This window comes from Ruegeria sp. YTSC199 (assembly GCF_059609725.1).
On record NZ_JBXWMF010000006.1, the window covers coordinates 113,874 to 224,731 of the forward strand.

115 protein-coding genes (1 of these 115 only partly in view) are annotated in these 110,858 nt (G+C 58.7%); 63 read left to right on the plus strand and 52 right to left on the minus strand.

Translation table 11 applies throughout. The features are described from left to right. Positions 1 to 45: 45 nt before the first annotated feature. The 3 genes from AC2FEE_RS07645 to purB form a co-directional block, all read right to left on the minus strand. Entirely contained in the window at positions 46 to 591 is a 546-nt protein-coding gene (locus AC2FEE_RS07645; RefSeq protein ID WP_496864169.1) for a tetratricopeptide repeat protein, read from the minus strand. A 103-nt stretch (positions 592 to 694) separates the two neighbouring features. Further along, positions 695 to 847, minus strand: coding sequence for a chitin-binding domain-containing protein (locus AC2FEE_RS07650; protein ID WP_496864170.1), 153 nt, complete (start codon positions 845 to 847; stop codon positions 695 to 697). Positions 848 to 970: 123 nt separating this feature from the next. Next, a complete protein-coding gene (purB, locus tag AC2FEE_RS07655) occupies positions 971 to 2,275 on the minus strand; it encodes an adenylosuccinate lyase (RefSeq protein ID WP_496864172.1) in 1,305 nt (434 codons plus the stop codon). A 351-nt stretch (positions 2,276 to 2,626) separates the two neighbouring features. On the opposite strand from purB, the gene AC2FEE_RS07660 reads away from it, so the two are divergent. Continuing rightward, the gene (locus AC2FEE_RS07660; RefSeq protein WP_496864173.1) at positions 2,627 to 3,187 is read left to right on the plus strand and encodes a hypothetical protein; all 561 of its coding nucleotides are present in this window, start codon (positions 2,627 to 2,629) and stop codon (positions 3,185 to 3,187) included. Between the two features lie 12 nt (positions 3,188 to 3,199). Then, positions 3,200 to 3,538, plus strand: a complete 339-nt coding sequence (locus tag AC2FEE_RS07665) for a hypothetical protein (protein ID WP_496864175.1) — start codon at positions 3,200 to 3,202, stop codon at positions 3,536 to 3,538. Between the two features lie 10 nt (positions 3,539 to 3,548). On the opposite strand, the gene AC2FEE_RS07670 is transcribed toward AC2FEE_RS07665, so the two are convergent. Beyond that, positions 3,549 to 4,763, minus strand: a complete 1,215-nt coding sequence (locus tag AC2FEE_RS07670) for a bifunctional alpha/beta hydrolase/OsmC family protein (protein WP_496864176.1) — start codon at positions 4,761 to 4,763, stop codon at positions 3,549 to 3,551. 236 nt (positions 4,764 to 4,999) lie between these two features. On the opposite strand from AC2FEE_RS07670, the gene AC2FEE_RS07675 reads away from it, so the two are divergent. Then, positions 5,000 to 5,188 (plus strand): hypothetical protein, encoded by a 189-nt coding sequence (locus tag AC2FEE_RS07675; RefSeq protein WP_496864178.1) that lies wholly within the window; start codon positions 5,000 to 5,002, stop codon positions 5,186 to 5,188. Positions 5,189 to 5,192: 4 nt separating this feature from the next. On the opposite strand, the gene dddP is transcribed toward AC2FEE_RS07675, so the two are convergent. Further along, positions 5,193 to 6,536, minus strand: a complete 1,344-nt coding sequence (gene dddP, locus AC2FEE_RS07680; RefSeq protein ID WP_496864180.1) for a dimethylsulfonioproprionate lyase DddP — start codon at positions 6,534 to 6,536, stop codon at positions 5,193 to 5,195. Between the two features lie 122 nt (positions 6,537 to 6,658). Between dddP and AC2FEE_RS07685 the strand changes: the two genes are divergently transcribed. Then, positions 6,659 to 7,399: a heme-dependent oxidative N-demethylase family protein gene (locus tag AC2FEE_RS07685; RefSeq protein WP_496864182.1), complete on the plus strand. Its 741-nt coding sequence runs from the start codon at positions 6,659 to 6,661 to the stop codon at positions 7,397 to 7,399. 36 nt (positions 7,400 to 7,435) lie between these two features. On the opposite strand, the gene AC2FEE_RS07690 is transcribed toward AC2FEE_RS07685, so the two are convergent. The 5 genes from AC2FEE_RS07690 to AC2FEE_RS07710 all read right to left on the minus strand — a co-directional run bounded on the left by AC2FEE_RS07690 (position 7,436) and on the right by AC2FEE_RS07710 (position 11,929). Next, entirely contained in the window at positions 7,436 to 8,350 is a 915-nt protein-coding gene (locus AC2FEE_RS07690; protein ID WP_496864183.1) for a hypothetical protein, read from the minus strand. Between the two features lie 199 nt (positions 8,351 to 8,549). Next, positions 8,550 to 9,338: a lytic murein transglycosylase gene (locus AC2FEE_RS07695; RefSeq protein WP_496864184.1), complete on the minus strand. Its 789-nt coding sequence runs from the start codon at positions 9,336 to 9,338 to the stop codon at positions 8,550 to 8,552. Positions 9,339 to 9,404: 66 nt separating this feature from the next. Continuing rightward, positions 9,405 to 10,049: an MSMEG_1061 family FMN-dependent PPOX-type flavoprotein gene (locus tag AC2FEE_RS07700; protein WP_496864185.1), complete on the minus strand. Its 645-nt coding sequence runs from the start codon at positions 10,047 to 10,049 to the stop codon at positions 9,405 to 9,407. Between the two features lie 102 nt (positions 10,050 to 10,151). Further along, entirely contained in the window at positions 10,152 to 11,558 is a 1,407-nt protein-coding gene (glnA, locus tag AC2FEE_RS07705; protein WP_170325302.1) for a type I glutamate--ammonia ligase, read from the minus strand. A gap of 32 nt (positions 11,559 to 11,590) precedes the next feature. Next, entirely contained in the window at positions 11,591 to 11,929 is a 339-nt protein-coding gene (locus AC2FEE_RS07710; protein WP_170354532.1) for a P-II family nitrogen regulator, read from the minus strand. 169 nt (positions 11,930 to 12,098) lie between these two features. Here AC2FEE_RS07710 and AC2FEE_RS07715 point away from each other — a divergent pair, with 169 nt between their 5' ends. From AC2FEE_RS07715 to tig, 3 genes are all read left to right on the plus strand, one after another. Further along, a complete protein-coding gene (locus AC2FEE_RS07715; protein ID WP_496864186.1) occupies positions 12,099 to 13,643 on the plus strand; it encodes an NAD(P)H-hydrate dehydratase in 1,545 nt (514 codons plus the stop codon). Between the two features lie 304 nt (positions 13,644 to 13,947). Continuing rightward, a complete protein-coding gene (locus AC2FEE_RS07720; protein WP_496864187.1) occupies positions 13,948 to 15,072 on the plus strand; it encodes a porin in 1,125 nt (374 codons plus the stop codon). A 182-nt stretch (positions 15,073 to 15,254) separates the two neighbouring features. Continuing rightward, positions 15,255 to 16,586, plus strand: coding sequence for a trigger factor (gene tig / locus AC2FEE_RS07725; protein ID WP_496864395.1), 1,332 nt, complete (start codon positions 15,255 to 15,257; stop codon positions 16,584 to 16,586). Positions 16,587 to 16,686: 100 nt separating this feature from the next. Here tig and AC2FEE_RS07730 read toward each other — a convergent pair whose 3' ends face one another. The 6 genes from AC2FEE_RS07730 to rpsF form a co-directional block, all read right to left on the minus strand. Continuing rightward, entirely contained in the window at positions 16,687 to 17,535 is an 849-nt protein-coding gene (locus tag AC2FEE_RS07730) for an acyl-homoserine-lactone synthase (RefSeq protein ID WP_496864189.1), read from the minus strand. Between the two features lie 97 nt (positions 17,536 to 17,632). Next, positions 17,633 to 18,334 (minus strand): helix-turn-helix transcriptional regulator, encoded by a 702-nt coding sequence (locus tag AC2FEE_RS07735; RefSeq protein WP_496864396.1) that lies wholly within the window; start codon positions 18,332 to 18,334, stop codon positions 17,633 to 17,635. A 237-nt stretch (positions 18,335 to 18,571) separates the two neighbouring features. Beyond that, the gene (locus AC2FEE_RS07740; RefSeq protein WP_496864190.1) at positions 18,572 to 19,048 is read right to left on the minus strand and encodes a transglycosylase SLT domain-containing protein; all 477 of its coding nucleotides are present in this window, start codon (positions 19,046 to 19,048) and stop codon (positions 18,572 to 18,574) included. A 153-nt stretch (positions 19,049 to 19,201) separates the two neighbouring features. After that, positions 19,202 to 19,822: a 50S ribosomal protein L9 gene (gene rplI / locus AC2FEE_RS07745; protein ID WP_496864191.1), complete on the minus strand. Its 621-nt coding sequence runs from the start codon at positions 19,820 to 19,822 to the stop codon at positions 19,202 to 19,204. Positions 19,823 to 19,834: 12 nt separating this feature from the next. Next, complete coding sequence (gene rpsR, locus AC2FEE_RS07750; protein ID WP_005982441.1) at positions 19,835 to 20,062, minus strand: 30S ribosomal protein S18; 228 nt, start codon at positions 20,060 to 20,062, stop codon at positions 19,835 to 19,837. A 27-nt stretch (positions 20,063 to 20,089) separates the two neighbouring features. Continuing rightward, on the minus strand, positions 20,090 to 20,443 hold the full coding sequence (gene rpsF / locus AC2FEE_RS07755) for a 30S ribosomal protein S6 (RefSeq protein WP_496864192.1): 354 nt from the start codon (positions 20,441 to 20,443) through the stop codon (positions 20,090 to 20,092). A 282-nt stretch (positions 20,444 to 20,725) separates the two neighbouring features. Between rpsF and AC2FEE_RS07760 the strand changes: the two genes are divergently transcribed. Together AC2FEE_RS07760 and AC2FEE_RS07765 are read left to right on the plus strand one after the other, a co-directional pair. Then, positions 20,726 to 21,244, plus strand: a complete 519-nt coding sequence (locus AC2FEE_RS07760; protein ID WP_496864194.1) for a hypothetical protein — start codon at positions 20,726 to 20,728, stop codon at positions 21,242 to 21,244. A 126-nt stretch (positions 21,245 to 21,370) separates the two neighbouring features. Continuing rightward, on the plus strand, positions 21,371 to 21,943 hold the full coding sequence (locus AC2FEE_RS07765) for a YceI family protein (protein WP_496864196.1): 573 nt from the start codon (positions 21,371 to 21,373) through the stop codon (positions 21,941 to 21,943). Between the two features lie 57 nt (positions 21,944 to 22,000). Here AC2FEE_RS07765 and AC2FEE_RS07770 read toward each other — a convergent pair whose 3' ends face one another. After that, positions 22,001 to 23,227, minus strand: a complete 1,227-nt coding sequence (locus AC2FEE_RS07770) for a cytochrome b/b6 domain-containing protein (protein WP_496864198.1) — start codon at positions 23,225 to 23,227, stop codon at positions 22,001 to 22,003. Between the two features lie 170 nt (positions 23,228 to 23,397). Here AC2FEE_RS07770 and fabD point away from each other — a divergent pair, with 170 nt between their 5' ends. The 7 genes from fabD (at position 23,398) to mltG (ending at position 29,734) form a co-directional block, all read left to right on the plus strand. Then, positions 23,398 to 24,336, plus strand: a complete 939-nt coding sequence (gene fabD / locus AC2FEE_RS07775; protein ID WP_496864199.1) for an ACP S-malonyltransferase — start codon at positions 23,398 to 23,400, stop codon at positions 24,334 to 24,336. Between the two features lie 41 nt (positions 24,337 to 24,377). Beyond that, on the plus strand, positions 24,378 to 25,115 hold the full coding sequence (fabG, locus tag AC2FEE_RS07780; protein ID WP_496864200.1) for a 3-oxoacyl-[acyl-carrier-protein] reductase: 738 nt from the start codon (positions 24,378 to 24,380) through the stop codon (positions 25,113 to 25,115). 210 nt (positions 25,116 to 25,325) lie between these two features. Further along, entirely contained in the window at positions 25,326 to 25,559 is a 234-nt protein-coding gene (locus tag AC2FEE_RS07785) for an acyl carrier protein (RefSeq protein WP_008756330.1), read from the plus strand. Positions 25,560 to 25,700: 141 nt separating this feature from the next. Continuing rightward, entirely contained in the window at positions 25,701 to 26,240 is a 540-nt protein-coding gene (locus tag AC2FEE_RS07790; RefSeq protein ID WP_496864202.1) for a GNAT family N-acetyltransferase, read from the plus strand. A gap of 120 nt (positions 26,241 to 26,360) precedes the next feature. Next, the gene (locus AC2FEE_RS07795; RefSeq protein ID WP_496864204.1) at positions 26,361 to 27,104 is read left to right on the plus strand and encodes a 1-(5-phosphoribosyl)-5-[(5-phosphoribosylamino)methylideneamino]imidazole-4-carboxamide isomerase; all 744 of its coding nucleotides are present in this window, start codon (positions 26,361 to 26,363) and stop codon (positions 27,102 to 27,104) included. A gap of 203 nt (positions 27,105 to 27,307) precedes the next feature. Next, entirely contained in the window at positions 27,308 to 28,573 is a 1,266-nt protein-coding gene (fabF, locus tag AC2FEE_RS07800; protein WP_496864206.1) for a beta-ketoacyl-ACP synthase II, read from the plus strand. Beyond that, a complete protein-coding gene (mltG, locus tag AC2FEE_RS07805; protein ID WP_496864208.1) occupies positions 28,574 to 29,734 on the plus strand; it encodes an endolytic transglycosylase MltG in 1,161 nt (386 codons plus the stop codon). Positions 29,735 to 29,771: 37 nt separating this feature from the next. Here the strand turns inward: mltG and AC2FEE_RS07810 are convergent, their stop codons facing one another. From AC2FEE_RS07810 to AC2FEE_RS07825, 4 genes are all read right to left on the minus strand, one after another. Next, positions 29,772 to 31,028 carry a DEAD/DEAH box helicase gene (locus AC2FEE_RS07810; protein ID WP_496864209.1) on the minus strand — a complete coding sequence of 419 codons (1,257 nt, stop codon included), beginning with the start codon at positions 31,026 to 31,028 and terminating at the stop codon, positions 29,772 to 29,774. A gap of 271 nt (positions 31,029 to 31,299) precedes the next feature. Continuing rightward, positions 31,300 to 31,542 (minus strand): hypothetical protein, encoded by a 243-nt coding sequence (locus tag AC2FEE_RS07815; protein WP_496864211.1) that lies wholly within the window; start codon positions 31,540 to 31,542, stop codon positions 31,300 to 31,302. 120 nt (positions 31,543 to 31,662) lie between these two features. Continuing rightward, on the minus strand, positions 31,663 to 31,815 hold the full coding sequence (locus AC2FEE_RS07820; RefSeq protein WP_496864213.1) for a hypothetical protein: 153 nt from the start codon (positions 31,813 to 31,815) through the stop codon (positions 31,663 to 31,665). A 54-nt stretch (positions 31,816 to 31,869) separates the two neighbouring features. Further along, entirely contained in the window at positions 31,870 to 32,064 is a 195-nt protein-coding gene (locus AC2FEE_RS07825; RefSeq protein ID WP_496864215.1) for a hypothetical protein, read from the minus strand. 523 nt (positions 32,065 to 32,587) lie between these two features. On the opposite strand from AC2FEE_RS07825, the gene AC2FEE_RS07830 reads away from it, so the two are divergent. Continuing rightward, positions 32,588 to 33,958, plus strand: coding sequence for a DNA-packaging protein (locus AC2FEE_RS07830; RefSeq protein WP_496864397.1), 1,371 nt, complete (start codon positions 32,588 to 32,590; stop codon positions 33,956 to 33,958). On the opposite strand, the gene AC2FEE_RS07835 is transcribed toward AC2FEE_RS07830, so the two are convergent. Beyond that, entirely contained in the window at positions 33,959 to 34,807 is an 849-nt protein-coding gene (locus AC2FEE_RS07835; protein WP_496864217.1) for an SDR family NAD(P)-dependent oxidoreductase, read from the minus strand. A 239-nt stretch (positions 34,808 to 35,046) separates the two neighbouring features. Here AC2FEE_RS07835 and AC2FEE_RS07840 point away from each other — a divergent pair, with 239 nt between their 5' ends. The 16 genes from AC2FEE_RS07840 (at position 35,047) to AC2FEE_RS07915 (ending at position 47,598) form a co-directional block, all read left to right on the plus strand. After that, positions 35,047 to 36,219: a phage portal protein gene (locus AC2FEE_RS07840; protein ID WP_496864219.1), complete on the plus strand. Its 1,173-nt coding sequence runs from the start codon at positions 35,047 to 35,049 to the stop codon at positions 36,217 to 36,219. Beyond that, positions 36,212 to 36,430, plus strand: a complete 219-nt coding sequence (locus tag AC2FEE_RS07845) for a GTA head formation protein, RCAP_rcc01685 family (protein WP_170724431.1) — start codon at positions 36,212 to 36,214, stop codon at positions 36,428 to 36,430. The genes AC2FEE_RS07840 and AC2FEE_RS07845 overlap by 8 nt, the downstream gene beginning before the upstream one ends. 26 nt (positions 36,431 to 36,456) lie before the next feature. Then, positions 36,457 to 37,002 (plus strand): HK97 family phage prohead protease, encoded by a 546-nt coding sequence (locus tag AC2FEE_RS07850; protein ID WP_496864221.1) that lies wholly within the window; start codon positions 36,457 to 36,459, stop codon positions 37,000 to 37,002. A 36-nt stretch (positions 37,003 to 37,038) separates the two neighbouring features. Next, the gene (locus AC2FEE_RS07855) at positions 37,039 to 38,217 is read left to right on the plus strand and encodes a phage major capsid protein (protein WP_496864223.1); all 1,179 of its coding nucleotides are present in this window, start codon (positions 37,039 to 37,041) and stop codon (positions 38,215 to 38,217) included. A gap of 172 nt (positions 38,218 to 38,389) precedes the next feature. After that, positions 38,390 to 38,989, plus strand: coding sequence for a head-tail connector protein (locus AC2FEE_RS07860; protein ID WP_496864225.1), 600 nt, complete (start codon positions 38,390 to 38,392; stop codon positions 38,987 to 38,989). Further along, positions 38,986 to 39,324 (plus strand): phage head closure protein, encoded by a 339-nt coding sequence (locus tag AC2FEE_RS07865; protein ID WP_496864227.1) that lies wholly within the window; start codon positions 38,986 to 38,988, stop codon positions 39,322 to 39,324. Before AC2FEE_RS07860 ends, AC2FEE_RS07865 begins: the two co-directional genes overlap by 4 nt. Beyond that, on the plus strand, positions 39,321 to 39,734 hold the full coding sequence (locus AC2FEE_RS07870) for a DUF3168 domain-containing protein (RefSeq protein ID WP_496864229.1): 414 nt from the start codon (positions 39,321 to 39,323) through the stop codon (positions 39,732 to 39,734). Before AC2FEE_RS07865 ends, AC2FEE_RS07870 begins: the two co-directional genes overlap by 4 nt. Before the next feature lie 20 nt (positions 39,735 to 39,754). Then, positions 39,755 to 40,168 carry a phage major tail protein, TP901-1 family gene (locus AC2FEE_RS07875; protein ID WP_224889277.1) on the plus strand — a complete coding sequence of 138 codons (414 nt, stop codon included), beginning with the start codon at positions 39,755 to 39,757 and terminating at the stop codon, positions 40,166 to 40,168. 4 nt (positions 40,169 to 40,172) lie between these two features. Further along, positions 40,173 to 40,493, plus strand: coding sequence for a gene transfer agent family protein (locus AC2FEE_RS07880; protein WP_496864231.1), 321 nt, complete (start codon positions 40,173 to 40,175; stop codon positions 40,491 to 40,493). After that, the gene (locus AC2FEE_RS07885) at positions 40,490 to 40,699 is read left to right on the plus strand and encodes a rcc01693 family protein (RefSeq protein ID WP_496864233.1); all 210 of its coding nucleotides are present in this window, start codon (positions 40,490 to 40,492) and stop codon (positions 40,697 to 40,699) included. The genes AC2FEE_RS07880 and AC2FEE_RS07885 overlap by 4 nt, the downstream gene beginning before the upstream one ends. Next, positions 40,686 to 41,348 carry an RcGTA-type gene transfer agent tail tape measure protein gene (locus AC2FEE_RS07890; protein ID WP_496864235.1) on the plus strand — a complete coding sequence of 221 codons (663 nt, stop codon included), beginning with the start codon at positions 40,686 to 40,688 and terminating at the stop codon, positions 41,346 to 41,348. The genes AC2FEE_RS07885 and AC2FEE_RS07890 overlap by 14 nt, the downstream gene beginning before the upstream one ends. 16 nt (positions 41,349 to 41,364) lie before the next feature. After that, positions 41,365 to 41,997 (plus strand): phage distal tail protein, Rcc01695 family, encoded by a 633-nt coding sequence (locus AC2FEE_RS07895; RefSeq protein ID WP_496864237.1) that lies wholly within the window; start codon positions 41,365 to 41,367, stop codon positions 41,995 to 41,997. Next, a complete protein-coding gene (locus AC2FEE_RS07900) occupies positions 41,997 to 42,884 on the plus strand; it encodes a phage/gene transfer agent baseplate hub protein (protein WP_496864239.1) in 888 nt (295 codons plus the stop codon). Before AC2FEE_RS07895 ends, AC2FEE_RS07900 begins: the two co-directional genes overlap by 1 nt. Further along, entirely contained in the window at positions 42,881 to 43,327 is a 447-nt protein-coding gene (locus tag AC2FEE_RS07905) for a C40 family peptidase (protein WP_496864241.1), read from the plus strand. The genes AC2FEE_RS07900 and AC2FEE_RS07905 overlap by 4 nt, the downstream gene beginning before the upstream one ends. Next, the gene (locus AC2FEE_RS07910; RefSeq protein WP_496864243.1) at positions 43,328 to 47,293 is read left to right on the plus strand and encodes a baseplate multidomain protein megatron; all 3,966 of its coding nucleotides are present in this window, start codon (positions 43,328 to 43,330) and stop codon (positions 47,291 to 47,293) included. 8 nt (positions 47,294 to 47,301) lie between these two features. Further along, on the plus strand, positions 47,302 to 47,598 hold the full coding sequence (locus AC2FEE_RS07915; protein ID WP_496864245.1) for a DUF7742 family protein: 297 nt from the start codon (positions 47,302 to 47,304) through the stop codon (positions 47,596 to 47,598). Here AC2FEE_RS07915 and AC2FEE_RS07920 read toward each other — a convergent pair. Further along, the gene (locus AC2FEE_RS07920) at positions 47,579 to 47,917 is read right to left on the minus strand and encodes a TraR/DksA family transcriptional regulator (protein ID WP_496864247.1); all 339 of its coding nucleotides are present in this window, start codon (positions 47,915 to 47,917) and stop codon (positions 47,579 to 47,581) included. The two genes, AC2FEE_RS07915 and AC2FEE_RS07920, sit on opposite strands and share 20 nt — an antisense overlap. 84 nt (positions 47,918 to 48,001) lie before the next feature. Here AC2FEE_RS07920 and cysE point away from each other — a divergent pair, with 84 nt between their 5' ends. Continuing rightward, positions 48,002 to 48,811 (plus strand): serine O-acetyltransferase, encoded by an 810-nt coding sequence (gene cysE, locus AC2FEE_RS07925; RefSeq protein ID WP_496864249.1) that lies wholly within the window; start codon positions 48,002 to 48,004, stop codon positions 48,809 to 48,811. Between the two features lie 68 nt (positions 48,812 to 48,879). On the opposite strand, the gene AC2FEE_RS07930 is transcribed toward cysE, so the two are convergent. The 3 genes from AC2FEE_RS07930 to pdhA are packed head-to-tail and all read right to left on the minus strand — an operon-like array spanning position 48,880 to position 52,568. Beyond that, positions 48,880 to 50,178: a pyruvate dehydrogenase complex dihydrolipoamide acetyltransferase gene (locus tag AC2FEE_RS07930; protein WP_496864251.1), complete on the minus strand. Its 1,299-nt coding sequence runs from the start codon at positions 50,176 to 50,178 to the stop codon at positions 48,880 to 48,882. Between the two features lie 14 nt (positions 50,179 to 50,192). Continuing rightward, positions 50,193 to 51,563 (minus strand): pyruvate dehydrogenase complex E1 component subunit beta, encoded by a 1,371-nt coding sequence (locus AC2FEE_RS07935; RefSeq protein WP_496864253.1) that lies wholly within the window; start codon positions 51,561 to 51,563, stop codon positions 50,193 to 50,195. A 15-nt stretch (positions 51,564 to 51,578) separates the two neighbouring features. Then, complete coding sequence (gene pdhA, locus AC2FEE_RS07940; protein WP_496864255.1) at positions 51,579 to 52,568, minus strand: pyruvate dehydrogenase (acetyl-transferring) E1 component subunit alpha; 990 nt, start codon at positions 52,566 to 52,568, stop codon at positions 51,579 to 51,581. A 168-nt stretch (positions 52,569 to 52,736) separates the two neighbouring features. Between pdhA and AC2FEE_RS07945 the strand changes: the two genes are divergently transcribed. Further along, complete coding sequence (locus AC2FEE_RS07945) at positions 52,737 to 53,453, plus strand: hypothetical protein (protein ID WP_496864257.1); 717 nt, start codon at positions 52,737 to 52,739, stop codon at positions 53,451 to 53,453. A gap of 5 nt (positions 53,454 to 53,458) precedes the next feature. On the opposite strand, the gene AC2FEE_RS07950 is transcribed toward AC2FEE_RS07945, so the two are convergent. The 3 genes from AC2FEE_RS07950 to AC2FEE_RS07960 all read right to left on the minus strand — a co-directional run bounded on the left by AC2FEE_RS07950 (position 53,459) and on the right by AC2FEE_RS07960 (position 55,492). After that, a complete protein-coding gene (locus AC2FEE_RS07950; protein ID WP_496864259.1) occupies positions 53,459 to 53,758 on the minus strand; it encodes an FtsB family cell division protein in 300 nt (99 codons plus the stop codon). Positions 53,759 to 53,887: 129 nt separating this feature from the next. Continuing rightward, complete coding sequence (locus AC2FEE_RS07955) at positions 53,888 to 54,232, minus strand: lysozyme inhibitor LprI family protein (RefSeq protein WP_496864261.1); 345 nt, start codon at positions 54,230 to 54,232, stop codon at positions 53,888 to 53,890. Positions 54,233 to 54,301: 69 nt separating this feature from the next. Continuing rightward, the gene (locus tag AC2FEE_RS07960) at positions 54,302 to 55,492 is read right to left on the minus strand and encodes a phosphoglycerate kinase (RefSeq protein ID WP_496864398.1); all 1,191 of its coding nucleotides are present in this window, start codon (positions 55,490 to 55,492) and stop codon (positions 54,302 to 54,304) included. A 135-nt stretch (positions 55,493 to 55,627) separates the two neighbouring features. On the opposite strand from AC2FEE_RS07960, the gene AC2FEE_RS07965 reads away from it, so the two are divergent. After that, positions 55,628 to 56,134 (plus strand): peptidylprolyl isomerase, encoded by a 507-nt coding sequence (locus AC2FEE_RS07965; protein WP_496864263.1) that lies wholly within the window; start codon positions 55,628 to 55,630, stop codon positions 56,132 to 56,134. Next, complete coding sequence (locus AC2FEE_RS07970) at positions 56,127 to 56,675, plus strand: peptidylprolyl isomerase (protein WP_496864265.1); 549 nt, start codon at positions 56,127 to 56,129, stop codon at positions 56,673 to 56,675. The genes AC2FEE_RS07965 and AC2FEE_RS07970 overlap by 8 nt, the downstream gene beginning before the upstream one ends. A gap of 41 nt (positions 56,676 to 56,716) precedes the next feature. Here AC2FEE_RS07970 and aqpZ read toward each other — a convergent pair whose 3' ends face one another. The 6 genes from aqpZ to AC2FEE_RS08000 form a co-directional block, all read right to left on the minus strand. Then, positions 56,717 to 57,403, minus strand: coding sequence for an aquaporin Z (aqpZ, locus tag AC2FEE_RS07975; protein WP_496864267.1), 687 nt, complete (start codon positions 57,401 to 57,403; stop codon positions 56,717 to 56,719). Between the two features lie 123 nt (positions 57,404 to 57,526). Further along, positions 57,527 to 58,336 (minus strand): M90 family metallopeptidase, encoded by an 810-nt coding sequence (locus AC2FEE_RS07980; RefSeq protein ID WP_496864269.1) that lies wholly within the window; start codon positions 58,334 to 58,336, stop codon positions 57,527 to 57,529. 96 nt (positions 58,337 to 58,432) lie between these two features. Continuing rightward, the gene (locus AC2FEE_RS07985) at positions 58,433 to 58,933 is read right to left on the minus strand and encodes a bactofilin family protein (RefSeq protein ID WP_496864271.1); all 501 of its coding nucleotides are present in this window, start codon (positions 58,931 to 58,933) and stop codon (positions 58,433 to 58,435) included. After that, positions 58,923 to 60,248 carry a DUF5930 domain-containing protein gene (locus AC2FEE_RS07990; RefSeq protein WP_496864273.1) on the minus strand — a complete coding sequence of 442 codons (1,326 nt, stop codon included), beginning with the start codon at positions 60,246 to 60,248 and terminating at the stop codon, positions 58,923 to 58,925. Before AC2FEE_RS07990 ends, AC2FEE_RS07985 begins: the two co-directional genes overlap by 11 nt. A 179-nt stretch (positions 60,249 to 60,427) precedes the next feature. After that, on the minus strand, positions 60,428 to 61,264 hold the full coding sequence (locus AC2FEE_RS07995; RefSeq protein WP_496864275.1) for a ferritin-like domain-containing protein: 837 nt from the start codon (positions 61,262 to 61,264) through the stop codon (positions 60,428 to 60,430). Between the two features lie 64 nt (positions 61,265 to 61,328). After that, positions 61,329 to 61,790, minus strand: a complete 462-nt coding sequence (locus tag AC2FEE_RS08000) for a peroxiredoxin (protein WP_496864277.1) — start codon at positions 61,788 to 61,790, stop codon at positions 61,329 to 61,331. Positions 61,791 to 61,858: 68 nt separating this feature from the next. Here AC2FEE_RS08000 and AC2FEE_RS08005 point away from each other — a divergent pair, with 68 nt between their 5' ends. From AC2FEE_RS08005 to AC2FEE_RS08020, 4 genes are all read left to right on the plus strand, one after another. Next, entirely contained in the window at positions 61,859 to 65,239 is a 3,381-nt protein-coding gene (locus tag AC2FEE_RS08005; RefSeq protein WP_496864279.1) for a YhdP family protein, read from the plus strand. A 31-nt stretch (positions 65,240 to 65,270) separates the two neighbouring features. Beyond that, on the plus strand, positions 65,271 to 66,317 hold the full coding sequence (queA, locus tag AC2FEE_RS08010) for a tRNA preQ1(34) S-adenosylmethionine ribosyltransferase-isomerase QueA (protein WP_496864399.1): 1,047 nt from the start codon (positions 65,271 to 65,273) through the stop codon (positions 66,315 to 66,317). A gap of 114 nt (positions 66,318 to 66,431) precedes the next feature. After that, positions 66,432 to 67,703, plus strand: a complete 1,272-nt coding sequence (locus AC2FEE_RS08015; protein ID WP_496864281.1) for an MFS transporter — start codon at positions 66,432 to 66,434, stop codon at positions 67,701 to 67,703. A 109-nt stretch (positions 67,704 to 67,812) separates the two neighbouring features. Next, positions 67,813 to 68,391: a DUF924 family protein gene (locus tag AC2FEE_RS08020; protein ID WP_496864283.1), complete on the plus strand. Its 579-nt coding sequence runs from the start codon at positions 67,813 to 67,815 to the stop codon at positions 68,389 to 68,391. On the opposite strand, the gene AC2FEE_RS08025 is transcribed toward AC2FEE_RS08020, so the two are convergent. Beyond that, a complete protein-coding gene (locus tag AC2FEE_RS08025; protein WP_496864285.1) occupies positions 68,388 to 68,822 on the minus strand; it encodes a hypothetical protein in 435 nt (144 codons plus the stop codon). The genes AC2FEE_RS08020 and AC2FEE_RS08025 overlap by 4 nt on opposite strands. Before the next feature lie 215 nt (positions 68,823 to 69,037). On the opposite strand from AC2FEE_RS08025, the gene lpdA reads away from it, so the two are divergent. Beyond that, positions 69,038 to 70,432: a dihydrolipoyl dehydrogenase gene (lpdA, locus tag AC2FEE_RS08030; RefSeq protein ID WP_496864287.1), complete on the plus strand. Its 1,395-nt coding sequence runs from the start codon at positions 69,038 to 69,040 to the stop codon at positions 70,430 to 70,432. A 55-nt stretch (positions 70,433 to 70,487) separates the two neighbouring features. Here lpdA and AC2FEE_RS08035 read toward each other — a convergent pair whose 3' ends face one another. Further along, positions 70,488 to 71,873: a M20/M25/M40 family metallo-hydrolase gene (locus AC2FEE_RS08035; protein ID WP_496864289.1), complete on the minus strand. Its 1,386-nt coding sequence runs from the start codon at positions 71,871 to 71,873 to the stop codon at positions 70,488 to 70,490. A 321-nt stretch (positions 71,874 to 72,194) separates the two neighbouring features. Between AC2FEE_RS08035 and hemA the strand changes: the two genes are divergently transcribed. The 3 genes from hemA (at position 72,195) to ispG (ending at position 75,947) form a co-directional block, all read left to right on the plus strand. Continuing rightward, positions 72,195 to 73,418 carry a 5-aminolevulinate synthase gene (gene hemA / locus AC2FEE_RS08040; protein ID WP_496864291.1) on the plus strand — a complete coding sequence of 408 codons (1,224 nt, stop codon included), beginning with the start codon at positions 72,195 to 72,197 and terminating at the stop codon, positions 73,416 to 73,418. 128 nt (positions 73,419 to 73,546) lie between these two features. After that, complete coding sequence (locus AC2FEE_RS08045) at positions 73,547 to 74,755, plus strand: helix-turn-helix domain-containing protein (RefSeq protein ID WP_496864293.1); 1,209 nt, start codon at positions 73,547 to 73,549, stop codon at positions 74,753 to 74,755. Positions 74,756 to 74,825: 70 nt separating this feature from the next. Beyond that, positions 74,826 to 75,947, plus strand: coding sequence for a flavodoxin-dependent (E)-4-hydroxy-3-methylbut-2-enyl-diphosphate synthase (gene ispG / locus AC2FEE_RS08050; protein ID WP_496864295.1), 1,122 nt, complete (start codon positions 74,826 to 74,828; stop codon positions 75,945 to 75,947). Positions 75,948 to 76,104: 157 nt separating this feature from the next. Here ispG and AC2FEE_RS08055 read toward each other — a convergent pair whose 3' ends face one another. Further along, entirely contained in the window at positions 76,105 to 77,004 is a 900-nt protein-coding gene (locus AC2FEE_RS08055) for an FkbM family methyltransferase (RefSeq protein WP_496864297.1), read from the minus strand. A 300-nt stretch (positions 77,005 to 77,304) separates the two neighbouring features. On the opposite strand from AC2FEE_RS08055, the gene AC2FEE_RS08060 reads away from it, so the two are divergent. After that, positions 77,305 to 78,075 carry a hypothetical protein gene (locus AC2FEE_RS08060; RefSeq protein WP_496864299.1) on the plus strand — a complete coding sequence of 257 codons (771 nt, stop codon included), beginning with the start codon at positions 77,305 to 77,307 and terminating at the stop codon, positions 78,073 to 78,075. Between the two features lie 35 nt (positions 78,076 to 78,110). On the opposite strand, the gene AC2FEE_RS08065 is transcribed toward AC2FEE_RS08060, so the two are convergent. Then, positions 78,111 to 78,869, minus strand: a complete 759-nt coding sequence (locus AC2FEE_RS08065; RefSeq protein ID WP_496864301.1) for a DsbA family protein — start codon at positions 78,867 to 78,869, stop codon at positions 78,111 to 78,113. Beyond that, on the minus strand, positions 78,866 to 80,248 hold the full coding sequence (locus tag AC2FEE_RS08070; RefSeq protein ID WP_496864303.1) for a M48 family metalloprotease: 1,383 nt from the start codon (positions 80,246 to 80,248) through the stop codon (positions 78,866 to 78,868). Before AC2FEE_RS08070 ends, AC2FEE_RS08065 begins: the two co-directional genes overlap by 4 nt. On the opposite strand from AC2FEE_RS08070, the gene AC2FEE_RS08075 reads away from it, so the two are divergent. The 7 genes from AC2FEE_RS08075 (at position 80,247) to AC2FEE_RS08105 (ending at position 89,509) form a co-directional block, all read left to right on the plus strand. Continuing rightward, positions 80,247 to 81,410, plus strand: coding sequence for a pyridoxal phosphate-dependent aminotransferase (locus tag AC2FEE_RS08075; RefSeq protein WP_496864305.1), 1,164 nt, complete (start codon positions 80,247 to 80,249; stop codon positions 81,408 to 81,410). The two genes, AC2FEE_RS08070 and AC2FEE_RS08075, sit on opposite strands and share 2 nt — an antisense overlap. Positions 81,411 to 81,476: 66 nt before the next feature. Next, positions 81,477 to 82,697 carry an N-acetylmuramoyl-L-alanine amidase gene (locus AC2FEE_RS08080; protein WP_496864307.1) on the plus strand — a complete coding sequence of 407 codons (1,221 nt, stop codon included), beginning with the start codon at positions 81,477 to 81,479 and terminating at the stop codon, positions 82,695 to 82,697. Between the two features lie 95 nt (positions 82,698 to 82,792). Continuing rightward, positions 82,793 to 85,279 carry a penicillin-binding protein 1A gene (locus AC2FEE_RS08085; protein WP_496864309.1) on the plus strand — a complete coding sequence of 829 codons (2,487 nt, stop codon included), beginning with the start codon at positions 82,793 to 82,795 and terminating at the stop codon, positions 85,277 to 85,279. Between the two features lie 90 nt (positions 85,280 to 85,369). Continuing rightward, entirely contained in the window at positions 85,370 to 86,497 is a 1,128-nt protein-coding gene (gene prfB / locus AC2FEE_RS08090; protein ID WP_496864311.1) for a peptide chain release factor 2, read from the plus strand. Positions 86,498 to 86,521: 24 nt separating this feature from the next. Beyond that, positions 86,522 to 87,205 carry a M50 family metallopeptidase gene (locus tag AC2FEE_RS08095; RefSeq protein ID WP_496864313.1) on the plus strand — a complete coding sequence of 228 codons (684 nt, stop codon included), beginning with the start codon at positions 86,522 to 86,524 and terminating at the stop codon, positions 87,203 to 87,205. Positions 87,206 to 87,301: 96 nt separating this feature from the next. Beyond that, positions 87,302 to 88,696, plus strand: coding sequence for an amidase (locus AC2FEE_RS08100; protein WP_496864315.1), 1,395 nt, complete (start codon positions 87,302 to 87,304; stop codon positions 88,694 to 88,696). 30 nt (positions 88,697 to 88,726) lie between these two features. Beyond that, positions 88,727 to 89,509: a DUF2189 domain-containing protein gene (locus tag AC2FEE_RS08105; RefSeq protein ID WP_496864317.1), complete on the plus strand. Its 783-nt coding sequence runs from the start codon at positions 88,727 to 88,729 to the stop codon at positions 89,507 to 89,509. A 1-nt stretch (position 89,510) separates the two neighbouring features. Here AC2FEE_RS08105 and AC2FEE_RS08110 read toward each other — a convergent pair whose 3' ends face one another. The 3 genes from AC2FEE_RS08110 to AC2FEE_RS08120 all read right to left on the minus strand — a co-directional run bounded on the left by AC2FEE_RS08110 (position 89,511) and on the right by AC2FEE_RS08120 (position 92,919). Further along, positions 89,511 to 90,263, minus strand: a complete 753-nt coding sequence (locus AC2FEE_RS08110; RefSeq protein ID WP_496864319.1) for a helix-turn-helix domain-containing protein — start codon at positions 90,261 to 90,263, stop codon at positions 89,511 to 89,513. 279 nt (positions 90,264 to 90,542) lie between these two features. Then, positions 90,543 to 91,103: an acetolactate synthase small subunit gene (gene ilvN / locus AC2FEE_RS08115; protein WP_170349013.1), complete on the minus strand. Its 561-nt coding sequence runs from the start codon at positions 91,101 to 91,103 to the stop codon at positions 90,543 to 90,545. A 64-nt stretch (positions 91,104 to 91,167) separates the two neighbouring features. Continuing rightward, complete coding sequence (locus tag AC2FEE_RS08120) at positions 91,168 to 92,919, minus strand: acetolactate synthase 3 large subunit (protein WP_496864321.1); 1,752 nt, start codon at positions 92,917 to 92,919, stop codon at positions 91,168 to 91,170. A gap of 423 nt (positions 92,920 to 93,342) precedes the next feature. On the opposite strand from AC2FEE_RS08120, the gene AC2FEE_RS08125 reads away from it, so the two are divergent. Together AC2FEE_RS08125 and AC2FEE_RS08130 are read left to right on the plus strand one after the other, a co-directional pair. Beyond that, entirely contained in the window at positions 93,343 to 94,188 is an 846-nt protein-coding gene (locus AC2FEE_RS08125; protein ID WP_496864323.1) for a HalD/BesD family halogenase, read from the plus strand. Positions 94,189 to 94,233: 45 nt separating this feature from the next. Further along, complete coding sequence (locus AC2FEE_RS08130) at positions 94,234 to 94,617, plus strand: bleomycin resistance protein (RefSeq protein WP_496864325.1); 384 nt, start codon at positions 94,234 to 94,236, stop codon at positions 94,615 to 94,617. A gap of 81 nt (positions 94,618 to 94,698) precedes the next feature. Here the strand turns inward: AC2FEE_RS08130 and AC2FEE_RS08135 are convergent, their stop codons facing one another. Further along, on the minus strand, positions 94,699 to 95,337 hold the full coding sequence (locus AC2FEE_RS08135; protein ID WP_496864327.1) for a response regulator transcription factor: 639 nt from the start codon (positions 95,335 to 95,337) through the stop codon (positions 94,699 to 94,701). Beyond that, positions 95,334 to 96,767, minus strand: coding sequence for a cache domain-containing protein (locus AC2FEE_RS08140; protein ID WP_496864329.1), 1,434 nt, complete (start codon positions 96,765 to 96,767; stop codon positions 95,334 to 95,336). The genes AC2FEE_RS08135 and AC2FEE_RS08140 overlap by 4 nt, the downstream gene beginning before the upstream one ends. A gap of 247 nt (positions 96,768 to 97,014) precedes the next feature. Here AC2FEE_RS08140 and AC2FEE_RS08145 point away from each other — a divergent pair, with 247 nt between their 5' ends. The 3 genes from AC2FEE_RS08145 to AC2FEE_RS08155 all read left to right on the plus strand — a co-directional run bounded on the left by AC2FEE_RS08145 (position 97,015) and on the right by AC2FEE_RS08155 (position 101,517). Further along, entirely contained in the window at positions 97,015 to 98,097 is a 1,083-nt protein-coding gene (locus tag AC2FEE_RS08145) for a TRAP transporter substrate-binding protein (protein WP_496864331.1), read from the plus strand. 121 nt (positions 98,098 to 98,218) lie between these two features. Further along, positions 98,219 to 99,145, plus strand: a complete 927-nt coding sequence (locus AC2FEE_RS08150; RefSeq protein ID WP_496864333.1) for a TRAP transporter small permease subunit — start codon at positions 98,219 to 98,221, stop codon at positions 99,143 to 99,145. A 17-nt stretch (positions 99,146 to 99,162) separates the two neighbouring features. After that, entirely contained in the window at positions 99,163 to 101,517 is a 2,355-nt protein-coding gene (locus AC2FEE_RS08155; RefSeq protein ID WP_496864335.1) for a TRAP transporter large permease subunit, read from the plus strand. A gap of 133 nt (positions 101,518 to 101,650) precedes the next feature. Here the strand turns inward: AC2FEE_RS08155 and AC2FEE_RS08160 are convergent, their stop codons facing one another. The 4 genes from AC2FEE_RS08160 to AC2FEE_RS08175 form a co-directional block, all read right to left on the minus strand. After that, the gene (locus AC2FEE_RS08160) at positions 101,651 to 102,040 is read right to left on the minus strand and encodes a VOC family protein (protein WP_496864337.1); all 390 of its coding nucleotides are present in this window, start codon (positions 102,038 to 102,040) and stop codon (positions 101,651 to 101,653) included. 6 nt (positions 102,041 to 102,046) lie between these two features. Beyond that, positions 102,047 to 102,871 (minus strand): arginyltransferase, encoded by an 825-nt coding sequence (locus AC2FEE_RS08165; protein WP_480593561.1) that lies wholly within the window; start codon positions 102,869 to 102,871, stop codon positions 102,047 to 102,049. A 75-nt stretch (positions 102,872 to 102,946) separates the two neighbouring features. Further along, positions 102,947 to 103,378 (minus strand): RDD family protein, encoded by a 432-nt coding sequence (locus AC2FEE_RS08170; protein ID WP_496864339.1) that lies wholly within the window; start codon positions 103,376 to 103,378, stop codon positions 102,947 to 102,949. A 66-nt stretch (positions 103,379 to 103,444) separates the two neighbouring features. Beyond that, the gene (locus AC2FEE_RS08175) at positions 103,445 to 103,867 is read right to left on the minus strand and encodes a DUF2852 domain-containing protein (protein WP_496864341.1); all 423 of its coding nucleotides are present in this window, start codon (positions 103,865 to 103,867) and stop codon (positions 103,445 to 103,447) included. A 154-nt stretch (positions 103,868 to 104,021) separates the two neighbouring features. Between AC2FEE_RS08175 and AC2FEE_RS08180 the strand changes: the two genes are divergently transcribed. The 5 genes from AC2FEE_RS08180 to AC2FEE_RS08200 are packed head-to-tail and all read left to right on the plus strand — an operon-like array spanning position 104,022 to position 109,236. Next, positions 104,022 to 104,411 carry a DUF4440 domain-containing protein gene (locus tag AC2FEE_RS08180; RefSeq protein WP_496864343.1) on the plus strand — a complete coding sequence of 130 codons (390 nt, stop codon included), beginning with the start codon at positions 104,022 to 104,024 and terminating at the stop codon, positions 104,409 to 104,411. Further along, on the plus strand, positions 104,408 to 107,197 hold the full coding sequence (locus AC2FEE_RS08185) for a [protein-PII] uridylyltransferase family protein (RefSeq protein WP_496864346.1): 2,790 nt from the start codon (positions 104,408 to 104,410) through the stop codon (positions 107,195 to 107,197). Before AC2FEE_RS08180 ends, AC2FEE_RS08185 begins: the two co-directional genes overlap by 4 nt. After that, the gene (locus AC2FEE_RS08190; RefSeq protein WP_496864348.1) at positions 107,184 to 107,456 is read left to right on the plus strand and encodes a hypothetical protein; all 273 of its coding nucleotides are present in this window, start codon (positions 107,184 to 107,186) and stop codon (positions 107,454 to 107,456) included. The genes AC2FEE_RS08185 and AC2FEE_RS08190 overlap by 14 nt, the downstream gene beginning before the upstream one ends. A 38-nt stretch (positions 107,457 to 107,494) precedes the next feature. Further along, positions 107,495 to 108,697: an RSP_2647 family RNA methyltransferase gene (locus AC2FEE_RS08195; protein ID WP_496864350.1), complete on the plus strand. Its 1,203-nt coding sequence runs from the start codon at positions 107,495 to 107,497 to the stop codon at positions 108,695 to 108,697. Further along, positions 108,694 to 109,236 carry an RSP_2648 family PIN domain-containing protein gene (locus AC2FEE_RS08200; RefSeq protein WP_496864352.1) on the plus strand — a complete coding sequence of 181 codons (543 nt, stop codon included), beginning with the start codon at positions 108,694 to 108,696 and terminating at the stop codon, positions 109,234 to 109,236. Before AC2FEE_RS08195 ends, AC2FEE_RS08200 begins: the two co-directional genes overlap by 4 nt. Before the next feature lie 90 nt (positions 109,237 to 109,326). Here the strand turns inward: AC2FEE_RS08200 and AC2FEE_RS08205 are convergent, their stop codons facing one another. The 3 genes from AC2FEE_RS08205 to AC2FEE_RS08215 all read right to left on the minus strand — a co-directional run. Continuing rightward, the gene (locus AC2FEE_RS08205; RefSeq protein ID WP_496864354.1) at positions 109,327 to 110,016 is read right to left on the minus strand and encodes a M48 family metallopeptidase; all 690 of its coding nucleotides are present in this window, start codon (positions 110,014 to 110,016) and stop codon (positions 109,327 to 109,329) included. Positions 110,017 to 110,103: 87 nt separating this feature from the next. Next, complete coding sequence (locus AC2FEE_RS08210; RefSeq protein ID WP_496864356.1) at positions 110,104 to 110,697, minus strand: GNAT family N-acetyltransferase; 594 nt, start codon at positions 110,695 to 110,697, stop codon at positions 110,104 to 110,106. A gap of 115 nt (positions 110,698 to 110,812) precedes the next feature. Beyond that, a protein-coding gene (locus AC2FEE_RS08215) for a vWA domain-containing protein (protein WP_496864358.1) crosses the window boundary here: on the minus strand, positions 110,813 to 110,858 show its 3' end. Its footprint extends 1,139 nt past the window's final position; only the last 46 of its 1,185 coding nucleotides appear in the window; its start codon lies off the right edge, out of view; it ends in the stop codon at positions 110,813 to 110,815.

Genomic DNA, 110,858 nt, shown 5'->3' on the forward strand with positions numbered 1-110,858 from the left:
TTCCACAGGCAGAGTACGGAGAGTCGGGTAAAGAAAGGCTGAAGCTTAGTAGTTGTAAGTCAGCCCGGTGCGGATTGCCTCGCGCAGGGATGCCTCGGCCCAGGTGCCTTCACCGCCACGTGCCTTGATCTCACGCCACTGCTCGATGGCCAGATCTGTCTTCCCTTCGGTCACAAATCCCTGACCCATATAGCTGCGGGCAAGGATGTTGTCGGGGTTAGCCTCGATAGCGTTGGTGTAGAAGACATTGGCCAGCTCAAGCTCGCCCATCTTGCGGTAGGTGAAACCCCAATAGGTCAGTACACGATCGTCGTCCTGATCCATGATACGCAGAATGTCCTGCGCATTCTCGAACTGTCCATCATAGGCCAGTTCGCGTACCGCGTCGTACAGCTCATCCTGGCTGAAGTTGGTCTTGTTCGGTTTGACGCAGCGCCCGGCATCTTTGTCATAGACGCGGCCGAACAGGCATTTCTTTGTCGTGTTGGTCGGTTTTGGCGGGGTTGTGGCACCGCCACCACCGGCCGCATACAGGGCCGGTGCGAAGGCAAAGGTCTGAAGGGCAATAGCTGAAACTAATACGAGGCGCATTTTCCTACTCCGTTCTTAAAGCTGCTCTGATCAAGCATAGCGCGATCTGATAAAAAGCTAACAATCGGCTGCTCGCTTTTATTCACAGGTAGGAAAGAATTTCTCAGCTGTTGACGATTTCTTTGCAGTTCTGAGAGTCTGCGTCCCAATAGGTGCCCGGTGCGCAGGATTGAGTTTGTTTGGAATGGCCACTGCAGGCCAGAGCGACGGATGCGGAACATCCAAGGGCCAAAGCGCAGATAAGCGTACGGATCATGTTGTTTCTCCTGTTCGGAAATACCCTCGCACCGTAGCCGATTTTGTCCGTTTTGGCAAAAGACAAAGGCCCGGATCGCATCGTGCAACCCGGGCCCTTTTGAACCGCTTGATCGGTCAGGAATTATTCACCGAAGACGCGGGCGAAGATCGTGTCGACGTGCTTGGTGTGATAGCCGAGGTCGAATTTCTCTTCGATCTCTTCCGGGCTCAGCGCAGCGGTGACGTCGGTGTCCGCCAGCAGTTCCTCTTTGAAGTCGGTGCGGTGTTCCCAAACCTTCAACGCGTTGCGCTGAACCATGGCATAGGCGTCTTCACGGCTGACCCCTGCCTGTGTCAGCGCCAGAAGAACCCGCTGGCTCATCACCAGACCGGGGAACTTGTTCATGTTCTCGATCATATTCTCAGGGAAGATCAGCATCTTGTCGACCACGCCTGTCAGTCGGGCCAGTGCAAAGTCCAGCGTGATCGTGGCGTCCGGACCAATCATGCGTTCGACCGAGGAGTGCGAGATATCGCGCTCGTGCCAAAGCGCTACATTCTCCATCGCCGGGATTACAGCCGCGCGCACCATACGCGCCAGCCCGGTCAGGTTCTCGGTCAGGACCGGGTTTTTCTTGTGCGGCATGGCTGAGGAGCCTTTCTGGCCCATCGAGAAGAATTCGGCCCCCTCCAGCACCTCGGTCCGCTGCATGTGGCGGATTTCGATAGCGATGTTCTCGATGCTGCTGGCGATCACGCCCAAGGTCGCAAAGAATGCCGCGTGACGGTCGCGTGGGATGACCTGTGTGCTGATCGGTTCGGGCACCAGACCCAGTTGATCGCAGACATGTTCCTCGACGCGTGGGTCGATATTGGCGAAGGTGCCGACCGCGCCACTGATCGCGCCTGTTGCTATTTCAGCACGGGCATCGCGCATACGGGAAAGGTTGCGGTCCATCTCGGCGTAGAACCGGGCGAAGGTCAGGCCCATGGTGGTCGGCTCGGCGTGGATACCGTGGCTGCGACCGATGCGGACGGTGTCCTTGTGTTCAATCGCGCGGCGTTTCAGAGCGGCCAGCAGACCTTCGAGATCAGCGATCAGCAGGTCGGCGGCACGGGTGAGTTGCACGTTGAAGCAGGTGTCCAATACGTCCGAGCTAGTCATGCCCTGGTGGACAAAACGGGCCTCTTCACTGCCGACATGTTCAGCCAAATGGGTCAGGAAGGCGATGACGTCGTGTTTGGTCACGGCCTCGATCTCATCGATGCGGGCCACGTCGAATTCCACGTCCTTGGCTTTCCACACGGCCTCGGCATTTTCACGCGGGATCACGCCCATATCGGCCATGGCGTCACAGGCGTGGGCCTCGATCTCGTACCAGATGCGGAATTTGGATTCGGGCGACCAGATGGCGACCATATCAGGGCGGGAATAACGTGGGATCATTGGCGGCTGCACCTTATCGTAATTTGGCAGGAGGCGATGTCGCGGGGTTTAAACGCACCCGCACAAGGGAACAAGACACGAGTGCGCAGATGAGACGGTTTGCCCTGATTTTGGCTCCTTCAACCGAGCTTTTGGCGGTCGAGGTGAACGTCAACTGACCAAAGTTTGAATTCCAGAGGGCGGATGGAAAAAATGTACCAAGGCAGGGCGTTTTGCGCGGCTGCGTGTGGCAGGTGATTTTCTGCCCTCTGTCCGAGACACCGAGGGATTCATATCCGCGTATGAGAGGCTGGACAAGCCCGGCCATAAGCGGGCAATCTGACGCCAAAGAAATCATCAGGTTATTGAGATATGCGTATTTTTTCTGGCTCTTCCCTGGCTGCATGCGCCGCCCTTTGGCTTGGGGTTACAGTACCGGCCGCGGCGGACACCCCGATCACCTATACCGATGCAGGGCGCGCACTGTTCAGTTTTGCAGTGCCCGACTTCTGGGCCGTGCGCACTGGCGGTCCGCGCGAAATTGAGGACACCGAACTGGGCGACCCGCGTGCCGTTGCGCGCGTTATGGGTTTGCGACCGATGACCGATGACAATGTCTGGATGGGGTTCGTCTCTCCGGTGGGGGTCGCTTCGATTGACGGCGGTTTGCGGTATCTGGAGGATATCGACAAGTTTCTGGTCAAGGAGCCGACTGTCTCAAGCACCACCGACACCCGGATCGGCGGGTTGCCTGCGCGTGTAATCCGCGGCACCGGCACCCGGGACGGGCGCGGCATCAACTTCACGGCCACTGTGATCGACCTGCCAAAGGGGCGCATAGCCGTTGTCGTGGCGATCCTGCGCGACGGTGCTGATCCAGCCTATGTCGAAGTTCTGAACGATGTTTTCGCGTCGTTCCGTGCACTGCAGTAAGGAGAGGCGCTGATGACCACCAAACCGATCAAACGTCTGTTTCTTGCGCTGGGCCTTGGAGTCGCGAGTTTTTCCCTGTCGGCCTGTGATGGTGTCACGGTTGGGGTCGGGTATGGCTATGACCCGTTCTATGACTCGATGCTGTGGAACGATTATTACCACGATGTCGATGTGGACGTTGGTATTGACAGACCGGTACGACCGAACCCGCCAGCGAGTAAGCCACCGGTGCGGCCTACACCGCCGGTTGCCAAACCTCCGGCCCGTCCGCGCCCCCCTGTGGCGCGTCCACCGGTTGCGCGCCCGCCCGTGGCCCGGCCGCCCATTCATCGCCCGTCGCCGCGTCGATAGCGTGTTCGGGTCAGGCCAGCAATTCCGTCGTGATGTGGGCTGACCCTTCCAGCGTTCTGTGAACAGGGCATTTGTCCGCGATTTCCAGCAGCCTCGCGCGCTGTTCCTGATCCAGTGGGCCTTCAAGCCGGATCTTGCGGCGAAACTGGTCGATCTTTCCGTCTCCGGCCAATCCGGCATCTTGCCCGTGCACCTTGTTGTGGCAGACATCGACGGTGATGCCGGTCAGCGGCCACCGCTTGCGCCGTGCATACATGCGGATCGTCATCGACGTACAAGCCCCCAATCCCGAAGATACGAACCCGTAAGGCGACATTCCTTTGTCGGTGCCGCCATACGAGGCAGGCTCATCCGCAACCGAGTGATGTCGGGGACCGGACTGGATGTCCTGCAGGAACCCCGAAGGATCAACCTCGGTCACGCGCACCACGCCCTCGGGCGCGCCGGGGGGCGGCGCGGGCGGGCTGAGGGGAATATACCGTGTCACCCATGCTGCAATCACGTCGGCCGCGTATTCAGCGTCCGAGGTGCGGGTGATCAGGTGATCGGCATCGTCCAGGGTGACAAAGCTCTTGGGGTGTTTGGCGGCCAGAAAGATGGTGCTGGCATTTTCGATGCTGACGGTTTCGTCACGCGGTGCATGCAGGATCAGCAGCGCCGCTTTCAGATTGGCAATCGCGTGGGTCAGAGCGGATTCTGAAATGTCGTCGACAAAGGCCTTGCCGATGCGGAAGGGGCGGCCCCCCAGCATGACCTCGGCCGATCCATCCTGTTCGATCTGTGGCAGGGCACCCTCGAAATGATGGGCGACATGGCCGGGATCGGCAGGCGCGCCGAGTGTGACCACCGCCTTGACGCTGGGGATACCGGCCCGCGCGCGCAGAACCGCAGCGCCACCCAGAGAATGGCCGATCAGCAGAGCCGGGGCCATGTCGCGCCCGGCCAAGTAATGCGCGGCGGAAATCAGGTCTTCGACATTCGAGGTAAAGGTCGTGTTGGCGAATTCTCCGCCCGAATGGCCCAGCCCGGTGAAATCAAAGCGTAAAACGGCAATACCCATCGCGGCCAGCCGGGCGGCGATGCGACGAGCGGCCGGGATGTCCTTGGAACAGGTAAAGCAATGCGCAAACAACGCGGTTGCCAGCACCGGCCCATCGGGCAGATCAAGGCGAGCAGCCAACTGGTTGCCGTCGTGACCGGCAAAGGTAATGCGTTCGGTGGGCATGGTAATTCCTTACGTGTCGGGATGAACCCAATACTGTGTACTTCGATCTGGCGGCTCAACCCCAATGTAAGACGCGTCACGGGAAGGTGAGTGAGGAGTATATGAATTAGTGGATTTGACACTTCGCCAAGACAGTTCAATATTTGTGATTAAAGATCTGTCAAATATTCGTTTTAACTATTCTTCATGAACCCGCATGTATTAGCCATCGCAAGTTTTCAGCCAAGGAGGCTAACATGGCACATACCGCATCCGCCCCGCGTGGCGTAGTTTTTCGCCCCGACATTTTGATCGTTATCGCCCTGACCGGAGTTTTGGGCTTCACGCTGGGTCAGACCTGGCCGACGGCATCGACCACAGCCGAAGCCACCATCCCGTCCGAGGACTGGCACGGAAACGTTCGCCGCTCAACCTGGCCGGATTGAACCGTTACGCCTGGTCCATCAACTGCGGATCGAACGGATAGGTCGAAAGGTTTTCGAACCCGTCCTCGGTGATCAGAACCTGATCCTCGAGCTTGATCGAGAAGTCGCCGCCAACCTCTCCGACGGCGGCTTCGACACACAGAACCATGCCGGGCTCGAGCGGATAGTCGTAAGAGCCCGCCACTGCCTTGTCCGGATATGCAACCAGCGGCCATTCATCACACAGGCCGACCCCGTGCATCAGGCAGCCATATTTCTGGGCCTGAAACTTGTCGTCCAGTTTATGCGCGTTGGCGGTCAGTTCGGGGATCATCACGCCGGGTTTCAGCATTTCCATGTTGGTCATGATGTGTTCATGGGCGTGCTGCATGGCATAGATCATGTCGGGGCGGGGTTTCTGATCCCCGATCCACCATGTGCGTGAGATGTCGATGCAGATGCCATACGAACCAATCAGATCGGTGTCGAAGGCAATGATCTCATTCTGTTGCGTGATCCGCGGACCGCATTCCTGAAACCACGGATTGGTGCGCTGCCCCGAGGCCAGCAACCGGGTTTCGATCCATTCTCCGCCACGGCGGATGTTCTCGGCATGCAGAACTGCCCAAATATCATCTTCCGAGGTCTTGCCGTCGCCCACTTTGGCGCGGGCAAACTTCTCCATCTCGGCCACGGCGGTTTCGCAGGCGTGATTGGCGCAGCGCATCGCCAGAATCTCATCCGGGCCTTTGATGGCGCGGGTCTTTTCGGTGACCTCTTCGCCCTCCATGATCTCGAATCCCTGCGCCTCCAATGCGCGCAAGCCGTGTAGCATGATCTTGTCGACGGCCAGACGTTTGTTGTCGCCGCCATGTTCCTCGATCAGCAGCCGCACTTCGTTCGAGAACACATCGGCCGCCACATCCACCTTGTCGCCCCTGTCGAAGTAAAACAGATCCGCGCCCGAGCGCTGTTCACGCACCAGCGGGTTGAATTTCGACAGGAAGGGCGAGTTCTTATAGTCCCAGATGACCATGTAGCCATCAGCACACAGCAGAACAGCGCGGAAGGGGTTATGGGTGTTCCACAGCTGCATGTTTGTGCTGTCGGTGGCGTAACGGATGTTGAGCGGGTCAAACATCAACAACCCGCCATACCCCCGGTTAACGATGGCCTTGGTCAGGCGCTTCCACCGGTATTCCCGCATCCGGGTCAGGTCGGGCAGAGCCAGCCCGGCGGCCTCCCATTCCGCAAAGGCCAACTGTGTCGGACCGATCTCGATCCGGTCATTGTCGTTTGGGGTCCCATCGCCCAGTGTTGTGCCCTTGGTCGGGTCGATTTTGCGGTTGTCGCGGTAATGCCGGTTCATGGTGGGTCTCCCTGCCTGAGTTTTAGCGTGAAGAATCATTTTCCAAGCGTCTTGAAGGTTTGCGACGGCGCACCCGTCGCTTTTGGGCCGACAACCAGGTGAACAGGTGTTAGGTCGATGTCATGACGATCCTACAGACCTCAATCCCTTATGACCCGTTGACGCCGCGCCCGTTGCCGGGAATCCAACCGGCAAGCATGGATGACTGGCTGCATTGCGATGATGCGTTTGCCGGGCAGATGCAGCGGCGCGAGGCGCTTTTGAAGAAGCGGCGACCGGATGTTCTTGCGCTGGACCCCGGAGCTGAACCTGCGGCGCGAGAACTATTGGACCTGGTTCTGGAGCACGCCTATCCTGGCAGTACAGATCAGGTTATCCGTCCGGACGGGCAGGTCGTCGAAATCGACCACACACGCCCGCTGGATACGCTTTGTTGCTTGGTGCAGGAGGATTTCTGCATCCTGCAAAAGCACGGCGATGAACACGTCCTGACCGGTGCCATCATGTGTTTTCCCGCCAGTTGGTGCTTGTCGGAAAAGTTCATGCGACCATTGATCGACATTCACATCCCGGTGTCCACCTACGACACCGGTATCGCGCGGCGGGTGCAGCGCCTGTTTGACGGGATACAGCCGGGGCGGCCGCTCTGGCGGTTCAATGCTTTGTGGTATGATGATGCCGAATTGCACCAACCCCGCAGTGCCAATGACCGGCGCGAGGTTGGCGATCCGGGGGTTGCTCGGTTCCTGCGCAGCGAACGTCAGACATTATTGCGCCTACCGGAAACGCGGGCGGTGGTCTTTGCGATCCATACCTACGTGTTGGAGACGCAACGCCTGCACAAAATGGAAAACCCCGCCTGATGGCGGGGCCTCCTTGGAGGGTAATGAAGTTTAGTGCTACATGCCCAACGCGTTGGCGACACCGGCGAATGCACCGCTTGTGCTGAGAGCGGAGATTGCGACGGTGTAGGCAAGAACCTGAGTGTTCAGGCGAAAATCTTCGCCCCTGATCAGGTTCACCGCGGCCACAGAGACCGCAATGGGTACTGACACGCTGGCCACGGCCCCGGTCAATCCCCAACTGGACAGTCGAAGGATATCACTGGGTTTTTCGTGGTCGAGGGGTCGCGTGTCTTTGTCCCCATCATTAGGCTGCTCGTTAGTATCTGTCCGAAAAGCGATGCTGAGCAACTGCTCATCAGACAGCTGGATCGGCCGGGCTGCTGGTGTCAGCGCCTTTTTTTGTGACTCGTCCAGGTCTTCTTCGTCAGGAATGTTCAGCCCCGCGAACGGGCCTGTCACTGCCTCGAAAATCTGTTTTCTGTTTCGTTTTTTTGAAGGCGCCAAAGTGTCGAACGCGCTCATGAATTGTTCAACGGTCAGAATGGTGTTGGGCGAGAGCCACTCGACACGCTGCGTCGCGCAGATATCAACCATCCGATACAGGACGACTACCAGCATAAGCTCGGAGATTTCGCTGTCATCCAATAACGGAGACACAGGCGAAAGCGTGATCGTCAGCCGGTTTTTCGGCAACGTCACGACTGGCCTGTTTATTGTCTTCAGCCCCGCAGCGCGGTCCAGGCGCCCGAACCGGTCTTCCGCGCCGACCACCTGAGAGTCCAACGTCAGGCGAACCAGATATTGGCTGGATACGATGCTGGCCTCGGTTTCACTCAGCATGTTTTTGCGTTCGACCAGGTGGCCATAGTCTCCCAAAGTCGTTGCAACGATGGCTCCGAAACGCTCAATCGCGCCTTCGGTTTCCCCGTTGAACTGAAGACCGCCGTGATAGCTGTGCTTGGAAGTCACCACGCATTCCTTTGTCGTACCTTGTCCTGAGAAACAGGTTAACAACGGATATGGGGCAGATTTTGGCAAAAATGGAAAAAAATGAAAAATCAGAAGGATTGATTACTCTTTGGAAACCTAGACATTTTAGGGGCCATTTAACGTCTGTGGCAATAATGTGGCCGGATTGCGGTGGCTTGGCGTTGGAAAATGGTGCGTCTCACCCGTCGATTCGGGCAGCCATGATTGCGATGGATTGCTGATAGACCGAGGCCGCGTTCCATTCCTGAATCACCTTGAAATTGGGTTGCCCCAGTTGATAGCCGCGCCCCGGTTTCCACCCTTTTTGACGAAGAAAATTCGCGGTTGAGGCTAGTGCATCGGTCATATTGTAGAAATCCACACGGCCGTCGCCGGTGGCATCGACCCCATAGACCAGTGCATTGCCCGGCAAGAATTGAGTGTGCCCCAATTCGCCGTGTTTCGCCCCTTTGGTGGCGGTCGTAATGCTGCCTTGATCGACCAACTTCAGTGCCCCGATAGCATGGGGGATAAAGAACTCGGATCGGCGACAATCATAGGCCAATGTCGTGATTGCGGAAACAACCTGACTGTCGCCCATAAAATTCCCGAACCCGGTTTCCATTCCGTGAATGGCAATCAGCACGCCGCTGGGGACACCGTATTGCCGTTCCAGAGCGGCGTAGAATTGCGGGTTGCGTGCCTTACGCTTGCGCCCCTGTGCCACGATAGTATCGGCACCGCGCACACGCATGAATTTGTCCAGGGAGTATTTGAAGCTTTTTTGATTGCGGTCCGCCGCGATAGTGCGCGTGGCATATTGGGTTTGCGCCAGGGCTTGCAGCCCTTTCTTTTTCACACCAGCCCGCTTTGCCTGCCTCGCGAAATCCTGCTTCCAGGCCTCGAAGCCGCTGCTGGTGTTGCCACAGGGGGCAGCTGTAGCAAGCGTTGGCAGAGACAGGGCGAATATCAAGGCAAATCGAAACATCAGCGAAATCCAGTCAAATAATGGCTGCGATCAAGGGTAAGCTGCATCTTGCGATCCGCAAAGAAGTTAATAAAGGTCCAGCTCTCCGGTATCTTTCAGAGATTCGAACCACTCCTCGGGCGTTTTGTCGATTTTGGCGTGTTTGACCATCATCGCGTTCATATTCGGCAGGTTCGACGAATCCGGCCATTTTTCGGGCTGCCACAGATTCGAACGGACGACGCATTTGGGGCAATGGGCGAACACTGTTTCGACATAGATCAGCAGGGCCAGCTTGGGCGCATGATCGTTCACCGCCATTCCGTTCAACAACTCAGGGTCGGCGCAGATCCGGGCGGTGCCGCGAATGCGCAGTGTTTCCATCTTGCCGGGGACAAAGAAAATCAGGCTGACGCGCGGGTCCAGCAGGACGTTGTGAAAGGTGTCCACGCGCTTGTTGCCTGGCCGGTCCGGGATGGCGATCAGCGTGTCCGAAATGACCTGAACGAAACCTGCCGGGTCTCCGCGCGGCGAAACATCCAGATGACCGCCCGGATTGGCCGAAGCGATCAGGCAAAATGGTGAGGCCGCGATAAAGTCGCGGCACATCTGGTCCAGCGCCGATATTTCCTTGGCGACGATCTGGGGCAGAGGGGCACCGGTTATACGCTCGAGTTCTTCTTCCGAGGTCACGAAGTTCGAGTATTGCGAGAAGGGGTCGTCAGTTGGCATTGAGTCTCTCCTGACCGGAACGGTCACAAGTGTGAAAGATCGCGCCAAACGAAACAAGGGCGCCCGATTGGACGCCCTTGAAGATGTGAACCCAGAACCGGATTAGCAGCTGTAGTACATGCCGTATTCAACCGGGTGCGGGGTGTGCTCGTAGGTTTCGACCTCTTCCATCTTCAGTGCGATGTAGCCGTCGATCTGGTCTTTGGTGAACACGTCGCCCTGCAGCAGGAAGTCGTGATCGGATGCCAGGGCTTCCAGTGCCTCACGCAGCGAGCCGCAGACGGTCGGGATGTCGGCCAGTTCTTCGGCAGGCAGATCGTACAGGTTCTTGTCCATGGCTTCGCCCGGATCGATCTTGTTCTTGATGCCGTCCAGACCGGCCATCAGCAAAGCGGCAAAGGCCAGGTAGGGGTTTGCGGCCGGATCGGGGAAGCGAGCCTCGACGCGCTTGGCTTTCGGGCTTTCGGTCCACGGAATACGGACACAACCCGAACGGTTGCGGGCCGAGTAGGCGCGCAGAACGGGGGCCTCAAAACCGGGGATCAGACGCTTGTAGCTGTTGGTCGCCGGGTTGGTGAAGGCGTTCAGGGTTTTGGCGTGCTTCAGGATGCCGCCGATGAAGTACAGCGCTTCGTCCGACAGGTCAGCATACTTGTCGCCGGCAAACAGAGGCTTGCCGTCTTTCCAGATCGACATGTTGACGTGCATGCCGGTGCCGTTGTCACCAGCGATCGGCTTCGGCATGAAAGTGGCCGATTTGCCGTAGGCGTGCGCAACGTTGTGGATAACGTACTTGTATTTCTGCAACTCATCGGCCTGTTTGGTCAGGCTGTCAAAGATCAGACCCAGCTCGTGCTGACACGAGGCAACCTCATGGTGGTGCTTGTCGACCTTCATGCCCAGACGCTTCATGGTCGACAGCATTTCCGAACGCAGGTCCTGTGCTTCGTCGATGGGGTTGACCGGGAAGTAGCCGCCCTTGACGCCCGGACGGTGGCCCATGTTGCCCATCTCGTACTCGGTGTCGGTGTTCCACGACGCATCGGTTGCATCAACTTCGTAGGATACCTTGTTGATGCTGTTAGAAAAACGTACGTCGTCGAACAGGAAGAACTCAGCTTCGGGGCCCATATAGGCAACGTCGCCGATACCCGATGCTTTCAGATAAGCCTCGGCTTTCTGGGCGGTACCACGCGGGTCACGCTCATAGGCTTCGCCGGTGTCCGGCTCGACAACCGAGCAGTGGACGCAGATGGTTTTCTCGGCGTAGAACGGATCGACATAGGCACTGTCGGTATCGACCATCAGTTTCATGTCCGATGCTTCGATCGACTTCCAGCCCGCGATGGACGAACCATCGAACATGAAGCCTTCTTCCAGAAAATCCTCGTCAACCTGATCTGCCATCAGGGTCACGTGCTGCAGCTTGCCGCGCGGGTCGGTAAAGCGAACATCGACGTATTCGGCGCCTTCGTCTTTGATCAGCTGAAGAACTGCGTCCTTGCTCATACTCTCTATTCCTCTGATTTGAGTGCGTTCGATTACAGGGCTTCCGAACCGGTCTCACCGGTACGGATGCGAATGGCTTGTTCAACGGGCGAAACAAAGATCTTGCCATCGCCGATTTTGTCCGTCTTAGCCGCAGAGACGATGGCGTCGATGGCGGCATCGACCTGATCGTCATCCAAAACGACCTCGACTTTCACCTTGGGCAGAAAGTCCACGACGTATTCCGCGCCACGATAGAGTTCGGTGTGGCCTTTCTGACGGCCAAAACCTTTGACTTCGATCACGCTGAGGCCCTGGACACCCACGTCCTGCAGCGCCTCTTTCACTTCGTCCAGTTTGAACGGCTTGATGATCGCTTCGATCTTCTTCATCCCGGGCTCCCTATAACTCTTGTCAGGATGGCACTGATCACGTCTAAGATCGGTCGGCAATCTGATTGCGAAAATGGCGGCGCGCGCGTGCCGAGAAAACAGGCGGCAGGTGAAATTTTGATCGACTTGCACAAAAAGTAATCAAAATTGAATCGCTGGGGGATTTGAGATGACGGAATTGCTGACTGCTGCGCAAATGCGAGCGATTGAACAAGCCGCAATTGAGTCCGGCAAGGTGACTGGGCTGGAGCTGATGGAGCGGGCCGGGCAGGGCGTTGTCGAGGCTATTTATGAAGAGTGGCCTAAACTGGCGAAATCAGCTGGCCGGGCGGTGGTTTTGTGCGGGCCGGGGAACAATGGCGGCGACGGTTTTGTTGTAGCTCGCCTACTGAACGAACAGGGGTGGAAGGTCTCGGTTTTTCTGTACGGCGACCCCGAGAAATTGCCGCCCGATGCACGTACGAACTATGAACGCTGGCGCGAGTTGGGTGCTGTTGACGATCTTCGAAGCAAGGGTTCACTTTCAAGAAATGAAGAACCGGATCTCATCATTGACGCTGTTTTTGGAACCGGGCTGGTTCGCCGTATTGAAGGAGAGCTTGCGCAAGTTTTGCAGTCATTTGATGCCTTGATCGAAACAAGGGGTATCAAAGTTGTCGCCATCGATGCTCCGTCGGGGCTTTGTTCAGATAGTGGCAAGTCGCTTGGTGTGTTCGCAGTCGCTGATCTGACGGTCGCATTTCACCGAGCTAAGCGGGGTCATTACCTTGACCGCGGACCAACTCAATCGGGTCGGCTATTCGTAAAATCTATTGGATTAAGTGAAGTCTGGAATGAGCAGGCAGACGGGGCGATCTTAGATTTGACTGAGGGCGCAACGAAACGTTTGAGAAAATTACCTCAGACGCACAAGTATTCAAACGGCCACGCCCTTATCCTCTCCGGTGGCGCGGGCAAAACCGGCGCGGCGCGTTTGGCTGCGCGCGGGGCACTGCGGATTGGCGCCGGGTTGGTGACGTTGGGGGTGCCTCCAGCCGCGCAGATGGAGGTCGCGGCGCACGTGACCGCGATCATGTTGCAGCGGGTTGAGGGCGCGGATGGCCTGACAGGCGTGCTGAAGGACGAACGGCTGAATGCTCTGTGTCTCGGTCCGGGATTGGGCATAGAGCGTGCGCGGGAATTGGTGCCAGCTGCCCTAAAGGCTGAACGTGCAACGGTTCTGGATGCCGACGCGCTGACTGCGTTTGCGGATGATCCGGCGGTGCTGTTCTCACAACTGCATGAACACTGTGTACTGACGCCGCATGGGGGAGAATTCTCGCGGCTGTTCCCGGATATTGCTGAGAAGTTGGCGGTAACACCCACCACAGGCCCGGCGTATTCCAAGGTGGATGCCACCCGTGAGGCGGCGAAACGGGTAGGGTGTGTGGTGCTGTTCAAAGGGCCGGACACGGTGATCGCCGCGCCGAACGGTCAATGTTCGATCAATGCGGCTTTCTACGAACGCGCCGCTCCGTGGTTGGCAACCGCAGGATCGGGCGATGTGCTGGCCGGGTTCATTGCGGGATTGCTGGCCCGTGGTTTCAACCCGATGCAGGCGGCGGAAACGGCAGCTTGGCTGCATGTGGAGTGCGCGCGTGCATTTGGCCCGGGTTTGATTGCTGAAGACTTGCCCGAACAACTGCCTAAGATATTTAAAGAACTGAATGCTTGATTGTTTGAGCGGTAATTGGCCGATCTGCCCGGCGATCGGCGGCAACTGGCCGATGGGTTTGTGTTGCGATCAAAGCGAGTGTTTGCCAGTCGCATGGCTGGGCGTCAGAATTCCTTAGGAGTGGATCTCTGGCTGCGGTGTTGTCGCAGATAAATTGTTGATTAAAATAGAAATTACGTCCAGCTTTCGCGATCTGAGTGGCAGGTTTGCAATACTTCGAAAGTATCGGTTTCGACTGCTGGAACGTCAGCGATAACTACGCGATTCAGGGGCAACGGAAGCCGGAATTTTGAAGGTGAATGAAATGACGCAGAAACTAAAACTGTCCTCAATGGCGGCTGTGCTGGCCGCGACAACGGCAATTCCTGCCGCAGCCGAGTTGAAATACGAAAATAACAGCGGCGGCTATGTGCTGTTGTACGGTCAACTCGATCCGGCCATCGTGTCTGTCGATGACGGCGAAGAAACAGAGACTCGTTTGCTGGACAACGACCTTTCCAACAGCCGCGTTGGCCTGCGGCTGATGCAGCCCTACGGAAGCAACGAGTTCATGTTCCGCTTTGAAACTGGGCTGGGTCTTCCAAGCACCGGAACGGCCAACCAGGATGGTACCAATACCAACGGTTGGACCCGTGAAGACATCCGCCACGTCGATTTCTCGTTGAAGGGTGGTTACGGCAAGTTCTCGGCCGGTCAAGGAAGCATGGCCTCGGACGGGGCCGCCGAGGTTGACCTGTCCTATGTCGGAACGGCTTTGTATTCGTTCACTAACGATGAAAACGGTGCCTTCTTCTATCGCGGGACAGACGGTATCCTGAGCGATATCACCGTGGGTGACTCGTCCAGCAACTTTGATGGCGCGCGTCGCGGGCGTATTCGCTATGACACGCCCGATTTCAACGGGTTCTCGGCCGCGATTGCCTATGGTCAGAATATCCTGTCCAGCAGCGATGATGACGACTATTACGATATCGCGATTTCTTATGGCAACACATTCGCCAACGGCGTCGAGTTTGCAGCCAGTGTGGCATATGCGGTCCGCGACTTCGACGATAGTTCGGGTGAGCGGAAGGATACAATCGGGTCCGCTTCGGTTCTGTTGCCCAGCGGGTTCAGCTTTACGGCCGCATTGGGTACGCGTGACGACACGGCGACAGGGGCCAGCGATCCTGACTATTGGTACACCAAGCTGGCCTATGAAGGAGACTGGGTGTCCTGGGGCAAAACCGGTGTCGGTATCGACTATTTCGATGGATCGGACTTCGAAAACTCCGGATCCAGCACCAAATCCTGGGGCATCGCTGTAGTGCAGCGCATCGACAGCATCAATACCGATGCGTACCTGAAATATCGTAATCATGACTTCGACGACACGGTCAACTTTGACAACAACGAAGCATGGGTTTTGGGCGCGCTCTGGAAGTTCTGATCCAGCCCAAATGACAAACAAGCGCCCCGGTTCTGTCCGGGGCGTTTTTTTGTTCAAATCGGCGGTAAAACAAGACCGATTGGGCATTGCCCCCTTGCACGTGGGCGGCTGGGCAAATAGAAGGCGTCAAATTTGCCCGGCGCGCCGTTTTGCGCGCCCCGAATCCTATGGGGACTACCATAATGCAGGTTACCGAGACGCTGAACGAAGGTCTGAAACGCGGTTACAACATCGTCGTATCCGCGGCTGAGCTGGACGACAAAGTGAATGAAAAGCTGGTCGAGGCGCAGCCTGAAGTCGAGATGAAGGGTTTCCGCAAAGGCAAGGTGCCGATGGCACTGCTGAAAAAGCAGTTTGGTCAGCGCCTGCTGGGTGAAGCGATGCAGGAAAGCATCGACGGTGCCATGAACCAGCACTTTGAAGACAGTGGCGAGCGTCCGGCGCTGCAGCCCGAAGTCAAAATGACAAACGAAGATTGGAAAGAAGGCGACGACGTTCACGTCGAAATGTCCTATGAGGCACTGCCCGAGATTCCGGAAGTTGACCTGAAGTCGGTCGAGCTGGAAAAACTGGTCGTCAAAGCCGACGAAGCTGCCATCGAAGAAGCGCTGGGCAGCCTGGCCGAAACCGCTCAGGACTTCAAAGCGCGCCGCAAGGGCTCCAAAGCCAAGGACGGTGATCAGGTCGTGATCGACTTTGTTGGCAAAGTGGACGGCGAAGAGTTCGAAGGTGGTTCGGCTGAAGACTATCCGCTGGTTCTGGGTTCCAACAGCTTCATCCCCGGCTTCGAAGAGCAACTGGTTGGCGTGAAGGCCGAGGAAGAAAAAGACGTCAACGTCAATTTCCCTGAAGAATATGGTGCCGAGCATCTGGCCGGTAAAGACGCTGTCTTCACCTGCACCGTGAAAGAGGTGAAAGAGCCCGTCGCGGCCGAGATCAATGACGAGTTGGCCACCAAGTTTGGCGCCGAGGATCTGGAAGCGCTGAAAGGCCAAATCGCCGAGCGTCTGGAAGCTGAATACGCTGGTGCATCGCGCGCGGTTATGAAGCGCGCGCTGCTGGATATTCTGGACGAGAAGGTTTCTTTCGACTTGCCGCCGTCGCTGGTTGAAGCAGAAGCCAAGCAGATTGCGCATCAGTTGTTCCACGAGGAAAACCCGGACGTGGAAGGCCACGACCACGGTGAGATCGAGCCCACCGACGAACATAACAAGCTGGCTGAGCGCCGCGTGCGTCTGGGCCTGCTGCTGGCCGAACTGGGTCAGAAGGCCGAGGTCGAGGTTACTGATGCTGAAATGACCCAGGCGATCATGAACCAGGCGCGTCAGTACCCTGGCCAGGAACGTCAGTTCTTTGAGTTCGTGCAGCAGAACGCTCAGATGCAGCAGCAACTGCGCGCGCCGATCTTTGAAGACAAGGTTATCGACTACATCGTCGAGCTGGCTCAGGTCGCGGACAAGGAAATCAGCAAAGACGACCTGCAAAAAGCCGTTGAGGCACTGGAAGAGGAGTAATCCTCTTCCGCCCATCTACAACATGGGCACCAATAAAAGCGGAGCCGCCTGACAATCAGACGGCTCCGGTGGATGGCTTTTGTACTATGAGGTGAGGGGGTCAGGCCTCATGAGCAAAAGCACGGGGGGTACTTAGCAGAGCGATTTTCTGCTCTGGCGTGAAACGGTCCGAAAGAGCCTCGATCAATTTCAGCACATCGTTGACCTCTTCTTTCGTCCTTGCCGAATGCATCTGTTCGACAAAGTACTTTTCAAGCTCGGTCAGTGGCTGATGATCTACATTGGCTGGAGATTCGGTCTGGCTGCGGGCGAAAAGTGCAAGGGCCTGTTCCTCTGTCAGAAAGACATCATGTTCGATCCCCGCATAATCGCGAATACCCGTGATGCGCTCGTCCGAACAATCCATCATCGCAGCCATTGCAACCACCTTGCCCATCGGTTTGGCGGTGCCGAGGTAGTCATAGGGTGCGTTGCCCGATCGCTTCAGGACGCGGTTCATGACCGGATCAATCACCGCGATTGAATCCAGCACACCAGCTGTTTTTGCGTATTCGAACGAACCGATCATGACTTCGCTGGTGACATAGGAAACTGAGTTCTTGCCGCGTCCGCGGCCAAGTTTTTTAGTGTCGACGCAAAACCGTGTCGCCTCCCAAACCTGGGAACTGCGCAGCGGCGGTTCGCCGTCCAGAATTGAATGGAACACGTCCGACAACATGTGCGGCCCTGTGGTTTGCAACAGGCGCATGCACCCAACGACGTCCCCCTCGTCGTTGATGCTGACCACGTGTGCAGGATTCAGGTCGTCGAACATGTCCCGTTCACGACCATCCGCGATGTTGACTTCCCAGCCCAAACGATCTCCGAACACGCGTGCCCGCAGTTTGAACATATCGTCCAGGACGTCTTTAAACTTATGTTGGTTAATACCATCAATTACGATGATCATTTCCATCCCCCTACAGTCTGGTTACCGTGACTCAAGAGTTAACCAAGTCGTGAACAGAAACCATTGGGGATTTCCCGTATTTTTGTGGTTTTTTCGCTTACCCAGGCGCAATTAAGCCCAGACCAATGGCCCTGCCTATGGCCTGTGGTGTGGTTAACGCACCCAGTTTTTCGCGACCCGAGCGCATGTGAACCTCGACGGTTCGATGCGAAATCGACAGAATGTCGCCGATATCCTGCTGAGATTTACCCTCGGCCACCCATTGCAGGATTTCTTTTTCGCGCGTGGAAAGAGAAGGCAAGTATAGCGCTTTGGCGAGCACGCCAGACTGCATGGTCGTGTCATGTGCATGTACGGCGGCCATTTGAAGATCGCCCATCACGTGTTTTTTGAGTGATTCCCACTCATGATCTGAGCAATCCCGGGTAACATTGAGCAGTCCACATTCGCCATACGGGCCCCGGACCGGGACCGTTAATCCCCTGGGAGTAATGCCAAAATCATGCGCATCGCGAAAAACAGCATGAAATTTTTCGTCGTGATTAAACCGTCCCCAATCAACCGGAGCGATACTTAGCAAGGATTGATAAATGGTCGGATCAAAATGGTGATAGCCGTGGCTTCCATAGTGAATTTTCCACTCGTCGGGATAGTTTGCATATCCCTGAACGTCCCCTTTGACAGGGTTCATCGTGGCATAGGACGCATAGTCGAAGCCGAGTTCCTCGCAGACAGAGTTTATGATATCTGCGGTCGACTTCTCCTGATGGTCGAGCGCGGCCAAGTCTATGAGTTTCACCTGTCCAACCTTTGTGCGGCACTTCTCATCCCCCAAAGTGCCAAGTCCGTCCGAATTCATGTCCACGTTGCGACAACCAATGCATTAAGTGCAAGGGTAATGTTCGTATCGCACAGGCTTAATGCGTGCTTCGCGCAACAGAAGACAGCGAATCCTCCCAATTTCGGAGGAAATCCACCTAATTTGACGCGAATTCGCGTCGGATGTCCATGATTATTGCCCAAGAGGCACTGGCTGCTATTGAGGCTGTAGTCCGGTTTCGACCAACATGCCCCGCGCTTTGGCTTCTGGATAATACCCTTTGGCATACAGAAATATCGCCCGTTGCTGGTCACCGTCCGACAGCAGCCACGCACCGCGCAGGTATTTGCCCGCAAATTCGAGGTTGGTATCCGCGTCCAGCAGTCCCTGTGAATTTCCGGAATAGCCCATCGAGCGTGCTGTGGCGGGCAGGATCTGCAACAGGCCGTAATAGGGACGGTTCACGGCCCAGGGTCGATGGGTGCTTTCCCGGATCGCCAGCTTGTGCACCAACTCGCGCGGAACCTCGTAGTGATCCGCCCAACGGTTGATTGAAGCACGCAACTCGGGCGTCTCGTTGGGGTATAGCGGGGGATCGAACGCATCCTGTGTCGGCGTGTCCGGCCCGCCGCAGGCAGCGAGGGGAGCTGTCAAGAAAAAGGCCAAGACGCTGCGGCGCAAGAAAGATGTCATCTGTGTACTCCGAAATTCAGGCTGCGATGATAGGAAACACGAAGACGCATGCAAGCGTAAGTCCAATGTCTAGCTGAATTTTGCTCGTTTGGCGTGTGTATAAAAAAAGGCCGCACAATTCGTGCGGCCTTGTCAAAACTCACTTCAGCCGGATTAGGCTTTGGCTTCGTCTTCTTCTGCCGGTGCTTCTTCGGCGACCAGTTCTTCGTCTTCCGAAGCGGCGGAACCGATGTCGTCGAACAGTTCGGCGATCTCGAATTCGGCAGCGGCTTCTTCTTCAGCGGCCAGTTCTTGGATCGATTTGCCCGACGCCTGCAGTTCGGCTTCTTCTTCCGAACGGGCGACGTTCATCTTGATCTCAACTTCGACCTCGGGGTGCAGTTTGACTGCCAGCGAGTGCAGACCCAGTTCCTTGATCGGTGCGATCAGGGCGATCTGTTTCTTGTCGACGGTGAAACCAGCCTCGGTTGCGGCGTCTGCGGCGTCACGCGGGGTGACCGAACCGTACAGAGCGCCGGCATCCGATGCCGAGCGGATCACGATGAACTGCTGACCGTCCAGCTTTTCAGCCAGTGCTTCAGCTTCTTTCTTGGTTTCCAGGTTGCGAGCCTCAAGTTGCGCTTTCTGGGCTTCGAACGACGCGATGTTGGCATTCGATGCGCTCAGTGCTTTACCTTGGGGCAGCAGGAAGTTGCGGGCGTAGCCAGACTTGACGTCAACGACGTCGCCCATCTGACCCAGTTTCGCAACGCGTTCCAGAAGGATAACTTGCATATCAGTCTCTCCTTACTTCACGGCGTAGGGCAGCAGGGCGAGGAAGCGGGCGCGCTTGATAGCACGGGCCAGTTCACGCTGCTTTTTTGCCGAAACGGCGGTGATGCGCGAAGGAACGATCTTGCCACGCTCAGAGATGTAGCGCTGCAGCAGACGGGTGTCTTTGTAATCGATCTTCGGCGCGTTGTCGCCCGAGAACGGGCAGACCTTGCGGCGGCGGAAAAATGGTTTTGCGGCCATGGTTTAAGTCCTTTCGTCAGGCGTTGATCAGCGGCGCTCGCGGCGGCCTTCGCGCTCGTCGCGCTTCTGCATCTGGACCGAGGGGCCCTCGTTGTGCTCGTCGACCTTGATGGTCAGAACGCGCATGACGTCTTCATGCAGGCGCATCAGGCGCTCCATTTCCTGAACGGCGCCAGCGGGGGCGTCGGTCTTCAGGAAGGAATAGTGACCCTTGCGGTTTTTGTTGATCTTGTAGGCCATCGTCTTTACGCCCCAATACTCGCTGTCGACGACGTTGCCGCCGTTGTCCGCCAGTACGGTGCCGAAATGTTCGACGAGGCTTTCTGCCTGCGCGTTGGACAGGTCCTGACGCGCGATCATTACATGCTCATACAGTGGCATGTGCACTCCTGTTTTTATCAAGGCGCATTTCATAGGCTGGGCCATTTGTCCTTCGCGACCCTGCCACGAGAGGCTGCGCGATTCATGTGATTTGCGAAGGATGGCCCCATATACACGTTTCAGCCTGAGGGGCAAGCCCTGCCACAGGTGCCTTGTAGAAGTCGTGCTATTTCCATTGCGCTGCCCAAATCCTGACGTTTTTCGGCTCAAAGTTGTTTTCATACCGGGGATTAACCGGAGAAACCGGACCCAGGACGGCAACCTGAAAACAGGGTGAAAGATATGACCGCGATGAATACGAATACATTCGAAGAGTCCGCAAACGCCGCGAACTATGAGAAATCTGTGCCAGTGCTGATCGGGTTCGAGCCGAACTGGAAGGTCCGAATGGTTCTGGCGCGCGTTGCAGGGGCGTTTCTGATCGTGATGGCGTTTTCAATGTGGCTGATGGAGAGTTCTGCCATGGCGACCGAGGTCTGGCCGATCAAACTGGCCGCGTCGCTGATGTTTCTGCTGGTCGGGGTCAGCCTGTTGACTATTCAAATCCTCGATGCCCGCCCTGATGCCTATTTTGACCCAATCCGCCGCGAGGTCCGGGTGCTGCAAAAGAACGAAAACGGACGACCGCAAACCGTTCTGCGCCGTAGCTATGACACGTTGGGTGGCGCGCGCTTTGCCGACGAACAGGTCGAGCTGTTCGATGTTGATGGCAGCCTTCTGATGAAGCTGCCGTTGCAATCGGCGGATGTCAGCCGAGCGCTTAAGGGACAACTGAGCGGAAGTGTAACAATCTTCGCCTAAGATTTATTCTGTTCACTAAAGAACAGAAACTGTGAGAGAATGATACTTGTGTGCTGCCTTTAGGCAGCACATTTTTGTTACCGAGCAACCAAACAGGTTTGCATTCACAAAATTGCGGAGATTGTCATGAAATCCACCCTTCTTGCTGCTGCACTGGCCGTTTCGGCGACCTCGGCGTTTGCGAGCGCCGAGAAATACACTCTGGACCCCAGCCACAGCCAGGTTGTCTTCAGCTATAACCACCTCGGTTTCTCGACCACAACCGGCATGTTCTCGGGCTTTGAAGGCGAGATCATGTTCGATCAGGAAGACCCTGCCTCATCCAGCGTTTCCGTTTCGATGCCCGTGGTCGAGATTTTCACCGGTTGGAAACCGCGCGAAGATCACTTCATGACCGAGGATTTCTTCGGTGTGGCCGAAGGTGACATGATCACCTTTACCTCGACCGGTATCGAAGTTACCGGCGAAGGCACCGCCAACATTACTGGCGACCTGACCATGAACGGTGTGACCAAATCGGTCGTACTAGATGCCAAACTTAACCAAGTGGCTGAGCACCCGATGGCGAACAAGCCCTGGGCGGGCTTCGATGCGACCACCACGCTGGTACGCAGCGATTTCGAACTGGGCCAATTCGCGCCGTTCGTCAGCGATGAAGTCGAAGTCCGGATTTCGATCGAGGCACAGAAAGCTGAATAAGCCGGTTTTGATTCTCTGAAATGAAGCCGCCGGGGTGTTGCCCCGGCGGTTTTTATTTTAGCTCTGTCGTTCGGCAGTCAGGTTGATTGAGACCACGACCCCAAAGCCCAGCGATTCTTCGGTTGGTTGAGAGGTGCCAACGTCAAAATCCAGACGGTTCAACTCCAGTTCTCCGACCATGGCGGCGGTGTTCTCCTGCAGGTCGAGAGTAAACGGTAGCGCGACGCCCACCGATTTGTCGCGGATTGTCAGGGGGCCACGTGCCTCATACCCGGTGTCCGTCTTGTAGATGTCAGCTCTGAATTGGGCGGTCGGGAACTGAGCGCTGTCAAAGAAATCGGCGGCCATGGCCTGATCTGTCACCGTTCCCAAAGTCAGTGACGTTATTGAGATTGTGACGTCCACGGTACCAGCCAGCCCCGGTTCCGCCGGATCTTCAAACGCGATCGCGGCCGTCCAGTCGGCGAAACGGCCGGTCACGGGGCTGCCCAATTGGGTGATAGTGATGGACAGGTCACCGTCCTGCACCTGCCAGTCCGACTGCACTTCGATCAGTTCGGCCGTGTCGGTCGCCGCGGCGGAGTGGTCCGAGAAGATGCCGATTGACCAACCACCGGTCAAAACCGCCACCCAAACCGCCAGTGCCGCGACAGCCGGGATCATTGAGTGGTGCTGAACGGGCGGCTCAGGCGCATCCGATTGGCCGGGCAACATGCGGCGCAAGGTGCTGTCCTTGTCGACCACATGGTGCTTGAGAGCCCCGGCAATATGCAGGACCAGGGACCCAACCAGAACCCAGATGAACAGCCAGTGTAGGCCGGACGTCACCTCGGAAACAAAGGGCGACTTGGGCACGAAAGGCAGGTTTTGCCCAAAGGGCCACAGGATCGGCGCGAACCCTTCTGAAGCGGCGTGATGCAGCCAACCCGTCAGCGGCACCAGAACCAGCGAGGCATAGAGCATCCAGTGAACGGTCTCGGCGGCGAAGGCCTCGGGTTTATTCTCGGCATTCAGCAGTCCTGGTTTGGTTTGCGTTACAGCCCACAGGATGCGGGCAAGAGCGACAAAGAAAACGGTGATACCCACGGTCTTGTGCAAGGAGAACAGGCGGGTCGCCCGGGCAATATCGTCCTCGGTGGTCGGAATCGAGGGGTCATAGATCGCGTGGGCCAGATCATTGGCGATCCATCCCAGCGGTAACGCCGTAAAGATCAGCAGGGCGGTCAGCCAGTGGAACGTCTTGGTCACGCTGCCATAGCTGGAAAAGGTATTGGTTGAGGGCATTTGTTGCTCCTGGCTGGGGTAGCTGGGTTCAACCTAAAGCCATGGGATCAGGACTCAATAGCGGGATGCGCACATAAAAAGTGCCACAGTGCAGAGGTCATGCAATGCTTGTGCCGCGTCCGCGCTCGGTTTACACCCCCCGGCAACCTAACGTCATCCAAGAGGTCGCAATGACACGCGCATTCGTTTTTCCCGGGCAGGGCGCCCAAACCATCGGGATGGGCAAGGCTCTGGCCGAGGCCTACCCGGCAGCTCAGGCTGTGTTCGACGAGGTCGACGAGGCGCTGGGTGAAAAGCTGAGCAGCCTGATCTGGGAAGGTGACATCGCGGACCTGACGCTGACGCAAAATGCGCAGCCGGCGCTGATGGCAACCTCGATCGCCGCCATGCGCGCGCTGGCCGCCGAGGGCGTTTCGGTGACCGATGCGGCCTTTGTCGCGGGGCACTCGCTGGGCGAATATTCGGCGCTGGCCGCTGCCGGTGCGCTGTCCGTTGCCGATACGGCCCGTCTGCTGCGCACCCGTGGTCAGGCAATGCAAAGCGCCGTGCCAGTAGGCGAGGGCGCAATGGCAGCCATTCTCGGCCTTGATCTGGACGCCGTGCGCGCAGTTGCCGAAGAGGCGGCGCAGGGAGAGGTCTGTCAGGCTGCAAATGACAACGACCCGACGCAGGTTGTGGTCTCGGGCTCCAAAGCCGCCGTCGAGCGTGCGGCAGAGATCGCCAAGGAAAAGGGTGCCAAGCGCGCTGTGATGCTGCCGGTGAGCGCTCCGTTCCATTGCGCGCTGATGCAACCTGCCGCTGATGTGATGGCCGAAGCTCTGGCCACCGTTGAAATCAAGGCGCCCGCCGTGCCGCTGGTTGCGAACGTGCGTGCTGCAGCCGTTACTGACCCAGACCTGATCCGTCAGTTGCTGGTCGAGCAGGTCACAGGCTCGGTCCGCTGGCGCGAAAGCGTGCAGTACATGGCCGCGCAGGGCGTGACTGAGGCGTGGGAGATCGGCGCGGGTAAAGCGTTGTCGGGCATGATCCGCAAAATCGACCGCGACATCGCAGGCAAGGCCGTTGGCACGCCGGAAGACGTGCAAAAGGTCACCCGGGCCGAATTGTAAGTTGAAAACGTCTCGTTGGGACGCACCAAGAGGGAAACCGAATGTTTGATTTGACAGGTAAGAACGCGCTGATCACCGGCGCTTCGGGTGGTATCGGGGGCGATATCGCGCGCGCACTGCACGCGGCGGGGGCCACTGTCGGGCTGTCTGGTACACGGATCGAGCCTCTGCAGGCGCTGGCGGACGAGTTGGGCGAGCGCGCCCATGTCCTGCCCTGTAACCTGAGCGACCCCGAAGCCGTCGCAGCGCTGCCGAAACAGGCGGCGGATGCGATGGGATCGGTCGACATTCTGGTCAACAACGCTGGCATCACGCGGGACAACCTGTTCATGCGGATGTCGGACGAGGAATGGCAGAGCGTGATCGACGTGAACCTGACCGCCACCGCCAAGCTGTGCAAAGGCGTGCTGCGCGGCATGATGAAGGCGCGCTGGGGGCGGATCGTGAATATCTCGTCCGTTGTGGGGGCAACCGGCAACCCGGGTCAGGTCAACTATGCCGCGTCCAAGGCGGGCATGGTCGGCATGACCAAGTCGCTGGCCTATGAGGTCGCAAGCCGCGGAATCACGGCCAATGCGGTGGCTCCGGGGTTCATCACTACGGCCATGACCGACAAGCTGACCGACGATCAGAAATCCGGCATCCTGACGCAGGTTCCGGCTGGCCGCATGGGCGAGCCATCGGAAATTGCTGCGGCAGTACTGTACCTTGCCAGTCCCGAAGCGGGGTATGTCACAGGAACAACCTTGCATGTGAATGGCGGTATGGCCATGTTGTGAGCGCAGACCGAGACAGGCGCGAAAGCGTTTGCCTCGGGCGTTGTCTGTGCTATAGGCGGCGCATGAATGCAGGGGTCGGCCAAACGGTCGGCCTTCTACTTTCCCGGTAATCGGGGACCCAAACCGCCCGGACCGGGCAAATCAAAGCCAGCCTGAGCGGGCAAGGGCTGAACCGGGCTTTAAGCCCTGAAAATGGAATGAGGAATAGACATGAGCGACGTCGCAGATCGCGTTAAAAAGATCGTTGTTGAGCACCTGGGTGTTGAAGAAGACAAAGTAGCCGAGAACGCTTCGTTCATCGACGATCTGGGTGCAGACAGCTTGGACACCGTTGAACTGGTCATGGCCTTCGAAGAAGAGTTCGGCATCGAAATCCCGGATGATGCAGCCGAAACCATCCAGACCTTTGGCGACGCCGTCAAATTCATCTCTGAAGCGTCCTAATTGCTTCGAAATCGTTAAAAACGGCGCTTCCGGGCAACGGAGGCGCCGTTTTTTTGTGCCTGACTGGATTTCGGACTTGTCAGGGTAAGGCTGCGTTCGCCACGATCACTCTGAGGCATAAAAACTTAGAGCGGGCAGGGCATGATACGATCCACCCCGACGATAAACACATCGCGCCTGATGCTTTGCGGCATGCGGCCCGAGGATTTCAACCGGTTCGCTGAGATATGGCGTAACCCTTGCATCGTGCGCCATATCGGCGGCAAGCCACGTTCGCGCGGTGAGGCGTGGGATTCGTTTCTGCGCAACGCGGGGCATTGGCAGATGGCCGGGTTCGGGCAATGGGCCGTGTTGCAGCAATCGAATCGGCAGATGATCGGTCAGGCGGGATTTTTCTATGGCAACCGTGCGCTAGGCGAAGATTTCGACAGTTTTCCCGAAGCCGGATGGATTCTTGTGCCCGAGGCGCAGGGTCAGGGGTTGGGGTTTGAGGCTGCCCAAGCCGCACATGACTGGTTTGACCGCATCATGCCTGGACCATTGGTAGCAATGGTAAATTCTGCGAATGCAATCTCGCAGAAGCTGGCCCAAAAGCTGGGTTACACAGTGATGCGTGAATGCGAATACAACGGCACTCCGGTTGTGTTGCTACGCCGGAACGGACCACCCGCTCGCATGTAGTCTCAACTTGGGTGCAATGCCGCAAAATGTCCTCAGTTTGCCGAAACTGGCGGCGTTGGAGATTATTCAATTCTGTATGATATACTGAATTGCAATGCGAATGAGCGGAGGAGCGTGCTCATGAGGATTTATCCAACTATGGAACTGCAGAACGGTCGGTGTGTGACACTGGAAAAAGGCCGTCTGGACGAAGCTATGATTTGGCACGTGGACCCTGTCGAAACTGCGCGTGGCTGGTCGGCCTCTGGTGCGGATTGGATGCAGTTGACAGACTTTGACGCGATCGAAGGCCGGGATACCAACGCCGAACTGATTGAAGAGATCATCCGTTCGTCTGAGATGTCGGTGCAACTGGCGGGCGGCATGCGTACCCGCGAGCAAGTCGAACATTGGATTGACAAAGGTGCAGGGCGTATCGTCCTGGGTACGCTTGCAGCTTGGGATCCGATCCTGGTCAAGGAACTTGCCAAGCTTTACCCGGATCAGATCGTTCTGGCCGTGGATGTGTGGCAAGGGCAGGTGATGACCGAAGGCTGGCGCAGCCAAAGTGCGTTTACCCCGGAAGCTTATATCGAGGCGTTCGCCGACACTCCGTTTGCCGCTATTCTGGTAACGGACATTGACAGTGACATGGAAGACGTCGAGGCGCAATTGGGCCTGATCTCTGGGCTGGCAGAGAAGTCCCGTACGCCGGTTATCGCCAGCGGTGTGGTACGTACTGCTGACGATATCTCTCGCTTGGCGTATATTCCCAACATTTCGGGTGCAATTGTCGGACGTGCACTATTCCGTAAATCGATTGATCTGGCCGAGGCACTGGAAACGGCGCAGGGCGCACACGAGCCAGTCGCTCAATTCCAGTAACGCGCTGACAAGAAGGAAACCGCCTGTCGTCCACTGCGGCGGCAGGCGGTTTTTGCATTCAGAACCGTTCTCGTGGTGGCGAGCGGCGTTTCATTCTGTTTCGGCAGGTTGATGCCGGAAGGGAATATACCGTTGCTCTTGCCCCCGGACCCCGGGCCGGGGTATGAGCGGTTCTCAAACAGGAAGCAGGCAAGAGGCATTTCATGCGCAGAGTCGTTGTAACCGGTCTGGGATTGGTCACTCCGTTGGCTAGCGGGGTCGAGGAAACCTGGTCGCGGCTGCTGGACGGAGAATCCGGTGCGGGCCCGATCACTCAGTTCGACGCTGAGGCAAGCGGGGTCACCACGACCTATGCCTGCGAAGTGCCGCGCGGAGACGGTACGAACGGAACGTTCAACCCCGACGACTGGCTGCCGCCGAAAGAGCAGCGCAAGATCGAAGACTTTATCCTTTATTCGATTGCCGCGGCTGAGATGGCCTGCAAGGACGCCGATTGGCTGCCCGAGGACGAAGATGCGCGTCTGCGCACCGGTGTTCTGATCGGTTCTGGCATTGGTGGTCTGGGGTCAATCGCAGACACGGCGAACCTGATCCGCGACAAAGGTCCGCGTCGAGTGTCGCCCTTCTTTATCCCCGGCGCACTCATCAATCTGGCCTCGGGTCAGGTCTCGATCCGTCACGGGTTCAAAGGACCAAACCACTCGGTCGTAACTGCGTGTTCGACCGGTGCGCACGCGATTGGCGACGCCAGCCGTATTATCCGTGCAGGTGACGCGGACGTGATGGTTGCAGGTGGTGGCGAGGGCTGCATTTGCGAGATTGGCATCGCAGGATTTAATGCTTGCAAGGCGCTGTCGACCAAGTACGCCGACGATCCGAAGAAAGCCAGCCGCCCCTATGACGTCGACCGTGACGGGTTCGTCATGGGCGAGGGCGCGGGCATAGTCGTGCTGGAAGACTACGAACACGCCAAGGCGCGCGGCGCAAAGATTTACGCCGAGGTTCTGGGCTATGGCATGTCCGGCGATGCCTATCACATCACCGCGCCGTCCGAGGATGGAGACGGTGCCGAGCGTTCGATGAAAGCCGCGCTGCGCAGTGCCGGGCTGGAGCCGAAAAATTTGGACTATATCAACGCGCATGGCACCTCGACCATGGCCGACACGATTGAACTGGGCGCGGTGGAGCGCCTGCTGGGCGACCATGCCAGCAACGCGACTATGACCTCGACCAAATCGGCCACCGGTCACTTGCTGGGTGCGGCTGGCGCGATTGAGGCAATCTTCTCGATCCTCGCGATCCGCGATCAGGTGGCTCCGCCGACGATCAATCTGGACAACCCGGCGATTGAAACTCCGATTGATCTGGCCCCGAATGCAAAGCGTGAGCGAGAGATCAATGTTGCCCTGTCGAATTCGTTCGGCTTTGGCGGCACCAACGCGAGCGTGATTTTCGGAAAGGTTAGCTAAATGTGGCGGGCTTTGGCATCGAACGCGCTGACCATCCTGGTGGTCGGCCTGTTCCTGATCGGCGGTCTGATCCTTTGGGGGCAGTCGCAGTACAAGTCCGAAGGCCCGCTGGAAACCGCGATGTGTCTGCAGGTTAAGCGCGGTTCGAACATGGATGAGGTGAGCCAGCAGCTTGAAGAGAGTGGCGCGATCAGCAACAGCATGATCTTCAGGATGGGAGCTGATTACACCGAAAAGTCCGCGCGCCTGAAGGCGGGCAGCTTTCTTGTCCGTGAAGGTGCGTCGATGGAGCATATCGTCGACGAAATCACCAAAAGCGGAGCGAGCACATGCGGGTCCGAGATTGAATACCGCATCGGAGTGACACGCGTTCAGACCCGTGTGCGCGAATTGGACCCGGCCACGCTGGAGTTCATCGAGATTGCCAATTTCGACGCCGGTGAAGACGAGGTGCCTGCTGAATTTGGTGAAAAGCGACAGGACCCTGACACTCGTTATCGGGTCTCAGTCGCCGAAGGCGTGACGTCGTGGCAAGTGGCCGAGGCGCTGAAGGGCATCGATGCGCTGACCGGTGAAGTGGCCGAGGTTCCGTCCGAAGGTACGCTGGCCCCGGACAGCTACGATGTGGTGCCTGGTGCTGACCGGACTGCCGTTTTGCAAGCGATGCAGGACAAGCAACAACTGCGGATCAACGCTGTCTGGGAAAGCCGTCAGGACGGTTTGCCGATCAGCAGCCCCGAAGAGATGCTGATCCTGGCCTCAATCATCGAGAAGGAGACTGGTGTTCCGCATGAGCGCGGGCAAGTGGCCAGTGTCTTTGTGAACCGGCTTGAGAAAGGTATGAAGCTGCAGACGGACCCGACGGTGATCTATGGTGTCACCAAAGGTCAGGGCGTTCTGGGTCGCGGTCTGCGCAGGAGCGAGCTTCGTCGGGCAACGCCATGGAATACTTATGTAATCGATGGTCTGCCGCCGACGCCAATTGCCAATCCGGGGCTTTCAAGCCTTGAGGCCGCCGTGGCGCCTGAAGATACCGACTACGTCTTCTTTGTTGCTGATGGAACAGGTGGGCATGCCTTTGCGGAAACTCTGGACGAGCACAACCGCAACGTTGCCAAATGGCGAGAGATCGAGGCGGAGCGAAATAGTTCGAGCAATTGAGATAAGGGCCGCGTCTAAGAACGCGGCCCTTTCTTTTTTACGCGGCGGGGCGTCGACGTGGACGGCGACGTTTGGACGGCGAGGGCTTTGACGCCTCGTTTGCCCCTTTTGGTCTGCGTCCACGGAATCCACCAGGCTTGCGCGATTTCTTGGGTTCAGAGAACTCGGGCATAGTGCCACTGGCGACCGGAATTTCGATCTTCATCAGTTTTTGAATCTGGAGCAGTTGATCCAGTTCATCGGGTGCGCAGAAAGCGATGCCTTCACCCTCACGTCCAGCACGGGCAGTACGGCCGATCCGGTGGACATAGTTGTCGGGTACCTCGGGCAGGTCATAGTTGATCACGTAGGAGACACCCGGAATGTCGATGCCGCGCGCGGCGACATCGGTAGCGACCAGCACGTTAACTTCTCTGGCGCGGAACGCCTTGATCGCGCGGTCGCGTTGACCCTGGCTCTTGTTTCCATGGATCGAAGCGGCATTGAACCCATCCGCCACAAGGCCTTTCATCAGTTTTTCGGCCCCGTGTTTTGTGCGGGCAAAGACCAGTGTAAGTGCATCCATGTCCGCCGACAGAATCTCGCGCAGCTTCCGTGGCTTTTCGGCCCGGTCGAGGAAATGGACAGACTGCGTGATCTTGTCTGCGGCCTTGCCCGGGGGCGAGACTTGCACCCGCTGGGGGTTTGTCAGATAGGACCGGCTGAGTTCCTCCATTAGCTTCGGCATCGTCGCCGAAAACAGCATGGTCTGGCGCGGCGTGCCCAAGGCGGGCTCGATTTTCCGCAGAGCGTGGATAAAGCCCATATCCAGCATTTGGTCAGCCTCATCCAGCACCAAATGACGGACCGAGCTGAGGTCGACGGCGCCACGCTCCATCAGGTCGATCAAGCGACCCGGCGTGGCGACCAGAATGTCGGTGCCACGCGACAGGAACGAAATCTGCTTGCCGATGGATTGGCCGCCAACCACGGTGGCCACGCGCAGTTTTGTTTTCTTGGTCAGGTTGCGCAGGCTTTCGGCGATCTGGTTCACCAATTCGCGGGTCGGCGCCAGGATCAGGGCCTTTACCATTTTCGGCGCAGGTTTGACCGGCTGAGCTAACAGATGGTCAATCAGCGGCAGTCCGAACGCAAGTGTTTTGCCAGTACCGGTTTGGGCCAGCCCGAGGATATCGTTGCCTTTCAGGGCCAGCGGTATTGCCTGATTCTGAATCGGCGTGGGTTGGGTAAAGTTTGCGCGTTGCAGCGCGTCATTCAGGGCCGGGGCAAGGCCCAGCATGTCGAAATCGAACAAGTATTATTCCTTTTTGATCCGGAACGGCTTTCCGCACAGGACACGAGTGTAAGGCCACGCCAACAGCGCGACCGGCAGGGTATATGCGAAGCCTCGGGGCATACGGGCGAGTCCCGTACGTCCGGCCGTCGCATCAAGAACCCTGCGTGAAGGGGAACTAGGGGATGTGTAGTGCGCTGTGGGGGGGCATTGCGGCCCAGAAACTCACGCGTCAGCGCTTGGTCTGCCGCACATGAGGCCTACGATTGGATTTGTCAAGCCTTGATGTAGGTCACTGACTGGTCGGGCCCAACTTGTCGAGTGCTTCGAGGAACTTAGCAAGTTCGCCCTCATGTATACCGAAATCGGTTTCCAGGTACGGGAAGCTGCGCGCGGTGACCTCGCTGTGGAACTTGGACAGTGCGTCGGCTCTTTCGTCGTGAATTTGCATGTGTAGTGTGCCGACAGTGCTGAAGGCACAGGCGTGTTTCGGCGTTTTTTTCTTCGCTGGCTTCACCGCAAAAATCTGAAACAAAGGAAAAGACCGCACCCGAGGCTTGATCGGAGTCCAGTGAGAAGGTGATTACATTGGTTTTGGTGTTCGCCGCTGCGAGAACCTCTTCCGCGAGGCATTCGACTTCGAAGGCAAAAGCACCTACGTCCGCCATCCATTTGCGGTTTCATAGTCTTTCATCGCCTCATCCGTCGTCCGTCCCCAGGCGCGCAGCCCGCCGCAATGGTTGCTGAAGGTGGGCATCAGACTGATGTGGCTTTGAACCGGAATGCCGTTCTTTGCCATTCGATCCATGGCGTCCAAGGAGCGCTACGTGTACTTCATGTCTGCCCCGTTCCGCATCGTCTCTTAAGCGTACGCCACGATTTCATCATCGGACCCGAATTGAGCCCAGGTCGAGCCTGCTCCGGTGAAATGGGTGGGCGCAATGCGGCGCACATCCGCCATGGACAATGTGCAGCCCGATCCCGCGAGCGCCTTCAAGTTAGCAACAGTGTAGTTGCGTTTGACCGGACTGCGGCGGCAGTCATAGATGCGTTTCATTTGGTCGCGTTCCTGATGGTTCCCTGTGTCTAAAACAGCGACCTGAAAGGCAGGCAATCCAGACGACTAGCGCGAAGTTGCTCAGGATTTCTTAACTTGGTGCGTACGTTGAGTGTTGCGCCCCCGTTGCGCAAATCATTGACTTTGCGCGCTTATTCCCGTATAAGTTGTGTCATGCTAGAAGAAGTGGGCAACGGCCCCGGGCCGACCCGGTGGCCGTTTTTCGTTTCTCTCGTGCGGAAAAACTCACGCATGAGGTCAAAAGCAAACATGACTTTGATTACCCCGGAAGAGCGGATGTCGCGGACGGCAGAACTTTTGCAGTCGCTCGAGGCATCCATTCGCGGTCTGCGACAAGCGGCGGAAGACCTGCGCAAGCAGATCGGAACCGGGGAGGATGCAGATCTTGCTGGTTCAGCCAGGCAGCTTGGTCAGCTGGAGGGGTTGATCCGAAGTTGCCAGAAAGTGGAGACAAGCCTTGTCGAACAACATCACAGACAAATCGGGATCGCCCAGGGGGGCTATGCACTCGACCTTGAACGCGCCCGGTCTGAGATCGGGTGCAGGCTGGCTCGCCTCCGCCGATGCTGCGGTGCGGGACAGATTTCTGAGTGAGATCGGGGAGGGGGGGCTGTGTGCCCTCCCTTTCCTGTTCGAATTCTGGGCGCTGCCGCACCAGTTGCCACCCGAGGGGGATTGGCGGGCTTGGGTGATCATGGGCGGGCGCGGTGCGGGAAAGACACGCGCCGGAGCCGAGTGGGTGCGGTCGATGGTCGAGGGGTCATTGCCGCTGGACAAGGGCGCGGCCTGTCGGGTGGCGCTGGTGGGCGAGACTTTCGATCAGGTGCGTGACGTGATGATCTTTGGCGACAGCGGGATATTGCAATGTTCGCCGCCGGATCGGCGGCCCGTGTGGAAGGCATCAGAACGGAAACTGGTCTGGCCTAACGGGGCCGAGGCGCAGGCGTTTTCGGCACATGATCCCGATGGGTTGCGCGGCCCTCAATTCGATGCTGCCTGGGTGGATGAGCTCGCGAAGTGGAAGAAAGCGGGTGAGACCTGGGACATGCTACAATTTGCGCTGCGGCTGGGGGAGCAACCTCGGGTCTGTGTGACAACGACGCCGCGAAATGTGAAGGTTCTGAAAGAGTTGCTGGGATCTCCGTCCACCGTGCAGACCCATGCGCCGACCGATGCGAACCGGGCCAATCTGGCGGACTCGTTTCTGGACGAGGTGCGTGCGCGATACGCAGGCACACGGCTGGGGCGGCAGGAGTTGGATGGTGTTCTGCTGTCGGATGCCGAAGGCGCTTTTTGGACAGGTTCGATGCTTGAGAATGCGCGCTGCGCGCAGGTACCTGAGCTGGACCGCATCGTGGTGGCACTGGACCCGGCGGTGACAGCGGGGTCGGATGCGGATGCCTGCGGGATCGTGGTTGTGGGTGCTCAGGTGCAGGGGCCGCCCGAGGAGTGGCGCGCCTATGTGCTGGCCGACCGGACGGTACAGGGCGTTGGCCCGGCGGGCTGGGCGCAGGCGGCGATTGACGCGATGGATGAGTTTAGGGGTGAACGGCTCGTGGCTGAGGTCAATCAGGGCGGGCAACTGGTGGAAGAGGTCGTGCGGCAGGTGGACCCTCTGGTGCCTTATCGGGCTGTACGGGCCTCACGCGGAAAGGTGGCCCGGGCCGAGCCTGTGGCGGCCTTGTACGAGCAGGGGCGCGTGGCCCATGTGGCCGGGCTGGACGCGTTGGAGGAGCAGATGTGCCAAATGACCGTGCGGGGGTTTCAGGGGCAGGGCTCACCCGACCGGGTCGATGCGCTGGTCTGGGCATTGCATGAGTTGGTTGTGGGGCCTGCGGGGGCGTATCGGCGGCCTAGGGTGCGGAGCCTTTAGTTATTGCTCACCAGTATTCTCGAATTTGGCAAACGCTTCAGCGTAATCGGGGTGCCAGCGAGAGAGTGGAGGGCGGTTTTTGGTGATGTCCTGAATAGCCCACTGTGCCCGGCGTCGGTCGCGTGTCTCGTCGACATCATTGTCCGGGCAAAGTATATAGAAATCACCATTGGCCATTCGACTGAATAAGTGATCAACCGTTTGTTCACTGGTCCACGCCGCGGGCGGTTTTTCCGGGAGGAAAGACGCAATCATACCAGTGTATGTAAAACCCGGCACAAACAAGTGAACAGAAATTGGTACCCCTGCTTCACGCAACTCATGAGCTAATTGTTCGCTGAGAACTTTGACCGCGGCCTTGGTGACATTGTAGCCGGGGTTACCCGGTGGTGTTGTAATACCCTGTTTCGAGCCGGTATTAATGACTACAGCAGGGCGGTTAGCTTCGATCATGCGAGGCATAAAGGCCTGCACGCCTCGCAGAACCCCGAAAAAATTCACCTGCAAAAGCCGCTGCCAGTTTTCCATTTCTGACCAAGCGGTTGTCGGCAGACTAATCCCCGCGTTGTTCATCAAAGCAGCAATTGGACCTATTTCATATGCGCGATCGGCAAGTTTGTTTATCTCTTCATCTGATGTCACATCAGTCGGTATGCCTTCAATAGGTGCGTCAGCGGACGCCAATTGGCGTGCTTCTTGAACTGTTGCTTCAAGTTGTGCTCCGGGTAGGTCTGCCAGAACGACACCCAGACCCGCCTGCGCAAACCGTAGTGCTGCAGCACGCCCGACCCCACTTGCCGCCCCGGTAACAACCGCGACGCCACCATTATTTACTGCGTCGTTGAACATACTGCTTTCCTTCCCGATCCATGAACCTGCGCAAATTGGAAATGGTCATCCAAAAATAACAAAGATTGCCTCAATAGAGTATCAGGCTCATCACTAATTCTGTCTACTATTCAGACCACAGATGATTTTGGGGTCGTGTGTTGCCCACCCTCCGCACGCCCCATTCCCAAGCCCTAAACTTCTTTCCGTCATAACTCCTTTCAACAAGCCGGGCAGAGCGGCGGCAGAAAGGAGCACAGATGGTATTCGATTTCTTGCGTCGTGGATCGGCTGGTGAGGCGCCCGAGGCGAAGGCAAGCGCGGCGGGGCCTGTGGTGGCGTGGCAGACGGGCGGGCGCGTGGCGTGGAGCCCTCGGGATGCGGTGTCGCTGACGCGGACGGGGTTTTCAGGGAATCCGGTGGGGTTTCGATCCGTAAAGTTGATTGCCGAGGCGGCTGCAGCTTTGCCTCTGGTCCTGCAGGACCGTGAACAACGCTATGACGTACACCCAATTCTGACGTTGATGCGCCGCCCCAACGCAGCGCAGGGGCGGGCCGAGTTGATGGAGGCTGTTTTCGCTCAGCTTCTGCTGTCGGGCAATGCCTATATTGAGGCGGTTCAGGCCGAAGACGGATTGCTTGTGGAGCTGCACGTTCTACGCTCGGACCGGATGAGCGTCGTGCCGGGTGCCGACGGATGGCCCAAGGCGTATGATTACGCGGTAGGGGGTAAAACCCATCGTTTTGCCGCCGATGCCATCTGCCACATCAAGTCCTTCCATCCGCAGGACGACCATTATGGGTTTTCGCCGATGCAGGCGGCCGCAATGGCGATCGACGTGCATAACAGCGCGTCTCGCTGGTCGAAATCGCTGCTGGACAATGCCGCGCGACCTTCGGGAGCGTTGGTCTGGAAGGGTGGCGACGGCCATGGAGTAATGGCCGAGGATCAGTTCCGCCGTCTTTCCGATGAGATCGAGCAGAATTATCGGGGCGCGCGCAATGCCGGGCGACCAATGGTTCTGGAAGGGGGGCTGGATTGGAAGCCGATGGGCTTTTCGCCCTCGGACATGGAGTTCCAGAAGACCAAGGAAGCCGCCGCCCGCGAGATCGCGCTGGCCTTTGGGGTCCCGCCGATGCTGCTGGGACTTCAGGGCGACGCGACCTATTCGAACTATCAGGAAGCCAACCGGGCGTTCTATCGCTTGACGGTTCTGCCCCTGGTGACGCGGGTGGTGGCGGCGGTGTCGGAATGGCTCTCGGGCCATACCGGTGAAGACCTGATGTTGAAACCTGATTTGGATCAGGTACCCGCACTGGCCGCCGAGCGGGATGCACAATGGGCGCGGGTCAGTCGGGCCGAGTTTCTGACGGATGGGGAAAAGCGGTCTCTGCTGGGCCTGCCGGCGCTGGCGGAGGGTACGGATGACTGAGGGATATCCGCCATTTGATTGTGCGCCGGGCCTGCGCCTGGCCGCGCATGAGCGGGTGGCCGAGATTCAGCACGCGCATCTGTGCCGTCGGCTGGATCAGATCGAAGAGATGATGGAGCGGTTGGAAAAGCGGTTGTGGCTGACGGTCTACGGTGTCGCGGCGGTGATCCTCGCGCAGGTTTTCCAATCGTTCCTTGCAGCCACGCCGTGAAATCAGAATCTTACGAGGAGGTGTTCATGGATTTGGAGCACAAGTTTGCACAGTTCGGAGACGGGCTCTCGGTATCCGAGGATGCGGTGATAGAAGGGTATGCCAGCCTGTTCGGGCAGGTCGATCACGGCAGCGACGTGGTGCAGAAAGGCGCCTATCGCAGCTCACTGGCCGGGCTGGAAAATGCGGGTCAACGGGTCAAGATGCTCTGGCAGCACGACCCGGTACAACCCATCGGTGTCTGGGATGAAGTGCGCGAAGACGACAAGGGTCTTTGGGTAAAGGGACGCCTGCTGGAAAGTACGCAGAAAGGCCGTGAGGCGGCGGAACTGATCCGAGCGGGTGCGATGGATGGCCTGTCGATCGGCTATCGCACCAAGCGGGCCGTGAAGAATGACAAGGGCCAGCGGCTCTTGACCGAACTGGAACTGTGGGAGGTGTCGCTGGTGACGTTCCCGATGTTGCCCAGTGCGCGGGTGGCGGCAAAGGGTTTTGAGCCCGACACCGACGAGACCCTGCGCAGTATTGCCGAGGTGTTCAAAACCGCCCGGCAAGAGCTGGCGCGGAACTAGCGCGCCTCAACCACCACCCAAGAAATGGAAGTGCTGATGAGCAAGACCGAAATGCCGGCCTTGACCGGAGAGGGTGCGCCCCTGGTTCAGGAGGTGAAGCGGGCGATGGCTGGCTTCGTACATGAATTCAAGGGCCTGAAGGCTGAAGTTAAAACCAAAATGCAACAGACAGAAGAGCGACTGACCATGCTGGATCGTAAATCAACCATCGCGGCGCGTCCGCGCCTTGCGGCCTCGATCGAGGACGGCGCACCACATCAGAAAGCCTTCGACGCCTATTTGCGTTCGGGCGAGGATGACGGCCTGCGCGGGCTCGAGATGGAGTCCAAATCGCTGTCCAGCGCGGTCAATAGCGATGGTGGCTATCTGGTCGATCCACAGACCGCTGAGATCATCAAGTCGGTGCTGAAATCCACCGCCTCGATCCGCTCGATTGCGTCGGTGGTGAATGTCGAGGCGAACTCCTTCGACGTACTGATCGACCACACCGATGTGGGCGCAGGCTGGGCCGATGAGAACGCCGCCGCGACCGAGACGGCGACCCCGTCCATCGACCGTGTTTCGATCTCGCTGCATGAACTGAGCGCACTGCCCAAAGCTTCGCAGCGCCTGCTGGACGACAGCGCGTTTGATGTCGAGGGCTGGCTGGCCGGTCGCATTGCCGACAAGTTCGCCCGCGCCGAGGCGTCGGCCTTTATCAACGGCGACGGTGCAGACAAGCCGAAGGGTATTCTGGATCACACCAAGGTCGACAACGACGTCTGGGCCTGGGGCAATATCGGTTACGTGCCGACCGGTATCGAGGGTGGCGTTGAAGCTGATGCGATTGTCGATGTGGTCTATGCGCTGGGCGCCCAGTACCGCGTGAACGGCACCTTCGTTATGAATTCGAAAACCGCAGGTCTGATCCGCAAGCTTAAAGACAGCGATGGCCGTTTCCTGTGGTCGGATGGTCTGGCCGCTGGTGAGCCTGCGCGTCTGATGGGCTATCCGGTTCTGATCGCCGAGGACATGCCGGATGCGGGCACCGACAGCTTCTCGATCGCTTTTGGCGACTTCCAGGCCGGTTACACAATTGCCGAGCGCCCCGATCTGCGCGTCCTGCGCGACCCGTTCAGCGCCAAACCGCATGTCCTTTTCTACGCGACCAAGCGTGTTGGCGGCGACGTGAGCGACTTTGCCGCGATCAAGCTGGTGAAATTCGGCACCGCATAAAGCGGGCTGAATCCTCGGGGGCTTCGGTTCCCCGGGGCGGCGGGCGCGGGTCGGGGTGAGATCCTCTGCGTTGTCTAGCTGCTCCCCTCCGTCCGAGCAACGTGGGGCGGCGCGTGCCCGTCAATTCCTGAAGTTACGGCCCCGGAGGGGTCCGAGATTGCGGAGTGAATGGATGATGTTGATCGAAGAAACCGCCATCGCGGATGCGGCGTTGCCGGTGGATCAGTTCAAGGCATATCTGCGGCTGGGAACGGGTTTCACCGAGGACAGCGTGCAGGATGAAGTGCTGAAAGGTTTTCTGCGGGCAGCGATTGCGGCGATTGAGGCGCGCACTGGCAAAGTGCTGATCGAGCGGGACTTCTCGTGGGGGCTGAATGGCTGGCGCGACACTGCGGGTGAGGTGTTGCCGGTGGCTCCGGTTACGGCGATCAGCGCGGTGACTGTGGCCGACGCCGCGGGTGCCGAAAAGGTTGTGGACAGTGGCCAGTATCGACTGGCCGAAGACAGCCAGCGCCCGCGTTTGCGTCCGGCGGGTCTGACCCTGCCGACCATTCCGACGGGTGGGTCGGTGAAGGTCGCCTTTACCGCCGGGATGGCTGCAGACTGGGGAGGACTGCCCGCGGATCTGGGGCAGGCAGTTCTGCTGCTGGCGGCGCACTACTACGAATACCGCGATGAGACTGCGCTGGGTGCAGGGTGTATGCCCTTTGGTGTGACCAGTCTGATCCAGCGGTACCGGGTCATTCGGTTCGGCTCCGGGGTGGCGCAATGAGGACGCCTCGGTTGAACAGAAAACTGGTGCTTGAGGCGCCGGTGCGAAGCGAGGACGGGGCGGGTGGCTACACTGAGACCTGGGCAGCCCTGGGTTCGGTCTGGGCCGAGGTCACCGCGCGCAGCGGTTCGGAACGGCAGATTGCGGGCGTTTCGGTCTCGAGGGTCGGTTACCGCATCGTGGTGCGCGGTGCGCCCGAGGGGTCTTCGATGCGCCCCTCCCCGGATCAGCGGTTCACCGAAGGCGCGCGCCGTTTCGTGATCCGTGCGGTCGCAGAGCGTGACCCGCGCGGTCAGTACCTGACCTGTTTTGCAGACGAAGAGGTGGCGGCATGAGTTACGGCGTTTCAGCCGCGTTGCAAGCGGCTGTGTTCCAGCGGCTTACGGGGGATTTGCAGGTCAGCACGTTGTCGGGTGGCGCAATCTATGACGCGGTTCCCGCAGGGTCGGTGCCGCAGACCTTTTTGACGCTGGGCCCGGAGGAGGTGCGTGATGCCTCGGACCAGTCGGGTGCGGGCGCAGTGCATCGTTTCACGGTGTCCGTCGTGTCCGAGGCTGCCGGGTTTGGCGCGGCCAAAACGCTGGCGGGCGCGGTGTGTGACGCACTTGAAGACGCGGCGCTGGCGCTGGACCGGGGTCGGTTGGTGGGGCTGTGGTTCGAACGCGCCTCGGCCCGGCGCACGGGAACGGGCGGCACGATCCGCCAGATCGACCTGAGATTCCGCGCCCGCGTGGAAGACGACTAAGCAATCAACGGAGAGAGCACATGGCTGCCCAGAACGGAAAAGACCTGTTGGTCAAAGTGGATATGAACGGCTCGGGCCTGTTCGAGACCATAGCGGGGCTGCGGGCCACGCGGGTCAGTTTTAACGCGGAAAGCGTGGATGTCACCAGCCTTGAAAGCCAGGGTGGCTGGCGCGAGTTGCTGTCGGGGGCAGGGGTTAAATCCGCTGCGATCTCGGGTTCGGGCGTGTTCAAGGATGCGGATACCGATGAACGCGCGCGACAGCTGTTCTTTGATGGTGAAACACCAAATTTTCAGGTGATCATTCCCGATTTCGGCATCGTCGAAGGCGCGTTTCAGGTGACGGGCATCGAGTATGCGGGCTCGCACAATGGTGAGGCGACCTATGAAATGAGCCTAGCCAGTGCTGGCGCTCTGGCCTTTACGGCGCTGTAAGCCGATGGCCAATCCGTGGACGGGCGAGGTGGCTTTGACCATCGATGGGGAGCGACGGGTGCTCAAGCTGACGCTGGGCGCTTTGGCGGAGTTGGAACAGGAACTTGGCACGGGTTCTTTGGTGGAGCTGGTGCGGCGGTTTGAATGTGGCGCCTATTCCAGCGGCGACGTGCTGGCGCTGATCGTGGCGGGGCTGCGGGGCGGTGGGGCTGATGTGGCCCGGGCCGACCTGCTGAGCGCCGAGATAGAGGGCGGCCCGATGGCGGGCGCGCGCGCAGCGGCCGAGCTGCTGGCGCGGGCCTTCATGATGCCGGAGCAGACATGAGTGGGTTTGACTGGTCCGCACTGATGCGGGCCGGGTTTACCGGCCTGAGCCTGACACCGGATCAGTTCTGGCGTCTGACCCCGGCCGAGCTACGGCTGATGCTGGGGCAGGGCGTGGGGATGCCGACAATGAACCGGGCGGGTCTGGACGCCTTGCTGGCGGCCTACCCGGACAAGACACAAGGAGAGCGTGATGACGGATCGTGACGGTTTGGACGACCTGCAGGAACAGGGCGAGGCGCTGGGCTACTCGCTGGGGGATGCGGCGTCGATGGCGGCGGCTTTCGACAACCAGATGAAACGGATCAGCGCGGCCTTTGAAGAGACCGGCAAGGATGTGGCCACGTTGGAACGCGGCATGTCCGGCGGGTTGCGCAAGGCTTTTGACGGTGTGGTGTTGGATGGGATGAACCTGTCGGATGCGTTGGATGTTTTGAAAAACTCGATGATTCGGACGGCTTATTCGGCCGCGATTCGACCAGTGACGGATCATTTTGGTGGAATGCTGGCCAACACGGTCGGAGGTCTGGTGCAGGGTATTCTGCCCTTTGCCGATGGCGGCAGCTTTTCTCAGGGACGGGTTATGCCTTTCGCCAATGGTGGCGTAATCAGCGGGCCGACCACGTTTCCGATGCGTGGTGGCACAGGGCTGATGGGTGAGGCCGGTCCCGAGGCCATCATGCCCTTGGCGCGCGGTTCGGATGGCAAGCTGGGCGTGCGCACCTCGGGCGGCGGACGCGGGGTGAACGTGGTGATGAACATCAAAACCCCCGACGTTCAGGGGTTCCGGCGCAGCCAGGGCCAGATTGCCGCTCAAATGAGTCGCGCCTTGGGCCGCGGCAATCGCAACAGGTAACACGAGGGAGTAGGTGATGAATTTCCACGAAGTCAGATTTCCCGCCAGCCTGAGTTTTGGCTCGGTTGGCGGCCCTGAACGGCGCACCGATATCGTGACGCTGGCCAACGGGTTCGAAGAGCGCAACACGCCCTGGGCGCATTCCCGGCGGCGCTATGATGCCGGGCTGGGGATGCGATCGTTAGACGATATCGAAACGCTGGTGTCTTTTTTCGAGGCGCGTCAGGGACAAATGTTCGGATTTCGTTGGAAAGACTGGTCCGATTACAAGTCCGGGGCCGCTACGGCAGACGTATGCCAGGACGATCAGGTCATTGCGCGCGGCGATGGCACGACAAGCGAGTTTCAATTGGTAAAGACCTACAGTTCCGGCGGCTTCGGCTACGTCCGTCCGATCGTCAAACCCGTACTCGGCACGATCAAGATCGGCCTCGAGCAGGACCAGATGCGCGAAGGAGTAGATTTCGAAGTAGATCTGGTCACTGGCAGGATCGTGTTTTCCGCCCCGCCGCCCGAGCAGGTGGAAATCACTGCCGGGTTCGAGTTCGACGTTCCGGTCCGTTTCGATACCGACAGGATTCAGACCAGCGTGGCCAGCTTTCAGGCTGGCGACGTGCCCAATGTTCCTGTTGTCGAGGTACGTGTTTGATGAGTGGCGATAAGCAAGGACTGCAGACCCATCTGCAAAGCGGTCTGACCACGACCTGCCGGTGTTGGTCTATCCGGCGTCCGGACGGGCAAGAATACGGCTTTACCGACCACGACATGGAGTTGTGCTTTGACAGCATGACGTTCAAGGCCAGCACCGGCCTGACAGCCACGGCAATCGAGCAGGCGACAGGGTTGTCCATCGACAATTCCGAAGCCATGGGCGCTTTGTCCGATGCCGCCGTCACTGAAGAGGATATTGAATCTGGCCGGTTCGACGGGGCCGAGGTGCGTGCTTGGCTGGTCAATTGGGCTGCGCCCGAGCAGCGAACGCTGCAGTTCAGGGGCTCGATCGGAGAGATGCGTCGTGCGGGGGGAGCGTTTCACGCCGAATTGCGGGGCCTCACGGATTTGCTCAACCAACCCATGGGCAGGATCTACCAGAAACCTTGCACGGCAGTTCTTGGCGACAACGCCTGCAGATTCAACCTCGGCATTTCGGGTTTCCGGGCCGAGGCCGAAATTGTGAGTGTAACCGCTGGCTGTGCCGTGCTGCTGAAAGGTGCAGGCGGATGGGACACAGGTTGGTTCAAACGTGGCAGATTGGATGTAGTGTCGGGACGGGCGGCCGGTCTCTGGGACTCGATCAAGCAGGATGAGCAGACCACAGGCGGGCGCAATGTCTCGTTGTGGTCCGGGATCATCGGAGGCCTGGCTGTCGGAGACCGGGTTCGGCTGACGGCCGGATGCGACAAAAGCATGAATACCTGCCGCCTTAAATTCAATAATGTGCTGAACTTTCAGGGTTTTCCAGATCTTCCCGGTGAGGATTGGATGATGGCCGTACCAAAGCAAGGCAACCCGAATACCGGGGGAAGCAGACGATGAGCACGCACAGGCACGACATTGTGGATGAGGCGCGCAGTTGGCTGGGGACTCCGTATGTGCATCAGGCGTCGGTCAAGGGAGCGGGCGCGGATTGTCTGGGTTTGCTGCGGGGCGTGTGGCGCTCGCTGCATGGGCATGAGCCGGAAGCAGTTCCAACCTACAGCATGGACTGGTCCGAACCTCAGGGAAAGGAACGCATGTGGTCCGCAGCCCGCCGCCACCTGATCGAAAAGTTCCCAGGCGATACGGTCGCGGGTGACGTCCTGTTGTTCCGGATGCGTGATGGATGCGTGGCCAAACACGTTGGCATCGTCAGCGCGACAGGGGCCGTGCCGCGGTTCATTCACGCTTATTCCGGATATGGCGTCGTCGAAAATACGCTGAGCGACCCATGGCGTCGCCGGGTCGTCGCCTGTTTTGAATTCCCGCTGGAGGTAAAGTGAATGGCTACAATAGTTCTGTCCGCAGCAGGAGCCGCGATCGGCGGAGCGGTTGGCGGCACCGTTGCGGGGCTTTCAACGGCTGTTATCGGCCGAGCAGTGGGGGCAACGCTTGGGCGGGTCATCGATCAAAGGCTGATGAGCCAATCGGTCATGGGTGGCGGCAGTGAAGTTGTAGAAACCGGGCGTCTAGATCGGTTTCGCCTGACAGAAACCGGAGAAGGCGCTCCGGTCGCCACGATTTTCGGACGTATGCGTGTGGGCGGTCAAGTCATTTGGGCGTCGGATTTTCTGGAAACCAGAAGCACAAGTACAACTACGCAATCCGGTGGCGGTGGCGGCAAAGGCTCACCCAAAGCGCCCGAGGTCACGACGACTACGCACAGCTACAGCTATTCGATTTCTTTGGCCATCGCGGTTGGCGCTGGTTGGATTTCAGATGTTGCGCGCATTTGGGCAGACGGCGAAGAACTTGAGCGCGCAAGTCTGAACATGCGCATCTACCACGGGGGCGAACATCAATTGCCTGACCCCCTAATCGAGGCCATCGAAGGCGCGGGCAATGTTCCGGCTTACCGTGGTACGGCATACGTGGTGATTGAAGACTTGCAGCTGGCGTCCTTCGGTAACCGGGTGCCGCAGTTTTCTTTCGAAGTTGTGCGGCAGGAACAACCGGGATTGCCGGACACACCGGATGCAATATCGAAGACGATCCGGGGTGTTGCGCTGATGCCTGGCACCGGTGAATACGCTTTGGCCAGCGAACAGGTCAACTATACCAAGGGCAGGGGGCAAAGCTGGGCCGCGAATGTGAATTCTGCCTCGGGCGTGTCGGATCTTGTAACCGCCACCCGATCCCTGCAAACAGAGCTGCGTTCCTGCGATGCGGCTTCGTTGATAGTGTCCTGGTTTGGGAACGATCTGCGGTGTGGAACCTGTCAATTGCAGCCGAAGGTTCTGCATAAGGACATTGAAGGCGAGAATATGCCTTGGCACGTGGCTGGCGTGGATCGCAACGTCGCACAGCAGGTCCGACACAAGGATGGCCTGCCGGTCTATGGCGCAACACCCGCCGATCTGTCGGTGGTTCAAGCGATCCGGCATCTGAAAGGCATTGGCAAGCGTGTCATGTTCTATCCGTTCATTCTGATGGACCAGCTTGTAGACAACAGCCTGCCAGATCCATGGTCTGACGCAGGCCACCAGCCACATCTGCCGTGGCGCGGCCGGATCACGTTGAGCGAAGCTCCGGGGCGTGCTGGGTCGCCGAATCAGACAGCCGCGGCAGACGCGCAAGTGGCCGCGTTCTTTGGATACGCGCAGGCCGATAACTTTGTCGTCGGTGACGGTGTCGTGTCCTATACCGGACCGCAGGAATGGGGCTTGCGACGGTTCATTCTGCACTACGCGGCCCTGTGCAAGGCCGCCGGTGGCGTGGACTCATTCTGCATCTCGTCCGAGATGCGCGGCCTGACGCAGATCCGAGGGTTTTCCGGTTTTCCGGCCGTGGTGCAATTGCGTGCGTTAGCCGCAGAGGTCCGTGCGATCTTGGGGCCGGAAACCAAAATCGGTTACGCGGCGGATTGGAGCGAGTATTTCGGCTATCAACCCAATGATGGATCGGGGGACCGCTACTTTCATCTGGACCCGCTGTGGGCCGACGACAACATCGATTTCGTTGGTATCGATAACTATATGCCGCTGTCTGACTGGCGTGACGGCGTGGACCATCTGGATGCTCAGGCCGGGGCCGATGCGATCTATGACCTCGACTACCTTCGCGGCAATATCGAAGGCGGCGAGGGCTATGACTGGTACTACGCCTCACCGGAAGAGGCCGAAGCCCAGATCCGGGCACCAATCACAGATGAGGATCATGATGAGCCGTGGATCTGGCGGTACAAGGACCTGCGCAACTGGTGGTCAAACCGGCATCACGAGCGGATCGGAGGTGCTCGGCAAACGAACCCGACGGACTGGGTGCCCGGATCCAAGCCGATCTGGTTCACCGAACTTGGTTGCGCGGCCATTGACAAAGGGACCAACCAACCGAACAAGTTTCTTGATCCCAAATCCTCGGAATCCAGCCTGCCGAAATACTCCAATGGTCTGCGTGACGACTTCATGCAGGTGCAATACCTGAAGGCGATGTTGGGCTATTGGTCCGATCCGGCGATCAATCCGATTTCCGACGATTACGGTGGCCCGATGGTGGACATGGCAAACGCTTATGTTTGGGCCTGGGACGCACGCCCCTTTCCCACCTTTCCAAACCTGCGGAGCCAGTGGAGTGACGGGGTGAATTACCCCCGTGGTCACTGGCTAAACGGGCGGTCGGGAACGCGGACGCTGGCTTCGGTCGTCACGGAAATCTGTTACGGGGCAGGAGTGACGCATATTGATGTATCGCGCCTGTATGGTGTGGTTCGGGGATACGCGATTGAGGATGTGACAAGTGCACGAGCAGCGCTGCAGCCGCTGATGCTGCGCTATGGTTTCGACGCGATCGAACGGGACGGTGTGTTGCTGTTTGAAATGCGCGATGGTCGCAGAGCGATTGAATTGGACAGTGGTCTGCTAGCCGACAGCGCGGACATTGAAGGTCGTATCGAGTACCGCCGTGAGGCCGAGGCCGAATTGACGGGCCGTGTACGATTGCGGTTCGTACAATCGGATGCGGACCATGACGTCGTGTCAGAAGAGGCCGTTCTGCCGGATTCCAACACTCATTCGGTGTCGGTGAACGAGGTGCCTCTGTCGCTGACACGCGCCGAAGGCCGCCAGACCGCCGAACGCTGGTTGAGCGAAGCGCGCATCTCGCGCGAGACGGCCCGGTTTGCGTTACCGCCGTCATTGCTGCATCTGGGTGCGGGTGACGTCGTCACTCTGACCAAAGATGGACAGGGTGCGCGGTACCGCATCGACCGTCTGGAGCAAGCCGACCTGCAACTGGCAGAGGCGGTGCGGATTAAACCCGGTGTTTACGCGCCGTCTGACCTGCCGGATGACGAGGTATCCGCAAAGCCCTTTATCGCGCCGGTTCCTGTTTTGCCCGTATTTATGGACTTGCCTCTGATCTCGGGATCGGAAGCACCGCACGCCCCGTATCTGGCCGCTTCGGCAAACCCCTGGCCTGGCAGCGTTGCCGTCTACTCGGCGGCCAGTGACGAAGACTACGGATTGCAAGAGGTCATCTCAGGGCAGGCGGTCATCGGGTTCACCGAAACGCCGCTCAGGCGGGCAAGTGCCGGCATCTGGGACGAAGGTGCGCCACTGCGTGTCAATCTGGTCGATGGCTTGCTGGAATCGCGCCCGCGTGACGCTCTGTTGAGCGGTGCCAATCTGGCTGCAATCGGCGATGGCACATCAGGCAACTGGGAGGTTTTCCAGTTCGCTGACGCCGCCTTGCAGGAGGCAGGCATCTATACCTTGTCCGGGCGATTACGCGGCCAGTTGGGAACAGATGCAGCCATGCCCGATACCTGGCCCGTAGGATCGATATTCGTCTTGCTGGATCAACGGGTCTATCAGACCAGCCTGCTGCGGTCCGAGCGACGGGTGTCAAAGCACTATCGAATCGGCCCGGCGACGCGAGGGTATGACGACCCGTCCTTTGTGCATATTGTCGAGGCCTTCGATGGCAACGGGTTGCGCCCCTATGCACCGGCGCATCTCAGGGCGGTTCGCTCAGGCATAGGTGACCAGGTGTCATGGATACGCCGCACCCGGCTGGACGGGGACGATTGGGCAGGTCTGGACGTGCCGCTGGCAGAAGAAAGCGAATCCTACCTTGTTCAAATTCGCGTCAACGGCACGCTTATGCGGGAAAAGGTTGTGAGCGAACCTTCGTGGTTCTACTCGATCGCAGCTCAAGCGGCGGATGGAGTCAGCGGGGCCTATGAGGTCCAGGTGGCTCAGGTCTCGGCCAGCTATGGTCCGGGCCTGATCACCAACCTGACAGTCAGGTGATCCACGCCATGCGCCCTGTCTTGCACGGAGATGTCAGCGCTGCAGCGCGTGTCCTGCTGGCCGCGCCGCCGCCTGACCGTAATCGTCTCTGCACCCGCATGATCCACGAAGCGGAGCTGGCCGACAAACATGTCGGCCAGACCGGGCGGCTTCATCCAGTGTTCGGCAATGGCTCGTTGATGGCAGCGGCACGCAGCAGGCGATTGGCGGACGAGCCGGGTTTTGACGACCTGCAATATTGTCTGTGTTTTGAGACGGTTCTGCACCATCTGATCCGGTTTCGGATCACCCGGACGCACAGCTGACGCATTTGGTCGCGGCGAGATCGAGGTTCAGCCGACCTTTGGGAATCTCGTCGCCGCAATCCTCGCAATACCCAAATTCCCCTTCTTGAATGCGGATCAGTGCGGCCTGCAAACGCCACGTTTCGATATCCCGATTGGCCTGCTGCGCCTTGGCCATCGCCTGATTCTGCAGCGCGTCCATTCTGCTGAGGCGCCCGACAGCCTGCTGGTCCAGTTCAACAATGGCCTGCGCGTCTTTTTCCGCTGCCGAATGATCTGCAATCTCGGCCAATCGCGCCTGTATCCTGGCCGTAAAGCTTGCCAATTCAGTTTCATTCATTTTCGTTGCCCTGCAGATCACGGGTTTGCGTTTGGTGTTTTTACCACTAAATGGCATTCTAGGCGCAGCAAAGGATCAAAAACTATGTTGGAAAAGCGCAGTCACGTGAGACCGGTTGATCCGGTCTGGAACCGTATCACGACCGAAGCTCAGGCAGCCGTCGAGAATGAGCCGTTGATGGGCGGTTTGGTACACGCCTGTATCCTGCACCACCGCAGCCTCGAGCGGGCCCTGTCCTATCGGGTGTCGGCCAAGCTGTGCTCGAACGAAATGTCGATGATGGTGCTACGCGAAATCGTGGACGAGGCCTATGCAGATGACCCGTCGCTGATCGAAGCCGCGCGTGCCGACCTGATGGCAGTCTACGAACGCGACCCGGCGTGCCACCGTTTATTGCAGCCAATCCTTTACTTCAAAGGGTATCAGGCGATGCAGGCCTATCGTGTGGCGCATTGGCTGTGGAACAAAGGTCGGCATGATCTGGCATATTTCTTCCAGATGCGCTCGTCCGAGATTTTCGGGATCGACATTCATCCCGCTGCGCGTATCGGCAAGGGTATCATGATCGACCATGCCCACTCTATCGTGATCGGTGAAACGGCCGTGGTGGGGGATAACGTCTCGATGCTGCATTCGGTCACGCTGGGCGGAACCGGCAAGGAAGAAGAGCAGCGCCATCCCACGATCGGCGACGGTGTCCTGATCGGGGCCGGGGCCAAAGTTCTGGGCAATATCGAAGTGGGCCATTGCAGCCGCATTGCTGCGGGTTCTGTGGTTCTGCAAGAGGTGCCCGCCTGCACGACAGTTGCCGGTATACCGGCCAAGATCGTGGGCGAGGCCGGGTGCGATCAGCCATCGATCTCGATGGATCACATGCTGGGCAAAGACAAGTAATCCGAACCCCGTGGATAGAAAAAGCCGCCTCGGGTTTGAGGCGGCTTTTTTTTCGTTTTAGCGATGGATCAGGCCAGCATGACCATCGGGTTTTCCAGATTGTCGACGATGGCCTGCAGCAGCTCTGCACCAAGCGCGCCGTCAATCACCCTGTGATCGACCGACATGGTAACCGACATGACGGTGGCAACTGTCAGCTCTCCGTCATCGCCCACAACCGGTTTCTTGATCCCGGAGCCCACGGCCAGAATACCGGCATGGGGCGGGTTCACGATGGCGTCGAAATTGTCGATGCCGAACATACCGAGGTTCGAGATCGCAAAGGTGCCGCCCTGATACTCATGCGGCGCCAGCTTGCGCTCGCGGGCGCGAGAGGCGAGGTCTTTCATTTCGGTCGACAGCGCGGACAGCGATTTGGTGTCGGCATCCTGCAGGACAGGCGTGAACAGGCCGCCCTCGATCGCAACGGCGACCGCCACATCCGACGGTTTCAGTTGCAGAACGCGATCCCCAGCCCAAACCGCGTTGCAGGCCGGAACCTGTTGCAAAGCGTTTGCGACAGCCTTGATGATGAAGTCGTTGACGCTTAACTTCACGCCACGGCTTTCCAGCTGCTTGTTCAACTGGCCCCGGAATTTCAGTAGTGCGTCCAACTTAATGTCGCGGCGCAGGTAGAAATGCGGGATAGTTTGCTTGGCTTCGCTGAGGCGCGCGGCAATGGTCTTGCGCATACCGTCGAGCTTGATTTCCTCGTATTCCCGACCTTCATACATCTTGGCCACTGCGTCCGCCGATGGACCTGACGGAGCGGCTGCGGGTGCAGGTGCTGCAGCCGCCGAGGCAGGTGCTGCAGCTGGTGCAGTCGCAGTCGCGCCTTCAACATCCGCTTTGACGATACGGCCATGCGGACCGGTTCCGGTTATCTGCGACAGATCAAGGCCTTTTTGCGCCGCGATCCGACGGGCCAGGGGCGAGGCAAAGATCCGACCGCCGTCTGCCTTGACCGGAGCTGCCGGGGCGGGCGCCTCGGACGCCGCTGGCGCGGCAGCCTCGTTGCCCGCGGCGGCTGCGGGGGCAGCCGCGGGAGCAGCGGCCGGTGCGGCCGCGATATCATCGGCGCTTTCGCCATCTTCCAGCAGAACCGCAATGGCAGTGTTGACCTTGACCCCTTCAGAGCCTTCGGGGATCAGGATCTTGCCGATGGTGCCTTCGTCAACGGCCTCGAACTCCATCGTGGCCTTGTCGGTTTCGATCTCGGCCAGCAGATCGCCGGAAGAGACGGTGTCGCCTTCCTTGACCAGCCATTTGGCAAGCGTGCCTTCCTCCATCGTCGGTGAAAGGGCGGGCATCAGAATTTCGGTGGGCATCTGTCTGTCGCTCCTTACCGGTAGGTCACTTGTTTGACAGCGGCGATCACCTCATCCGTGGTGATCAGCGCCAGCTTTTCGAGGTTCGCGGCGTAGGGCATCGGAACATCCTTGCCGGTGCAGTTGATGACCGGCGCATCGAGGTAGTCGAACGCCTCTTGCATCACTACGGACGAGATGTAGCTACCGACCGAGCCTTGCGGCCAGCCTTCTTCCACGGTGACCAGACGGTTGGTTTTCATCACCGAATTGATGATCGCGCCGGTGTCCATCGGGCGGATGGTGCGCAGGTCGATCACTTCGGCACTGATGCCCTCTTCGGCCAGCTTGTCTGCGGCTTCCAGCGCGTATTGCATGCCGATGCCGAAACTGACGATGGTCACGTCCGATCCTTCGCGCCAGATACGGGCCTTGCCCAACGGGATGGTCAGGTCATCCACCTGCGGTACTTCGAAGGATCGACCATAGAGGATTTCATTTTCCAGGAATACAACCGGGTTGGGATCGCGGATAGCCGATTTCAGCAGACCTTTGGCATCGGCTGCCGAGTAGGGCATGACGACTTTAAGGCCCGGAACCTGCATGTACCATGCGGCGTAATCCTGAGAGTGCTGCGCAGCCACACGGGCAGCGGCACCGTTGGGGCCACGGAACACAATCGGGCAACCCATCTGACCGCCGGACATATAGAGCGTCTTGGCGGCCGAGTTGATGATCTGGTCAATCGCCTGCATGGCGAAGTTGAACGTCATGAACTCGACAATCGGCTTCAGACCGCCAAAGGCCGAACCGACGGCGATACCGGCAAAACCGTGCTCGGTGATCGGGGTGTCGATCACCCTTTTAGGGCCAAATTCGTCCAGAAGGCCTTGCGAGATTTTGTAGGCGCCCTGATATTCGGCGACTTCTTCACCCATCAGGTAGACATCTTCGTCGCCACGCATCTCTTCGGCCATCGCGTCGCGCAGAGCTTCGCGTACGGTTTCGGATTTCATCTCGGCATCTGAGGGCCAATCGGGCGACAGATCAACGACCGGAGCAGCGGGAGCTGCGGCAGGGGCTGGGGCCTCAACCGCCACCGGGGCAGCCTCGGCCACCGCAGCAGTTGCGGGGGTAGCTGCGGGCAGGGCGGAGGCGTCTTCACCGTCTTCGACCATCACCGCGATGGGGGTGTTGACCTTGACCCCTTCGGTGCCCTCGACGATCAGGATCTTGCCGACGATACCTTCATCGACCGCTTCGAATTCCATCGTTGCCTTGTCGGTCTCGATCTCGGCCAGGATATCGCCCGAGGATACGGTGTCGCCTTCTTTAACCAGCCACTTGGCCAGCGTGCCTTCTTCCATCGTGGGCGAAAGGGCGGGCATGAGAATTTCGGTTGCCATGTCTTAATCGTCCTCTCAGGCGTAAATGTCGGTCCAGAGCTCTTCGACGGAAGGCTCGGGGCTTTCTTTCGAGAATTCGGCGGCCTGGTTGACGATCTCTTTGATCTCTTTGTCGATCGCCTTCAGGTCATCCTCGGTGGCGTGTTTGCCGGACAACAGCAGCTCGCGCACATGTTCGATCGGATCGCTTTGTTCGCGGACCTTCTGAACCTCTTCACGGGTGCGGTACTTGGCTGGGTCGGACATCGAGTGGCCGCGATAGCGGTAAGTCTTGATTTCCAGAATGTAGGGACCTTTGCCCGCTCGGCAGTGGGCGACGGCTTTCTCACCAGCTTCTTTCACCGCCAGCACGTCCATGCCGTTGACGATCTCGCCAGGGATGCCGAAGGCCTCGCCGCGATGGTAGATGTCCTTGGTCGAGGTCGAGCGCGCCTGCGAGGTACCCATTGCATATTGGTTGTTCTCGATCACGAATACCACAGGCAGGTCCCAGATGGCCGCCATGTTGAAGGTCTCGTACACCTGACCCTGGTTGGCAGCGCCATCACCGAAATAGGTGAAGGTGACACCCCCGTTTTCCTTGTACTTGTCAGCAAAGGCCAAGCCCGCACCCAGTGGCACCTGAGCACCAACGATGCCGTGACCACCGTAGAAATGCTTCTCTTTCGAGAACATGTGCATCGAGCCGCCTTTGCCCTTCGAAAGACCGCCGATGCGCCCGGTCAATTCGGCCATAACGCCGCCCGGCTCCATCCCGCAGGCCAGCATGTGACCGTGGTCGCGATATGAGGTAATACGCTTGTCGCCTTCTTTGGCTGCAGCCTCGAGGCCGACAACAACGGCTTCCTGCCCGATGTAAAGGTGACAGAACCCACCGATCAGACCCATGCCATAAAGCTGACCCGCTTTTTCCTCGAATCGGCGGATCAAAAGCATTTCGCGGTAGTAGGTTTTAAGCTCTTCCGCAGAAACATTTGGTTTCTTTGTGGTTTTTCGCGCAGCCATCGTGGCGATCTCCCCCTTTCGGACAGATAGTTTAGCGTTAAACTATCTCTTAAAGCATTTCCTGCTTTCTGGCGAGGGTAAATGTGACGCAGCGTCGGGCAACCATTGAAATGAGCAGCCTTTAGCAGGTAATTGTTATGTAGCCGACTTCTGGAAGTGTAGACCGAGATGATCATTCTGCGTGAATCTAAGCTTGTGTTTGTTAAAACAAGAAAGACAGGAGGCACGTCGATTGAGATCGCTTTAGGACAGAGTCTTCAGAAAGGGGATTTTGCATCGCCTTTGACGCCGGACGAAGAGGCGCAACGGCCGGGGAAACGATCGATAGTACGACAATCGGTCAAGCTGTTGAGAGAGCGGTCGAAAGGTGCCGTTCACGCGCGATATCCGCATCAAAGCATGCGAACTGTCGACGACTACCTTTCCGATATCGCTGAAGGCTGCACCAGTTTTTGCGTAGAGCGCAATCCGTGGGACAAAGCGGTATCTGCTTTCTACTTTTGGATGCATCGGCGGGGTAAGAAAATTAACGAACCAGAGCAGATGTTCGCGCACTTCTGTTCCACGAGACTTCAGTATTTCTCTGATTTTCACCTCTACACGAAGAATGGGGATTTGCGCGTTGACCGCGTGTTGCGATTTGAGAATTTGCGCCATGAGTTTGAACATTTTCTGGCGGAGCGTGGTGTCAAAGGCATCTCTCTGGAACACGTGAAGGCCAAGTCCGGTATTCGTAAATCAGACCGGTTTGAATTGTTCTATGGGGCTGCTTGGGACAACAGAAATGTTGAAATTGTAGCCGACATCTTTGCTGCAGAAATTGAGATGTTTGGCTATCAGGTGCCCAAATCAATTGAGCAGCCCAGTGCCGAACCGACTAACTAACCTTTTTAACGAATGACGATTTCGTCTGAACGGATCATACCCAAGACCGAGCGCGCCTGCTGATCCAGCAGATCGAGGTCCAGATAGGTATCCGACAAGCGGCGGGTCAGGTTTTCCATTTCTGAGATCTCTGCCTCGAGCGTGGCCAGATCGCGTGACAGGGCGTCCCGTTCCGCCGCAATCTCGACCCGTCTGAACAGGCCATAGTCGCCCTGCACTGCGGCAAAGGTGAAATAAACACCCAGCATAAATGCCACCATGAAGAAAACGACTGTGCCCAAACTGGGCCGATGGGAACGGGACACTCTGTTTACCGCCGTATGAATTGCCTCAATAACGTGCCCTTTGCGAGCATCTGAATGCACTATGTCACAGGTGATTCGGGTTGTGAATCCCTTGGCTCGTACTTTTTTGGAAATGTTGGGCTGCCTTTCTCAACGCAATGCCTCAAGGGCTTGATTGCGTGTCAGGGTCTGCTCTTCCATGCAGGCCCAATAGAACATCGGCGCTGCACTGCCGTCGCTTTTCAACTCTGGCTCGCAGGTGGCATCGCGGGTCTTCAGCCAGGCGCGTTGCTCGTTCAGCAAGGTTTGCCCGTCTCCCCGCGCATCTGCCAGAGGCTTTACCTCCTTCCAGATACGGTTGAGTTCTCGGTCCGCGATTTCCCATTTTTCCTTTGCGCAAAAGTTCGCATCAAGCTGGGTTTGCCCGCCGCAGCTGGATTGGGCAGCAGCGGGCAGGGAATACAGGGCAACGATCAGGCACGCAAAAACTCTCATGGCAATAATCTCCACCTTAAAGCGGAAAGTTTACCACGAGTTCCGACAAGCGGCGAATTTGAGCAAGGTTTAACCTTCCAGCGCGGCGACGCCGGGCAGGGTTTTGCCTTCCATCCATTCAAGGAAAGCGCCACCGGCGGTCGAGATGTACGAAAAGTCCTTGGCCGCACCCGAGGCGTTCAGCGCGGCGACCGTATCACCGCCACCCGCAACCGACACCAACTGCCCTGAGCGCGTCAGCGCGGCGGCCTTCAGCGCGGCGGCATTGGTTGCGGCGTCGAAGGGCTCGATCTCGAACGCGCCCAGCGGACCGTTCCAGATCAGGGTTTGGCTTTTAGCGAAGATGTCGGTGATGGCCGCGACGCTTTCCGGGCCGGCGTCCAGGATCATGCCGTCATCAGAGCATTGATCGGCGGACAGCACCTGATGCGGAGTGTTGGCTTCGAACTTTTCCGCGATGACCACGTCCGAGGGCAAGACGATCGTACAGCCCGAGTTTTCCGCATTGGCCAGGATATCAGCCGCAGTGCCTTTCATCGCTGTTTCGGCCAGCGATTTGCCGACGTTTAACCCCTTGGCGACCAGAAAGGTGTTTGCCATGCCACCGCCGATCACCAGATAATCCACCTTGGTGATCAGGTTGCCCAGCAGTTCCAGCTTGGTCGAAACCTTCGCGCCACCAACAACGGCGGTCACAGGACGCTTGGGCGCACCCAGAGCACCTTCCAGTGCTTCCAACTCGGCTTGCATCAGACGGCCAGCGCACGAAGGCAGCAGGCGGGCGATGGCCTCGGTCGAGCTGTGCGCGCGGTGGGCGGCCGAGAATGCATCGTTGCAATAGACCTCTCCAAGCTTGGCCATACCCGCGGCCAGATCGATGTCATTCTTGGTTTCGGCCGCGTGGAAACGGGTGTTTTCAAGTAGCAGAACCTGACCGGGTTGCAGTGCTTCGGCGGCCAGTTCGGCCTCGGTGCCGACGCAATCGGCCGCGAACAGAACGGTGGTGCCAAAGGCATCCTGCAGCGTGGGGATAAGTTGTTTCAGCGACAGGTTCTCGCGTCGCTCACCACCCGGGCGCCCGAAATGTGCCAGCAGGATGGGCTTGCCGCCCGCCGCAAGGATATCGCGGACCGTTGGCACGATGCGCTGAACGCGGGTTGCGTCGGTCACGACCCCATCTACCACAGGAACGTTGATATCGACGCGTACAAGCACGCGTTTGCCGTTCAGGTCTATGTCGTCGAGAGTTTTCCAGCCCATCGTGCAATCCTCGGAAATGTGAAACAGGTTTAGGCGGTTCTTTTCCTGCATTTTGCCCTCAGGTCAATGCGTCACTTGGCATTCATGTGCATGGCGAATAGTTATTTGCGCAAGACCAAACGACAGGAGGGCCTCATGGCCGAAATCAAGGATCCCGAAAACACAATCATCGTCGAACTCAAAGGCGGCAATGTCGTCATTGAGCTGCTGCCTGACGTGGCACCGCAGCACAGCGCCCGCATGAAGGAACTGGCGCGCAATGGCGAATATGACAACGTGGCCTTCCACCGTGTGATCGACGGGTTCATGGCGCAAACCGGCGACGTGCAACATGGCGACATGGAAGATGGGTTCAACCTGCGCATGGCGGGCACAGGCGGGTCGTCTCTGCCGAACGTTCCAGCCGAGTTTTCGAAACTGCCCCATGATCGTGGCACTTTGGGTGCGGCCCGCTCGCAGAACCCGGATTCGGCCAACTCGCAGTTCTTCATCAACTTCAAGGACAACCATTTCTTGAATGGCCAGTATACCGTTTACGGCCGCGTCATCGACGGCATGGAGCATGTCGACGCAATCGTACGTGGCGAGCCGCCTGCGAACCCGGATCGCATGATCAGCGTCAAGGTGGCAGCCGATGCATAAGCTGGCCGCAGTTTTCGCCCTTTTGGCCAGCCCTGCGCTGGCCACCGGGCTTCAGATCGAGATCGAGGGTGAGGGCGCCAATGGCGTCGTCAACGTCGACCTGTTCGAAGACCTGGCTCCCAAACATGTCGAACAGATCAGTGCTTTGGCCGCTGAAGGTAAATATGATGGCGTGGTGTTTCACCGCGTGATTGACGGCTTCATGGCTCAGACCGGCGACGTTGAATTCGGTCGTATCGGCGGCGATATGCGTCGTGCCGGTACCGGCGGGTCCGACCGTCCTGATCTGCCTGCCGAGTTCTCGGATTACAACTATGACCGTGGTGTCGTGGGTATGGCCCGCGCTCAGGACCCCGACAGCGCGAATTCGCAGTTCTTCATCATGTTCGAGCCAGGCCCCTTCCTGAACGGCCAGTACACGGTTGTTGGTCAGGTGACCGACGGCATGGATGTGGTCGATGGGATCAAGCGGGGCGACGGTCCCAACGGCGCTGTGATCGGTCAGCCCGACATGATGAAAAAAGTCACCGTCACCGAATAAGTTAAAAAGCCCCGACGCTTAGCGTCGGGGCTCTCTCAGGATCAGTCGTCGCCCATCGCCTGCCAGATCAGCGCTCCGATGGCGGCGCCGATCAGTGGGGCGACCCAAAACAGCCAAAGCTGACCAAGGGCCGGCGCATCCGCAAACAGGGCCACACCGGTTGACCGCGCCGGGTTGACCGAGGTGTTGGTCACCGGGATCGAGATCAGGTGGATCAGCGTCAGGCAAAGACCAATGGCGATCGGGGCGAAGCCGTCGGGTGCAAAGTTGGATGTCGCGCCTAGAATGACGATGATGAAGAACGCCGTCATCACGATCTCGATCACCAATGCGGACATCATCGAATAGCCTTCGGGCGATGCTTCGCCATACCCGTTTGAGGCAAAGCCACCGACACCCTCGAATCCCGGAGCGCCGCTGACGATCAGATACAGGACAGCCGCGGCGGCAATTGCGCCGACCACCTGTGCGATCCAATAGGGGATCAAGTCCTTGGCCGGAAACCTGCCGCCTATCATCAGGCCAAGACTGACGGCCGGGTTGAAATGCCCGCCCGAGATATGCCCGACCGCATAAGCCATGGTCAGAACCGTCAGGCCGAAGGCAAAGGAAACGCCCAGCCAGCCGATGCCCACATCCGCAACGCCTGCCGCCAATACGGCGCTGCCGCAGCCGCCCAGCACCAGCCAGAACGTGCCGAAAAACTCGGCCATGAGTTTTGATGACATGAAAATCCCTCCTGAAAACACTGATTTAAGGTTAATTTAAAAATCGCATTTTGTGAAATGGAGGGAAACGGGGAAATTTCAAACTGGCCGTTCAGATATGAACTGGCGATGTTGGCCGTGCGGCTATCCCCAATTGACCGGGTTCAGTCGGAACAGTTTTGACAATTGTTCGTACACCTCAGGTACGGCGGATTTTAACTGCCGTGGCTGTTCGAAGAATACCTCGACCGAGACGGCAAAGAACTCCTCGTGACCCACCGCGCCATAGGGATCAATGACAGTGTGCTGGCCGTGTTCCACAGCACGCACATGGGCGTCGTATGCGGTTAGAAAGACGCGCTCCCACTCGGCAAAGCTTTGCCCGTCACTGAGGATCGGAACGCCGTTGGTACCACCGGAAAGGTCGTCGATCTGATGCGCAAACTCGTGCAGAACGACATTTTGCCCGTCATGGTCATTCGCAGCGCCTTTCCGGCTGTGCGACCACGACAGGATCACCGGCCCGCGATCCCAGCTTTCGCCGGTGCGCACGATTTCCTTCTCGTTGACAACGTAGCCGTCCTGCCTGCGCTGGCGGGACTTGAACGCGCTTGGATAGATCAGGATCGTCGTCAGGTGATCATACCAAAGGTCGCTGTTCACCAGCAGCAGGCTGGCCTGCGCGGCGATGGCCAGTTCCATCTCTTCTGTGACGTCCAGACCGTCGCATCCGTGGAATTGCACCTGATCCAGAAACAGGTTCACCTTGCCGTCCAGCTTTGCCCGCAGATCAGAGGGCAAGCGGCGGATCAATGGCACCTGTTGTTCGATCACTCTGCGTTGGTGATCGGTCAGGGGGGCGGCCAGCAGCTCTTGTCGCGCCTGCGACTTGGACCAGTGGCGGTACAGGAAAAAACCCGCGATCAGCAGGAGGACCGAGAAAAAAACCAACATGTCAGAACCCTATACCGCCCGATCCCATCGGCAAGGGCAAAAGAAAACGCCGCAGGGTTTCCTGCGGCGTATAATCACTGAGATATCGGGTCAGAGTTACTGTTTGACCTCGGCCGCCGGGTTGGCGCCCCCCTTGGCGCTTCGGCCCGGGTTCAACGGGTCGTCCTGACGCTGTACCGAACCTTCGAAATGGGCGCCGCTTTCGATGGCGATGGTCTTGTGGATGATGTCGCCTTCGACACGCGCGGTTGAGGTCAGGCGGACTTTCAAACCACGTACACGGCCCACGATGCGGCCGTTGATCACGACATCATCAGCGGTGACTTCGCCCTTGATCGTGGCGGTTTCGCCGATGGTCAGAAGATGCGCACGGATGTCGCCTTCGACCGTGCCTTCGACCTGAATGTCGCCGGTGGTCTTCAGGTTGCCCGTGATGTGCAGGTCCGAGGACAGTACCGACGCCGGAGGCTTGGGCTTGGGCGCGGTGCTGGCCTTGTTTTCTGCCGGTGCAGGGGTCGCCGGTGTGGCCGGAGCGGCAGGTTTCGCCGCCTCGGGTGCATTGGATCCGGGCTCGTTGATTTTGCTCTTAGAAAACATTTCTCGCAGCCTTGATGTAAGTCATTGGGTTTACAGGTTTTCCGTTTACGCGCACCTCATAGTGCAGATGCGTGCCGGTAGACCGTCCGGTGCTACCCATATCAGCAATATGATCCCCGCGCGAGACCCTTTGACCAACCTTGACGCGGATCTTGGTGTTATGGGCGTAAAGTGTCTCAATTCCGAAGGCGTGACGGATCTTGACCAGCCGCCCGAAACCGGATTGCCAGCCGGCATGTGTGACGACGCCATCTGCGGTGGCGAAGATATCTGTGCCCTGAGCGCCGGCGAAATCGACACCATTATGCATGCGCCGCCCGCCGGTTTTTGGGTCCCGGCGGCTGCCGAATCCGCTGGTAAACCGCACCACGGACTTCACCGGATTGGCGAACGGCGCTTTCTCGGCGGCAAGGCGGTACAGGTTCAACTGATCCATCTGTTGCAGCAAAACATTTGCGCGAATCTCGTCGGGGGTCAGGTCCTCGCCGCGCGTGCTGAAAGAGATAGGGGTCAGGGGTCCGCCCATACCGCTGTAACCGCGGCGGACCTCTTCAATAATACGGTCGGTAGGCATACCGGCCTGACGGAACATCTTGTCCAGTGGTTCTACCGAGATCACCATCGCCTCTTCCAGCTGGCGGAAAATCTCGTCGCTGCGTTCCTGCATCAGCTGGATTTCCAGCTCGAGCTCGTCGCGCTGGTGCAGTGCGTCCTTGGCATCGGCCGCGATCTGGTCGCGCTCCTGCGCGGTTCGGGTCAGTGCCTCGGTCATGAATGTCATCTGTTCGGGGGAGGCCAGGGCGGTTACGTACATTTCGCCGTCATCGGCCTCGACCTGGACGCTGGCCAGTTCGGTACGGGCTTCTTCGCGCTGTTTCATGGTGGCGCGCAGGGTGGTTTGGATCACTTCGATCCCGGTCTCAAGCTCGCGACGACGGTTTTCCGAGGCTAGCAGCTCTGACTGCATTGCCGAAATCTGTTTCAGCGCCGCGTTGAACCGATCCTGCGCGGCCAGTGCCTCTTGCGCGCGCGCATCGCGTTCGACGGACAGGATGTTCAGGCGTTCCTGATAAGTTGCCTGATCCCGCTTGGCCTGTTCGCGGAAGTTGCCCGATCCGATGCTGTCCATCAGCAGGATCGCCGTGGCGACCGCAGTCCAGCCGACGATCACCGCCACACCGGCTACGGCTGCGATCTGCGTTTCCGAGCTAAGCCGGATGAACCGCGTGTCGTTGTCAGATTTCAAGAAAACCCGGCGTTCCGGGAATTGCCGCTCGAGCAGTGAATGTAGTTTGATTGCCAGACGAGTTCGCACGCGTCTTCACCTCTCATCCCCAAGATCGGGACCGGTTGTGAGTCATGTCCGTCCCTTGGGCGAATTGCATAGAGGGCACTTGCGCTTTCGGCAAGTTTGTTAACTAGTTCACACAACAAAGCAGGTAATTCCCGCCAATTCTCGGCGGGAAATTGCCGATGACGTCAACTTGAGCAGGTCTATTGCGCGGCACCGGGTGGTGGCAAGTCTTCAGTCAGCGGCCAATAGAAATCGGGCGGCAGCCCAGCTTCGGCGCGTTTCTCTTCGTTGAACGGGGGTTTCAGCACCCCGTGGAAGTAGCGCCGCACCAGTTTGTGAAACACGTCCTTGGGGTCGGCATTTTCACGCCCGCACAGGAAATGGAACCATTTTGAGCCATAGGCGACATGGCCGACCTCTTCGGCGTAGATGACTTCCAGCGCGGCGATGGCCCCTTCGTCTTTGGCCTTGCGGAAGATGTCGATCATGCCGGGGGTGACGTCCAGCCCACGCGCCTCAAGCACCATGGGCACCACGGCCAGCCGCCCCATCAGGTCTTCGGCGGTGTCCTCGGCGGCTCGCCACATGCCGGCATGGGCGGGCAGGGCGCCATAGTGGCTGCCCATGCTTTCCAGACAATCGCAGATCATTTCGAAATGGCGCGATTCTTCTTCGGCGCATTTGACCCAGTCGTCATAGAATCCGATCGGCATCGGCACGTGACCAAAGCGGGCGATGATGTCCCAATGCAGGTCCACCGCGTTCAGTTCGATATGCGCGACCGCGTGCAGCAGGGCGATGCGTCCCACCTCTGTTCCAGGTTTGCGCTTGGGAACCTCGCGCGGAGAAAGCAACTCGGGCTGGTCCGGGCGAGCCGGTTGCAACGGGGGCGTCGCGGTGCCGATCTCAATCCTTGGGGATTTCCCTTTACGCGATGCGAACCACGCTGCGGCATGGCGTTTTGACAGGGCGGTCTTTTCCCGCCCATCCGCCGTGGTCAGAACTTCGGTCGCCATTTGGGTCAGCGTTTTCGACACTGGATTTCTCCGCTTGGTCAGGTGTGCGGGTCTTAGACCGGATGGCAACCGTGGTCGAGAGCGGTCACAGGGCGCGCACGGCCTCCAGCACCTCGTCCACGTGTCCGGGAACTTTGACCTTGCGCCAGACTCGGGCAATCTTGCCCTCGGCGTTCACGATGAAGGTCGAACGCTCGATTCCCATCGACTTGCGTCCATACATGTTTTTTTCGACCCATACGCCATAATCCTCGCACACCGAGGCGCCCTCATCCGATAACAGCGGCGTCGTCAGGCTGTGCTTGGCAACGAACTTGTCGTGCTTGGCGACGCTGTCACGCGAGATGCCGAAAACGTGAGTCCCCGCATCGGCAAAGGCTTGAAGTTGTTCCGAGAAACCGATGGATTCCTTGGTGCAGCCCGGCGTATCATCACGTGGATAGAAGAACAGAACCACGGTGCCGCCGCGTAGGGCCGATAAGGTGACCTCGCCGCCTCCGTCGCGGGGTAAAGTGAAATCAGGGGCGATGTCTGACACGTCGGGCATTGGAAACTCCGCTAAAGTTTTTTAAGGGCTGCCCGAGATCATAGGGCGGCGCAAGCGGGTTGGAAGGCGTGGATAGAAAATTGGTGCAGCACGAAGACAAAAGTGCGACGCAGCCCGGGAAACCCCCGCGCCGCCGGTCGCGCCGCCGTATTGCTGCACATTTTTCGATCTGGACGTGCCTGTTGCTGGGTTTGCTGGCGTTTGCGGGCTGGTTCTTTTTGTTCGGTCAGAACCTGCACGCGCCGGAGTGGGTGCGAAAAAAGGTCGAGCAGCGGCTGGAACAGAGCTTGGGCGGTCTGAAATTCAGCTTTGGCGATGCCAGCTTCATCGTCAACGAAGAATGGCGCCCCCGTCTGAAACTGACGGATGTGACGATCAGCGATGCCGCCGGGCAGCAGATTGCGCGGGTTTCGGATTTGCGGACCCGGCTGTCGATGCGTGGTCTGCTGCGGGGCCAGATTCGCCCGCGCCGCATCACTGTGCGCGGGGCGCAATTCGACCTGACCCGGGGTCTGGATGGGGCTCTGTCGCTGACCGTGGGGTCAGGCAGCGCCCCGGTCCAGAAAGCACCGGATCTGGCGCAGTTGATTGATCGATCGGACGATGTGTTTCTGTCGCCCATCCTTTCAGGGCTTCGTTCGGTCGATTTGGAATCTCTGACGCTCGACTATCAGGATCTTCGGTTGGGCCGTGCCTGGGTGTTTGACGGTGGCCACATAACGGCCACCCGCAGTGGCGATGAAATGCATCTGGCCACCGGGTTTTCGGTTCTGACCGGGCGCGATTACGCCAGTTCGATCGAAGCCAATTACACCAGCGTTCTGGGCACGCCGCAGGCAAGTTTTGGCGTGGCGATCACCGATCTGCCTGCCGAAGACCTTGCTGGTCAGACTCTTGCGCTGTCGTGGTTGCAGGTTCTCAAGGCTCCTATTTCGGGCGCGCTGCGTGGCAGCGTCGACAGCAACGCAGCGCTGGGTCCGGTCTTTGCCACCCTGAATCTTGGTGCGGGGGCGGTGCAGCCGACACAGGAGACGCGCCCAATCCCGTTTGAATCGGCCAGCACCTATTTCACTTACACCCCCAACCGTCAGGAACTGGACTTCAACGAAGTGTCGGTGGTCTCGGCCTGGGGCGCGTTTCAGGGTGAGGGTAAGGCGTTTCTGAACGGGATCGAAAACGGTGCGCTTGAAAGCCTGACCTCGCAGTTGAGTTTCAGCAGCATCAATATCAATCCGGCCAACCTTTTCCCCGAGTCGCTGAAACTGGCACGGGCCGAACTGGACATGCAGATGAAACTGGCACCGTTCGAGCTGCGCCTGGGCCAGATCATGGTCCAAGATGCCAACTACCGGCTGCTGGGTTCGGGCAAGCTGACAGGAGAACCGGAGGGCTGGGCGGTACAAGTGGATGCGCATCTGGACCACATGAACGCGGATCAGCTGTTGACCTACTGGCCAGACCTTCTGGCGCCGAAGCCGCGGAAATGGGTTGCGGAGAACCTCTATGAGGGTCAGTTCTCGGATGTTGATTTTGCCTTGCGGCTGCAGCCCGAGAATAAGCCGGAGATCTATCTGGATTTCGGGTTCGATCAGGCAAAAATAAGGTTTGCCAAGACCTTGCCGCCACTTGTTGACGCGCAGGGGCAGGCCAGTCTGATCAATCGCAGGTTCACGGCCACGGCGGAATCAGGTGTTGTCATCGCCGATCAGGGCGGCGCGATTGATGCCACCGGCACTTCTTTCATCATACCTGATACCGGCATCAAGGGGGTATCGCCGTCGATCACCCGGATCACCGCCAAAGGCAGCGCCACGGCGGCGCTGTCACTTCTTGACCGGCCGCCGCTGGAGTTGCTTACCAAGGCGAACCTGCCGGTTGATTTGGCGGACGGCGAGGTGAGTCTGACCGGAACGCTTTCTCTGCCAATGAAAAAGGGCCTGAAATTCGAAGACACCGAGTTCCATTTCCTGGGCGAGATTGACGACGTGCAAAGCGACAAGCTGGTTCCCGGATTTTCGGTCAGTGCGGATCGGCTTGATCTTCAGGGTGACCAGACCGTGGTCGAAGTTTCGGGCAACGGGCTTTTTGGCGATGTTCCGCTTCGAGCCACATGGCGCCAGCCCATCGGCGGCACCGAACCGCAACGCAGCGAGTTGACGGGGCAGATCGAACTGTCCCCCCGCCTGATGACCGAGTTGAAGGCCGGGCTGCCGAAGGGGATGCTGACCGGGCAGGGCACTGCGGATATCGCGCTGGGTATTGGCGCGGGAACACCGCAGAAACTGACGGCGTCGTCCGATCTGGTAGGCGTCGCGCTGGCCGTTCCAGAACTGGGTTGGCGCAAGGGGGCGGAAACAAGAGGCACGATGACCGTTGCGGCGACGCTGGGCAACAACCTGCGCGTGGATGAACTCAAGCTGGACGCCGCCGGGTTGCGTACCACCGCGTCGATCTCGTTCCGGGACGGGGATTTCGACCGTGTGCAGTTCAGTTCCTTTGATCTGGGCAATTGGTTGGCGGTTCCGGCCGAACTGGTCAATAGCGGCGGTGCGGTGCCGGATATCCGTGTGCTGGGCGGGGTAATGAACCTTGGACGCGCGACATTTGGCAGTGGCGGCGGTGGTGGAGCCTCCGGGCCCGGCCCCCGTCTGGATGTGACGCTGGATCGCCTTCAGGTCACCGAGACCATAGCCCTGACCGGGTTCAAAGGCGCGTTTCAAACCATCGGAGGCGTCAACGGTGCCTTCACTGCCAATGTAAACGGCGGGGCTGCGGTGCGTGGACAGGTCTCGCCTCGGGCGGGTCGCAGTGCGGTGACGCTGACTTCGGGCGATGCAGGGGCAGCTTTGCGGTCGGCCGGTATGATCACTCAGGCGCGCGGTGGGTCGATGGATCTACGACTGGAACCGGTCGCGGGGCCCGGCAATTATGATGTGAACCTGAAAATCTCCGACACGCGCATCAAGGATGCCCCCGCGATGGCCGCACTGCTGAATGCCATCAGCCTTGTTGGTCTGTTGGATGAAATGGCCGGACAGGGCATCTTTTTTGGCACAATCGACAGTCGGATGCGCATCACGCCGACCCAGGTCAAGGTTCTCAGCGGCAGTGCGGTCGGGCCGTCGATGGGCCTGTCCTTTGACGGCACCATCGACACGGTTAGCGGAATGCTGAACCTGCGCGGCGCGATCTCTCCGATCTATCTGGTCAATGCGATTGGCAGTGTCTTTACCAAAAAGGGCGAGGGCATCATTGGCTTCAACTATACCCTGACCGGGCCGCTGCGGCAGCCGAAAGTCTCGGTCAACCCGCTGTCGGGTCTGGCGCCGCTGTTCCTGCGCAACCTGCTAAGAGCGCCTGCGCCGACGGTATCCGACGGGCCAAACGCGCAACCCGTCAAGCCGGATGAGCCGAAACGAACTTACGGAGCGCCCGCATCAGACCGTTGAACTGGGAAGTATGGCGCTGTATGGCGCGGCCATGAAACTCAGCGATTTTGATTTCCACCTGCCCGAAGACCTGATTGCCACGCGGCCCGCCAACCCTCGGTCCTCGGCACGTATGTTGGTGGCCAACGGTGATGCGGTGTCGGATGCGCATGTGTTCGATCTGCCTGATTGGCTGCAAGCCGGCGACCGGCTGGTGCTGAACGACACCCGTGTGATTCCCGCGCGCCTGAACGGCCGCCGTCACCGTGACAGCGCACAGGGGCCGGTTTCTGCCGCGATCGAGGCTACCCTGCTGGACCCGCAGGCCGACGGCACATGGGCAGCGCTGATCAAACCGCTGAAAAAGATCAAGCCGGGTGAAGAGATACTGTTCTCCGACGACCTCAGCGCCATGCTGGATCGTGTCGAGGACGGGCATGCTTATCTGCGGTTTAACCTGACGGGTAATGATTTCGACACCGCGCTGGAGCAGGCGGGCGCTATGCCGTTGCCGCCCTATATCGCCGCCAAACGCCCGGCGGATGAGCAGGACAAAACCGATTACCAGACGATCTGGGCGCGCAACTCGGGCGCGGTTGCAGCGCCTACAGCCTCGTTGCATTTCGATCAGGCGCTGATGCAAGCGCTTCACGCGCGCGGCGTTACGTTCAGCCATGTAACCCTGCATGTGGGCGCGGGTACCTTCCTGCCGGTCAAGGTCGAGGACGTAACCACGCATAAGATGCACGCAGAATGGGGCAGGGTCAGCGCCACCGCAGCCGAGGAAATCCGCGCTACCAAAGCTGCTGGTGGACGGGTCATTCCGGTTGGCACCACGGCGCTGCGGCTGATCGAAAGCGCGGCGCGCTCGGGTCAGATTGAGCCGTGGGAAGGTGAAACGGACATTTTCATCTACCCCGGCTTTCGGTTTCATGTTGCCGACGCGCTGATGACCAATTTCCACCTGCCGAAATCCACATTATTGATGCTGGTTTCGGCCTTGATGGGGCAGGATCGGATGCGCGATGTCTATGTCCATGCGATTGAACGGAAATATCGGTTCTTCTCCTACGGGGACGCGTCGCTTTTGATCCCGTAAACGGCGCGATGTCGGGATCGCGCGTCCGCAATGTCGTAGACAAGCGGGTTCTGAGCCGTTTTTCATATCAAAACGAATCCTTAAAGCCGGTCGGCAAATAATACGGAGACCCCAATGCTTCAGGTCCTTTCCAGCGCGTGGGCGCTTCTTCTTGGTATGGGGCTTCTGATGGTCGGCAACGGCCTGCAGGGCACGATCCTGGGTGTTCGGGGCGAGATCGAGGGGTTTTCAACCCTTGAGATGTCATTCGTGATGTCGGCCTATTTCGTGGGCTTTCTGGGCGGTTCACGCTTTGCGCCCGAGATGATCCGAAGAGTCGGGCATGTACGGGTGTTTGCGGCACTGGCCTCGTTCATTTCAGCGGTCATGATCCTGTATCCGTTGATGACCAACCCATTTGTTTGGATTCTTGGGCGTTTCGTAATCGGGTTCTGTTTTTCCGGTGTGTATGTCACCGCAGAAAGCTGGTTGAACAATGCTGCCAGCAACGAAAACCGCGGTCAGGCGCTGTCGCTGTACATGATTTTCCAGATGACTGGCATCATCACTGCACAGGGGCTGGTGGTGTTGGGCGATCCGGCTGGATTCGACACTTTTGTCGTCGCGTCGATTTTGGTTTCGGTGTCTTTTGCTCCCATTTTGCTATCGATCTCACCAACGCCGGCCTTCGATACGACTAAGCCGATGACACTGCGCGAACTGTTCAATAGTTCGCCGCTGGGCTGCGTCGGCATGTTCCTACTGGGTGGCGTGTTCTCGGCGCAGTTCGGCATGGCGTCGGTATATGGCGCCCGCGCAGGTCTGACGCTTGTTGAGATTTCCACATTTATTGCTGCTTTCTACGTCGGTGCATTGGTGCTGCAGTACCCGCTGGGCTGGATGTCAGATCGAATGGATCGTCGTTTCCTGATCATGCTGGTTGCAGGGGTAGGGGCCTGCGCTGCTGCGGCGGGTATGCTGTTCGGAGTCACTTTCCCGATCCTGCTGGGTGCGGCCTTTGTGATCGGCGGCATGTCGAACCCGCTCTACTCGCTGTTAATCGCCCACGCGAATGACTTTCTGAGCCACGAGGACATGGCTGCGGCCTCGGGTGGTCTGCTGTTCATTAACGGACTTGGGGCCATCGCCGGTCCGCTTATCACCGGTTGGCTGATGGGAGACGCAGTCTTTGGTCCTTCTGGTTTCTTCCTGTTCATCGCAACTCTGTTGGTCACGATGGCGGCCTACGCGCTTTATCGTACGACGCAGCGTGCCGCGATCCCTGTTGATGAGACCGGAACGATGTCGACGTTCTATCCGACGGCCTCTCCGGTCGCGCTTGAAGTAGCCCAAGAAGTAGCCATCGAGGCGGCCGAAGCCGAGCAGGAAACGCAAGATGTTGCCTAGGACACAAGAATATGTCGCAAGTGTTGCAATTTTTTACTGTTACAAATCTGTAAAACGTCATTAAATGACCTTACGTCCCTGGGGAGGGCAACACGACGGAGTTAGGGCAATGGTAGGGCCTGAAGATGTATTGAGTTTTTGGTTGGATGAGGTTGGCCCCGAGGGGTGGTATCTACAAGACGACACCTTGGATGCAGACATTCGCGAACGGTTTTTGACCACCTGGGAAGCCGCGAGTGAAGGCAGGTTTTCTCTTTGGCTAACCTATCCCAGCGGGTCACTGGCTTACATAATTCTGATGGATCAGTTCCCGCGAAACATGTTCCGCGGCAGTGCCAAGGCGTTTTCGACGGATCGCGCGGCCCTGTCGGCCGCCAAATGCGCGGTGGACAAGGGGTGGGACCTCAAGATTGACGAGCCGGCGCGGCAGTTCTTCTATTTGCCGATGATGCACTCGGAAAATCTGTGCGACCAGGAACGCTGTGTTCGCCTGATGTGTCAAAACATGACGGACAGCGATCCGAGCAATCTGTTGCACGCACGGGCCCATCGCGAAGTGATCCGCAAGTTCGGACGGTTCCCTTATCGCAACGAAGCGCTTGAACGCCCGATGACCGCGCACGAAGCGGCCTATGTCGATATGGGCGGGTACGGCACCACCGTGCGGGAACTGCAGTCCGCTGGCTAGGATGACGGCACACATCCCCGAACAGCAATAATTCGGTCGGCAATCACGTCGGCCGACTTTTCTATGGCGGTGTTAATCAGCGCATCCGGAGACTCGGTGAGGTCCGCGATGCGGGATTGCGAGTCCTGCATTCTGGCTTCCAGGTTTTCCAGAGTTACCAATGCCGTGGAAATCCTTACTTTCTCGGCGATGTCTGTCACAGTACCGCCTGTTTGAAGATTGGTTAGGTCGCTGCGGAGCGCGGCAAGTTCGCCCCGAACACCGCGAATTTCGTCTTTGAGAGGCGCAACAATCTCTATTTTCTCTTCAAAGACCGTGGTGATGCCTTCCACGGTCGATGCCAGTTTCCATCCCAGAAACAGGCAGAGCGCCACCAGAATGAGGGTGGCGTTGAGCAGAGCAAGCAGCAGATCCTTGAGTGTTTTGGCCATGGTAAGCCTTTCGAATGACTTGTGTTAAGGAATGAGCGGGCGGGCCCGATCCCTATGTTCTAGCCATAGAGACGTGCCCGGTATAGGCTGAAAACCGCAGAAACAGATGCTGTTGACCTCGCGTCGCTTTTGTCGCGGGGAAGGTGTGTTGATGCGTTGTGAAAAATAGTTTAATGGTAAACTAAATTTCATTCGACCTGTGCCGAGAGGAAACCATGGCTGCACAATCTTTTGATCTGATCGTAATCGGCGCCGGTCCGGGCGGCTATGTCGCGGCTATCCGTGCTGCACAGCTCGGCCTGAAAACAGCCGTGGTTGAGCGTGAGCATCTGGGCGGTATCTGTCTGAACTGGGGCTGTATCCCGACCAAGGCGCTGCTGCGGTCATCCGAAGTGTTCCACCTGATGGAACGCGCCAAGGATTTCGGCCTGAAGGCGGACAAGGTCGGTTACGATCTGGACGCGGTCGTCAAGCGATCGCGCGGTGTTGCGGCACAGCTTTCAGGGGGTATCGGTCACCTGCTGAAGAAAAACAAAGTCACCGTGTTGATGGGCGAGGCGACGATCCCCGCCAAGGGCAAGGTCTCGGTCAAAACCGACAAGGGGACCGAAGAGCTGACTGCCAAGAATATCGTTCTGGCCACTGGTGCGCGGGCGCGCGAGTTGCCGGGACTTGAGGCGGATGGCGATCTGGTCTGGACCTACAAGCACGCGCTGCAGCCACCGCGGATGCCCAAGAAGCTGCTGGTTATCGGCTCGGGTGCGATCGGCATCGAATTCGCCAGCTTCTACAACACGCTGGGCTCCGACACGACCGTGGTCGAGGTCATGGACCGCGTGCTGCCGGTCGAAGACGCTGAAATCAGCGCCTTCGCCAAGAAAGCCTTTACCAAGCAAGGCATGACCATCATGGAAAAGGCGATGGTCAAGCAACTGGACCGCGCCAAAGGCAAGGTTACTGCTCATATTGAGGTCAAAGGCAAGGTCGAGAAACACGACTTTGATACCGTGATCTCGGCCGTCGGGATTGTGGGCAACGTCGAAAATCTGGGGCTTGAAGCGTTGGGTGTCAAAATCGACCGCACCCATGTGGTCACCGATGAATTCTGCCGTACCGGCGTTGAGGGGCTGTATGCCATCGGCGACATCGCTGGTGCACCGTGGCTGGCACACAAAGCAAGCCATGAAGGTGTCATGGTGGCTGAATTGATCGCAGGCAAACACGCGCATCCAGTGAAACCGGAAAGCATTGCGGGATGCACTTATTGCCAGCCTCAGGTCGCCTCGGTCGGATATTCCGAAGCGAAAGCCAAAGAACTGGGCTATGATATTAAGGTGGGTCGCTTCCCCTTTATCGGCAACGGCAAGGCCATCGCCTTGGGCGAACCCGAGGGGCTGATCAAAACGGTGTTTGACGCAAAAACCGGAGAGTTGCTGGGCGCACATATGATCGGCGCTGAAGTGACCGAATTGATTCAGGGTTACGTGGTTGGCCGCCAGTTGGAGACTACGGAAGAAGACCTGATGAACACAGTCTTCCCGCACCCGACACTATCAGAAATGATGCATGAAAGCGTTTTGGACGCATATGGTAAGGTTATCCATATGTGATCTGGGGCAACTACCCGTGTCAAAGGCACCGCCAATTCGGCGGTGCCTTTTTTCTTTAGCGGGTCAGAGCATCCAGAATACGGGCCCAGGACCGGATGCCTTTGTGAAAGCTCTTCACGTCGTATTTCTCGTTTGGTGAGTGGATGGCGTCGTCGTCATTGGCAAAGCCGACCAGCATCGAATCCAATCCAAGTTCTGTGTTGAAATAGCCCACGACAGGGATCGAGCCGCCCATACCGGTGAACACGGCCTCACGACCCCATTCGTCGGACAGCGCGCCGCGGGCGGCTTCGAACTCGGGGCGGTCGAGGTTCATGACTGAGGCAGGGGCCCCTTCCAAGTCATTGTCCCATTCGACTTTTGCGTCGGGCGACAGGCGGTCCTCAACATGTTTGCGGACCTTGTCGCGCAGGGCATCAGGATCCATGTCGCCGACCAGACGGCAGGTGATCTTACAATGCGCCTGCGACGGGATCACGGTCTTTGAACCTGCGCCGTTATAGCCGCCCCACAGGCCGTTGACCTCAAGCGTCGGGCGGGCCCACTGCTGTTCCAGCGTCGAGTAACCTCTTTCGCCATGCGGTTGGGAATACCCGACCGAGTTCAGGTATTCGGTCTCGTCGAACCCGCAGCCTTCCCATTGCCGCAACTGGTCAGCGGGCACTTCGTGGACACCTTCATAGAAGCCTTCGACCGCCACGCGCCCGGTTTCGTCGTCATAGAACGAGGCGACGATCTTGGACAGTTCTCGCAGCGGGTTCAGGCCGGGGCCGCCATAATGGCCCGAGTGCAAGTCGATCCGCGGGCCAGTTATGGTGAATTCGTCCTTGAGCATCCCGCGCAGTTGCGACGCGATTGACGGGACGCCCCGCGACACCATCGAGGTATCGCAGACCAGAGCCAGGTCAGCTTTTAGCTCGGCCGCGTTTTCGCGCAGGAACGGCACCAGGGAGGGGGAGCCCGACTCCTCTTCGCCTTCGAAGAAAAAGGTGATGCGGCAGGGCAGGGTGCCGTGTACCGCTTTCCAGGCCCGGCAGGCTTCGACAAAGGTCATCAACTGGCCTTTGTCATCCGATGATCCGCGACCGCGAATGACGGGGCCGTTGTCGGTATCTTCGACGGCCGGATCGAAGGGGTCGCGATTCCACAGTTCCAACGGGTCGACCGGCTGTACGTCATAATGCCCGTAGAACAGGACATGTGGCGCGTCGCTGTCTTCTCCGACATGGCCAACAACCATCGGGTGACCGGATGTCTGGCGCTTTTCGGCTGCGATGCCAATACTTTGCAGGTCGGCAACCAACCAGTCGGCAGCCTGATCCACCTGCGCGTTATAGGCCGGGTCGGTGGAAATCGACGGAATGCGCAGCAGTTCCATCAGGCGGTCGATCGAGGTTTGCAGATCAGTGTCGATACGATTCAGAACGGCGTCCAGCGACATGGGGTTCTCCTGCTTTTTGAGATTTTCCGGAACCCTATCAGCGCCGTCGGCGCCGTCCAGTGCGCATTGTCGGGAATGTGGTATAATATCGGAAACACTTGCGGGGGGCTGCGTCGTTTCCTCGCGTCTGATGGCCGTAACTTTACTTGTCGGAACGACCGTGAGGGGATATTTGATGCAAATCAAATGTGTGATCCCAATGTCGTTTATACGTGATGGGCACAAGGGAACGCATCGGCGCAATCCGGATTCGTCTGGTCAACGCGTCAGAAAGGACGTCTGGCCGGTGAAGGCATTGGTCGGGCACGTAAGGAGACACCGGTGGACTATACTGCTCAGCTCGATACAGCAATTGCCAGGCTGCATGATGAAGGACGTTACAGGACTTTCATCGATATCGAACGCCGGAATGGCCATTTCCCGCACGCGGTGCGGACGCGCCCGGACGGGTCGCAGCAAAACATCACCGTATGGTGCGGCAACGATTACCTGGGTATGGGACAAAACCCGATTGTACTGAACGCGATGCATGATGCTGTTGATGCGGCCGGTGCGGGTTCGGGCGGTACGCGCAATATCTCGGGCACCACGGTCTACCACAAACAGCTTGAGGCTGAACTGGCCGATCTGCACGGCAAAGAGGCCTCGCTGCTGTTCACCAGCGCCTATATCGCCAATGACGCGACGCTGAGCACGCTGCCGAAATTGTTCCCCGGCCTGATCATTTATTCCGACGCGCTGAATCATGCCTCGATGATCGAAGGCGTGCGCCGCAACGGTGGCGCCAAGCGCATCTTCCGTCACAATGACGTTGAGCATCTGCGTGAGCTGCTTGAGGCAGACGATCCCAAGGCGCCCAAGCTGATCGCGTTTGAGTCGGTTTACTCTATGGACGGCGATTTCGGTCCGATCGAAGAGATTTGCGATCTGGCAGATGAATTCGGTGCTCTGACTTACATCGACGAGGTTCATGCTGTTGGCATGTACGGCCCACGCGGTGGTGGCGTGACCGAGCGTGATGGTCTGGCGCACCGTATCGACATCATCAACGGTACGCTTGCAAAAGCCTATGGCGTGATGGGCGGCTATATCGCGGCCAGCGAAAAAATGTGTGATGCCGTGCGCTCTTATGCGCCGGGCTTCATCTTTACGACATCGCTGCCGCCGGCGGTCGCTGCAGGGGCGGCAGCCTCGGTTGCTCACCTCAAGATCTCGCCAGAACTGCGTGAACAGCACCAGACACAGGCGAAAATCCTCAAGCTGCGGCTCAAGGGTCTGGGCCTGCCGTTGATCGACCACGGCAGCCACATTGTTCCTGTGATCGTGGGTAACCCTGTGCATACCAAAATCCTCAGCGACCGGTTGCTGGATGACTTTGGTATTTATGTTCAGCCCATCAATTTCCCGACCGTACCCCGCGGAACCGAGCGTCTGCGGTTTACTCCGTCACCGGTTCATGGACCTGACGAAATGAACCGTCTGGTGCAAGCTATGGACGAACTTTGGTCACATTGTGCGCTAAATCGCGCCGAACTTGCCGGTTAACCTCACGCTAAAGTGTGCATCGTGTTTGCCGCGTGTTAAGCTTAGGCTAACAAAACTTGCGGACGAATCGTTAATGGGATGATTCGCCGTTGGCGCGAAACACGCGCAGGCAGAATGGGGCAGCAGGGATGATTGGGCGCAGATCTCAGCGCGATTCTGAAGGTGATACCGACGTCAGGCCAAAGGGCTATGACGATTACGAGGTACGGCTTGGCGACATGATGCGCGGCGAACGCGCCACCATGGGCAAGTCCCTTCTGGATGTGCAGCGGGAATTGCGGATCAAAGCCAACTACATCGCTGCCATCGAAGACTCCAACCCAGAGGCGTTTGACACACCCGGCTTCATCGCCGGGTATGTGCGTTCTTATGCCCGTTACCTGGGGATGAACCCGGATGAAACTTTCGCCGCCTTCTGCAAGGAGAGCGGGTTCGAGGTTGCGCATGGCATGTCTGCTGAGGCGTCGGTTGTCCGCAAACCTTCGGGTGGTCTGCCCGCGCGGGGGCCGATGGGGCGCGATCCCTTCATCTCACCCAACACGCCTTTCGTTCCGGGTAAGGAATCTCTTGTCAGTCAGATTGAACCGCGGGCGATTGGCTCTTCTCTGGTTCTGATCGCCGTTATCTGCGGCATTGGCTATGGCGGCTGGTCGGTGCTGAACAAGATCCAACAAGTACAGGTCAGCCCGGTTGAACAAGCCCCGGTGGTTCTGTCTGATCTCGATCCGTTGGATGCCGCTGGTACGGCCAATACCGAGGTTGCTGTTGCCGATACCCCCAGTGCCGAGGCGCTGGACCGTCTGTATCGCCCTCAGGCTTTGGACGTTCCGGTTCTGGTCGCCCGCGACGCGCCGATATCCACGCTTGATCCGCGCACGGTTGGCGCGTTCCAGCCGCAGGAACTGCCCAAGGTTGAAGTGGCCGAGGTTCATACTGTTGAACGCCCGGCCTTGCCTCAGGTGGTCGAACAGATAGACACAACGCTCAAGATCGTCGCGGTCAATCCTGCCTGGATGCGGGTTACCGCTGCTGATGGCAGTGTAATTTTCGAAGGCACCCTTGGAACAGTCGAACAGGGCAGTGTGTATGAAGTGCCTCTGACCGAAGAACCGCCGCTGCTGCGCGCGGGCGCGTCGGGGTCTGTGTTCTTCTCGATTAATGGCGAACATTTCGGTCCGGCCGGTGCGCCGGGGACCGTTGCCAAAGGCGTGGTCCTGTCCAAGGATGCCGTGGCTGAGACCTATGCCGTCGCGGATCTTCCGGCCGATCAGAACAGCACCATCACGCAGCTGGTAGCCGAGTTTAAGGCGCAGGACACCGAAGACACCGCCGAGTGATCTAGCCATTGCGATGCCCCGGTAGGCGGACTATTTACAAACCAACTCAGGCTGTCTTGGACCCGTCCTCATGTCGCTCAATCACGTTCGCCCGTGGCGCAATATTTATCGCCGCAAATCCCGTCAGATCATGGTCGGTGACGTTGTCATTGGGGGCGATGCCCCGATTGCGGTCCAGACGATGACCAACACGCTGACAACCGATGTGGCAGCGACCGTGGCGCAGGTGCAGGCAGCGGCTGAGGCGGGTGCGGATATCGTGCGGGTCTCGGTCCCGGATGAGGCATCGTCGAAAGCCTTGAAGGACATCGTGCGCGAAAGCCCTGTGCCGATCGTGGCCGACATCCATTTTCACTACAAACGCGGGATCGAGGCTGCCGAAGCCGGTGCCGCCTGTCTGCGGATCAACCCGGGCAATATCGGTGATGAGAAGCGCGTCAAAGAGGTGATCAAGGCCGCGCGCGACCATAGTTGCTCGATTCGTATTGGCGTGAACGCGGGTTCTCTGGAAAAGCACCTGCTTGAGAAATACGGTGAGCCGTGCCCCGAAGCGATGGTGGAAAGCGGGTTGGAGCATATCCGCATTCTGGAAGACAACGACTTTCACAACTTCAAGATCAGCGTGAAGGCCAGCGATGTGTTCCTGTCGGCTGCCGCTTATCAAGGCATTGCCGAGGCCACAGATGCGCCCATCCATCTGGGCATCACCGAGGCCGGAGGGCTGGTGTCAGGTACGATCAAATCGGCCATCGGTTTGGGCAACTTGCTGTGGATGGGGATCGGCGACACGATCCGCGTCAGCCTGTCCGCCGATCCGGTCGAAGAGGTCAAGGTCGGATTTGAAATCCTGAAGTCCCTGGGCCTGCGCCATCGCGGTGTGAACATCATCTCGTGCCCCTCCTGCGCGCGGCAGGGCTTCGACGTGATCAAGACGGTCGAGGCGCTTGAACAACGGCTTGAGCACATCAAGACGCCGATGAGCCTGTCCATCATCGGCTGTGTGGTGAACGGCCCGGGTGAGGCTCTGATGACCGATGTCGGCTTTACCGGCGGCGGGGCCGGGTCGGGCATGGTTTATCTGGCGGGTAAGGCGAGCCACAAGATGTCCAACGACCAGATGATCGATCACATTGTCGAAGAGGTCGAGAGAAAAGCGGCAGAGCTGGACGCGGCGCAGGAAGCGGCCGAATAGGCGCCTGGCGCGTCTGAGTGAACAGCATCGCTGCGAAATCTGCAGTGGATGTGCGACCCGTTTCACCCGCGGATCGCGCATCATTTCTTAGGCCCAAAGACTTCGCAACACCACTGAAACTGCAGCGCCCGCCCAAAGAGCGGGGCTGATTTCCTTGCTATTTGGCGGATGAGTGCTTTGCGTGCAGATCGAACCAGCCGATGATAACCGCAAACAGGTTGTCCGGTGCACTCTGCGATGCAAAGTTCAGGCCCTTTTGAACCTTGATTGCATCCTCATACGAAATCCAATCACCCGGAAGGTCTTCACCGAACAGACCGGATGCGCCGGATGCGAACTGGTGATCGGACACTTTCCCATGCTGCGAGTTTGCCGGGATGGATTGAAACTCCACATACTTTTGATTGGAAAACTTGAACTTGTCGTACCCATGCTCGTAGAGCGTCTGGAGCATCTCCGAGCTTCCGTTCTCAACCGAGATATAAGGCGGCAGGTTTTCCAGCGACATGAGCTGCGACAGGGCAACGCTGTCAAAGCCTTCGATGTCGATCTTGGCGTAGCGGATCTGTTTCGAAACGTCCCGAAGTTCGTTCGAAAGGTCAACCGCGGGAACAACGATCTTTTCGGACCCTTCCGCCCGGCTTCCGATCTCTTCGTCGACGGAACTCCAGGCCGTGTTGAATTTGTTCACAAAGAACGTGACCTCGTCCGTGCTGCCGTCGGTGACCGCGAAGTTTCTGATGTCGACGCCATCAACGCCCAGTTCTTCAAATTTTTCAGACACGGCGGCGCAAAGATCGGGAATGGCTTCAACGGCAATGACGTGGAATCCCCTTTTGCGATAGTAGAACGTATCCGTCCCGTCATTCATGCCGATATCGACGATGATGCCCTGATCCGCGGCGGGAAACGGTGTTTCAGCGACCGTTTCGGCTTGGGGTACTTTGCTCAGGGGCGCGGTCTTACGAGAGGTCTGGTTTTTTCCGCGAAGAGCACGGCCAGCCTCACGCACTTTGGCGGCTGCTCGGGACAAACCTGATTTTCTGTTATTGCTCATGCGTGCCTCTGGCTTTGGATCAAATACTTTGCTGGTTCAATGCCCGAGACCAAGGAAGCGATCAATACAAAAGTTATCAACTTGAACCTAGGCATGAGGCGGCGGTCGGAAAACGCGCTAATTATTGCTGAATTATGTACCTGTTGGGAATGTCTGAATCTCGGGACGAGCCGGCAGTGTGCTGGTCAAACTTGTGCCTCAATCGCCTTTCACAACACGTTATAGTTGATTGGAGTGTTTATGATTTCATTGAAACGTCGCCTTTACCGAGAAAGACGCAGGCTGATCGCCATTGCATTCATGTCGTTCATCGCAGGGCTTGTTCTGGACATGAATGACGACCGAATTCTGTTCGGCATCCCGTTTCAACTGGTATATGGTCTGGCTTTTGTAGCGATCCTAACGCCAGTATTGATGGTTATCGCGTTGGTGTTTCCGAATATCCGACACACCACGGAAGCCGTTGCTTTTTCACTTCCGTTTGTGTGTTGGACGAAGCTGTACGGCACCAGTTCCGGAGGTGCTGCGCTTCAGAACGTGATCACGGTCCTGTCGATCCTGTTCCTGTATCTGGTGTTCGCCGTTTACGCCGGTAGTTGGCTTGATCGGTATCTGCCTGCAACAAGAAGGACGTTTTCCAGCAAAGTGAAAACGGGGCTCAGCCCAAAGGAGCTGTGGCCTTTTTTGGTGGTCACGCCCGACACGGTTGACACATACGGCGGGCAAAACACGGTGTCGATGGCCTGGGTTGAACCCGGCGTCAGCTTTATAGAGACCGAGCAATTCGATGATCACTCCCGGATACAGGAAATGACGAGGATCGAGATCTGCGAACCTGACACGCGTTTTCGCGGCCGTTTCGAGTTGCTCAGTTCCAAGGCGGGCGCAAACGGCACCAGTGGGGTGCTTGAGAGAACGTTCAACAAAACATCAAATGGAACGCAACTGGTGTCCAGCCGCAACTATGACCTGTCGGCGCCGATCATGGGTTTTCGACTGTGGCTGGATGACAGCTTTGGGCGTCACGACGACGAATACGTTCTAAGAGCCGAACAGATGTCCGGGCTGTAAGAGGGGAAGGGGGCGGTCAGACCGCCCCAAATCCATCAGCTCTGATCCGCGCGCACACCATCGGCGATCTGCTGCATTTGTGCGGCGGGAAGAAAGCCGCGCAGCATTTCGGTACCCAGCACAAAGGACGGCGTGCCAGAGATATTCATCCGCTGCGCCAGAGCGCGGGTCTGTGCGATTTCCTCGGTCACCTCGTCGCTGTTCATTGCCGCGATGATCGCGTCACTGTCCAGCCCAAGGCCGTCTGAGATGCGGCGCAAGGTGACCTCGGTCGGTTCTCCGCTGAATTCGAGCAGCGCATCGTGGACCTGTTTATATGCATCGTCGCCAGCAACTTGTTTCGTGGCGACAGCAAAGCGCGAGGACATGACCGAAGCTTCGCCCAGAATCGGAAGCTCCTTGATCACCAGGCGGATATTGCCGTCTTCTGCCAGCAGGCTGGCTACTTCGGGCACGGCCCGGCGGCAGTATCCGCAACGATAGTCCATAAACTCGACAAGAGTGATGTCGCCGTCCGGATTGCCACCAACCCAGCTGTATCCGTCATTGAACAATTCGTCAGCATTGGCCTGAACCAGTTCCTTGTCTGCTGCGGCCTCGGCAACTGCGTTGCGCTGCTCGAGGATGTCGATCGCTTCAATAATCACCTCAGGGTTTTCCAGAAGGTACTCGCGCACCTGTTTGCCAAACTCGGCCTTTTCAGCCGCGCTGAGTGCATTCAGGTCCAGCGCCTGTGCCGGTCCGGTGATCATGGAAAGCCCCAGAAGGGCGGGTGCTGCATGTCTGAGGATCATTTCCGTTTCCTTTTCGCTTTCGTTGCGCGTTCCGATGCAATCAGCACATCCTGAGCCCGTTGCCAACCCGGTGACCCTTCGGGCAATTGCCTGACGGCGCGTTTTGCATGGATGCCCGCGTCGGCCATCCGGCCCTGCAAGGCATATCGTTCTGCGGTCACGGCCGAGGCCATGCCATTGTTCCCGACCTTCGCATATGCGACCCCAAGGTCCTGCATCAGACGGGCATTTCGGTAGTCTCTCTGCCTTGCTTTTTCAAGTATTTGCAGGGCGTTCTTCGTCTGGCCCTGCGCCAACATGGCCCGGCCGTAACCGGCAAGAATCAAGGCGTCGTACGGGGCCATTTCAACCGCGTCGCCGTAGGCAGCAACCGCCTCTTGTACCTGCCGGTTTTCCAACAGAATTTGGCCTTTGAGTTCGTAATAGAACGGATCGTTCGGGCGAATGGCCAGCGCTGCGTCTATCGCCGCGCGCGCCCTTGCCAGATCGCGGTTTTGGTGATGGGCTGCGGCCTCGCGCATCAGGCGGATATCCTCTGCGCTTTCTTCCTTTGCGCGTCGCAGGGTCCAGCCCGGCGACCGCAGGAACGCGGACAATTTGCCTTTGACGCGGGCGAACCAGTAATCGGCATTCGGGTTTGGCTGCGCCCTGTCCCTGAATTGTTCCATAAACGCCTCGGCGGCGCGCAGTCGTTCCCGGCTGGTTGGGTGAGACCGCATATAGGGGTCTTGGTTGACGGTGCTCAGCAATTCCTGACCCGCGAACTTGCGGTGCAGAGCCACCATGCCACTGGGCGAGATGCCAGCCCGTCTGAGATAGCTGGCGGCGCTCTGGTCGGCCGAGGATTCCTCGGCCCGTGTATGTCCCAGAAAGCTGCGCAACGCGGCGCTTTGGGTTCCTGCCGCAATGCCCGCCGCGGCCTCGCCACCGCCAGCGGCGGCCGCTATCAGCGCAAGCGCGGTGCCCAATCCTGCATTTCGCTGCGCCGCGCGCAGGTTTTCCACCCTTCGGGCCAGATGTCCATTGGCGATATGGGCGGCCTCGTGAGCGATGACGGCCTGCAGCATCTCGGGGCTTTCGACAGTCAGAATCAACCCGTAATTCACATAGATCGCGCCGTAGTCGATCACGAAGGCGTTGAACGTGCTGTCATTGACCACCAGGATCCGGACCCGGTTGGTGTTCAGTCCGGCCGCCCGCAGAACGGGAAAGGCCAGTTCACGTAGCCCGTGTTCGATATCTGGGTCCCGGATCAGGCTTTGCGCGGTCGATGGCACAGCACTTGTCAACCATGTCACTGCCACCAGTAACAGGGCCGGGATTGACGCCACCCTGGATAAGCGTTCAAAAGCCATGGCTGCAACATGGGAGATGGGCATGAGAAACTCAACCCGATCCGGGGTCGATCCCTTCATCGTGATGGATGTGATGGAGGCCGCGCGCAAGGCCGAAGAGGCCGGGTGCCACATCATCCATATGGAGGTCGGACAGCCCGGAACCGGCGCGCCCAAGGGGGCAACCGCCGCTTTGGCCAAGGCGATGGAACAAGTCCCGCTGGGCTATACGGTTGCACTGGGCTTGCCTGCGCTGCGGCAACGGATCGCACGGTTGTACGGCGAGTGGTACGATGTTGATCTGAACCCCGACCGCGTGGTGATCACGCCGGGGTCGTCGGGCGGGTTCTTGCTGACCTTTACGGCGCTGTTCGACAGCGGGGATCGTGTGGGAATCGGCGCGCCGGGTTATCCGTCTTACCGGCAGATTCTCAAGGCGTTGGGCCTGGTGCCGGTCGATCTGCCGACCGCGCCGCAAAACCGTCTGCAGCCGGTGCCCGCGGATTTCTCCGGGCTCGACCTGCAGGGTCTGATGGTGGCGTCGCCTGCCAACCCGACTGGAACGATGTTGGACCATGCAGCGATGGGTACGCTGATAGAGGCGGCGCAGGGGCAGGGAGCCTCGTTCATCAGCGATGAAATTTACCACGGTCTGGAATACGAGGCCAAAGCCGTCACTGCGTTGGAACTGACGAACGACTGTTATGTGATCAACTCATTCTCCAAGTATTTTTCGATGACCGGCTGGCGCGTGGGTTGGATGGTCGTGCCCGAAGATCAGGTGCGCGTGGTTGAGCGCATCGCCCAGAACATGTTCATCTGCGCTCCGCACGCCAGTCAGGTGGCCGCGCTGGCCGCGATGGATTGCGAAGATGAGTTGCAGGCCAATCTCGACGTCTACCGCCGCAACCGCAGGCTGATGCTGGACGGGTTGCCCAAGGCCGGATTCACGAATATCGCTCCACCGGATGGGGCCTTCTACGTCTACGCGGATGTTTCCAAGCTGACCGATGACAGCCGCGCCTTTGCGGCCGAAATTCTGGACAAGGCCGGGGTCGCCGTTACGCCGGGTCTGGATTTCGACCCGGCGCGCGGGCACCACACGCTGCGGTTTTCCTACGCGCGGTCGTCTGAGGATATCGAGGAAGGCCTGTTGCGGCTGCGTCGATTCATGGCCGAACGCGGTGCGATCACCGAGCAGGCCTAGGGCGTTCACAAAACCGCACGGGTCGGGTAGGCTGGCGGCCAAACGATCTCGGGAAAACTTGAGGCCATGAGCAGGATTCTCTACACCATCGCGCTGATCTGGGCGCTGATCGGTACTGCATATGCGCAGGACTTCAATGCGCTTGCGCGCGTGGTACCTGATCAAAGCCGCATCACCGATGACGGCCGCGCGGGCGTTCGGGTTGAGCTTGGGCTCAGTCAGGGGGTGCCGTACCGAGTCTTCACCCTGCGCGATCCCTACCGCATGGTGCTGGATTTTCAGGAGGTCGACTGGACCGGTTTGGACGCCGAAGCCTTCCTACAGACCGACCGGATCAGCGGCGTGCAGTTCGGGGCCTACGTTCCGGGCTGGTCGCGCATGGTGCTGGAGCTTGGTGCGCCGCTGGCAGTGGACACATCGGATCTGAGAGTGGATGAGGTTACAGGAACGGCGCATTTGTCGCTTGGCCTGAGAGGCACCGATTTCGACAGTTTTGCCGCCGGTGCCGGAGCTCCGCGTCAACCGGGCTGGGACCTGCCGGAACCTGCGGTGACACCGGCGAGACCCGGTCGCGACGGCTCGGGCCAGTTACTGGTGATGCTTGACCCCGGTCATGGCGGGATTGATCCGGGAGCCGAAGCCGGGGGAACGAATGAGAAAACCCTGATGCTGGTTTTCGCACGCGAACTGCGAGAAACGCTTTTGCGGGCAGGGGGTTATCAGGTGGTATTGACCCGAGTGGATGACCATTTCGTCAGTCTGGAACGCCGCATCGCGCTGGCGCATCGGGCGCAGGCAGATGTGTTTATTTCTCTGCACGCGGATATCCTTTTGGATGGGCGCGCGCATGGGGCTGCAGTGTACACGTTATCCGAGGAAGCCTCGGATGTTGCGAGCCAAAAGTTGGCCGAGCGCCATGATCGGAGCGACCTTATCTCGGGCGTTGATTTGAACGGCGCGGACGATCAGGTGACAGACATCCTGCTTGACATTGCACGGCAAGAAACAAAGCCGCGCACGGACGCTTTGGCGCTGTCGTTGGCTGATGGAATGGCGCAGCAGGGCGGGCCCATGAACAGCCGACCGATCCGCTCGGCGTCATTTTCGGTTCTTAAGGCCGCAGATATTCCGTCTGTGCTGATCGAGCTTGGATTTCTGTCCAGTCCCAGAGACTTGAAAAATATACAAAATCCCGAATGGCGCAAAGGTACGGCAATCGGTATCCTGAATGGGTTGGAGCAATGGCGGCAGGATGATCTGGTCAAACGGTCCCTGATTGGCCAGTGACCCTGCGGCACAAACCGGCTAATATTGGCCATCGTGTTTTGACCCTGCGCCGAGGCATCCCTATATAGACGGCAGCGCGAGTAAAAGGCAGCAACGTGATCCGTTTCATTCTTTCCGTTTTCGGGGCGATCTTCAGCCTCGTCACCTTGGGTATCTTCATGGCCGCGTTGGTAATCGGCGCGGTGTTCTGGATGTATGGCCGCGACCTGCCCAGCCATGAATCGCTGGCGCAGTACAAGCCGCCTACGATCAGCCGGATTTACTCGGGTGAAGGACAGTTGATCGACGAATTCGCGCAGGAACGCCGTCTGTTTACACCGTCCGAGGAGATACCCGATCTGGTGAAACAGGCATTCATCTCGGCCGAGGACAAGAACTTCTATAGTCATCAGGGCTATGACCCGCGCGGTATCATCGCCGCAGGGGTCGAGGCTGTGAAGTCCAAGGGGGAAAACGTTCGCGGTGCGTCCACGATTACCCAGCAGGTCATGAAGAACTTCCTGCTGTCCGGTGACCGCCGCGCCGAGCGCAAGATCAAAGAGATTATCCTCGCCACGCGGCTTGAGGATACGCTGGACAAGGAACAGATCCTCGAACTCTATATGAACGAGATTTTCCTGGGCCAAAACTCTTATGGCGTGACCGCCGCTGCACAGACATATTTCAACAAGACGTTGCAGGAACTGGCCCCGCATGAGGCCGCGACTCTGGCCGCGATGCCCAAGGCGCCTTCGGACTACCATCCGGTGCGGCAAAAAGAACGCCTGCAGAACCGCCGCAACTATGTTCTGCGGGAGATGCGTCAGAACGGCTATATCGATCAGGCGACCTATGACGCCGAGGTCGAGATGCCGCTGCGTTCGGTCCAGAATGGCGACTTCGAAAGCTTCCGCACCGCACTGCCGCCGCGCGATTACTTCACTGACGAAATCCGCCGCCAGTTGAGCGAGGATTTCGGCGAGGGTGAGTTCTTTACCGGCGGCTTCACCGTCCGCGCCTCGGTCGATGAGGAAATGCAGGTCGAGGCAGCCAAGGCCCTGCGTACGGCCTTGCAGAAATACGACCGTTCGCGTGGCAAATGGCGCGGCACGGGTGAGGTGATCCCCGAGGAAAAACTGGCCGATGAAACCCAGTGGCGTGACGCGCTGGCGATCATGGATATCCCGCGCGATGTGGTACTACCGACGCAATGGTACCCGGCGGTGGTTCTGAACGTGGCCGAACAGTCGCTGACCGTGGGCATCGAGGATGGACCGGCGGATGGTGTCATCCCGCGGTCGGACATCAAATGGATGCAGGGCGATTTCGTGGCCAACTTCAAGCGCGGCGACGTCATTCTGGTGATGGCGGAGGAAGAGGGGCAGTGGTCCGCCCGTCAGGTGCCCGAAGTGCAAGGCGGCTTTGTCGCGATGGACGTGAACTCGGGTCGTGTTTTGGCGATGCAGGGCGGATTTTCATATCAGGACTCGGTGTTTAACCGCGCTACACAGGCTCAGCGTCAGCCGGGGTCGAGCTTTAAGCCCTTCGTTTACGCCGCCGCGCTGGACAGCGGCTATAGCCCTGCGACCATCGTTGTGGACGCCCCGATCGAGGTGAATACACCGCAGGGTTTGTGGCGGCCCAAGAACTCGACAAACAAGTTTTACGGCCCGACGCCTCTGCGCACCGGGATCGAACAGTCGCGGAACCTGATGACCATCCGTCTGGCACAAGAGGTCACGATGCCGGTTGTTGCGGGATATGCGGAACGGTTCGGCGTGTATGACCGGATGGGCGCGTTTCTTGCCAACTCGTTGGGGTCGGAAGAGACGACGCTGTATAAGATGGTTGCCGCCTACGCGATGTTCGCAAATGGCGGAGAAAGGGTCGAACCCACTCTGGTCGACCGTATTCAGGACCGGTTCGGCAAGACGATCTATCGTCACGACGACCGCGAGTGTCTGGATTGCAACTCGGCCTGGCTGGAACCGGATGAATCCCCGACCATCGAGACCAACCGCTCTCAGGTCATGGACGCGATTACCGCCTATCAGCTGACCTCGATGATGAAGGGCGTGGTGGATCGCGGTACCGCATCCCGTGTCGTCAATTTGCCCGTGCCGACCGCGGGTAAGACCGGAACGACCAACGAATCCAAGGATGCGTGGTTCATCGGGTTTACCTCGAACATCGTGGCGGGCTGTTACATCGGTTATGATCGTCCGCGCCCGATGGGGCGGGGGGCCTACGGTGGCACCATGTGCGGCCCGGTGTTCCAGAGCTTTATGGAAACAGCGGTCGAGAAATACGGTGGCGGCCCGTTTGAAGTGCCCGAGGGTGGCCACTTCATCAAAATCGACCGCTTTAGCGGCGCACGCCTACCTGCGGATGCGACCGGCGACTATGTCGTGGCCGAGTATTTCCGCGATGGCGTCGATGGCTTTATCGACCGCGTCTATGACGGTGGTTTCGCCATGGGATCAGATCTGCCGCTGTTCGAGGAAGCCAGCTCGGGTCGTCAGGTCACCACGTCGACCGGTAACACCGTCACGGTTGGGCCCAATGCAAGCCAGGGCGATCTTTCAACTGGCGGCCTTTACTGACAACAGAAATGTTTAGGGTCTCCGCTGTCTTGTGGTGGCCTAAACCTCTTGCTATCACGCAGGCCTGATTGATCTAGTTGGAACAAGACCATGCGCGCCGAAACCCAGAATACTGTGACAGAAATCGAAAAGTCACTGGAGTTGCTGGCGCAGCGTATGGACTATGAAACCGCGCCTCATCGTCTTGAGGAGTTCAACGCGCGTGTCGAGGACCCCAACCTGTGGGACAACCCCGAAAACGCGCAGAAACTGATGCGCGAGCGTCAGTTACTGGTTGATGCCATCGAGACCTATGAATCTATCAAGACCGATCTCAGCGACAATATTGAGCTGATCGAACTGGGCGAGATGGAAGAGGACGAAGAGGTCGTCACCGACGCCGAGGAAGCCATCAAAAAACTGGGCGCTAAAGCCGCCAAGAAAGAGCTTGAGGCGCTGCTGGACGGCGAGGCGGATGGTAACGACACCTTCCTCGAGATCAACTCGGGTGCCGGTGGTACGGAAAGCTGTGACTGGGCCTCGATGCTGGCGCGGATGTATGTGCGTTGGGCTGAGAAGAAGGGCTATACGGTCGAGCTGCAATCTGAGACCTCAGGCGAAGAGGCGGGGATAAAATCCGCGGCCTACAAGATTTCCGGCCATAACGCCTATGGTTGGTTGAAATCCGAAAGCGGTGTGCACCGGCTGGTGCGTATTTCGCCCTATGACTCGGCGGCCAAGCGGCACACCTCGTTCAGCTCGGTCTGGGTCTATCCGGTGGTAGATGACAATATCGAGATCGAGGTGAACCCGTCCGATATTCGCATCGATACCTATCGTTCGTCCGGTGCGGGCGGTCAGCACGTGAACACTACGGACTCGGCGGTGCGGATCACGCACATTCCGACCGGGATTGTCGTGACCTCGTCTGAGAAATCGCAGCACCAGAACCGGGATATCGCGATGAAGGCGCTGAAATCTCGTTTGTATCAGCAAGAGCTGGACCGTCGCAATGCCGACATAAACGCGGCGCATGAGGCAAAGGGCGATGCAGGCTGGGGCAACCAGATCCGCTCTTACGTTTTACAGCCCTATCAAATGGTCAAGGATTTGCGCACTAACCATGAAACCTCGGACACCAAAGGGGTGCTGGACGGTGATCTGGATGGGTTCATGGCGGCAACGCTGGCGTTGAACGTGGCAGGCAAAAGCCGGTCCGAGGCGCAGGGCGAAGGCTAACTGCAAACCTGCGGGATACAAGTGATGAGCATGATCAAAGGCCACTGGCAACTGATCGTGATTGTCACGTTGGTGTTTGCGCTCTGGCATACTCCGGTCGTGCTTCCGCTGAAGATTCTTGTCGTTTTCCTGCACGAGCTTTCGCACGCTATCGTGGTTGTCGTAACTGGCGGATCGGTGGAAAGCTTCACCATTTCTCCGCGACAGGGTGGGCTTGTGATGGCCCGAGGTGGCAATCGCTTTCTGACCCTGTCGGCGGGCTATCTCGGATCATTGGCACTTGGCATGGGGCTCTTGTTCATTGCGCTGCGCACGCATTGGGACCGGGCCGTGCTGGGCGGTTTCGGCGGGGTCATGCTGTTGGTGACCCTACTTTATGTCCGCGAGCCATTTGCGATGCTGTTCTGTGGTGTTGTTGGTGTTGGGATGTGCGCCATGGGGTGGTATCTGAGTCGACCGCTATGTGATCTGTTTCTGCGGATCATCGGACTGACCAGCATGATCTATGTTCCCTATGATATTTTTGACGACACGATCCGCCGTTCTGGCATACGCTCGGACGCGTATATGTTGGCCGAGGAATTCGGCGGCACCACCATGCTGTGGGGTGGTGCGTGGCTTATTCTCAGCCTCTTGTCGATCCTTCTGTGTTTGAAATATTTCCTTGGGCCCGACAGCAACTTGAGGTTCGGCCAAAAGACCTGTTGATCGTCGGTGATCTTTGTCAAAAGATGTATTCAAACAGTGGGTTTAAATAGAGAAGTGCCCCGGCTAGGCTGATCCCCGAGGAGGCATGAGCCAGGGATGGATCTAAGCCAAACGACTGCAATTGACTTGTTGAACGCGATCGCCGCAGGGCGGTTGTCAGCAGTAGAAGTGATGCAGCAGACTTTAGCGCGGATCGACTCGGTCAACGGGTCGGCAAATGCCATTGTTGCCTTGCGCGATCCGGATGATTTGCTGGCCGAGGCACGTGCATTGGATACCGGGCCAAACCGGGGGCCTCTGCATGGGCTGCCGATTGCGGTCAAGGATCTGGTCAGTGTTGCGGGGATCGTGTCCTCTCAGGGTTCGCCCATTTTTAAAGATAATGTGCCGCAGAACGATGACCTGATTGCCGCGCGGATGCGGGCGGCGGGGGCGATACTGATTGGCAAAACCAATGTGCCGGAGTTCGGGCTGGGGTCTCATACCTTTAATCCGGTCTATGGGGCGACGCGCAACCCCTATAACTCGGCGCGGACCTGTGGTGGGTCGTCAGGCGGTGCGGCTGTTGCGCTGGCGACCGGGATGGTCGCCTTGGCGGACGGGTCCGACATGATGGGCAGTTTGCGTAATCCGGCCGCGTGGAACAATGTTTACGGGTTTCGGCCAAGCTGGGGGCGGGTGCCGTCCGAGCCTGTGGGCGACGGGTATCTGCATCAACTGTCCACGCTTGGCCCCATGGCGCGCAGCCCCGAGGATCTGGGCCTGTTGCTGGATGTGATCTCGGGGCCGGATTCGCGGCAACCTATTGGGAACAAAAGCCAAGCAGTGTCGCCGGTTCAGGCTGCCGATATGCACGGCATGCGGATCGGTTGGCTGGATGATTGGAGTGGGGCATATCCTTTTCAGGACGGCATTCGCGAGTTATGCCGGGACGCGCTGGATGTGTTTACGCAACTTGGGGTCGAGGTTGTTCCGATTGCTGCGCCTTTCGCGGTTGGCCGGATTTGGGACAGTTGGATCACGTTGCGTGCGTGGAGTGTCGCCGCCGGCCTTGCGGAGTTGACGGAACAACGGGCGGTGTTGAAAGACACCGCACAGTGGGAACTGGACCGGGGGCTGGCCCTGACTGCGATGCAAGTGCACGAGGCCAGCGTCACACGATCAGAGTGGTTCCGAAGTGCGGTAGACCTGTTTCAGAACTACGACGCGCTGATCCTGCCGTCAGCGCAGGTCTGGCCGTTCGAGATTGAAACGCCTTACCCGACGGATATCGCCGGGACAGAGATGGATACCTATCATCGTTGGATGGAGGTCATGGTGCCGGTCAGTCTTATCGGCTTGCCATGCCTTTCAGTGCCTGTCGGCTTCGGAGCCGAGGCAATGCCGATGGGGATGCAGGTCTTTGGCCCGCACGGATCGGACCCACGTATCCTGTCAATCGGTGCGGCCTATCACGCCGCAACCGGGTGGCCGCAAAAACGACCGGCTTGATTTCAGGGCCGGCAAGGGAGGAGAGACATAATGGACAAACCCTTCGGCGTTCCGGACATGGGGCCGGTGGACATGGGAATGCTGCGCGAAGCGCTGCGCAGGGCCTGGGTCGATTTCCGGCGCGCTCCGGTTTTTGGCTTGTTGTTTGCCGCTTTCTATGTGCTGGCGGGGTGGGCGATCGCCTGGGTTACGGTGCAGACGGGAACCTCGTACTGGCTGGTGCTTGCGGCGATCGGGTTTCCCCTTTTGGGGCCTTTCGCTGCGGTGGGGCTGTATGAGGTGTCGCATCGGCTGGAGCAAGGGGATCCTTTGGATCTCAGCGCTATTTTCGGCGTTGTCATGCAGCAAGGGCGGCGACAGTTGCCCTCGATCTGCGCGATCATCGTGGTGATGTTTTTGTTCTGGTTCTTTCTGGGCCACATGATTTTTGCCCTGTTCATGGGACTGTCGACGATGACCAATGTCTCGACGTCATTGGAAGTGTATTTCACCGCCAACGGGCTGACGATGCTGGCTGTGGGAACCGCAGTGGGTGCGGTGTTTGCGACGATCCTGTATATGATCACCGTGCTTTCGATACCGATGTTGCTGGACCGTGAACTGGATTTCGTGACCGCCATGATCGCCAGCTTTGCCTATGTACGGGACCATCTGGGTGTGATGCTGGTCTGGGCTGCATTCATCGCGATCCTGACCTTTGTGGCGATGATCCCGTGGTTTCTGGGCCTGTTGATCGTGTTGCCACTGTTGGGTCACGCAAGCTGGCATCTGTACCGGTTGATCACACAGTCGTCCGATCAGGGTGCGGGATGAATTAACCGGCGGCCTGGTGAACAGGTCTTTCCGAGCGGCGTGCGGTGCGCGCCGCCGCCAGTATCGCCGAGGGGTTTTCGCCCAGATGGCGCAGCAGAATCCGTCGGGTCGTTGTGGCGTTGGCAGTGGTTTTCGACAGGCAGATCGCAACGCCGCGCCACCGGTCCGAATATTCGCCCGACCCGCGCGTCACCAGATAGATCCGGCTGTTCTGCGATGCCCGGCTGGACATCAGGATATAGATCTGCCGCCCGGCGCAGGCGGCTATCCCCTGAACCTCGCGGTCGTTCGGGGCGGCTCCGGGCATTCCGGGACGCGGCTCGTATCCACGCACCAGCGTACATTGCGGCAGTCGGCGCGCGTGAAACAGCCTGTGCCGCGAAGGCTGCGTTTCGTCCAGCTCGGTTTCGGTGGCATAGTAAAACCCGGCCGGGAACAGGCTTTCGGTCAACGTCGCCGGACCAGAACCCAGAAAATCGGTCAAGGCCGAGGCAGCGGGGTGCTTTGGTGCGTGGTCAATCTCGTTCAGTGGCCGCAGCAGAATACGGGCGTCGACTTCGAAGAAACGGCAGATACGGTCCAGCACGTCGGGGCGGGGAAAGCTTTCGCCACCAAGGTATCTGTTGAATTGCGTGCGGTTGATCCCGAGTTGCCGACAGAGTTCGGATACCGACGTGTATTGTTGTGCAAGAAGCCTGAGGTTCGCACCGAACATACGGCGCAGCTCGTCCGGGTTTCGGATGGAATTGGTCATAGGCGCCTCAGGTTCTCGCGACTTGTTTCGATATACGCAACGTGATCGACCGACAGGGCGACACTACGTAGAAATCGTACAGATGACACGAACGGGCGCATCCCAACGCCACGTCTTAACCTGAGGCTAACGTTCAATGCCATAAACGCAATAGGCTTTATTTTGTTTTGCGTGATCTTTTGGGCTTTATTGTACCAGGCATGGTCACGGTGGCCAAATTCGATGGGCGACGGAATTTCCCCCACCCTTACCGGACGCGCCGAAAGGGTGGGGCAAAACTCACTCGCCGCGCAGCAGGGCCGCGACGCCGGTACGGGCAACTTCGACCAGGCCCAGCGGGCGCATCAGATCGGCAAATGCGTCGATCTTGTCCGGTGCACCGGTGATTTCAAAGATGAAGGAGTTCAGCGTGCTATCGACCACGTTGGCGCGGAAGATATCGGCCAGTCGCAGCGCTTCGACCCTCTTGTCGCCAGCACCGACCACCTTGATGATTGCCAGTTCACGCTCGACCGCGTCTCCTTCGACGGTCAGGTCATGAACGTCGTGAACCGTCACGATACGGCCCAACTGCGCCTTGATCTGTTCGATCACCTGCGGCGTGCCGGTGGTGACGATGGTGATGCGGCTGAGATGCCCGGTGTGGTCGACCTCAGCCACTGTCAGGCTTTCGATATTGTAACCTCGACCCGAGAACAGCCCGATCACGCGGGCTAGAACGCCGGGTTCGTTTTCGACCAGAACCGCAATCGTGTGGCGTTCCTGAACGTCCGAGAAGGTGGGCCGTAGGTTATAGGCCGAGTGGCGAGTGGAGCCTTTTTTGATATGTAGGGCAGACATTTACGTCCCTTTCATCATCCGTGTGGTGTCGGGCGCGCAGGGCGCCCGACGAAATTCGTCGACTTTAAACCAGAACCGAACCCTTGGAATCGATCACGCCTTGCGTTTCGGCCTCGCCCAGCAGCATTTCGTTATGTGCTTTGCCCGACGGGATCATGGGGAAGCAATTCTCGTGCTTTTCAACCAGACAGTCAAAGATCACCGGACCGTCATAGTTGAGCATCTCCATGATCGCGTCATCCAGATCGGCGGGATCGGAACACAGGATGCCTTTGGCGCCAAACGCGTCGGCGAGCTTGACGAAATCGGGCAGGGCTTCGGACCACGATTGCGAGTACCGCTCGCCATGCAACAGCTCCTGCCACTGGCGGACCATGCCCAGACGTTCGTTGTTCAGAATGAACTGTTTCACCGGCAGGCGGTACTGAACCGCGGTGCCCATTTCCTGCATGTTCATCAGCCACGAGGCTTCACCGGCCACGTTGATCACCAGAGCTTCAGGATGCGCCATCTGCACGCCAACAGAGGCAGGGAAGCCATAGCCCATCGTGCCCAGGCCGCCCGACGTCATCCAGCGGTTGGGATCTTCGAACCCGAGATATTGCGCCGCCCACATCTGGTGCTGACCAACCTCTGTGGTGATGTAACGGTCGTGGTTTTTGGTCAGCTCTTCAAGACGTTGCAGCGCGTATTGTGGCTTGATAGTCTTTTCGCTGTTGGTGTAGGCGAGGCAGTTGACCTTACGCCAGTCGCTGATCTGCGCTTGCCACTGCTTGACGGCGGCCGCATCGGTCTTGCGACCGCGCGCCTTCCAGACCTTGAGGACGTCTTCGAGTACATGGCCCACATCACCTACAATCGGGATATCGACGCGGATGACCTTGTTGATCGACGACGGGTCGATGTCGATATGCGCCTTCTTCGAATTCGGTGAGAACGCATCGATTCTACCAGTGATCCGGTCATCGAACCGCGCGCCGATATTGATCATCAGGTCGCAGTCATGCATCGCGAGGTTGGCTTCGTACAACCCGTGCATCCCCAGCATGCCCAGCCAGTTCTCACCCGATGCCGGATAGGCGCCCAGACCCATCAGGGTCGAGGTGATCGGGAATCCGGTTGCGTCCACCAGTTCACGCAGCAACTGGCTGGCCGCCGGTCCCGAGTTGATGACACCGCCGCCGGTGTAGAAGACGGGTTTCTTTGCCGTCTCCATGGCTGCGACCAGTTCGGTGATCTCTTCCAGATCGCCTTTCAGAACCGGCTGATAGTGCGAGGTCGAGGGTTTGGGCGGCGAGTATTCGCCCGAGGCAAACTGCACGTCCTTGGGAACGTCGATCAGCACCGGACCGGGGCGGCCCGAGGTGGCAACGTGGAACGCCTCGTGAATGGTATCGGCCAGCGAGTCCGTGTCCTTCACCAACCAGTTATGTTTAGTGCAGGGGCGGGTGATGCCAACGGTGTCAGCTTCCTGAAAGGCGTCAGAGCCGATCATGAAGGTCGGGACCTGTCCGGTCAGAACGACGATTGGGATCGAATCCAGCAATGCATCCGTCAGACCCGTCACCGCATTGGTCGCGCCGGGGCCGGATGTCACCAGTGCAACGCCGGGTTTGCCGGTCGATCGCGCATAGCCTTCGGCGGCGTGAATCGCGCCCTGTTCATGCCGCACCAGAATGTGACGGATGTCGTTCTGCAGAAAAATCTCATCATAGATCGGTAGCACGGCGCCGCCGGGGTATCCGAATACCGTGTCCACGCCCTGATCCTTGAGGGCCTGAACTACCATCTTTGCGCCGGTCATCTCACGTGTCATCTGCTTTGCTCCGTTCGCGACATGTGTCTTGCGTTTCGCATAAAAAAAGCCCCCGAGATTTTCGGAGGCGCATGGGTTCGATTATGGTTTGCCGTTACCGGCCCATGCGCGTGGTTCCTACGATTACGACTAGCGCTTTCATCGCCAGAGGCTCCTTTTTTGCGTGCAGGGACATTATGAGCGGTGCGACGGGGCGTCAACAGGCAATTGCACCAATTTTGTAACCTGATGGGTGGATTTTGCGACATTTTATTGCGCAGATTGACGCAGGTTGGGAATATCCGCCAATTGGGACCTGCGGGGAGGGTGAGAATCTGAAATTGGACTTGTCAGATTACGTCAAGGCAATGTCTTAAACTGACATGAGACCCTCCAGTGCCTGAGGCACCCTGATCTTAAAGAGTGCAATCAGGGAGGCGGGTTATGCTGGCGGATTTGGTGGATCTTGGTCGATATCCCATCGATTGCCCGGGCTCACGCGCCTATGATCAGTTGATTTCGGATCTGCGGCGGGATCTGGAGGAGGACGGGTGCGCGGTTTTGCCGGGGTTTGTCCATGAGGCGGGGCTTGAAGCGCTGGTCAAAGAGGCGGTCGGTGTCGCGCCCCGGGCGCACCGGTCTTTCAACAGGACAAACGCCTATTTCACAAAGGATGATCCAAGCTTTGGGATCGGCCACCCGATACGCCGTTTCTTCGACCGCTCGAACGCGTTTGTTCCGGCGGATAACTTTCCCCAAACCGGTCCATTGCGTCGCATTTATGAGTTCGAGGGCTTCATGCCGTTTATACGTGACGCTCTGAATGAAACTGACGACCGGTTCTTTCGCTATGACGATCCACTGGCCGATGTGATCATCAACGTGGTGGAAGAGGGGCAGGGGTTCCCGTGGCATTTCGATACCAACAACTACACCGTCACTTTGGCCATTCAGAACGGTGAGGCCGGGGGAGCATTTGAGTATGTCCCGAATCTGAGAACCGCTGTGAAAGAGAATTTCAAAGAAGTGGTGTCCATACTGGACGGGGATATGTCGAGAGTGCGTGAGCTAGAACTGCAGCCGGGTGATCTGCAAATCTTCAAGGGGCGGTATGCGTTGCACCGGGTGGCTCCGGTAGAGGGCGCGCGCAGTCGCTATGTCGGGATATTCTCGTTTGTCGAGGCCGAGGGGATGTGCGGCAGTGTTGAACGCACGCAGCAACTCTATGGGCGGGTTTTGCCGCGTCATCATGAACGAGAAGGGCTGAGAAAGGATCAGTTGCTGGACTAAGATGTGCTAAGCTGAGACCGTGTTTTTCAGCGGCGGGAGGGTCTAGTGCCAGAGATATTGCAGCTAACGCCTTTTGTTCTGTGTTCATCCTTGCAGAAGCAGATTTTATTCTATTGCGACCGTTTGGGGTTTTCCTGCGGTTTCCGGCAGGGCAATTACGCGTTCCTGTCTTTGGGCTCTGTAGCCATCCGGTTGCTGGAATGCCCGCCGCGCGACGATGGCCTGCCGCTAGGGGATGATCAGTCGTTTTACATTGACGTGGACGGGATCGACGAACTGTACGAGAACCTAAGTAAGCGATTGGCAGACCTGCCCAAGGGACGGGTGCGCCCACCTTTTGATCAGCCCTATCAGCAACGCGAGTTTCATGTCATCGACGAGGATGGCACGCTGGTGTTTTTTGGTCAGGACATCCGCCCGAGAGGTTAGGCGCTCCCGCCCTCTGTCAAAGCGCCTGCGGCGCATCTCCGCAGGTTGGGCCGGGCAGCGCGTGCCGCGCTGCGGGTGCGCTTAGAAGCCTGGGCTGGTGCCTTGCAGTACCCCATGTTCAAGAGCGTAGCGGGTCAGGCCGGCGGTGGAGGAAATCCCCAGCTTGCGTTTGATGTTCTTGCGGTGGGTTTCAACCGTGCGCACCGAGATTTCCAGTGCCAGGGCGACCTCTTTGTTGGATTTGCCCTGTGCCAGTTCCAGCAGGATCGTCTGTTCGCGCCCCGTCAGCGCTTCGCGTGTGCTGTCTTGCTTGGGTTCCAGTGATCCACTTGCCCCGGTGCAAAGGTATTGCTCGCCGCGCATCACAGCATCGATGGCCTGTTTGATCTCGTCTGTTGGGACGTCTTTCAGCACGTAGCCTTTGGCACCGTGGCTGAGCGCGGTCGAGATATACTCCGGGCTGTCATGCATCGACAGGATCAGGATTCGGGTGTCGGGCAGGCGCTCGAGGATCATTTCGGTTGCGCTGAGACCGCCCAGACCGGGCATGTTAAGGTCCATCAGGATGACATCAGGGGAAAGGTCTGTAGCCTGGTCAACCGCGTCCTGACCAGTGCCGAGTGTGCCGACCACTGCGATTTCCGGATAGCTTTCGAGGATCGACTGGATCCCTTCGGCCACCATCGGGTGATCGTCTACAATGAGAACTCGGATAGTCATGTGCCGGCCTTTCGGTTCGGAGATGAATCTTCCCGCGGCGGGAGCAGGTGGCTGAGCGGCAGGCTGGCCTCGATAACGGTGCCGCCACGCGGACCGCGTGATGACAGAATGCGTAGGGAGCCGTCAAGCTGTTCGATACGTTCCTGCATGTTGCGCAATCCGATCCCGGTGCTGGTCTGGCCCTGTCCGTTGGGCAAACCCCGACCGTTGTCGGTGATGCGCATCGTGGCGCCTTTTTTGTGGCCGCGCAGGTCGATATTAACACGGGTCGCGCCAGAGTGGCGTTCAATGTTCGTGAGGGCCTCTTGCGCGATGCGGTACAGGGCGATCTTGCTGTCCTGATCCAGACGGTTTCGGAATACCACGGTCGTGAACTCGGTCTCGATCCCGGTGCGTTCTCGGAAATCGTCGGTCAGCGTTTTAAGGGCGGGGCCGAGGCCCAGATCGTCCAGGACGCCGGGGCGCAGATCGCGGCTGATGCGGCGGACCTCGGTGATTGCGGTGCCGAGGTGGTCGATGCCTTTGTCCAAGGGCGCGCGGGCGCCATCATCGTCTCCGCGATCCAGCCGTCGCCTTGTGTTGTCCAGCGCGTAACGAACCCCGACAAGAATTTGGCTGATCCCGTCGTGCAATTCGCGCGCCACGCGGCCGCGCTCTTCCTCTTGCGCGTCAAAAACCCGCTGAGTCAGTTCCTTGAGCTTGGCATCCGCCAGCCGTCGTTCGCGTACATTCAGCAACATGCCCGAGGCAAAGACAATCAGCACGGCGGCCAGAACGATACCCCCAATATACATGAAGGTGCGTTGTACGCGGGCCTCGACCTCGGCCCGGGCATTGGCGACGGTCGCCACGATATCGTCGATGAAGACGCCGGTGCCGACAGCCCATTGCCAATCCTGCAGACCGACGACGTAGGCGATCATCTGCGCTTCTTCCCCGGTCGAAGGCTTTTGCCACATGAAACTGTGCCAGCCGCCGCCCTGACGGGCGAGGCTGATGAATTCGTCCACGATGGGTGTACCGTCGCTATCGGTCAGACCTTCCCAGTTGCGATTGATGAATTCGGTCTGGCGCGGACTGACGAGGTTTTTGCCGTCATAGTCATAGACGAAAAAGAACCCGTCTTTCCCGTAGATCATTGCGGACAGGATCTGCGTTACCAGGTTCTTTGCAATCGCGTCATCTGGGGAAGCGCGCCCGTAAATATAAGCGAACCCATTCCGCGCCTGTGTGACGTAGTTCCGAAGCTCTTCTTTTTTCGCTTCGATCAACCTGCGTTCCAGCGCCTGAATCTCACGCTCGGCTGTTGCGCGGGATTCGTATGCCACCAGCAGTGCAATGGCGGCAACCGCTACAACCAACGGAATGGCCGCGACCAGCGATAGTTTCTGGCCGTAGGTCAGCGAAATCAGATTTCGGAATCCCCTCATGGTCGAATCGATACGCAAGCGCGCAGGAAAATGCAAAATTTTTGGCCACACGCGCTTTAGATTGGCCAAAAATTTTAGAAATTCTTGGTAATTCAGGCGTTTTCAGTCGCTGGAGCCCGAAAAACCCGACCGTCTACGCAGTAATAGGTATTCACATTCAGAACCTGCCCCTTAGTCTGACGCGCACTGACAACGACCGCGCCCGGATTTTGTCCGGGTTTAGAATATGTAGGGGAGGAACACTCATATGGATCGTCGTTCATTTTTGAAAACATCTGCTCTGGGCGGCTCGGCAGCTGCGGCCACCACGCTGGCGGCTCCGGCTTATGCGCAGGGCAAGCGCACGCTGACCATGGTGACCTCGTGGGGTCGTGGTCTGGCTGGTGTTTTCGACAGCGCGCAGCGTTGCGCCGACAGCATCACCGCGATGTCCGATGGCAACCTAACCGTCGACATCAAGGCCGCCGGCGAACTGGTTGGTGCGTTTGAGGTTTTTGACGCCGTATCGTCGGGCCAGGCAGACATGTACCACGCGGCTGACTATTACTTTGTCGGTCAGCATCCGGGCTATGCCTTCTTCACCGCTGTTCCGTTCGGCATGACCGCGCAGGAAATGGTGAACTGGTACTATCAGGATGGCGGCATGGAGCTGCATGACGAGCTGGGCCAGATCTTTGGTCTGAAGTCGTTCCTGGCCGGCAACACCGGAGCGCAGGCGGGCGGCTGGTACTCGAAAGAGATCAATAGCCCCGATGACTTCAACGGCCTGAAGTTCCGTATGCCGGGTCTGGGCGGTAAAGCTCTGGGTAAATTGGGCGCATCGGTACAGAACATTCCGGGATCGGAAGTGTATCAGGCGCTGTCCTCGGGCGCGATCGACGGCACCGAGTGGATCGGTCCGTGGGCCGACGAAAAGGCCGGTTTCCAGGAAATCACCAAGGTTTACTACACCGCCGGTTTCCACGAGCCGAACGCAGGCCTATCGCTGGCAACCAACCGCGATGTGTTCGACAGCCTGACACCCGCTCAACAGAAGATCATCGAAATCGCAGCGGGCGAAGCACACCAGTGGAACCTGGCGCAATTCCTGGCCAACAACGGTGCAGCGCTGCAGCGTCTGCAGTCGGGTGGCGTCAAGGTCATGGAATTCCCGGACAGCGTTTGGGATGCGTTCGGTGCGGCCAGCCAGGAAGTGCTGGACGAGAACATGGGCGACGACCTGTTTAAGAAAATCCACGACAGCGCAGTGGCGTCCTCGACCTCGTCGGCTGGCTGGCTGGACCTGTCGTCGGGTGTCTACACCACGCAGCGTAACCGCGTTCGCGGCTAATTGCCTGAACTATGCTAGACTGGTTTCCCCGCAATAGCGGGGAAACCATTCCCGTTGCACATTCGTGGTTCGGACAAAGCCGCGAATATCAGCAGTGCAACCGATACGACCTGGGGACAACATGCAGGACGAAAACGGTATCTCGTTCTTCGGCGCCCTGTGGAACGGACTGGTGTGGTTCGTTCAGAGCATTGCCGAAGCCTTCTATAATTTCGGATACGCCATCACGCATCCGCAACTCTGGCTGAACTGGTCGGACAAAGAAGCGATCATGCGCTTTGTCTACTACGGTGGCTCGGTCGAGTTCTTCTTTGTGGTATTCACCTTCTTTCTGGTTCTGACCGCCATCGGGCTCTACTACCGGAGCTTCATGTGGGGGATGGTGCGCGTCCTTGAGGGGTTCGCCAACACTACCGGGCGTTTCTTTGCCTGGGCGGGCCTGCTGATGGTGGTTCAGCAAATCGTTATTGTCTTTATGCAACGGGTGTTTGCCCGACCGGATATGTCCTTTGGTCTGGGCATTCCGTTCAGTCAGGACATCAGTTGGTACGCCGAAGAGTTGAAGCTCTATAACGCGATGGTCGTGTGCCTGTGCTGCACCTACACCTTCGTTCAGGGCGGTCACGTGCGCGTCGATCTGGTTTATGCCGGGATCAGCCACAGGGCCAAGCGTGTTGTCGATATGCTGGGGTCTTTGCTGTTCATGATGCCCATCGCCGTGCTGGTCTGGATGTACGGCTGGTATTTCATGTGGCGGCACCTGATCGTGCCGAAACCCTCGGCCAGTGACGCGTTGGACCGGTTGGTCATGAAGTCCCGCGCGCTGCGCTGGAACGTGGAAACCATCGGGTTCAGCCCCAACGGGTTCAACGCCTACTTCCTGTTCAAAATCCTTCTGGTCGCCTTCGCGGCGATGGTGTTCCTGCACGCGATCGCCTTCCTGTACCGGTCGTATCTGGAATACGTGGAAGGACAGGACAGCGTTGGAAAATACCTCGACAAGGACAGCCTTGGCGAGGGTGAAGAAGCCTACGAAGGCGCACATTAGGGACGGAGACCCAGACTATGTTATTCGGACTTGATGGCGTCGAGATAGGCCTCATTATCGTATTCTTCTGCCTCTTTGGAGGCATCCTATCCGGGTTCCCGGTGGCGTTTGCCATCGGCGGGGCCGGTATCATCTCATTCGGGATCATCGCGGCCTTGGACAGTGGCGGACTGCTGATCCATCAGGCGATTGATACAGGATCACAAGCCTATCGGGACCTGGTCAATTCAGGGATTAAACCCGATACCGTGTCAGTGTTCCGATACCCGGACTTACCGAGGATCGCCGAGCCGGTCTTTGTGCAGGGCTGGGAAACCGCTCTGGACCGCAACGTCTCGTTCATCGTGAACCGCATCAACGAACGCGTTCTGGCCGGTCAATCCATCGAGACCCTGCTGGCTGTTCTGATGTTCGTGCTGATGGGCATCACGCTGGAACGCTCGAAGATCGCAAACGACCTGCTGACCACGATGGCGCGCGTCTTTGGCCCTCTGCCGGGTGGTCTGGCCGTGTCGATCGTGGTTGTGGGCGCGTTTCTGGCGGCTTCGACCGGGATCGTGGGCGCGACCGTTGTGACCATGGGCCTGCTGGCGCTGCCGACCATGCTGCGGAACAACTATTCGCCAGAGCTGGCGACCGGTGTGATCGCGGCCTCGGGCACACTGGGACAAATCATTCCGCCCTCAATTGTGATTGTTCTGCTTGGGACGCTGGCTGGTGACCTTTATTCTACGGCGCAGGAAACCCGAGCCGTCGACGCAGGTTGCACCGACGCGCTGACCTACCTGGGTGAGCCCGCAGTGGTCTCAGTGGGCACGCTGTTTCAGGCAGCGCTGCTGCCGGGGATCATGCTGGCCTTGCTCTATGCGCTTTATGCGTTTGGCTATGCGCTGCTGAACCCGGACAAGGCCCCGGCGGTTGAGATGTCGGGCGGAAGTGGTGAGCCGATCACCCGTGCCGAGGGTCTGACCTGGTTGCTGGGGGCGCCGGTCGCGCTGATCGTGGGCGCGGTTCTGCTGGGCAGCGCCGGTGTTATTGGCAGCCAGAACATCAATGTCTCTGCGTTTTCGGATATCGGCGCTGGTGCCTCGTTGCGTACCAACGTGTCCGAAGAGTGCAAAGTGTCGATGATCGAACTGCACGGGCAATCCGCATGGGATCAGGCCGTAGCCGAGCAAGAGGCCATTGACGCGGCGGGTGGTACTGCCGAGGCAACGCGCCTGAGCGAAGAGGAACTGGCCGCCGCGCTGGACGCAAAGATCGCGGCTGCTGCTCCGATCGGCAATGGCGTCGCCGTTGTCGTGGTGCTGCTGGGCCTGACGCTGCTGATGGGGCGCGGTATCGCGCCATCGAAGTCGCCGCAGCCACTTATCGTTGGGACAATTGGCTTGTTGTTAATGCTGCTGGTTGACTTGGTTCTGATTGCGCCGACGACCTCATCCGGGGCCACGTTCCTGTTGCTGGCGGTACCGTTTGCGCTGGCCATCTACGGATCTAAAGAGGCGGCGATACGGTGTTCGAGCAATGATCTGATCCGGGTGGTCTTCCCACCGCTGGTTCTGATCATCGCAGTGCTCGGATCAATCCTTGGGGGTATCACCAACCCGACACCGGCGGCTGCGCTGGGGGCAGGCGGGGCGATCATGCTGGCGGCTTATCGCAAGCTGCAGGACCAGGGGGGCTCGGGCAAAGTGATCATCTGGTCGACATTTGCCGTCATCATCTGCCTTGTTTTGGGTGTGAACTTCGACCTGCGTGTCAATCAAGGCAACGTAACGGTCGAAACCTGGATTGCCTTCGTTCTGGCTTATGCAACCTATTTGTATGCGCTGTTCGGGCTGATCTACGGCTGCTGGGTCCTTTTCACCAGCGGGGTTCTGACCCCGGTAGTGCGTGAGACGGCCAAAGTGACCTCTATGGTCTTTACCATCCTGATCGGTTCGCAGCTGTTGAACCTGGTGGTGATCTCGTTCGGGGGTGAGCACTATATCCAGCAATTCCTCAAGAGCTTTGACAACGAGTTCACGGTCTTCCTGATCGTGATGCTGGTGCTGTTCATTCTTGGGTTCGTGCTGGATTTCCTCGAGATCATCTACATCGTGATCCCCATCGTGGGGCCGGTGATCTATGGCGGGTCGTTCGATCCGAAATGGGTGACGATCATGGTGGCGGTCAACCTGCAGACCTCGTTCCTGACGCCACCGTTCGGCTTTGCGCTGTTCTACCTGCGGGGGGTCGCGCCGAAAGAGGTGACGACGGGCCATATCTATCGCGGTATCGTGCCCTTCGTGATCATTCAGGTCGTGGGGATTGCGATCCTGTGGTTCTTCCCGTCGATTGTGACCATCGTACCGGATCTGATCCCGAACTGATGTTTCGCCGTAATCAAATGAAAAAGGGGGCCGCACGGCCCCCTTTGCTTTGGTGAATTGCGGAAGCGGCCAGCGTTTACTTGGCCTGCGGCCAATTCAACCCCGGGGATTAATTACCCAGAGGACGGGTGCATCAGGTGAACTGGATCAGGTCCCAGCGATTGCCGAACGGGTCGCACCAGACGGCGACCGTGCCATAGGGTTCGTTTCTTGGGTCTTCTTCGAAATGGACGCCTTTGGCACGCATTGCGGCGTGGTCGCGATCAAAGTCATCCGTTTGCAGGAAGAAGCCTACGCGTCCTCCGGTCTGGTTGCCGATGGCGGCGGTCTGGTTCGGACCGTCAGCCCGGGCCAGCAAAAGGGCGGCGCCGGCTGAACCCGGAGGCGTCACCAGCACCCAACGTTTGCCGCCGCCCAGATCAATATCCTGCGTCAGGGTGAAGTTCAGTGTTCGGGTGTAGAACGCGATGGCGGTATCGTAATCCGATACCACCAGGGTAACGGCGTGTAGGCTCTGATGCATGAAAGATCAGCCTTTGGTCGGGTGGCGGTCGGGCAGCTGTATGCCTGCTACCTGTTCCGCGATCGGGGCCGTAGAGAGGGGGTGATGGCTGGCCTCGGCCAATGCAGCCGGATTGTCGACGCGGTTCCAATTGCCCTGCATATAGGCCTCAAGCCCCGAGAAACGTGCTTTGTATCCCATCTTGGGGCTGCCAGGCACCCAATAGCCAAGATAGACATAGGGCAGGCCAGCCTCGCGCGCGATGTCGATATGATCGAGGATCATATGGGTGCCCAGCGAGTTTTGGGGCTGTTCCGGGTCATAGAAGGAATAGACCATGCTCAGCCCGTCATCCAGAACGTCGGTCAGGCTGACGGCAATCAGTTGATCGGTTTCGGGGTCGGCATATTCCACCACGCGGCTGCGGATCGGGGTTTCTTCAATCATGGCGGCGAATTCAAACACGTCCATATCGGCCATGCCGCCATCGGCGTGGCGGCTATCGAGATAGCGGCGAAACAGATCGTACTGCTCATCCGTTGCCCAAGGCGAATTTGCCCGGCGCCGCAGGTGCGCATTGCGTTTGGCGGTGCGTTTCTGGCTTTTGCTGGGGCGAAAAGCCGAGACGTCGATGCGGGCGGACAGACAGGCTGCGCAATCGGTGCAGGACGGGCGGTAAAGTACGTTCTGAGACCGGCGAAATCCCTGTTGCGACAGTGAGTTGTTCAGCTGATCGGCCCCTTCGCCCTGCAGGGCGGTGAACAGCTTGCGCTCCATCCTGCCCTCAAGGTAAGGGCAGGGCTGGGGTGCCGTCACATAGAATTGCGGCGCTATTGGCAGCGTGTGTCGCATGAAGGTTCCGTGTTTCCTGAGATAGGATGATAACAACGGTTCCTTGAGCCGCCAAGTGATTCAATCGGCTGATTTTTATGCTCGCTGGTTGATCATTACCGTACCAAGGAACGCATCGGTCAGGCCCTGACAGCGCGCGCTGGTCAGCATCATTATGACGGAAATGATCTGAACCACGAAAAACGCCATGCTGATGAAATACCCGGCAGTGTGGGCCACGGCCTTACCAGTATCCAAGCGGGACCCAAAGGCGTCGCGCAGTTCGATCCCCATGAACCGCATCCCCAGCGTTGCCGATCCGTTGGCAATCGTGACGACGCGATAGACGAAACTGATGACGCCATAGATCAGCGGCAGAAAGAACAGCCCCGCGCCGAAGGTCAGGAAAACCGGCACGATGCACAGCAGTGAGATAAAGGCGATGTCAAAAAGCCATGCAACAAAGCGCTTGGTTGCGACCGATTGATAGAATTCGGGTTGGCTGTCTGGATCAGGCAGGTGAGTCATTCAGTGTAATCCGCGTCGTTGATTGGGGTCACCCTGTCCCGAAAGACGGGACAGGGCAAGATTGGATTAGGCGCGCTCGCCGTTTTCGGCCTCATCGCGGTTTTCGCTGGTGCGTTCGTCCATAAACTGATCGAACTCGGCCTTGTCTTTGGCTTCGCGCAGACGGCGCAGGAAAGCCTCGAAGTCCTGCTGTTCCCGCTCCAGACGCGCCAGAGTGTCGGCCTTGTAGGCGTCAAATGCGCTGTTACCCGAAGGCTTCATCGCGCTCATGTGGCTGTGCCAGGATTTGCGGCGGCTGCAGGATTTGCTGAACATGCGTTTGCTCCAGATCAGGTAGGCCAGAAGGGCGAGGCCGACTGGCCAGAAGAAGATGAAACCAAGGACCATGACGGCGATCCAGGCGCCCTTGCCTTTGTCGTCAAGCCAGGCTTCGATACGGTGCAGCCATCCCGGGTTTTCAGGGACGGCGGGGTCGGATAGTGCAGTCATTTGTGGTCTCCGGGGTTGATGTTAATCGTTTTGACATTCTTAAGATGGGCAGCGCGCGGCCCGTTGCAAGGGGTCGATGTGAAAAAGATTTACATTAAGTGCGGCGAAACCTTCTCCGGTTGACCTTCGCCCGGATCGGGCGCAGATTTCGCGCATGCAGAATACTGAACAAACATCACCTCCGGCGCTGGACGAAATTCTCTCTTTGGAAAAGCAGGTCTGGGCTGCGTTAGTCGACGGCAATGCCTCGGCTGACCGGGCGCTGCTGAGTGCGGATTTTCTGGGAGTGTATCCGACCGGATTTGCCAATCGGGATGATCATGTTGGGCAGTTTGCCGATGCACCGACCATGGCTCGCTACGAACTGAGTGAGACAAAGCTGAGGATTCTGACCAGTGACATCGTGCTGCTGACCTATCGCGCGGACTATCAGCGCCCCGGATCAGACACGTGGGAGGCGATGCTGATCTCATCCCTGTGGGAGCGGCGCCTGGACGTCTGGGTCAACAGTTTCAGCCAGGATACCCCGTTGGAGGTGCAATGACCGGCCCGCTGACCATCCACCGCGTTCCGCGTGCCTTTGATGCCTCTTTGGGCCAGGAGGCGCTGAACGCAGTATCCGACGTTACGCCCGAACAGGGCGAGTTGATTGAAGGGGCGGCCGGGTCCAGCCCCTACCTGAAGAGCCTGATCGAGCATGAACGCGAATGGTTGCCGCAGGCCCTTCAGCATCCCGATCAGGCGCTGGCCGGGGTCATGGCTGCGGCAAAAACCCTGCCGCCGGATCAGTTAAAGCCGGGATTGCGTCAGGCAAAACGGCAGATGGCCCTGTTAACAGCGCTGGCTGATCTGGCCGGGGCGTGGCCGTTGGAGAAGGTCACAGCGGCACTGACGGAATTCGGCGCGCTGGCTGCGGATGTAGCCGCCAAGGCCGAGATCGCGGCGTTGATCCGGCGCGGCAAGCTGCCCGGTATGGGGCCGGATGATGTCGAAACCGCCGCCGGGATGATCATTCTGGCGATGGGTAAGATGGGCGCACACGAACTGAACTACAGTTCGGATATCGACCTGATCGTGCTGTTCGATGAAACCCGCTTTGACCCGGATGACTTTTATGACGCGCGACACGGCATGGTGCGGGCGACGCGGAATTTCTGCGCCACGCTCAGCGACAAGACCGCTGACGGCTATGTGTTTCGCACCGATCTGCGCCTGCGCCCCGATCCGGCAGTTACCCCGGTCTGCATGGCGGCCGAGGCCGCCGAGCGGTATTATGAAAGCCTCGGCCGCACATGGGAACGCGCCGCGTATATCAAGGCGCGCGCCTGTGCCGGCGATTTGGCGGCAGGACAACGCTTTCTGGATACGCTGCGACCCTTTGTCTGGCGCCGCCATCTGGATTTTGCAGCCATTCAGGACGCCCACGACATGCGCCTGCGTATTCGTGAAAACAAGGGCACCGGCGGAGCGCTGACGATCCCGGGCCATGACATGAAGCTGGGGCAGGGCGGTATCCGTGAGATTGAGTTTTTCACCCAGACCCGCCAGTTGATCGCCGGGGGCCGCGACCCTGATCTGCGGGTGCGGGGCACGGTGCCCGGCCTGACCGCGCTGGCCGAAAAAGGCTGGATCCCGCAGGAGGTTGCCGACAAGCTGACCGACCACTACCGCGCCCATCGCGAGGTCGAACATCGCATCCAGATGGTTCATGACTCGCAGACCCACAAGGTGCCTCAATCGGAGGACGGGATCGAACGCGTTGCCTGTCTGATGGGGATCGGCAGCACCGGGTTGACCGCCGAATTGACGCGTCGCCTGACCGAGGTTCATGAACTGACCGAAGGGTTCTTTGCTCCCGGCTCTTCGACCACGGCACCGGCCAAAGAAGCCGTGTTCGACCAAAGCGTTCTGGCTCGCTGGCCCACCTATCCGGCGCTGCGCTCACAGCGGGGCGCACGGATATTCGAACGGCTCAAGCCCGAACTGCTCTCGCGATTGTCGAAAACCGCAAAACCGGATGAGGCGCTGATGGCGTTGGACGGATTCCTGTCAGGCTTGCCCGCCGGGGTGCAGCTGTTTTCCCTGTTCGAAGCCAACCCGCAACTGATCGACCTGCTGGTGGATATCGTGGGGACCTCGCACGCGCTGGCCGAGCATCTGTCGCGCAATGCAGCCGTGTTCGATGCGGTGATTGGCGGCAGTTTCTTCGCCGACTGGCCCGGGCAGCCGGTGTTGCAGGCCGAACTGTCACAGGCGCTGGAGCACGAGGTGGACTATGAAACACAGCTCGATTACGCCCGGCGCTGGTGCAAGGAATGGCATTTCCGCATCGGGGTTCATCATCTGCGCGGGTTGATCGACGGGGCGCATGCCGGGCAGCAATATGCCGAACTGGCCAGCACGGTGATCGCTGCGATCCTGCCTTGTGTGACCGAGCAATTCGCCAAGAAACACGGACCTGCGCCGGGACGTGGGGCGGCTGTGCTGGGCATGGGATCGATCGGGGCGGGGCGGATCAATTCTCAATCCGATCTGGATATGATCGTAATCTATGACCCGCAGGATCAGGACATGTCCGACGGCCCGCGCCCTCTGGCTACGCGCACCTATTACGCCCGTTTTACGCAGGCTCTGATTACGGCGTTGTCGGCGCCGATGTCTCAGGGGCGGCTTTACGAGGTCGACATGCGCCTGCGCCCCTCGGGTAATCAGGGGCCGGTGGCGACCAGTTGGGCCAGCTTTACCAACTATCAGCAGAACGAAGCCTGGGTGTGGGAGCATCTGGCCCTGACCCGTGCCCGCGTGGTGGCCGGAAACGCCGGGCTGGCGCAGGATATCGAGACCTTCCGCGCTGAATTCCTGAAAAAGCACGAAGATCGCGGAAAGGTCCTGCGTGAAGTGGCCGAGATGCGCGCTCGTCTGGCGGCAGCCAAATCTCCGGCCGGGATATGGGATGCCAAGAACGGTGCGGGCCGGATGATGGATATCGAGCTGATGGCCGAAACCGGGGCGCTGTTGTCGGGCGTCGCGCAGCGTGACGTACAGTCCGGGTTGGACGGTGCTGTCGCTGCGGGATTGCTGAATGTCGCTCAAGCGCAAACGCTCAAGGATTGCTACGAACTATGTTGGTCAGTGCAATGCGCGGCCCGGCTGCTGTCGGGCAAGGTGATCGAGGCCGACAATATCGGCGAGGGTGGTGCAGCCTTCCTGTGCCGCGCGACCGGGTACGAACAGGTCGAACAGCTTCAGGCCGCCTTGCAGGAAAGTTATACCGCCGCCGCCGGAGTCATCGGCAGCGTGATCGAGGAGGGGAAAGATGCCGCGCAGTGACGATCCGAATGATCACAAGGGCCTGATCCGAGAGGCTTATCGCATAGACGGTATCACGCTGCCCGAATGCCGCAGCATCTTCCTGGACTGGGCGCTTAGCCTGCCGGAAGAGCGGGACCAAAAGCAGGCCCTGACCGAGTTGCACGCCGCCTACGCCGCGCAAGAGGCGGATCACCCGATGACTCAGGTACTGGCCGAAGGGCTGCAATCGGCGCGGGCGCCGAAACGGCGCGGCGGCTGGCGATCCCGGCCCCGCTAGGGCTTTCCCCCCGACGCGTTCACTACTATGAGGGCGTCATGACCCAAGCCACTGACCGCCCCCGTATCCGCCTGAAACCCAAAGCCAACGCGCGCGGTTTGCGCCATGGCTTCCCGTGGGTCTATGCCAATGACATCGTCACCGACCGTCGGACACGAAAAATCCCGGCTGGGGCCTTGGCTGTGCTCGAGGACGAGAAACGCGCGCCCATCGCATTGGTCGCGGTGAACCCCGAGTCCAAGATCATGTGCCGTGTTCTGGATCGCAATCTGTATGCGGAACTGAACGCCGAATGGTTTGAAACCCGTTTGCGCCGCGCGTTGGAGATGCGCGAGCGCCTGTTCGACGCGCCGTTTTACCGCCTGATCCACGCCGAAGCGGACGGCTTTCCCGGCGTGATCATCGACCGGTTCGGGGACGCCTGCGTCATACAACCCAACGCTGCCTGGGCCGAGGCGCATCTGGACACGTTGACCGATGCTTTGGTCCGCGTCACCGGCGTGACGACGGTGTTGAAAAACGCCTCGGGCCGCACCCGTGGGCTTGAGGGGCTGGATGACGAGAACCAAACTCTGCGCGGTACCGCGCCTGAAGCGCCGCTGCCGGTGCCAATGAACGGGGCCACGTATATGGCCGACCTGACCGGTGGTCAGAAAACCGGCCTGTTCTACGATCAGCGCCCCAACCATACTTTCGCCGCGCGGCTGGTACAGCCGGGCGCACATGTGTTGGACGTGTTCAGCCACGTCGGCGGGTTCGGTCTGGCGATGTTGGCCGGAGGGGCGGCGCAGGCTTATTCCGTTGACGGATCGGCCGCAGCGCTTGAGCTGGCCGCACAGGGCGCTGATGCCTCGGGTTGTGCCGACCGCTTCCAGACCCGGCAGGGTGATGCCTTCGAAGTACTCACCCAACTGGGCGAAGAAGGCGCACAATTCGATGTGGTCATCTGCGATCCGCCAGCCTTTGCGCCCTCGAAACAGGCGCTGGATGCGGGGCTTCGGGCCTATGAACGCGTGGCGCGGCTGGCGGCGCCCCTGGTTAAGCTTGGCGGTTACCTCGGCCTGTGTTCTTGTTCTCACGCGGCCGATCTTGGCCGTTTCCGCGATGCCTCATCGCGCGGTATTGGTCGGGCAGGGCGGCAGGCACAGCTGATCCACACAGGCTTTGCCGGACCTGATCACCCGCAATTGCCGCAACTGGCCGAAAGCGGCTACCTCAAAGCCGTGTTCTACCGGCTGTGAAAGCTGTTCTGGATACCTGTGTCATCTACCCCACGGTGATGCGAGAGATGCTGCTGGGCGCGGCCAAACGCGGTCATTTTCAACCCATCTGGTCGGCTCGCATCCTCGAGGAATGGGCCCGTGCCGCCCGCAAACTTGGCCCGGAGGGCGAGGTACAGGCCCGCGCCGAAATCGCCCTGACTCAAGCGCACTGGCCAGACGCGGAACGCGGAGCCCAGCCGGGCGTTGAACAGCGCCTCTGGCTTCCCGACAGTGCCGATATTCACGTTCTCGCCACGGCCATTACAGCTTCGGCGGATGTCATCGTCACCGTCAACGCCAAGGATTTTCCAAGAAATATTCTATCGGAAGAAGGACTTGAACGTCGCGACCCCGACAGCCTGCTACATAGCTTCTGGCAAAACGACCCGGATGGCATGGCCGACACAGCCAACCGCGTCCTGGCTGAAGCCAATCGCCTGTCCGGAGACGAATGGACCCTTCGGGCGCTGATGAAAAAGGCACGTCTGCCGCGTCTGGGAAAAGCGCTCACCACTTAAACCCGGATCCGTTTTCATCTGGCTGTAAAAATCCCGGGGAGCCGCAACTGGAAGCGCCAATGACGGCGGGCCGACCCCTCGCATCTGAAGCTATCTGCCCACGCCCCACCGCTGCTCAAGCGCTTCCAGCGCCGCAATCCGTTCATCGGTGTTCGGATGGCTCATCAACCATGCGGGAACCACTCCGGCGCGCTGCTGGGTCAGGTCTTCCAGCTTGTGGAACAAGGATTTCTGCGGCCCGATCCCAATACCGGCCTTGGTCAGCAAAGCAGCGGCATATTCATCGGCCTCATATTCATCCCCGCGCGAAAGGCGCGAGGCCAGCAGATGTGTCAGCATATTGGCAATCCACGCGCCGATGAAGGGAATGAACCGGTTCAACAGCATCATCAACGCTGCCCGCAATGCGTTTTGGCCGGAAAAATCGATCATCCGCCGCCGCGCATGCCCCAGCGCAACATGCCCCAGCTCATGTGCTATAACGCTGGCCATTTCCTCGGCCGAAACCTCTCCGTTACGGAACTTGCGATAAAAGCCGCGCGTAATGAATATCCGCCCGTCAGCAGCCGCCAGACCGTTCACCGGGTCGATCTCGTAGATGTAAACCGGGACCCGGTCGATCTCGAGCGCGGCGGCCAGCCTGTCAGTCATGCGTTTCAGCACCGGATCGGCCAGTTCGGTCGATTTCGCATCCAGCTCTCGGTGCGTTCGCCAGACGGAAATCCGGTACATCACGATGGCATAGGCAATGGCCAGCAGGATAGGGGTGAAGCGTAGCATAGGATAGATATGGGCGAACGCTGGTTGTGAGGCAATATCGGGTTGGGCAATTTGTCCGCTTTGCGGACGGAGCGGTCGTTGCCTGCCTTAGTGTGAAATTCGCATAAGCGCTTTGTTCATAAGCAGCCATTGCGTGGCTTCAGTGTCTGCGCCGCATCCGACAAAAGGTTCAGACGCGGTCACTGCGTAGCCCCGCTTTTCATAGAACCTGATGGCGTTCTGATTTGTGTCGACGACTAGGAGGCAAATTTCAAAAGCGCCGGCTGTGATTGCGCGCTCTTCCGCAAGCACCATCAGTTTCGATGATAGCCCACGCCCTTGGAACTCAGCCGCGGTGGCAATCCCATGGACGTACCAAGCACCTTGTGCTTTCGAGTAGAGTTTCGTCACGGGAACGAGCATCTCGTCGATTTCCCGAACAAACGGGTTCGGTTTATCAGCAATCTTGAAGCTAACAAGCATTGCCGCGATTTGCTCGTCTATGTCTGCGACGATTGTGTTCTTTTCATCAATGAAGGTATTTTGAACGCGTCGGCCAAACGCATCGGCAGCCTCATTTTCGAGAGCCAATCTCGACCACAGAGTTTCTACAAATCCGGGAACCGTTGAGATTGCTAGAGGTAATACCCCTTCAATGTCATCCGGCACCGCAAGTCGGAATGGAGCGGGAAGTTGGCTCAACTGATCTGCCTTCTATTCGTTCAACTATTGCTATCGTAAAACGTTTCGGCAATGCGAAGAAACCAAAATCACATCTGTCACTATGGGCTCAGAGCTGCCATCCGCCTAACCCTATTTACCGCGTCAATTCCTTCATTCCCTGTTCCAGTCCGGCCAGGGTC

Excerpts from the sequence above, each read along its gene's own strand:
- tig (WP_496864395.1), top strand. The coding sequence starts at position 15,255 with ATGCAGGTTACCGAGACGCTGAACGAAGGTCTGAAACGCGGTTACAAC.
- AC2FEE_RS07830 (WP_496864397.1), top strand. The coding sequence starts at position 32,588 with ATGCACTCGACCTTGAACGCGCCCGGTCTGAGATCGGGTGCAGGCTGG.
- fabG (WP_496864200.1), top strand. The coding sequence starts at position 24,378 with ATGTTTGATTTGACAGGTAAGAACGCGCTGATCACCGGCGCTTCGGGT.
- prfB (WP_496864311.1), top strand. The coding sequence starts at position 85,370 with ATGCGCGCCGAAACCCAGAATACTGTGACAGAAATCGAAAAGTCACTG.
- AC2FEE_RS08160 (WP_496864337.1), bottom strand. The coding sequence starts at position 102,040 with ATGCATCAGAGCCTACACGCCGTTACCCTGGTGGTATCGGATTACGAT.
- AC2FEE_RS07905 (WP_496864241.1), top strand. The coding sequence starts at position 42,881 with ATGAGCACGCACAGGCACGACATTGTGGATGAGGCGCGCAGTTGGCTG.
- AC2FEE_RS07660 (WP_496864173.1), top strand. The coding sequence starts at position 2,627 with ATGCGTATTTTTTCTGGCTCTTCCCTGGCTGCATGCGCCGCCCTTTGG.
- AC2FEE_RS07720 (WP_496864187.1), top strand. The coding sequence starts at position 13,948 with ATGACGCAGAAACTAAAACTGTCCTCAATGGCGGCTGTGCTGGCCGCG.
- AC2FEE_RS08045 (WP_496864293.1), top strand. The coding sequence starts at position 73,547 with ATGATTGGGCGCAGATCTCAGCGCGATTCTGAAGGTGATACCGACGTC.
- AC2FEE_RS07860 (WP_496864225.1), top strand. The coding sequence starts at position 38,390 with ATGATGTTGATCGAAGAAACCGCCATCGCGGATGCGGCGTTGCCGGTG.
- AC2FEE_RS07795 (WP_496864204.1), top strand. The coding sequence starts at position 26,361 with ATGAGGATTTATCCAACTATGGAACTGCAGAACGGTCGGTGTGTGACA.
- AC2FEE_RS08190 (WP_496864348.1), top strand. The coding sequence starts at position 107,184 with ATGCCGCGCAGTGACGATCCGAATGATCACAAGGGCCTGATCCGAGAG.
- AC2FEE_RS07760 (WP_496864194.1), top strand. The coding sequence starts at position 20,726 with ATGACCGCGATGAATACGAATACATTCGAAGAGTCCGCAAACGCCGCG.
- AC2FEE_RS07865 (WP_496864227.1), top strand. The coding sequence starts at position 38,986 with ATGAGGACGCCTCGGTTGAACAGAAAACTGGTGCTTGAGGCGCCGGTG.
- AC2FEE_RS07880 (WP_496864231.1), top strand. The coding sequence starts at position 40,173 with ATGGCCAATCCGTGGACGGGCGAGGTGGCTTTGACCATCGATGGGGAG.
- AC2FEE_RS08135 (WP_496864327.1), bottom strand. The coding sequence starts at position 95,337 with ATGACTATCCGAGTTCTCATTGTAGACGATCACCCGATGGTGGCCGAA.
- AC2FEE_RS08000 (WP_496864277.1), bottom strand. The coding sequence starts at position 61,790 with ATGCCCGACGTGTCAGACATCGCCCCTGATTTCACTTTACCCCGCGAC.
- AC2FEE_RS07985 (WP_496864271.1), bottom strand. The coding sequence starts at position 58,933 with ATGTTTTCTAAGAGCAAAATCAACGAGCCCGGATCCAATGCACCCGAG.
- AC2FEE_RS07675 (WP_496864178.1), top strand. The coding sequence starts at position 5,000 with ATGGCACATACCGCATCCGCCCCGCGTGGCGTAGTTTTTCGCCCCGAC.
- AC2FEE_RS07715 (WP_496864186.1), top strand. The coding sequence starts at position 12,099 with ATGACGGAATTGCTGACTGCTGCGCAAATGCGAGCGATTGAACAAGCC.
- dddP (WP_496864180.1), bottom strand. The coding sequence starts at position 6,536 with ATGAACCGGCATTACCGCGACAACCGCAAAATCGACCCGACCAAGGGC.
- AC2FEE_RS07820 (WP_496864213.1), bottom strand. The coding sequence starts at position 31,815 with ATGGATCGAATGGCAAAGAACGGCATTCCGGTTCAAAGCCACATCAGT.
- aqpZ (WP_496864267.1), bottom strand. The coding sequence starts at position 57,403 with ATGTCATCAAAACTCATGGCCGAGTTTTTCGGCACGTTCTGGCTGGTG.
- AC2FEE_RS07970 (WP_496864265.1), top strand. The coding sequence starts at position 56,127 with ATGCATAAGCTGGCCGCAGTTTTCGCCCTTTTGGCCAGCCCTGCGCTG.
- pdhA (WP_496864255.1), bottom strand. The coding sequence starts at position 52,568 with ATGGCTGCGCGAAAAACCACAAAGAAACCAAATGTTTCTGCGGAAGAG.
- AC2FEE_RS07895 (WP_496864237.1), top strand. The coding sequence starts at position 41,365 with ATGAATTTCCACGAAGTCAGATTTCCCGCCAGCCTGAGTTTTGGCTCG.
- AC2FEE_RS07695 (WP_496864184.1), bottom strand. The coding sequence starts at position 9,338 with ATGTTTCGATTTGCCTTGATATTCGCCCTGTCTCTGCCAACGCTTGCT.
- purB (WP_496864172.1), bottom strand. The coding sequence starts at position 2,275 with ATGATCCCACGTTATTCCCGCCCTGATATGGTCGCCATCTGGTCGCCC.
- AC2FEE_RS07645 (WP_496864169.1), bottom strand. The coding sequence starts at position 591 with ATGCGCCTCGTATTAGTTTCAGCTATTGCCCTTCAGACCTTTGCCTTC.
- AC2FEE_RS07915 (WP_496864245.1), top strand. The coding sequence starts at position 47,302 with ATGCGCCCTGTCTTGCACGGAGATGTCAGCGCTGCAGCGCGTGTCCTG.
- fabF (WP_496864206.1), top strand. The coding sequence starts at position 27,308 with ATGCGCAGAGTCGTTGTAACCGGTCTGGGATTGGTCACTCCGTTGGCT.
- AC2FEE_RS08155 (WP_496864335.1), top strand. The coding sequence starts at position 99,163 with ATGTTATTCGGACTTGATGGCGTCGAGATAGGCCTCATTATCGTATTC.
- AC2FEE_RS08125 (WP_496864323.1), top strand. The coding sequence starts at position 93,343 with ATGCTGGCGGATTTGGTGGATCTTGGTCGATATCCCATCGATTGCCCG.
- AC2FEE_RS07890 (WP_496864235.1), top strand. The coding sequence starts at position 40,686 with ATGACGGATCGTGACGGTTTGGACGACCTGCAGGAACAGGGCGAGGCG.
- AC2FEE_RS07835 (WP_496864217.1), bottom strand. The coding sequence starts at position 34,807 with ATGTTCAACGACGCAGTAAATAATGGTGGCGTCGCGGTTGTTACCGGG.
- AC2FEE_RS08105 (WP_496864317.1), top strand. The coding sequence starts at position 88,727 with ATGGACAAACCCTTCGGCGTTCCGGACATGGGGCCGGTGGACATGGGA.
- AC2FEE_RS07945 (WP_496864257.1), top strand. The coding sequence starts at position 52,737 with ATGATCATTCTGCGTGAATCTAAGCTTGTGTTTGTTAAAACAAGAAAG.
- rpsR (WP_005982441.1), bottom strand. The coding sequence starts at position 20,062 with ATGGCCGCAAAACCATTTTTCCGCCGCCGCAAGGTCTGCCCGTTCTCG.
- glnA (WP_170325302.1), bottom strand. The coding sequence starts at position 11,558 with ATGAGCAAGGACGCAGTTCTTCAGCTGATCAAAGACGAAGGCGCCGAA.
- AC2FEE_RS08175 (WP_496864341.1), bottom strand. The coding sequence starts at position 103,867 with ATGACTGCACTATCCGACCCCGCCGTCCCTGAAAACCCGGGATGGCTG.
- AC2FEE_RS08140 (WP_496864329.1), bottom strand. The coding sequence starts at position 96,767 with ATGAGGGGATTCCGAAATCTGATTTCGCTGACCTACGGCCAGAAACTA.
- AC2FEE_RS07665 (WP_496864175.1), top strand. The coding sequence starts at position 3,200 with ATGACCACCAAACCGATCAAACGTCTGTTTCTTGCGCTGGGCCTTGGA.
- AC2FEE_RS07960 (WP_496864398.1), bottom strand. The coding sequence starts at position 55,492 with ATGGGCTGGAAAACTCTCGACGACATAGACCTGAACGGCAAACGCGTG.
- AC2FEE_RS08195 (WP_496864350.1), top strand. The coding sequence starts at position 107,495 with ATGACCCAAGCCACTGACCGCCCCCGTATCCGCCTGAAACCCAAAGCC.
- AC2FEE_RS07790 (WP_496864202.1), top strand. The coding sequence starts at position 25,701 with ATGATACGATCCACCCCGACGATAAACACATCGCGCCTGATGCTTTGC.
- AC2FEE_RS07700 (WP_496864185.1), bottom strand. The coding sequence starts at position 10,049 with ATGCCAACTGACGACCCCTTCTCGCAATACTCGAACTTCGTGACCTCG.
- AC2FEE_RS07770 (WP_496864198.1), bottom strand. The coding sequence starts at position 23,227 with ATGCCCTCAACCAATACCTTTTCCAGCTATGGCAGCGTGACCAAGACG.
- AC2FEE_RS08060 (WP_496864299.1), top strand. The coding sequence starts at position 77,305 with ATGTCGTTCATCGCAGGGCTTGTTCTGGACATGAATGACGACCGAATT.
- AC2FEE_RS08150 (WP_496864333.1), top strand. The coding sequence starts at position 98,219 with ATGCAGGACGAAAACGGTATCTCGTTCTTCGGCGCCCTGTGGAACGGA.
- AC2FEE_RS08145 (WP_496864331.1), top strand. The coding sequence starts at position 97,015 with ATGGATCGTCGTTCATTTTTGAAAACATCTGCTCTGGGCGGCTCGGCA.
- AC2FEE_RS08180 (WP_496864343.1), top strand. The coding sequence starts at position 104,022 with ATGCAGAATACTGAACAAACATCACCTCCGGCGCTGGACGAAATTCTC.
- AC2FEE_RS07785 (WP_008756330.1), top strand. The coding sequence starts at position 25,326 with ATGAGCGACGTCGCAGATCGCGTTAAAAAGATCGTTGTTGAGCACCTG.
- AC2FEE_RS08080 (WP_496864307.1), top strand. The coding sequence starts at position 81,477 with ATGAGCAGGATTCTCTACACCATCGCGCTGATCTGGGCGCTGATCGGT.
- AC2FEE_RS07980 (WP_496864269.1), bottom strand. The coding sequence starts at position 58,336 with ATGTTGGTTTTTTTCTCGGTCCTCCTGCTGATCGCGGGTTTTTTCCTG.
- AC2FEE_RS07650 (WP_496864170.1), bottom strand. The coding sequence starts at position 847 with ATGATCCGTACGCTTATCTGCGCTTTGGCCCTTGGATGTTCCGCATCC.
- AC2FEE_RS07910 (WP_496864243.1), top strand. The coding sequence starts at position 43,328 with ATGGCTACAATAGTTCTGTCCGCAGCAGGAGCCGCGATCGGCGGAGCG.
- AC2FEE_RS07670 (WP_496864176.1), bottom strand. The coding sequence starts at position 4,763 with ATGCCCACCGAACGCATTACCTTTGCCGGTCACGACGGCAACCAGTTG.
- AC2FEE_RS07855 (WP_496864223.1), top strand. The coding sequence starts at position 37,039 with ATGAGCAAGACCGAAATGCCGGCCTTGACCGGAGAGGGTGCGCCCCTG.
- AC2FEE_RS07875 (WP_224889277.1), top strand. The coding sequence starts at position 39,755 with ATGGCTGCCCAGAACGGAAAAGACCTGTTGGTCAAAGTGGATATGAAC.
- AC2FEE_RS08095 (WP_496864313.1), top strand. The coding sequence starts at position 86,522 with ATGAGCATGATCAAAGGCCACTGGCAACTGATCGTGATTGTCACGTTG.
- AC2FEE_RS08110 (WP_496864319.1), bottom strand. The coding sequence starts at position 90,263 with ATGACCAATTCCATCCGAAACCCGGACGAGCTGCGCCGTATGTTCGGT.
- AC2FEE_RS07885 (WP_496864233.1), top strand. The coding sequence starts at position 40,490 with ATGAGTGGGTTTGACTGGTCCGCACTGATGCGGGCCGGGTTTACCGGC.
- fabD (WP_496864199.1), top strand. The coding sequence starts at position 23,398 with ATGACACGCGCATTCGTTTTTCCCGGGCAGGGCGCCCAAACCATCGGG.
- rpsF (WP_496864192.1), bottom strand. The coding sequence starts at position 20,443 with ATGCCACTGTATGAGCATGTAATGATCGCGCGTCAGGACCTGTCCAAC.
- AC2FEE_RS08070 (WP_496864303.1), bottom strand. The coding sequence starts at position 80,248 with ATGCCCATCTCCCATGTTGCAGCCATGGCTTTTGAACGCTTATCCAGG.
- AC2FEE_RS07920 (WP_496864247.1), bottom strand. The coding sequence starts at position 47,917 with ATGAATGAAACTGAATTGGCAAGCTTTACGGCCAGGATACAGGCGCGA.
- rplI (WP_496864191.1), bottom strand. The coding sequence starts at position 19,822 with ATGCAAGTTATCCTTCTGGAACGCGTTGCGAAACTGGGTCAGATGGGC.
- AC2FEE_RS07710 (WP_170354532.1), bottom strand. The coding sequence starts at position 11,929 with ATGAAGAAGATCGAAGCGATCATCAAGCCGTTCAAACTGGACGAAGTG.
- AC2FEE_RS07685 (WP_496864182.1), top strand. The coding sequence starts at position 6,659 with ATGACGATCCTACAGACCTCAATCCCTTATGACCCGTTGACGCCGCGC.
- ilvN (WP_170349013.1), bottom strand. The coding sequence starts at position 91,103 with ATGTCTGCCCTACATATCAAAAAAGGCTCCACTCGCCACTCGGCCTAT.
- lpdA (WP_496864287.1), top strand. The coding sequence starts at position 69,038 with ATGGCTGCACAATCTTTTGATCTGATCGTAATCGGCGCCGGTCCGGGC.
- AC2FEE_RS08065 (WP_496864301.1), bottom strand. The coding sequence starts at position 78,869 with ATGATCCTCAGACATGCAGCACCCGCCCTTCTGGGGCTTTCCATGATC.
- AC2FEE_RS07870 (WP_496864229.1), top strand. The coding sequence starts at position 39,321 with ATGAGTTACGGCGTTTCAGCCGCGTTGCAAGCGGCTGTGTTCCAGCGG.
- AC2FEE_RS08170 (WP_496864339.1), bottom strand. The coding sequence starts at position 103,378 with ATGACTCACCTGCCTGATCCAGACAGCCAACCCGAATTCTATCAATCG.
- mltG (WP_496864208.1), top strand. The coding sequence starts at position 28,574 with ATGTGGCGGGCTTTGGCATCGAACGCGCTGACCATCCTGGTGGTCGGC.
- AC2FEE_RS08035 (WP_496864289.1), bottom strand. The coding sequence starts at position 71,873 with ATGTCGCTGGACGCCGTTCTGAATCGTATCGACACTGATCTGCAAACC.
- AC2FEE_RS07840 (WP_496864219.1), top strand. The coding sequence starts at position 35,047 with ATGGTATTCGATTTCTTGCGTCGTGGATCGGCTGGTGAGGCGCCCGAG.
- AC2FEE_RS08025 (WP_496864285.1), bottom strand. The coding sequence starts at position 68,822 with ATGGCCAAAACACTCAAGGATCTGCTGCTTGCTCTGCTCAACGCCACC.
- AC2FEE_RS07900 (WP_496864239.1), top strand. The coding sequence starts at position 41,997 with ATGAGTGGCGATAAGCAAGGACTGCAGACCCATCTGCAAAGCGGTCTG.
- AC2FEE_RS08120 (WP_496864321.1), bottom strand. The coding sequence starts at position 92,919 with ATGACACGTGAGATGACCGGCGCAAAGATGGTAGTTCAGGCCCTCAAG.
- AC2FEE_RS08075 (WP_496864305.1), top strand. The coding sequence starts at position 80,247 with ATGAGAAACTCAACCCGATCCGGGGTCGATCCCTTCATCGTGATGGAT.
- AC2FEE_RS08055 (WP_496864297.1), bottom strand. The coding sequence starts at position 77,004 with ATGAGCAATAACAGAAAATCAGGTTTGTCCCGAGCAGCCGCCAAAGTG.
- AC2FEE_RS07930 (WP_496864251.1), bottom strand. The coding sequence starts at position 50,178 with ATGCCCACCGAAATTCTGATGCCCGCCCTTTCACCGACGATGGAGGAA.
- AC2FEE_RS07740 (WP_496864190.1), bottom strand. The coding sequence starts at position 19,048 with ATGACATCTTTCTTGCGCCGCAGCGTCTTGGCCTTTTTCTTGACAGCT.
- AC2FEE_RS07935 (WP_496864253.1), bottom strand. The coding sequence starts at position 51,563 with ATGGCAACCGAAATTCTCATGCCCGCCCTTTCGCCCACGATGGAAGAA.
- AC2FEE_RS07955 (WP_496864261.1), bottom strand. The coding sequence starts at position 54,232 with ATGAGAGTTTTTGCGTGCCTGATCGTTGCCCTGTATTCCCTGCCCGCT.
- AC2FEE_RS08165 (WP_480593561.1), bottom strand. The coding sequence starts at position 102,871 with ATGCGACACACGCTGCCAATAGCGCCGCAATTCTATGTGACGGCACCC.
- AC2FEE_RS07825 (WP_496864215.1), bottom strand. The coding sequence starts at position 32,064 with ATGAAACGCATCTATGACTGCCGCCGCAGTCCGGTCAAACGCAACTAC.
- queA (WP_496864399.1), top strand. The coding sequence starts at position 65,271 with ATGAAACTCAGCGATTTTGATTTCCACCTGCCCGAAGACCTGATTGCC.
- AC2FEE_RS08100 (WP_496864315.1), top strand. The coding sequence starts at position 87,302 with ATGGATCTAAGCCAAACGACTGCAATTGACTTGTTGAACGCGATCGCC.
- ispG (WP_496864295.1), top strand. The coding sequence starts at position 74,826 with ATGTCGCTCAATCACGTTCGCCCGTGGCGCAATATTTATCGCCGCAAA.
- AC2FEE_RS08020 (WP_496864283.1), top strand. The coding sequence starts at position 67,813 with ATGGTAGGGCCTGAAGATGTATTGAGTTTTTGGTTGGATGAGGTTGGC.
- AC2FEE_RS07765 (WP_496864196.1), top strand. The coding sequence starts at position 21,371 with ATGAAATCCACCCTTCTTGCTGCTGCACTGGCCGTTTCGGCGACCTCG.
- AC2FEE_RS08185 (WP_496864346.1), top strand. The coding sequence starts at position 104,408 with ATGACCGGCCCGCTGACCATCCACCGCGTTCCGCGTGCCTTTGATGCC.
- AC2FEE_RS07845 (WP_170724431.1), top strand. The coding sequence starts at position 36,212 with ATGACTGAGGGATATCCGCCATTTGATTGTGCGCCGGGCCTGCGCCTG.
- AC2FEE_RS07965 (WP_496864263.1), top strand. The coding sequence starts at position 55,628 with ATGGCCGAAATCAAGGATCCCGAAAACACAATCATCGTCGAACTCAAA.
- cysE (WP_496864249.1), top strand. The coding sequence starts at position 48,002 with ATGTTGGAAAAGCGCAGTCACGTGAGACCGGTTGATCCGGTCTGGAAC.
- AC2FEE_RS08015 (WP_496864281.1), top strand. The coding sequence starts at position 66,432 with ATGCTTCAGGTCCTTTCCAGCGCGTGGGCGCTTCTTCTTGGTATGGGG.
- AC2FEE_RS08205 (WP_496864354.1), bottom strand. The coding sequence starts at position 110,016 with ATGCTACGCTTCACCCCTATCCTGCTGGCCATTGCCTATGCCATCGTG.
- AC2FEE_RS07850 (WP_496864221.1), top strand. The coding sequence starts at position 36,457 with ATGGATTTGGAGCACAAGTTTGCACAGTTCGGAGACGGGCTCTCGGTA.
- AC2FEE_RS07730 (WP_496864189.1), bottom strand. The coding sequence starts at position 17,535 with ATGATCATCGTAATTGATGGTATTAACCAACATAAGTTTAAAGACGTC.